The following is a 110,910-nucleotide window of genomic DNA, read 5'->3' as shown; positions in this document are numbered from 1 at the left end:
GCCGAGCGCGGCCTTGAGGAAGGCAATCACGGCGAGGCCGGCGACTACGTCATCGAAAAGGCCTTCGTCGAGAAATAAGCCCCAGCCGGGCACCTCGAAGCGCCGCGCCGCGATCCGCGAGCGGGTATCGGCCATGCCGCATCTGCAAAGCGCGCGCCGCGCTTTTGCGCCAGTGTAGCCGCGTTCTGTTTCGATCGCGGTACCCAGTCATGAACATGCGCGTGTCCCAAGCCGCCCACTCCGCCACCCCGGTCGGAATCGGCCAGTCGCTGCCGCGCAACGAGGATGCGGTCCTCGTCCGGGGCGAGGGGCGCTACACCGACGACCTCTCTCTGGAGGGGCAGCTTCACGCCGCCTTCGTTCGCAGCCCGCATGCCCATGGCATCATCCGCGAGATCGACGTCTCGGCGGCGCGGGCCATGAAGGGCGTCGTCGCGGTCTACACGGCCGATGATCTCGAAGGCCAGGGCTACGGCACGCTGAAATGCCAGCTCGACATGACCAGCCGCGACGGAACGCCGTTGAGGAAGCCGGTGCGGAAGGCGCTGGCCATCGACAAGGTCCGCTATGTCGGCGACCCCGTGGCGATGGTCGTGGCCCGCACGCCCGCGCAGGCCCGCGACGCGGCCGAGACGGTGGCACTCGATATCGACATCCTCCCGGCCGTCACCTCGGCGGAGGAGGCGCTTGAGCCCGGCGCGCCGCAGCTCTTCGACGACGTCCCCGGTAACCTCGTCCTCGACTATCATTTCGGCGACGCCGCCAAGGTCGCCGCGGCCTTCGCCGAGGCCGCGCATGTCACGAAGTTGCGGATCGTCAACAACCGCATCGTGGTGAACCCGATCGAGCCCCGTGCCGCGATCGGCGCCTATGACCGCAAGACCGGCCGCTACACGCTCCATGCCCCGAGCCAGGGTGCCTTCGGCATGCGCAACAACCTCGCCGCGGCGATGGGTGTTCCCGCAGGGCGGATGCGGCTGGTCACCGGCCATGTCGGCGGCTCCTTCGGCATGAAGGCCTCGGTATTTCCCGAATATGTCGTGCTGCTGCACGCGGCGCGGCTGCTGAAGAAGCCGGTGAAATGGACCGACCAGCGCGCGGAGAGCTTCGTCTCCGACCATCACGGCCGGGACATGGCCTTCGAGGCCGAGCTCGCGCTCGATGCGCGCGGCCGCTTCCTGGCGACGCGCTTCACCGGCTTCGGCAATATGGGCGGCTATCTCTCCTCGGTCGGGCCGATGATGGCGACGCTCAACATCGGCAAGAACAGCGTCGGCATGTACCGCACGCCGCTGGTCGAGGTCGCGACCCGCTGCGCCGTCACCAATACCGTGCCGATCGCGGCCTATCGCGGCGCCGGGCGCCCCGAGGGCAATTACTTCATGGAGCGGCTGATCGATGCCGCCGCCCGCGAGATGAAGATCGACAAGGCCGTGCTCCGGCAGCGCAACCTGATCCCCACGGACAAGCTGCCCTGGACCACGCCGATCGGGACGCAATATGACAGCGGCGATTTCCCGGCGCTCTTCGCCCGGGCGCTGGAGGCGGCCGACTGGAAGGGCTACCGGGCCCGCGAACGCGCCAGCCGCAAGGCCGGGAAACTGCGCGGCCGCGGCATCGGCTGCTATCTCGAGGTCACCGCACCGCCGACGAACGAGATGGGCGGCATCCATTTCGAGCCGGACGGAACCGTCACCATCGTCACCGGCACGCTCGATTACGGCCAGGGCCACTGGACGCCCTTCGCTCAGGTGCTGACGAGCCAGCTCGGCGTGCCCTTCGACAAGATCCGCCTCGTACAGGGCGACAGCGACAGGCTGATCGCCGGCGGCGGCACCGGCGGCTCGAAATCGATCATGGCGAGCGGCTCGGCGATCATCGAGGCGAGCGAGAAGGTCGTCGAGAAGGGCAAGGTTCTCGCCGCCCATTTCCTGGAGGCCGGCCTCCCCGACATCGAATTCGCCGAGGGCCGCTTCGGCATCGCCGGAACCGACCGCTCGATCGGCATCATGGAGCTGGCCGCAAGGGTGAGGACGTCCGCCTCCCTGCCTGATGATCTCCCCGCGACGCTGGATGTCGACCATGTCTTCAAGGCCGCGCCTTCGGCCTATCCCAATGGCTGCCATATCGCCGAGGTCGAGATCGATCCGGACACCGGGCAGGTCGAGATCGCCGGCTATGTCATGGTCAACGATTTCGGCACGCTGGTGAACCCGATGATCGTCGAGGGGCAGTTGCATGGCGGGGTCGTGCAGGGCATCGGGCAGGCGATCTACGAGATGACCAGCTATGACGAGGCCGGCCAGCTCATGACCGGCTCCTTCATGGACTACGCCATGCCGCGCGCGGCGGATGTGCCGTTCTTCACCTTCATCAGCCAGGGCGTTCCCACCCGCACCAACCGGGTCGGCGCCAAGGGCTGCGGCGAGGCCGGCTGCGCCGGCTCGCTACCCTCGGTGATGAACGCGATCGTCGATGCGCTCTCGCCCTATGGCGTCGATCATGTCGACATGCCGGCGACGCCCCTCGCGATCTGGCGGATCATCCACGAGCGCGGCGGCCACGCTTGACCGGCGGGGCCGAAGGCCCCGTCGCACCGACAGGTCGCGTTGGCATCGACATGGCGACAGGCCGGGACGAACACAGGCGCGATTCGCTGCCGGCTTGCGGATCGCGACGACGGAGTTCGGTTCCGATCGATGGCCGGGTTTGGGGCCGGTGCCCCCCACGCGCACCGCAACAGGAGAATCGGCTTCAAAAGCCCGATCTTCACCACGCCACGCGGGCACGGTCTCGACAGCGGTGACGGGAGTTAGGCCTTGGTGGAGCTGAGGGGATTCGAACCCCTGACCTCTGCAGTGCGATTGCAGCGCTCTCCCATCTGAGCTACAGCCCCAAGGCGCTGGCCTTCTAGGCCGTGCGTCGCGTGAATGTCAATCGTCTCCCTTGCCTCTTTCGGCAGGTGTCGGCGATATTCTGCGGCAACCTCTCCGGACAGGCCTAAAAGGAAGACCGATGCGTGCCGTTCTCGACGTGGTTCTGCTCGCGCTGCAGATCTATGTGTGGATTCTGATCGCCTCGGCCGTTCTGAGCTGGCTGATCGCCTTCAACGTCATCAACACCCGCAACCAGTTCGTCGCCACCGTCTGGGACATGCTCTACCGCATGACCGAGCCTGCGCTGCGGCCGATCCGCCAGCGGCTGCCCAATCTCGGCGGCATCGACATCTCGCCGATCATCCTGCTGCTGATCATCTACTTCATCCAGAGCGTGATCATCCGCTACATCTACCCCAACGTCTTCTGACGCGAAGCGGCTCCACCCGGGAGCGCCCTGCGCAGGACGCGACCCGCGGGCGGGCAGGATGCATTCGACCTCCCGGGCCGGCCCATGCAACATGCGGCCGCCGTCAGCTTCCGGAGGCCGCCCGTGTTCACCCCCACCACCCCCTATCGCAGCCAGAACTGGCACCTGACGAAGCCCGCCGCACGCGGCCGGCACGGCATCGTCGTCTCGCAGAGCCGGGAGGCGGCCGAGGCCGGCACGGCGATCCTCGAACAGGGCGGCAACGCGGCCGATGCCGCCGTCGCGGCCTGTTTCGCGCTCGCCGCCGTCGAACCCTGGAACAGCGGGCTGGGCGGCATCGGCTTCGCCGTCGTGCTCAAGGCGGGCGAGACCCGCGCGCAGGTCGTCGATTTCGGGCCGGTCGCGCCGCGCCGGGCCGACCCCGCCGACTACCCCCTCACCGGCGCGATGAAGAAGGATCTCTTCACCTGGCCCGAGGTCGTCGGCGATCGGAACATCCACGGCCCGCTCTCCTTCGTCATCCCCTCCTCGATCGCGGGCTACGCGAAGCTGAAGGAGGCCTTCGGCTCGGCGCTGCCGCTGGCGGACCTGCTCGCCCCCGCCATCGCGCTCGCGAAGCGCGGCTTGCCGGCCGATTGGTACACGACGCTCAAGGTCGCCTCCTCGGCTTCGGTGCTTCGCCTCTATGAGGAGAGCGCACGGATCTACCTCCCCGGCGGCCTGCCGCCGGTGCCGCCCTATCAGGGCTCGCCGGGCTTCATGGTGCTGGGCGAATTGCCGGCGACGCTGGAGCGGCTGGCGCAAGCCGGGCTCGACGATTTCTACCGGGGCGACATCGCGCGGCGTATCGCGGCCGACATCGCGTCCGCTGGCGGCGTGGTCGACGCGCAGGATCTGGCGGATTGCAAGGCCGAGATTCGCGAGGCGCCGAGCATCGCCTGGCGCGGCAGCCATCTCATCCACACCGCCGGCGGGCTGACCGCCGCGCCGACGCTGGAACGGGTCATCGCCGGCATGGCCGACGCCCCGACCGATGGGAGCGGTCCGTCCGCGGCCTGGTTCGCGCAGCTCTCGCGCGTGATGCGGCAGGCCTATCGCGAGCGGCTGGACGGGCTCGGCGCCGCCACCGCGGCCAAGGAGCCCGGCGATACCTGCACCACCCATCTCACCGTGGTCGACCGCGACGGCAACCTCGTCACTGTCACCACGACGCTGCTCTCCTCGATGGGCAGCCGCGTCGTGCTGCCCTCGACCGGCGTGCTGATGAACAACGGCATGATGTGGTTCGATCCCCGCCCCGGCAGCGCCAACGCCATCGCGCCGGGCGCCCGGCCGCTCTGCAACATGTGCCCGGTCGTCGTCACGCCGAAGGACGGCGGCTGGCCGCGCCTCGCGGCCGGCTCCTCGGGCGGGCGGCGCATCCTCGCCAGCGTCTACCAGACGTTGGCCTGGCAGCTCGATTTCGGGATGGAGGCCGAGGCAAACGCCCATCAGCCGCGCATCGACGTCTCCGGCCCCGATTCGACCAGCGCCGATCCGCGCCTGCCGGCCGAGACCCTCGCCGCGCTGGAGGCAGCCGGACCGACCGCGCTCGCCGAGCACGCCGTGCTGCCGATCAACTTCGCCTGCCCGAACTTCATCCGCGTCGACCGGAACGGCGCCGAGGGGTCGAGCGACGCGGCTTCGCCCTGGTCGGCGGCTGTGGCGGCGCAGCGCTGATCGTCTTGCGGCGTGCCGTGTTTGTTCGAAAACACGCCGTCATCCCGCAAAGATCGAACTCCGGAATAAGAAAAGGCGGCCACCCGGCCGCCTTTTCCTGTTCTCGCAGTGATGACCGCGCTCAGCTGCGCTTCACGCCCCAGGGATAGGGCGCCGAGCCCGCCAGCATCCCGGTGATGTTCTTGCGATAGGCGGTGCGGCTCAAGAACTGGCCAAGCGGGACCGTCGCGACCTCCTCCAGCGCCAGCCGGCCCAGTTCCCCGGCGGTCTTGCGCTGCGCCGCCTCGTCGGCGGCATAGAGCCAGGCCTCGGCGAGTTCCTCGGCCTTGTCGCTCTTCCACCAGCCGAACCAGCCCTTCTCACCCTGGCCACGGACGATCGTGGACTGGGCCGGGTCGCCCCAGCTGATCGCCGAGCCGGTGGTGTGGAAGATGCTCCAGCCGCCCTTCTCGACCGCCTCGCGGCTGCCGCGGCGCTGGACCACGGTGCCCCAGTCGCTCGCCGCCATCTCGACATTCATGCCGAGCTTCTTCAGCAATTCGAAGGTCACCTCGCCCAGCGGCCCGATATCCGGGAAGTCGGTCGGATTGATGATGACGACCTTCTCGCCGTTGTAGCCGGATTCCTTCAGCGCCGCCTTCGCCTTGTCGAGGCTCTGCGGCATCAGGTCTTCCTGCTCGCCGGCATAATAGGGCGTACCGCGCCACCACAGGCTGCGGCAGGTCTGCCAGAGCGTGGTGTCGTCGCCCTGGGTCGCGCGCATATAGTCTTCCTGCTTCACCGCCATGCGCACGGCCGCCCGGATCTTCGGATTGTTGAAGGGCGCCTGAAGATGGTTGAGGCGCATGATCGCGCCGCGGCCGGCCTTGTCGATCACCTCCTGCTTGATGTCGGCATTGCCAGACAGCATCGGCTGCAAATCGGCGAGCGGCCGCTCCCACCAGTCGACCTCGCCTCGGGTCAGTGCCGCCGCCGCCGTCGCGGGGTCCGGCAGGATGTTCCATTCGATGCGCTTGAAATAGGCGACCTTGCCGCCGGCATTGCGGCTCGCGGGCTCGCTGCGCGGCTTGTAGGCCTCGAACTTCTCATAGGCGACGCGGCTGCCCGAGACATAATCCGCTGGGACGAACTTGTAGGGACCGGAGCCGACCATCTCGGTCACCTGCGTGTTCGCATCGGTCTTCGCCAGGCGCTCGGGCATGATCACCGGCGGCTGGTCGGATTTGCCCAGGCATTCCAGCATCCGCGGGAAGGGCCGCTTGAGCTTGATCTCGATCGTGCGCTCGTCAGGCGCGCCCCATTCCTCGACAGCCCGGCCCAGCAGCTGGCCGTAAGGGTCCCGCTGGGTCCAGCGCTTGACGCTGGCGGCGCAGTCGGCGGCCTTGACCGGCGTTCCGTCATGGAAGGTCAGCCCTTCCCGCAGCTTGATGCGCCAGGTTTTGCCGTCGGCGGAAACCTCGTGCCCCTCCGCCATCTGCGGCTGGGGCTTCAGGTTCTCGTCGGCCCCGTAGAGCATGTCGAAGACGTAATAGGCATGGTTGTTGGTCACGGTCGCGGTCGTCCAGATCGGATCGAGCGCCGAGAGGTTGGCCTGCGGCACGAACTTCATCAGTGTCGCCGATGCCTGCGCGCTGGCTTGCTCCGGCAGCAGCGGGCCGGCAAGCCCGAGCGCTGCCGTACCCATCAAAAATTCACGACGTCTCATCTGCGTTCTCCCCTTTTATGGTTGATCTTTGCTGGTGCGTGGGCGGTCATTGCCGGCCGTGGCCGATCTTGGCCCATCCATCAGTCGAAGCCCATGAAATTCGGGCTCTCGCTGATCGGGCGGGCCTTGGCGAGCCTGGCGAGGTCGGGCACGGGCCGGGCCGTCAGCGGATCGCCGGCGAGCTGCGCCTCCAGCGCCGCTGCGACCGCCAGAACCTTGGCGTCGCCGCCGCGCGGGCCGACGATCTGCAGGCCGAAGGGCATGCCGTTGCGGTCGAGCCCGACCGGCAGCGAGATGGCGGGATGGCCGACGACCGTGACCGCATAGGCCATGGCGAGCCAGTGGAAATAGGTCCGCGTCGGCTTGCCGTCGATCTCGGCCGGATAGAGCTCGCTCCAGGGTCGCGGGCTCAGCGTCATCGCCGGCGACAGGATGACGTCGTAATCGGCGAAGAAATGCTGCCAGCGCTGATAGATCGCCGTCTGCTGCTTCATCGCCCGGGTCACGTCGAGCGCGGAATAGCCCAACCCCTCCTCGACATTGGCGCGGACATTCGGCCCGACCAGATCCGGCGTGTCGCGCACCTTGTCGTGATGTCCGGCGAGGAAGGCGACCGCCCGCAGGATCTCGAAGACCTCGTCGGTGCCTTCGCAATCCGGCGTCGCCGCCTCGGCCGCACGGAAGAGGTGGCTGAAGGCGCCGGTCTTTTCGGCGAAGGTTTCGCGAATCAGGCGCTCGGTCGGCGCGAAGCCGAAATCCGGTGTCAGCGCGACCTTGAGCGAGGCGAGGTCGATGGCGTCCGGCCGGGCGAAATCCTCCGGCCGCCGCACCGTCCTGCCATGGATCGTCGTCGCCAGCGGATCGGCCGCGTCATCGGAGACCATGGTCGAGAGCAGCAGGCACAGATCCGGCACGTTGCGGGCCATCGGCCCGAGCACGGAAAGAGGGGTCCAGCCGAGCGCGCGCTTCTCGCTGGGCACCAACCCCGGCGACGGCCGGAAGCCGACGATGCCGTTGAAAGCCGCCGGGTTGCGCAGCGAGCCGCCCGTGTCGGAGCCGGTGGCGAGCGGCACCATATTGGTCGCCAGCACGACGCCCGAGCCGCCCGACGAGCCGGCCGCGCTCTTCGTCGGATCGAAGGGGTTGCCGGTCACGCCATAGACGGCATTGCGGGTATTGGCGCCCGCCCCCCATTCCGGCGTGTTGGTCTTGCCCGCGATGATCGCGCCGGCCTTGCGCACGGAGGCGACGATGAGCTGGTCCTGCTTCGGCACGAAATCGCGATAGAGCGGGCTGCCATAGGTCGTGCGCAGGCCCGCGACATTCTCCAGATCCTTGATGCCGACCGGCAGGCCGTGCAGCGCGCCGAGCGCCTCTCCACGCACCGTCGCCTCGTCGGCCGCCGCCGCGGCCTTGCGGGCGGCCTCGTCGTCGCGCGCCACCATGGCGTTCACGGCCGGGTCGATCGCATCCATGCGGCGGATGCAGCTTTCGAGCAGTTCGCGGGCGGAGAGCTTCTTGGCGCCGATCAGGGCGCGCGCGGTGACGGCGGTGAGGTCGCAGGGTTCAGTCAAGGCATGGTCTCCATTGTGCCTGCCCCTCAGCAAGCGTTATGCCGGGCGCCGAGCGTCCGGTGTGACAGCGTAGGAAAAACGAAAGCGGAATGTCCATGACCGAAGCGCGCATGGCTGACCTTCGGACAAGGGCGAGCCGGTGAGCAAGGCGGCGAGCCCGTTCTGGCGGGAGACGCCCAGCGGCGTGCAAGTCTCGGTGCGGCTCACGCCACGCGGCGGGCGCGACGCGCTCGACGGCGTCGAGACGCTCGCCGATGGCCGCGCCGTGCTGAAGGCGCGCGTCCGCGCCGCCCCGAGCGAGGGCGAGGCCAACGCCGCCCTGGTCGCGCTGGTCGCGAAGGAATTCGGGCTGCCGCGCTCTCAGGTCACGATCGCGGCCGGCGCCACCGCCCGGCTGAAAACCGTCGCCCTGCAAGGCGATCCGGCCGTGCTGGCGGCGCGGTTGCGGGCACGATTCGCCGCCGCCTGATCCTCGCTTCCATTGCCGCAGCGCAGCATCCGCTTGACGGACGCCTCGCTTTCCTGTTCGACAGGGCCATGGACAAGCCCGCGGCCCCCTTTCCCCAGCGGCTCACGGAAGGTTATCGCACCTTCCTCGACGATCGTTTCATCCGCGAGAAGGACCGATACGAGGAACTCGGCGAGAACGGCCAGACGCCGAAGATCATGCTGATCGGCTGCTGCGATTCGCGCGTCTCGCCGGAGGTCATCTTCGATGCGCGGCCGGGCGAGATGTTCGTTGCCCGCAATATCGCCAATCTCGTGCCGCCCTTCGCGCCGGACGACCAGCTTCACGGCACCTCGGCCGCGCTCGAATATGCGATCCAGGCGCTCAAGGTCGAGCATATCGTCGTGCTCGGCCATGGCCGCTGCGGCGGCATCCGCGCCTTCGCCGACGACAGCCAGGAGGCGCTCTCGCCCGGCGACTTCATCGGCAAATGGATCACCCTGATCGGGCCGGCCGCCGAACGCACCGGCGGGCGCGGCCGCAACGAAAGCTTCGACGACTACCTGCACCGGCTGGAACTCGCCTCGATCCAGCAATCGCTCGCCAATCTGCGTACCTTCCCCTGCGTGCAGATCCTCGAAAGCAAGGGCCGGCTGCATCTGCACGGCGCCTATTTCGCAGTGGCGACCGGCGTGCTGATGATCCTCGACCCCGCGACCGGGCAGTTCATCCCCGCCGTCGGCGAGATGCCCAAGCGGGTCCAGCAGATCCGCTGCATCGAGGGTTAGGCCGCCGAGCTGGCGGAGCATCGCGCGTCATGCCCGGGCTTGCCCCCGAGCATCTCACGACACGGAGGCGCAGGCGCCCCTTCTGTAAGAGTTTCTCGGGTCTACGCTTCGCTCCGCCCGAGAATGACGCCTGTACGCCCGTATCAATCCCCATCCGCCAGCGGATGGAGATCGCGCACCAGGCTCTTCAAGCGCTCGTCGAGCACATGGGTGTAGATCTGGGTGGTGGCGATGTCGGCATGGCCGAGCAGTTCCTGCACCACGCGGAGATCGGCGCCGTTCTGCAGCAAGTGACTGGCGAAGGCATGGCGCAGGACATGCGGGCTCAAGGATGCGCCCGGCAGCCCGGCCGCGCCACCCAGCGCCTTGAGCTCGCGCCCGAAGGCCTGGCGGGTCAGATGCCCGCTTTCGCCGTCTGACGGAAAAAGCCAGCGGCCATCCACCTGCCCGGCTTCGCGCAGCGCGTCGAGCCAGGCGCGGGCGGCGGCACGCGCCGCCTCGTTCAGCGGCACCAGCCGCTCCTTGTCGCCCTTGCCGCGCACGATCAGGAAGCGCTCGCGCGTCGTCGCGGCCGAGAGCGGCAGCGCGATCAGCTCCGAGACGCGCAAGCCCGTCGCATAGAGCATCTCGACGAGGCAGCGCATCCTGAGCGCCCTCAGCCGGGCGGCCTGCGTCAGCCCCTCGCGCTCGCAGGCCTCGCGCGCCGCGCCGAGCAAACGGTCGACATCGCCGACGGACACGACCTTGGGCAGCGGCCGGCCCTGACGCGGCCCCGCGATCGCGGCCGTGGGGTCGCTGCCGGAGAGCCCCTCCGTATAGAGGAAGCGGTGGAACTGCCTGACGGCCGAGAGCCTTCGCGCCGCCGAGGACGCCTTCAGCCCCCGCCCCGCCAGATCGGCGAGCCAGCCGCGAATATCGTCCGAGGTCGCGCTCTCCAGTGGCTTGCCGGCGAGGAAGACGAGGTAATCCGAGACATCGCGCTCATAGGCATCGAGCGTGTTGCGCGCCGCCCCGCGCTCGGCCGCCAGCATGTCGAGGAAGGTGTTGAGGCGCTGGCGCGGGATCCGGCTCATTTCGGCTGCAGCCTCGCCGGCGGCACGATCTCGACCATCTCGCGCTGCACCGGCTGGACGAAGGTGACGAGCGCGATCATGCCCGCGAAGACCAGCCCGGCGATGACGGCGACGAAGAACAGGAACCGGAACAGGGTCGGCACGTCTGGCGAACTTTCGCTCTTGCTTTACGGCACCGGCCTTGTCCGAAAACCGCATGCCGCGTCGAGGGCCGATGCGCGCGCAGTTGTCGGCGCACCACTGTTATCCGCGATGCCGCCCGGCCGGCGCAAGGGCAAGCACGCCACAGCGATGCGTAAAACTCTTCGAAATCGGGCCGGACGAGGCGTGACAGAGGCATGACGCAGGCCGTCGCTGCGTGCTACATCCCCGCCCGAGGAAACGAGCCAGCATGACCGTCGAAACCATCCCAGCTCCGGAAACCGTCGATTTACGTGGCGCGCTCGGCCGCCGTGCCGTCGTGCTGATCGGCATGATGGGCTCGGGCAAGAGCTCGATCGGCCGGCGGCTCGCCAGCCGTCTCGGCATGGGCTTCGTCGACGCCGATATCGAGATCGAGACCGCAGCCGGCATGTCGATCCCCGAAATCTTCGCGCAGCGCGGCGAGGCCGAGTTCCGCGACGGCGAGCGGCGCGTGATCAGCCGCATCCTGACGACGCAGGCGCCCCTGGTGCTCGCGACCGGCGGCGGCGCCTTCATGAATGCCGAGACCCGCGTCCGGGTGAAGGAGCTCGGCGTCTCGGTCTGGCTGAAGGCCGAGCCGGACGTGCTGATGCGCCGCGTGCGCAAGCGCTCGAACCGCCCGCTCCTGCAGACGGCCGATCCGGAGGCGACGCTGCGCGCCATGCTGGCCCAGCGCGAGCCGGTCTATGCGCTGGCCGATCTCACCATCCAGTCGCGCGACGAGCCCCATGAGGTCATCGTCGGTGAAATTGTCGCCGCATTGGAACGCTACCTTGGCGTCGCGGCTGGCGGAGTCGCTGAATCATGAACGCCACCATGTCCCGCGAAACCGGGGCCCGCATCGTCGTCCCCGTCGCGCTCGAGGGCCGCGGCTACGACATCCATATCGGGCGCCACCAGCTCTGCGAGGCGGCGGCGCTGATCGCCGCCTTCGCGCCCGGCGCCCGCGCCGCCCTCGTCACCGACGAGAGCGTCGCTGCGCTCCATGGCGCGGCCTTCGAGACCTGCCTGCAGCAGGAAGGCATCGCGGCGACCCGGATCACCATCCCGCCGGGCGAAGCCTCCAAATCCTATGCCCAGTTCGTCGCGCTCTGCGACGCCCTGCTGGCGGCGAAGATCGAGCGCAACGACCTCGTCATCGCGTTCGGCGGCGGCGTCGTCGGCGACCTCACCGGCTTCGCCGCGGCGGTGCTGCGCCGCGGCGTGCGCCTGATCCAGGTTCCGACGACCCTGCTCTCGCAGGTCGATTCCTCCGTCGGCGGCAAGACCGGCATCAACTCGCCGCACGGCAAGAACCTGATCGGCGCCTTTCACCAGCCGGCCCTCGTCATCGCCGACACCGCCTTGCTCGACACGCTGAGCGAGCGCGAGTTCAAGGCCGGCTATGCCGAGGTGGTGAAATACGGGCTGATCGACGACCCCGCCTTCTTCGACTGGTGCGAGGCCAACTGGGGCCGCGTCATCGCCGGCGGCCCGGAACGCGACCACGCCGTCGCCGTCTCCTGCCGCGCCAAGGCGGCGATCGTCGCCCGCGACGAGCGCGAGGAGGGCGACCGCGCCCTCCTCAATCTCGGCCATACCTTCGCCCACGCGCTGGAACGGCTGACGGGCTACGATTCCCGCCGCCTCGTCCATGGCGAGGCTGTCGCCATCGGGCTCGCGCTCGCCTTCCGCTTCTCGCAGCGGCTGGAGCTCTGCTCCGGCCAGGATGCGGGACGCGTCGCCCGCCATCTCGACCATGTCGGCCTGCCGAGCCGGTTGCAGCAGGTTCCGGGCGGGGCCGGCAGCGCCGAGGAAATCCTCGCCGCCATGGCGCAGGACAAGAAGGTCAAGCGCGGCGCGCTGACCTTCATCCTCGCCCGCGGCATCGGCAAGAGCTTCATCGCGCCCGGCGTCGCGGCCGAGGAGGTCAAGGGGTTCCTCGAAGCCGAGCTCGCCGCCAACGGCGCGGCGCACTGATCGCGTTGCCGGATCGGCCTACGGGCTGAACACCAGCACGATGAAGACGAAGAACACCGCCAGATGCACCGCGCCTTCCAGCATGGTCGTGCGCGTGCCGGTGAAGGTCAGCGTCGAGAGCAGCAGGGTCATCGCGGCGATCACCATATTGGTCGCCGACAGGCCGAGCACCACCGGCTGGCCGGTGAAGACGCCGATCAGCAGCACGGCCGGCACGGTCATGCCGAGCGTCGAGGCGGCGGCACCCAGGCACAGATTGATGGCGCGCTGGAGCTGATTGCCGGTGATCGCCTTGAGCGCGGCGATGCATTCCGGCGTGAACACCACCATCGCGATCAGGATGCCGCCCAAAGCCGTCGGCGCGCCGAGCTTGACGATGCCGAAATCCAGCACCGCGGCGAGGCTCTTCGACAGGATCACGATGGGCAGGATATTCGCCAGCAGCAGCCCGATGCGCGGCAGGATTTCCCGCGCCGTGGAGGACGAGGCTTCGCCCCCTTCTGCGACGGCCGCGGCAGCGGACACCTCGCCTTCCGGCGCCGGCTCGTGGAAGAACGCGCTGTGGCGGCCGGTCTGCAGGATGAGGAAGGCGCCGTAGAGCGCCAGGGTGAAGATCGAGAAGGCGACCGCCTGGAAGGAGGTCAGCGTCCCGTCCGTGGTCGAGGTCGTGAAATTCGGCAGGAAGAGCGGGATCACCGTCAGCGGGATGATGACCGCGAGATAGGCGGAGGCGCCTTTCAGGTTGTAGCGCTGCGAGAAATGCCTGAGGCCGCCGATCAGGAGCCCGATGCCGACCACCCCGTTGAGCACGATCATCAGCACCGCGAACATGGTGTCGCGGCCGAGCGTCGGCGCGCCCTTGGCGCCCAGCATCACGGCGCCGACGAGCGCGACCTCGATGATGACGATCGACAGCGTCAGGATCAGCGTGCCGTAAGGCTCGCCCAGCCGCTCCGCCAGCTCCTCCGCCTCATGCACCACCCCGAACGCGGACCAGATGATCACGGCGAGCAGCCAGAGAAAGACCAGCAGCGACGGCAGCGGCGCGCCAAGCTGGCCGAGCAGGCTGTCGCCGAACAGCTGGAAAGCGACAACGGAAGCCCAGGCACAGGCGAGGCGAAACAACATCATGCTGAAATGGCTCTGATTTTCGACGGCAAGGCGGTGATTGTCGCATAATCGCTCGACGCTGTCTCGACGGTCGCCCTGAGCTGCGACGATCCTTCTGCCATCCGTCGCTATTTCCTATCGTATTGATCGAGCAGGGTGGCCCCGTCGGCTCCAGTGCTGCGGCGCCAGCTCTCGATGGCACCACGCCCGGCCTTGGCCAGGGTTTGCGCGACATCCGCCGGCACATCGGCACGAATCGAGACCTTGTTGGCCCGCATGCGAGCATAGTTCTCGTCGAGCCGCGTGCGGATCGCGGCCCATTGCCGCGCTTCCGTATCCTTCGCAGCCGCGTCGACGACCTGCCTGAGATCGGCCGGCAGTGCCTCATAGGCTGCGAGATTGACCGTCGCGAGCGAGATCGGCATCGCGTAGTTCACTTCGGTGAAGTGAGGCAGAAAGTCCCAGAGATTGCGCCCCGCGCCACCATCTCCGGAGGAGAGCACGGCCGTGACCGAGCCGTCCTTCACTTTGGGCATCGCATCGGCGAAGGAGAGATTGGCCGCCTTGGCGCCTGCCGCGTCCATCACCGCGGTCGAGGTCGCGTCATAGGTCCGGATCGACAGGCCTGTGAGGTCAGCCGCCGAATCGAGCGGCGCCTTCGACCAGATGCCCGAGGCCGGCCAGGGCGTGGTGTAGAGGATCTTCTGGCCGAAACCGGCGAGCTTCTTCTCATAGACCGGCCGCGCCAGATCGGTCAGGCGGCGGGCATCGGCGATCGAGGTCGCCAGGAAGGGTAGCGAGGACAGGCCGAACAGCGGATCGACCGCGCCGAGAGCTCCGGCGAAGGCGTCACCCGCGGCGACCTCGCCCTTCTGCACGGCGGCGATCATCTGCGCCGACTTGATGCCGCGCTTGGCATCGTAGCTGGGGCGGATCGTCAGGCGCCCGCCGGATCGTTCATTGACCAGCCTGGCGAAGGTCGCGACGCCTTCGCCAGGGATCGCCGTTTCCGGATATTCCGTCGGCATGTCCCAGGTCGTCTGCGCCAGGGCAGCGCCCGCACCGAGAAGGAGGCCGGAGACGAGAAAACCAGCCGCGAGCCAACGCATGAGAAACCCTCTTTTTGCTGTGCCGGAGCATTCCAGCAAGAGGGGCGTCCCTCCGTCAATCCGCCCGCAATTTCTGCGCCAGCGGGCTCGGAGTCTCCGCCACCAGCTCGGCGGCCGGCTTGTCGGCGACCAGATACTGCGCCCGCGCCAGCGCCGCAAAGCGCCCGCCCTTGGCGACCAGCTCGTCGAAGGTGCCCATCTCCTCGACCTCGCCCTGCTCGAAGACGAGGATGCGGTCGGCGTTGCGGATCGTCGCGAGCCGATGCGCGATGACGAAGGTGGTGCGCCCCTTCATCACCTCCTCCAGCGCCTTCTGCAGCTTGACCTCGGTCGCGGCATCGAGCGCCGAGGTCGCCTCGTCGAGGATCAGGATCGGCGGGTTCTTGAGCAACGCGCGGGCGATTGAGAGGCGCTGGCGCTCGCCGCCGGACAAGGTGCGGCCGCGCTCGCCGACGAGCGTGTCGAGCCCGTCCGGCTGGCGCGCCATCACCTCGGCGGCCTGGGCGCGGTCGAGCGCCTCCATCATCTCGGCATCGGTGGCATCGGGCTTGCCGACCTGCAGATTCTCGCGGATCGAACGGGCGAACAGCATCGGCTCCTGAAAGACGACGCCGATATTGCGCCTGAGCGAGAACAGCGAGATCTCGCGGATGTCCAGGCCGTCGATGGCGATGCGGCCCGATTGCGGGTCGAAGGCACGGTGCAGCAGCCCGAGCGTGGTCGACTTGCCCGAGCCGGTCGAGCCCACCACCGCGATCGTCTCGCCCGGCTTCACCGCGAAGGAGACGTCGCGCACCGCGGTGCGCTTGCCGTCATAGGAGAAGGACACGTCCTCGAAGGCGACCGCGCCCACGAGCCGGCCGGGATCGGGCGCGTTCGGCAGGTCTCGCACCGTCGGCGCCGTGTCGAGCACCTCGAAGAACTCGCGCATCTTCGGCGCCTGCATGAAGATGAAGTTCACGAAGGCGACGATCTGCTCGAGACGCCCGACCAGCATGGTGGCGAAGCCCATGAAGGTGACGATCTCGCCCACCGTCGTCTGGCCGTGCATCAGCAGCCAGGTGCCGACGATGAAGATCGCCAGCACCGTCAGCGTCGCCGAGGCCCGGGTCGCGACATTCGCCACCGCCCACCAGGACAGCACCGGCAATTGCGCGTTGAGCAGGCTCGTGATGGTCGAGCGCAGGCCGCGCACCTCCGCCTCGATGCGGGTGAAGCTCTGGATCACCGGCACGTTGCCGAGCGCATCCGAGGCTTTTTCGGCCAGGCTCGAATGATAGGATTCGACATTGCGCTGGAGCTGGTCGGTCCGGCGCAGCACGAAGCCGGTGAGCGCGCCGAACAGCACGACGAGGCCGATCAGCAGCAGGCCGAGCTGCCAGTTCTTCCAGAGCGTGAAGGGCAGCAGCACGAACAGCGCGACGATCGAGGCGCATTGCTCGCGAAAGAAGGAGAGCCACAGCCCCCACATCGCGCTGGCGCCGTCGAGCATCACCTTGAGGACGCGGCCGGAATGCGTCTGCGTGTGATAGGCGAGCGGCAGGGTCAGCGCATGCTCGAAATACTGCGCCATCACCGCGAGCCGGCGCCGATGCGCGAGCCGGTCGGCATGGAGCGCGACGAAGACCCCGAGCCCGATATTGGCGAGGCCGAAGCCGACCCAGGCCAGGATCAGGATGTCGATGCTGTCCCAGGTCAGCTTGCCGCCGGAGGACTGGATCGTCGTCAGCCGGTCGATCAGCGCGCCGAACAGCATCGGCTCGGCGAAGGCCACGGCCGCCAGCAGGATGTTGGCGAGCGCCAGCACGACGCCCAGCCGCCTTTCCGGGCCGAGTTCGCCGAGGACGCGGGCATAGAGGGCAAGCAGCGACATCGGCCGACTCTTAACGGAGCGTTTCGCCGGGGCAAGCACCCAAACCTTAACGCTTCGTTCAAACCACACCTCTTATGGTCTCGCACTGCGGAAAGCCCCGGCCCGCGACCCCGGAGCAGCGCGTGCATCAGGGTGCTCTTATGGATCTCGCCACCGGCGCAGGTATTCTGGGGGGTATCGCGACGATCGTCGCGCTGATCCTGATCGATGGCGGCAATTTCGCCGCCTATTGGGACAAGCACGCCGCGATCATCATCTTCGGCGGTGCCAGCGCGGCCACCATGCTGCGCTTTCCGTTTTCGGTGATCGCGCACGGCCTGCCGATGGGCGTCCGCTTCGCCTTCACCATGCGTTCCGTCAATCCCCGCGAGCTGATCGACGAGATCACGCGCGTCGCCGAGATCGCCCGCAAGAGCGGCCCGGTCGCGCTCGAGAATGTCGAGGTCTCCGACCCGTTCCTCGCCCAGGGGCTGCGCTACATCGCCGACGGCTACGACAAGGACTTCATCCGCGACACGATGGAGCGGGACCGCGACAACTTCCTGCAGCGGCTCGACGAAGGCTCCAAGGTCTACCGCGCCATCGGCGACTGCGCCCCCGCCTGGGGCATGATCGGCACGATTCTCGGCATGGTGACGATGTTCGCCAACATGTCCGACCCCTCCAGGCTCGGCCCGGCCATGGCGACGGCGCTGCTGGCGACGCTCTACGGCGCCATGGTCGCCAACATGTTCACGCTGCCGATCGCCGACAAGCTGCACATCAAGCTCGAGGAAGAGGAGATCTCGCGCACGCTGATCATCGACGGCGTGCTGCAGATGCGCGACGCCAAGAGCCCGACGCTGGTGCGCGAGATGCTGCTGGCCTACCTGCCCGACCACCATCGCGCAGAGATGGCGGCAGCGGCATGACCGGGCTCTAGGCCATGGCGAAGAAAAAACGCGGCGGTCACGGCGGCCACGGCTGGTTCGTGACCTTTGCCGATCTGATGGCGCTGCTCATGGCGTTCTTCGTCATGGTCGCCGCCTATTCGAGCCAGGACAAGCAGAAGATGCAGATCGTCGCCGGCTCGATGCGCGACGCCTTCGGCACGCAAAGCGACGTGCGGCTCGCCGGCATCGTCGAGCTCGACGGCATCCCGACCAAGACGCATATCAAGAACGCCTATATCCGCCCGCTGCAGGACGCCTCCGACAACACCGCGCCCAACCACAACAACCAGAAGGAAGACGGGCTGATCTCCGCGACCTACGATCGCGGCTTCGCGCTCGCTGCCGCCTCGCTGAGGCAAGCGCTGCGCGACATGCCGGAGATCGCCGAGGTCTCGCGCAACGTCCTCGTCGAGGTCTCCGAGGCCGGCATCGACATCCAGCTCGTCGATCAGGAGGGCCGCGCGATGTTCGCGGAAGGCTCGGCCCAGCCCAACGAGCGCATGCGCAAGGTGCTCGCCGCCATCGCCCCGACATTGCGGCGCATGTCCAACAAGATCGCCATTTCCGGCCACAGCGCGACGCCCCGCCCCGGCCAGCCGCCCGAAGGCGATATCTGGGGCCTCTCCGTCGCCCGCGCCAACGCCGTGCGCGCGCTTCTCGCCGGTGCCGGCGTGCCCAATGAGCGCTTCCTCTCCGTCACCGGCAAGGGCGATATCGAGCCGCTGATCAAGGACAACCCCTATCTGCCCTATAACCGGCGGGTCGGGATCGTGCTGAAGGCGGATGCGCCGGTGCTGCCGCAAGGGCTGAAGCCCTGAGAATAGCGATCAAGTACCGCGGTCAAGCCCCAGTATGACGGAGCGCCTCCGCCAGCGCCGCATCCGTCACCTCGGCCATCGCCATCTGCAGCTTGTAGGCCTGCGTCTTCGCGCCGGGCTGCATCACCAGGATCACCGTCTCGGTGCCCGGACAGCTCGGATCGGCGCAGAGGATCTCGTTGACGGCAATCACCGTCGTCTCGGGCAGGCCGAGCAACTCGCGAACCTGCCTCTTCAGGCTTTCGGCCACGGCCTTCGCCTCGGCTTTCACGCCGTCATCCTTGCGGGCCTCGCCCTTGCCGAAGAGCCCGAAGCGCATCGTGCCTAAGCCGGCAGCGTCAGCACGCCGGCGGCACCGTCCTCGGCACCGAAGGCGAGGCGCTTGCCGGCCTTGTCCCAGGCGAAGGCGCTGATGCCGCTGCCGCGCTCGGCCGGCCGTACCAGCAATTCGGAGCCGTCGGTCAGGCGCACCAGCAGGATGCAGCCATCGTCATAGCCGATCGCCAGAACCAGCGCGCCGGGATGGAAGGCGACGCGGGTGACGCGGGCATGGCGCACGCCGCACTCGCGCGGCGCCTTGCCCTGCGGCCCGTCGCCCTGGAAGGGCCAGACGATCGCGCCGTCCGCTCCGCTGGACGCGAGCCAGAGCCCGTCATGCGACCAGGACAGCGAGCGCGGCTTGGCCGGATAGCCGGTCATCCGCATATGGCCCGGCCTGTCACCGAGCTTCCAGCCATGCAGCGCGTTTTCCTGCATGGAGGTGACGACGAAGCGCCCGTCCGGCGACCAGGCGGCGTCGAGATGCGAGCCCTTCCAGTCGAGGAATTCCGGCTTCGCCTCGGTGTTCGGATACCAGAGCGAGACGCCGTTCATCTGCGCGACGGCGAGGCGATAACCCTTCGGCGCGAAGACGAGGCCTTGCGGCGTGCTCGCGGCCTCCAGCGTGCGGACGCGGCCCTTCTCGTCGCGGGCATGGACCGTCTTGCCGGTGTTCCAGGCGAGATGGCCCGAAGGCGACAGCGTGATCGCGTCGACCCAGCGCCGCTTCGGATCCTTCGCCAGCTCTTCCGGCTCGCCCTCGAACCGCGTTGCGACGACGCGCCCGTCATCCCCGCCCGAGATCAGCCGCTCATTGTCGCCGGTCGCGCAGAGGATGCCGCCGGCATGGGCCTCGACGCTGTCGGTCGCGCCGTCGCGCCAGCGCAGCACGCGCCCGTCGGCCAGCGCGAAGACGAGCCCCTGCTTCAGCCAGCGGGTGGCGACGACATGGTCTCCCGCCGCGATGGGGACGACATGCTCGCGCAGCGAGGTGGGTTGGGTCAAAGTAGCCATGACGCGGCTTTAACTCACGCCGCGCAGGCTTCAAACCCCTTGCGCAACTCGTTCTCGTTGAGTCCGCGCCCGATGAACACCAGCCGGCTCTCGCGCTTCTCGCCGGCCTTCCAGTCGCGCTGCAGGTCGCCGTCGAGGATCATGTGCACGCCCTGAAAGACGAAACGGCGCGGCTCGTCCTTGAAGGCGAGGATGCCCTTGGAACGCAGGATGCTGGGGCCCTGGATCTGGGCGATCTCGTTGATCCAGGGCATGAACTTCTCCGGATCGACGTCGCCGGGGATCGTCAGCGAGATCGAGCGCACATCCTCGGCATGGTGATGGTGATGGCCGGCCTCGAGGAAATCCGGCTCGATGTCGAGGATGCGGTCGAGGTCGAAGGCCTTGCGGTCGAGCAGCGATGCGATCTCGACATTGCAGCGCTCGGCCTTCTCGAGCCGGGCATAGGGGTTGATCGCGCGGATCTGCGCCTCGACCTCGGCCAACTCATCCGCCGAGACGAGGTCGGTCTTGTTGAGGATGATGACATCGGCGAAGGCGATCTGGTTCTTCGCCTCGGGCGCGTCCTTCAGCCGGTCCTTCAGCCATTTGGCGTCTGTGACGGTGACGACCGCGTCGAGGCGGGTGGCGTCGCCGACATCCTGGTCGACGAAGAAGGTCTGCGCGACCGGCGCGGGATCGGCGAGACCGGTGGTCTCGACGATGATCGCGTCGAACTTGCCCTTGCGCTTCATCAGCCCGTCGAGGATGCGGATCAGGTCGCCGCGCACGGTGCAGCAGATGCAACCGTTGTTCATCTCGAAGATTTCCTCATCGGCACCGACGATGAGGTCTCCGTCGATCCCCGCCTCGCCGAACTCGTTGACGATGACGGCGAATTTCTTGCCGTGCTCCTCGGTGAGGATGCGGTTCAGCAGCGTGGTCTTGCCGGCGCCCAGATAGCCGGTGAGCACCGTGACGGGGATCTTTTCGGACATGATTGCAACCTGATGGCTGGTGGCCTCGGGAGCGGCTGGCCGTCAGGCCGGGCCGGCGGCGAGCGCCTTCTCGATCTCGCTTATATTGTGCTTCATCATGTCGATGTAAGTCCCCGCCGGGCCCGAGGCGTCGGAAAGCGCGTCGGAGTAGAGCGTGCCGCCGATCCGGGCGCCGGATTCCCTGGCGATCTGCTCGATCAGGCGGGGATTGGTGACGTTTTCGAGGAAGACGGCCGGCACCTTCTGCGCCTTGATCTGGCGGATGATGCGAGCGACGTCCTTGGCCGAGGCCTCGGATTCCGTCGAGACGCCCTGCGGCGCGATGAATTCGATGCCATAGGCCTTGACGAAATAGCCGAAGGCATCGTGCGTGGTGATCGCCTTGCGCCGGTCGGCCGGGATGCGCGCGACCGCCGCCTTCACCTCGCCCTCGACGACATCGAGCTTGGCCAGATAGGCCGTGGCATTGGCATCGTAGACCGCCTTGCCGGCCGGATCGGCGGCGCCGAGCGCATCGCGGATATCGGCGACGTAGATGCGGGCATTGGCGATGTCCTGCCAGGCATGGGGATCGTCATGGCCATGATCGTGGCCGTGCCCGCCCTTCGCATCATGCTCTTCCTCGGCCGCCTCGATCGGCTTGATGCCCTTGGTCGCGGTCACGACCGTCGCCTTCGTGCCGGAGGATTTGATCAGGCGCGGCAGCCAGCCTTCGAGATGCAGGCCGTTGATGACGACGAGCTTCGCCGCCGCCATCGCCTTGGCGTCGGCCGGCGTCGGCGAATAGACATGCGCGTCGCCATTCGGCCCGACGAGCGAGGTCACGCTGACCCGTTCGCCGCCAACCTGCTTCACGAAATCGGCCAGCACCGAGAAGCTCGCCACCACCGGCAGCTTCTCCTGCGCGAAAGCGGCGGTGGGCAATGCCGCGAGGGAGAGCCCCGCGACCAGATAGGCGACGATGCTGCGACGGTTAGGCATGAAACTCTCCGCTCGAAATGAAACGATATAACGTTTCTATCTTTCAAGATGGGGCCGAATCAAGGCGCGCCGCGCAAGCCCGCCCTGCGAGCCGAGCAGAAGCGAGAGAATGTAGAGGCAACCGGCCGCGAGAATGATCGCCGGGCCGGCCGGCAGGCTCGAGCCCGCCGCATAGGAGACGACGAGGCCGGCATAGCCGGCGACCATGCCGAAGCCGGTCGCCAGCATCAGCAGCCGCGTGATGTCCGCCGTCCAGAACCGCGCCGCCGCCGCCGGCAGCATCATCATGCCGACGGCGAGCAAGGTGCCGAGCGCGTTGAAACCGGCGACGAGATTGAGCACCACGAGCGCGAGGAACGTCAGGTGGACGAAGCCGCCGGAGCGGCTGACCGAGCGCAGGAAGCCGGGATCGACGCATTCCAGCACCAGCGGCCGGTAGAGCGCCGCCAGCGCCGTGAGCGAAACCGTCGCGACGCCCGCGAGCAGGATCAGCACGTCGTTGTCGAGCGCCAGCACATTGCCGAAGAGGACATGCAGCAGATCGATCGCCGAGCCGCGCAGCGAGACGATGGTGACGCCGAGCGCCAGCGAGATCAGGTAGAAGGCGGCGAGCGAGGCGTCTTCCTTCAGCACCGTCGCGCGCGCCACCGCACCGGCGAGCAGAGCCACGGCAAAGCCGGCGGCCAGCCCGCCGATCGTCATCGCCGGCAGCGAGAAGCCGGCGACGAGATAGCCCAAGGCCGCGCCCGGGAGGATGGCATGGGCCATCGCATCGCCGGTCAGGCTCATCCGCCTGAGCATCAGGAAGACGCCGATCGGCGCACCGGAGACCGACAGCGCCGTCACGCCGACGAGCGCACGGCGCATGAAGTCGAATTCGGCGAAGGGGCCGATGAAGAGATCGTAGAGCATCGGCCTGACCGGAAAAGCGTTACGCCGCGTCGCGCTGGCAGGGAGCGGCGTGGCTGTCGAAGGCTTCGACCATGCGGCGCGCCTTGAGCAGATTCTCGGGGGTCAGCACATCGGCGGTGGCCCCCCAGGCGACGGCCTCGCGCGCCAGCAGCAGCGTCTGCGGAAAGGCCCGGCGCACCGTCTCGATGTCGTGCAGGACCGCGACGACGGTGCGGCTCTCGCCATGCCAGCGCTGGACCAGCGCCAGCAGATCGGCGGTGGTGCGCGCGTCGATGGCGGTGAAGGGTTCGTCGAGCAGGATGATTTCGGCGTCCTGCAGCAGGAGCCGCGCGAACAACGCACGCTGCATCTGCCCGCCGGAGAGCGTGCCGATCGGCCGGCGCTCGAAGCCGGTCAGCCCCACCGCCGCGATGGCGTGCTCGACCTTGTGGGCGACGCCCGCCCCGATCCGCCCGAAGATGCCGGCGCGGCTCCACAAGCCCATCGCGACGAGATCATAGACATGGATCGGGAAGGAGCGGTCGAGCTCGGCCGATTGCGGCAGATAGGCGAGCCGCTTGCCCTTGGCGAGCGAGATGCCGCCGGCGAGCGGGAGCAAGGTACCGGTGATGCCCTTGAGCAGCGTCGACTTGCCGGCACCGTTGGGCCCGACGATCGCGGTCAGGCTCCCCGTGGCGACCTCGCCGGAGAGATGGTGGATCGCCGGGTGACGGTCATAGCCCAAGGTCAGGTCGGTGAGGCGGATGGCGGACAACGCGAACTTCCTTCAGGCGATCACGGCCAGCGTCGCGGCCCAGAGCAGGACGACGACGACAGCGGCCAGCCCGACGCGATTCCAGGCCGACAGGCGCAACAGCGACCAGCCCGGATCATCCGAGACGGCCTGCGAGGCGGCGTGACTGTGGCCATGGTCGTGCGCGTGAGCCATGTGAGACGATATAATATTACATCGACGACGGCACAAGCGATCTTCGCGGCTTGTGCACGCCTCGCGAAGCTCCAGCCTGCCGGGATGAGATACGCGGGTCGAGCCCTGGCCGGATGCGAGCTTCGGCAAGAATCACCCTCGGTAATTGGGCTAAAGGCGCAAGCGAAAGCCATGTCTTGCGCTTTTCCTCGGCCGGCATCCTGCTTACAACTCAAGGCAAGCCCACCGTTCGAGCCGGGCAGATTCAGGGAGCTTCCATGAAAACGCTGTTCCGCGGCCGGCGCCTCGCCGGCCTTGCCGCTGCCGTTCTGCTTGCCGCCGCGCCGGCGGGTGCCCGTGCCCAGGAATTCATCAATATCCTCACCGGCGGCACCTCCGGCGTCTATTATCCGATGGGCGTCGCGCTCTCGAAGATCTATGGCGAGAAGATCCCGAACGTCCGCCCGACCGTGCAGGCGACCAAGGCCTCGGTCGAGAACCTCGTGCTGCTGCAGCAGGGCCGCGGCGAGATCGCCTTCACGCTCGGCGACTCGCTCGACGCCGCCTGGAAGGGCGACGAGGAGGCCGGCTTCAAGACGCCGCTGAAGAAGCTGCGCGGCATCACCGCGATCTATCCGAACTATGTCCAGATCGTCGCCTCGAAGGAGAGCGGCATCAAGACGCTGGCCGATCTCAAGGGCAAGCGCCTCTCGGTCGGCGCGCCGAAATCCGGCACCGAGCTCAATGCGCGCGCCATCCTCGCCGCGGCCGGCCTCGGCTACAAGGATCTCGGCAAGGTCGAATACCTGCCCTTCGCCGAGTCCGTGGAACTGATGAAGAACCGCCAGCTCGATGCCACCTTGCAATCGGCGGGCCTCGGCGTCGCCTCGCTGCGCGACCTCGCAACCTCGATCGAGATCAACGTCGTCGAGGTTCCGAAGGCGGTCATCGACAAGGCGGGCCCGCCCTTCATCAGCACCCCGATCCCGGCCAATACCTATACCGGCCAGACCGCGGCGGTGAACACGGCGGCCGTGGTGAACTACCTCGTCACCCATGAGGGCGTGAAGGACGAGCTGGTCTACCAGATGACCAAGAATATCTTCGAGAACCTGGGCGATCTCGCCGCCTCGCACGCCGCCGGCAAGGACATCAAGCTTGAGCGCGCGCTCGACGGCATGCCGATCCCGCTGCATCCGGGCGCGGCGCGCTACCTCAAGGAAAAGGGGCTGAAGGTCGGTTCGTAAGCGGTCTTTCGCCTTTCCGACGCCTTCGCGGTCATCCCGCCGATCCGGGATCCATGCCTGAACCGTTTCGGCATGGATCCCGGGTCTCCCTCCGGTCGCCCGGGATGACGGCACATTCTTTGACGGCCTGACGCGGAGCCGAGCAGGACCATGACCCACGAGACCGACCAGTTGGAAGCCCTCTCCGGCGCAAGACCGGGCGAGGTCGAGCATGCCGATCTCGACAATTTCGAGCATGGCTTCCCGCCCGGTTTCGGTCCCGGCCGCTGGGGGCTTTTGGCCTATGGCCTCGCGCTCGCCTTCGCCGCCTTCCAGATCGCGATCTCCGCCTGGAATTTCCTGCCGAGCCAGGCGGCGCGCGGCGTTCATGTCGGCTTCCTGCTGCTGCTGAGCTTCGGGCTCATCGCCAATTTCCGGGCGAAGGACACACCCGGGCGGCTGCTCGGCTGGGCGCTGGGCCTGCTCGGCTTCGCGGTCGGCCTCTATCAATGGATCTTCTACGCCGACCTGATCCTGCGCGACGGCGATCCCTCGACGCTGGACCTCGTCGTCGGCACGCTGTTGATCGTGCTGATCTTCGAGGCCGCGCGCCGATTGATGGGCAATGCCCTGCCGATCATGTGCGGCGTCTGCCTGCTCTACTGGTTCTTCGGCCAGTATCTGCCCGCGCCCTTCAACCATCGCGGCTATGGCTACGACCAGATCATCGGCCATCTCTCCTTCGGCACCGAGGGCTTCTACGGCACGCCGATCTACGTCTCCGCGACCTATATCTTCCTGTTCATCGTCTTCGGCTCCTTCCTCGAGAAGGCCGGGATGATCCATCTCTTCAACGACGTCTCGCTCGGCATCTTCGGCGGCACGCGCGGCGGCCCGGCCAAGGTCGCGGTCTTCTCGTCCGGCCTGATGGGGATGATCTCCGGCTCCGGCGTCGCCAATGTCGTCACCGTCGGCCAGTTCACCATTCCGCTGATGATCAAATTCGGCTACCGGCGCGCCTTTGCCGCCGGCGTCGAGGCCACCGCCTCGATGGGCGGGCAGATCATGCCGCCGGTGATGGGCGCGGTCGCCTTCATCATGGCCGAGACCCTGGGCGTGCCCTATGCCGAGATCGTCAAGGCGGCCGCCATCCCTGCGATCCTCTACTTCGCCTCGGCCTTCTGGATGGTGCATCTGGAAGCCGGGAAATACGGGCTGAAGGGCGTCGAGCGCGCCTTGCTGCCGAGCCCGCTCAAGGCGCTGCGCGAGCGCTGGTATCTCGCCTTGCCGCTCGCCGTGCTCGTCTTCATGCTGTTCCACGGCTTCACCCCGCTCTTTGCCGGCACGATGGGCCTTGCGCTGACGGTCGGGCTGCTGCTCGGCGCGGGCTTTGCCGCCGGCCTGAGCAGGCAGAGCCTGCGCGTCATCTTCTGGATCGGGCTCGGGCTCATCGCCGCCGCGCTCTTCCAGGAGGGGCTCGATGTCCGCTACGTTGCGGGCCTGATCGCGCTTCTCGTGCTCGCCAACGCCTTCACCCTGGGCGGCCGCACCACGCTGGCGATCAGCCGCGACGCGCTCGCCGACAGCGCCAAGACGGCGCTGCCGGTCGGCATCGCCTGCGCCATCGTCGGCACGATCATCGGCCTGATGACGCAGACCGGCATCGGCACGACCTTCGGCGCCTGGATCATCGGGCTCGGCCAATCCAGCCTGTTCCTGGCGCTGGTCCTGACGATGATCCTCTCGATCCTGCTCGGCACCGGCATCCCAACGATCCCGACCTACATCATCGTCGCGGCCCTGGCGGCACCGGCGCTGGAAAAGCTCGGCGTGCCGCTGATCGTCAGCCACATGTTCGCCTTCTACTACGGCATCATGGCCGACCTCTCGCCGCCGGTGGCGCTCGCGGCGCTGGCCGCTGCGCCGATCGCCAAGGAAAACCCCGACAAGATCGGCTGGGAGGCGATGCGCGTCGCGCTTGCCGGCTACGTCATCCCCTTCATCGCGGTCTATTCGCCGGCGCTGATGCTCCAGGCCGGAGATCCGATGGCCAACGTCATCGGCTTCTGGCCGGCGGTGATCTACGCCACCTTCAAGGCCTCGGTCGCGATCGGCCTCTTCGGGATGGTGGCGATCGGCTGGCTCTTCGGCCGGCTGACCGTCGTGGAGCGGGTGCTCTGCTTCGTCGCGGCGGTGCTGCTCTTCGGCGAGTTCGCCTATAGCGACCCGCTCGGCTATGTGCTGACGGCGGCGATCATCGCGCGACACTGGTTTGCCGCGCGCCATGCGGAACCGGCGGCGGCATGAGCCTGTGCCTTGCGGCCGGCGCGCTCCTCGTCTCGCTTGGCCATGGCGAGATCACGCTGGGCTGGCGGCATTCGGTGCAGAAGACGCTGTGGGAGGAAGTCTGGCGCGAGACCCCGGCGGGGCTTGTCCTCGTCGAGGCCCGCATCGAGGGCTCCGGCGCCGGCATGGACCCGCCGGACGGCGCCAGGCTGATCGACGGCTTCTGGCGCTGGCGCCCCGATTTGCCGGCACTGCCCGAGGTGGTGCTGCGCCGTTCCGGCGCCACCGCCGACTGGCGCCTCTGCATGGACGGCGCCTGCAAGCCGATGAGCGATTATCTACCGGCCGAGGCCGACCCGGTCACGCTGAAGGTTTGTGGGTAAAATCCGCGAGGTTCGCCGTCATTCTCGGGCGGAGCGAAGCGCAGACCGAGCTCAGGCCGAAGGAGCCTCCGGCGCCCGCTTGTCACGAGATCCTCGGGTCAAGCCCGAGCATGACGCCCTACCTCAATCGACCGTGGTGAGATGCTCGACCTTCAGCACGCGCCGCATCAGATTGACGAAGCCATAGGCCGCGAAGACCGAGAACACGGCCATCATGATGTACTCGAACATCGTGCCGAGATCGAACATGCCGGCGATGGCCCAGCCGGCCGCGAGCGCGACGCCGAAGAGCTCGACCGCGATCAAGATTCCCAGCGAAACCACGATGGTCAGGCTGCGCCAGTTGGTGTGCCGTCCGGCCATGCTGTCCTTCCTTCGAATGCCCGCCTTCGCGGACACATTGTCGAGCACTGGCGCCTTCACGCCGCCATGCGCCCAACGCACCTAGCGGACACAGCCGCGCCATGCAACAAAATCGCGCCCCGAAGGCGCCCTTGCGCCAGATGGGGACGCATGGGGAGATTGAAAAGTCCTGATGGTCGATACGCCTGTCTTCGGTTCGGCCGCAGTCGCCGCGCCCCATCATCTTGCCTCGGAAGCCGGCCGCGCCGTCCTCGCAGAAGGCGGCAATGCGATCGAGGCCATGGTCGCGATGGCGGCCACCATCGCCGTGGTCTATCCGCATATGAACGGCATCGGCGGCGACGGCTTCTGGCTGATCCACGAGCCCGGCGGCAAGATGCATGGCATCGAGGCCTGCGGCCCGGCCGGGACGCTCGCGACGATCGAGCGTTATCGCAACAAGGGCCACGACAGCATCCCGGCGCGCGGCCCGGAAGCGGCGCTGACCGTCGCCGGAGCCGTCGAGGGCTGGCGTCTCGCGCTCGACCTCTCCAGATCCCGCGGCGGCCGCCTGCCGCTGCGCGAATTGCTCGCCGATGCGCTCCGCCACGCCCGCGAGGGCTATGCGGTGTCCCCTTCCGAATGCGGCAACCGGCCCAACGAGCTGGAAGCGCTGAAGGCCGCGCCGGGCTTCCTCAAGACCTTCTGGCCTGACGACGCGCCACCCAAACCCGGCAGCCATCGCAAGATGGAGGCGCTGGCCGAGACGCTGCAGCAGCTCGCCGGAGCCGGGCTCGACGATTTCTACCGCGGCGATGTCGGCCGCGAGATCGCCGCCGATCTCGAACGCATCGGCGCGCCGGTGACGCGCGCCGATCTCGAACGCTACCACGCCCGCACCGTCGCCCCGCTCGCGCTCGCCTTGCCCGGCCTCACGGTCTGGAACATGCCGCCGCCGACGCAAGGCCTGGCCGCCCTCGTCATCCTCGGCCTGTTCGAGCGGCTCGGCCGGGTCGAGCTCGATTCCTTCGCGCATCATCACGGGCTGATCGAGGCGACGAAGCGCGCGCTCGCCATCCGCGACCGCCATGTCACCGACCCCGCTTATGCGACCGGCGATCCCGCCCGTTTTCTGGGTGAGGCGATGCTGGCCCGCGAGGCCGCCGAGATCGATGCCAGGCGCGCCGCGCCCTGGCCGGTGAAGCCTGGCCATGGCGACACGATCTGGATGGGCGCCATCGACGGCAAGGGCCTCGCCGTCTCCTATATCCAGTCGATCTATTGGGAATATGGCTCCGGCTGCGTGCTGCCCGCGACCGGCATCCACTGGCAGAACCGTGGCATCTCCTTCTCGCTCGACAAGGCCGCCACGAATCCGCTCATGCCCGGCCGAAAGCCCTTCCATACGCTGAACCCGGCCTTCGCCCGCTTCGACGACGGGCGCATCCTCGCCTATGGCGCGATGGGCGGCGACGGCCAGCCGCAATTCCAGGCGCAGATCCTGACGCGCTACCGCCTCGGCCAGAATCTCGCGACCGCGATCGATGCGCCGCGCTGGCTCTTCGGCCGCACCTGGGGCTCGGCCTCGACCGGGCTGAAGGTCGAAAGCCGCTTCGATTCCGCCCTGCTGGAGCGGCTCGACGCCGCCGGCCATCCGGTCGAGGAGAGCGGACTGGCCTATTCCGAGGGCTTCGGCCATGCCGGCATGCTGGTGAAGCATGCGAATGGCCGCGTCGAGGCCGCGCACGATCCGCGTTCCGATGGCGATGCGAAGGGGATCTGATTCACATGACCTATGACGACCCGTTCCGCTGCTTCGTGCCCTATCCCGACGCGGCGGTGAAACACAGCCCGACCGGTCCGCTCGCCGGGCTGACGCTGGCGGTGAAGGACCTCTTCGACGTCAAGGGCTACCCGACGGGCGCGGGATCGCCGATCGTGCTGGCGCAATCCGGCATCAAGACCAAGACCGCGCCGCTGGTGAAGGAGCTGCTGCAAGCCGGCGCGCGCTTCGTCGGCAAGACGCATACCGACGAGCTCGCCTTCTCGCTCAACGGCAAGAACGCGCATTTCGGCTCGCCGATCAACCCGGCCGCGCCGGACCGGATCACCGGCGGCTCCTCCTGCGGCTCGATGGCAGCCGTCGCGGGGCGTCTCGCCGACATCGCTGTCGGATCCGACACCGGCGGCTCGGTCCGGGCGCCGGCGAGCTATGGCGGGCTCTTCGGCATTCGTCCCACCCATGGCCGGCTCTCGCTGAAGCGGGTCTGGCCGCTGGCGGAAAGCCTCGACACGCCCGGCTGGTTCACCCGCGACGGCGAGGTTTTTGCCCGCGTCGGCAACGCCCTGCTCGGCAAGGACCGCACTGAACTGCCGGAAGTGCCGCGCCTGCTGCTGGCCGACGACATGTTCGCCCAGGCCGTGCCGGAGGCCGAAACGATCCTGCGCAATGTCGTGCAGCGCGCGCTGCCCAGCGTCGGCCAGCCGGAAAGCGTCAAGCTCGTGCGCGACATCGACGCGCTCTACTGGGCCTTCCGCTGGATCCAGGGCCGCGAGGCCTGGGCCTCCGACGGGGCCATGATCGAGCGCTTCGCCCCGCCGCTGGGGCCGGGCGTGAAGGAGCGCTTCGCCTTCTCGAAAACCGTGACGGATGCCGAATACGCCAAGGGCGAGGCGACGCGAAAGACCTTCCGGGCGCGGCTCGCCCGCCTGCTCGGCCAGGACGGCGTGCTGATCCTGCCGACCGTGCCGGACATCGCGCCACTGGTCAGCGCCGAGGAGCCCGAGCTGGAGGATTTCCGCAACCGGGCGCTGAGGCTGCTCTGCCTGTCCGGCCTGTCGGGCTTCCCGCAAGTGACGATTCCGGTGGCGCAGCGCGAAGGCGCGCCGCTCGGCCTGTCGCTGATCGGGCCGAAAGGCTCGGACAAGTCGCTGATCGCCTTCGCCGTCGCCTATGAGCGCGCCACGCGCGTCAGGATCGCCTGAGAGGAGGCCCGGATGAGCGGACACCATCACGACCACGACCACGATCACGACAACCACTTCACCGCCATCGAGGCGCGGGTGAAGGCGCTGGAGACGCTGATGGTCGAGAAGGGCTATGTCGATCCGGCCGCACTCGACGCCATCGTCGATACCTACGAAACCAGGGTCGGCCCGCGCAACGGCGCCCAAGTCGTCGCCAAGGCCTGGACCGACCCGGCCTATGCCGAGCGGCTCAAGGTCGACGGCACCGCGGCGGTGGCCGAGCTCGGCTATGGCGGGCGCGGCGGCGAGCATATCGTCGCCTGTTTCAACACGCCGGAGGAGCACAACCTCGTCGTCTGCACGCTCTGCTCCTGCTATCCGTGGCCGGTGCTGGGCCTGCCGCCGGTCTGGTACAAATCCCCGCCCTACCGCGCCAAGGCGGTGATCGATCCGCGCGGCACCCTCGCCGATTTCGGCGTGACGCTGCCGGAGGGCCAGCGCATCCGCGTCTGGGATTCCACCGCCGAAACCCGCTTCATCGTCATCCCGATGCGTCCGGCCGGCACCGAAGGCTGGAGCGAGGAGAAGCTGGCGAGCATCGTCTCGCGCGATTCGATGATCGGCACCGGCCTGCCGCATGTGGAGGACGCCGCGGAGGACGCGGCATGAACAGCGCCCACGACCTCGGCGGCCAGATGGGTTTCGGCCCGGTCGTGCCGGAGCCGGACGAGCCGGTCTTCCACGGCGATTGGGAAAAGCGCGTGCTCGCGATCAATGTCGCGGCCGGTGCGATGGGCGCCTGGAGCATCGACGAGATCCGTCATCATCGCGAGAGCCTGCCGCCGGCTCAATATCTCTCGGCGAGCTATTACGAGATCTGGCTCGCCGCGCTCGACAAAGTACTGGTCAAGCACGGCTTCCTGACCTCGGCCGAGCTCCTCTCTGGCAAACCCGCGCCCGGACGCCGTGAGCCGAAGCGCGTGCTCAAGGGCGAGGAGGTGCCGGCGGTGCTCAGGCGCGGCTTCCCCTATGAGCGCGAAGCCAAGGCCCCTGCCCGCTTTGCCGTTGGCGACACCGTGCGCACCATCGTCATGCATCCGCAGCACCATACGCGGCTGCCGCGCTATGCCCGCGGCAAGCAGGGCGTGATCGAGCGCGTCACCGGCTGCCATGTCTTCCCGGATACCGGCTCGCAGGGTCTGCCGGAGACGGCCCAATGGCTTTACACCGTCGTCTTCGCCGGCCCCGAGCTCTGGGGCCGCGATGCCGACCCGACCTCCACCGTCAGCATCGAGGCCTGGGAGAGCTATCTTGAGCCGGCCTGAGACCGATCTAGCGGCGGCGCTGGCCGCGGACACGCCGATCCCGCGCGATGCCGAGGGGCCGGTCTTCGCCGAGCCCTGGCAGGCGCAGGCCTTCGCGCTGGTCGTCGCCCTGCAGAACCGGGGCGTCTTCACGGCGGATGAATGGGCGCAGGCGCTGGGTGCCGAGATCCGCGAGGCTTTGGCTGCGGGCGGCTGCCGCGACGGCTCGGACTATTACGAGCGCTGGTGCGAGGCGCTGGAACATCTGCTGATCGAAAAGGGCCTCGCCTCCCATGCTGGCGTCGATGCGCTCGCCGCCTCCTGGGCGCGGGCCGCCGAGGCGACGCCGCATGGCAAGCCGATCCTGCTGGAGAACGATCCGCTGCGGAGCTGAGCCTCAGCTTCCCATCCCGCCGATCCACAGGCCGAGCGAGAGCGCGGCGCCGAGCACGACGATGAAGGCGGCCGCCACAAGTTCCAGCCCTGCCAGCAGTCGCACCGCCCGCAAGCTGCCCCCGCTGGCGAATTTCAGCGCCGCGAATTTGAAGAAGACGGCGAGCGCCGCCAGCGCCCCTGTCGTGATCGCAGTGCCCAGCGCCATGGCGAAGGCGGCGGCAATGCCCGCCCAGTAGAGCCCCTGCGAGGCGGCGAAGACGAGGATGATCAGCGCCCCCGCGCAGGGCCTCAGGCCCGCGGCGAGGACGACGCCGGCCATGTCGCGCCAGTCCCGGAGCCCGGCGACCTGCTGCGCATCCGGCATATGCACGTGGTCGCAGGACGCATCATGCGCAGCGGCCCCCTGCCCGAGCGCCAGGAAACTGCCCGCCTTGCGCCAGAGCACGAGCAGGCCGACCAGCGCGACGAGCAGGAAGCTGCCCTGCTCGATGGCACTGGTCGCCATGTTCATTTTGACGGCGGTGGTGCGGAAGATCAGCGTCGCGACCGAGACGATGGCGATGGCGACGAGCGCCTGCAGGATCGCCGCGGCGAAGCTGAGCGAGAGCCCGCGCTTCAGGCTGCGGTTGTCGGCGACGATATAGCCGGAGATCACCGCCTTGCCGTGGCCGGGCCCGGCCGCATGGAAGACGCCGTAGCCGAAGGACAGGCCGAGCAACCCCCAGACCGCTGTCGGCGTCTGGGCGATCGCCTTCAGCGTCGCAGTCAACTCGCGATAGAAGCTCGACTGCCAGGCGATCAGCACGGCGCCGAAGCCCGTCGTCGAGGGCAGCGCCTCGCGCGGCAGCGCGGTCCCGAACGGATTGCGCGGCGGCGGCGGTGCCGGCGGGCTCCAGAGCGAGATGACCCAGGCCAACAGGCCGAGCGCGGCGGCGACCAATGCCAATGCCAGCGCGGCGACGACGATGCGCGACAACAGCGACGTCGCCCTTTGCGAGCCCTCGGCCTGAGGAGCGCCGGAAGCGCGCGGCTCTTCGGGACGAGGGCTGAGGGGAGTCGTCAGGGACATGCCACCAGCGCCCGCGTCGTGACCTCGTAGCCGCTCATGTCCGGCGTCGCGGTGATGTCCTCCTGCGCCAGCTTCTGCGCGACGTCGTCGGCGAGCTTGGGCGGGCGATTGACCCTGACGATGCAGCCGGCCGGGGCATCGCGCGTCACCACGGCGTCCGGCTCATCGACGATCTCGAAGGCGACGAAATAGGTGGGGTCGCCGACCTCGATGCCGAAGGAGCGGCTCTTCGGCGGCGGATGCTTGAGCGGCAGCGTGTAGTTCAATGTCAGGATCTTGTTCTCGAAGACGAGCCCGGCATCGGTCGGCGTGCCGAATTCCTGCTTGCGGCCATTGACCTTGGCGATGGTGAAGAACTCGACCTCGGGCAGCGAATCCATGTTCACCTTGGCGAGGTCCGCCAGCTCGTCCGGCGTCAGCTTGCCGTCGCCGTTCTTGTCGAGGCCCTGGGTGATATAGGCCGAATAGGCCTCGTCGAAGCTCCAGTGCTGCCGGATCGCCTTCACCGTCCCATCCGGCGCGAACAGGATCTCGGCCTTGGCCTTCACCCAGACATGCGGATGCGCCTGCGCCGGCCCCGCCAGGCAGGCGGCGAGCAGGGTGACGGCCGGCAAGGCCGTAAGAAGCGCACGTCCCGTCAAGAACGGTATCCTCCACAGATCCGGAGCCGAGGGCGATAAGGCCGGCCCGCAACGATTTTGCGACCGGGCCGTCGCAGCCTTCGCCGCGAATCGGGGCCAAATCGCGGCGCAGGCATTTCGCGCAAGGCTGCCCGTGCCGGCAAGACTGGAACGCATCTCTGGACCTCCTCGCAAAAACTGGAACAATGCCAATGTGATTGACCGCCTTCGGGCGATATGTCAGCGTTGCTGACATATCTTGCATCGAGACAGGTCGAGAGGCCGGATCAACCGGCCCGCGGGAACGACGATCGGGAGGCCGGCATGACTGAGCCAATGCGCGATTCCAGCGTCGATGCGGGCACGCTTCGCTCCGTCACGCTCGACGACAAATACGACCTCGGCAAGCGGGACATCTTCCTGACCGGCACGCAGGCCGTCGCCCGCATGCTCTTGATGCAGCGCGAGCGCGACCGGCGGGCAGGGCTGAACACTGCCGGCTTCGTCTCGGGCTATCGCGGCTCGCCACTCGGCGGGCTCGACCAGCAGCTCATGCGCGCCGGCAAGGCCCTGACCGCGGCCAACATCGTCTTCCAGCCCGGGCTGAATGAAGACCTCGCCGCGACCGCCGTTTGGGGCACCCAGCAGGCCGAACTGCAGGGCGAGGGCAAGTATGACGGCGTCTTCGCGCTCTGGTACGGCAAGGGCCCGGGCGTCGACCGCTCGGGCGACGTCTTCCGCCACGGCAACATGGCCGGCACCTCGCCCCATGGCGGCGTGATCTGCCTGATGGGCGACGACCACACCGCGGAATCCTCGACCAACGCCCACCAGACCGAATTCGTCCTGGTCGACCGGATGATGCCGATCCTGAACCCCGCCGGGGTGCAGGAGATCATCGATTACGGCCTGCACGGCATTGCGCTCTCGCGCTTCGCTTCGGTCTGGGTCGGCATCAAATGCGTCAAGGACAACATCGAATCGACCGCCTCGATCGACGGCGCGCTGGACCGCGTCTCGATCGTGACGCCGAGCGACTATGTCCCGCCGCCCGGCGGGCTTGCCATCCGCCGCGAACTGGATTTCGTCGAGCAGGAGCGACGCCTGCATCTCTACAAGCGCGACGCGATGCTGGCCTATCTGCGCGCCAACCGCCTCAATCGCATCGTCACCCATGGCGGCCGGGAGCCGCGTATCGGCATCGCCACCGTCGGCAAATCCTATCTCGACGTGCGCCAGGCGCTGGAGGACCTCGGCATCGACGAGGTCCGCGCCAATGATCTCGGCATCCGCCTGTTCAAGCTCGCCTGTCCCTGGCCGATCGACCCGGCCGAGCTGAAATCCTTCGCGGAGGGCCTCGACCTGATCATGGTCGTCGAGGAGAAGCGCTCCCTGATCGAGGTCCAGGTCCGCGAGGAGCTTTACGGCGCGGCGCATCAGCCGATGGTGATCGGCAAGAAGGACGAGAACGGCGATTGGCTCTTCCCCGTCCATGGCGCGCTCGACCCCAACGACATTGCAATCGCGCTGGGTGGCCGCCTGCTGCAATACCGCGACGATCCCGCCCTACGTGCCCGGCTGGAAGAGATCGCCAAGGCGCAAGGCAGGCTCGCCGAGGCGCAGGAGATCGCGAAGCGCACGCCCTATTTCTGCTCGGGCTGCCCGCACAACTCCTCGACCGTCGTGCCCGAGGGCTCGCGCGCCTATGCCGGCATCGGCTGCCACTACATGGTGCAGTGGATGGACCGCGACACCGCCGGCTTTACCCAGATGGGCGGCGAAGGCGCGAACTGGATCGGCGAGGCGCCGTTCTCGACGCGCGGCCATGTCTTCCAGAATCTCGGCGACGGCACCTATACCCATTCCGGTTCGCTCGCGATCCGCTGGGCGGTCGCGAGCGGCGTCACCATCACCTACAAGCTGCTCTACAACGACGCCGTCGCCATGACCGGCGGCCAGCAGGCGGAAGGCCATCTCTCGCCCGACCAGATGGCAAGGCAGGTCGCGGCCGAAGGCGTGAAGCGCATCGCCGTGGTCAGCGACGACCCCGGCAAATATCCGCCCGGCACGCAATGGCCGGCCGGCACGACGCTGCACCATCGCGAGGAGCTCGACGCCGTCCAGCGCGAGCTCGCCGGAACCTCCGGTGTCTCGCTGCTGCTCTACGACCAGACCTGCGCCACCGAGAAGCGCCGCCGCCGCAAGCGCGGAGCCTATCCTGACCCCGACAAGCGCGTCGTCATCAACGAGCTGGTCTGCGAGGGCTGCGGCGATTGCGGCGTGCAGTCGAACTGCGTCTCGGTGCAGCCGCTCGAGACCGAGTTCGGCCGCAAGCGCCAGATCGACCAGTCGAACTGCAACAAGGATTTCTCCTGCGTGAAGGGCTTCTGCCCGTCCTTCGTCACGGTCCACGGCGCCCGCCCGAAGAAGGCGGAGCCGATGCGTCTCGATGCGCAGGCGCTGGGCGAGGCCGATATCCCCGAGCCCGCTGTGCCGGCGCTCGACCGCAGCTTCGCCGTGATCGTCACCGGCGTCGGCGGCACCGGCGTCGTCACCATCGGCGCGATCCTCGGCATGGCCGCCCATCTCGAGGATAAGGGCTGCGGCATGATCGACATGGCCGGCCTCGCCCAGAAGGGCGGCGCCGTTTTCAGCCACGTCAAGCTCGCGCCGAGACCCGAGGACATCCACGCCATCCGCGTCACGGCCGGACAAGCCGATCTCGTGCTGGGCTGCGACCTGACCGTCACCGGCTCGAAGAAGGTGCTCGGCGCGATCCGGCGCGAAGGCGGCATGGTCATCGTCAACACCGCCGAGAGCCTGCCGGGCGACTTCACCCGCAATGCCGACTTCTCGCTCCCGACCGAACGGCTGAAGCGCGCGATCCTCTCGGCGGCGGGCCGCGACAACACCCGCTTCCTCGACGCGACCGCGACGGCCGTCGCCTTTCTCGGCAATGCCATCGCGGCCAATATGCTGATGCTCGGCCATGCCTGGCAGCTCGGCGCCGTGCCCTTGTCCCGCGCGGCGCTGCGCCGGGCGATCACGCTCAATGGCGAGGCCGTGGCGATGAATCTCGAAGCCTTCGAGCTCGGCCGCCGCGCCGCGCATGATCCGGCCGCGCTCGACGCCCTGCTGACCCAGGCCAAGGCGCCGACAGCCGCCCGCCATCTCTCAGAGACGCTCGACGAGATCATCGCCCGCCGCGTCGCCTATCTCACCGCCTATCAGAACACCGCCTATGGCGCCCGCTACCGCCATCTCGTCGCGCGCGTGCAGACGAAGGAAGCGGCCGTCTCGCCCGGCCAGAGCGCGCTCAGCGAGGCCGTCGCGCGCAATCTCTTCAAGCTGATGGCCTATAAGGACGAATACGAGGTCGCGCGCCTCTACAGCGACGGCGCCTTCCGCCAGCAGCTCGCCGCGACCTTCGAGGCCGACGGCAAGGATGGCAAAGCGCTGCGCTACGAATTCCACCTCGCCCCGCCGCTGTTGGCCAGGCGCGATCCGAACACCGGCCTGCCGCGCAAGATGAGCTTCGGGCCGTGGATGATGGGGGCCTTCTCGCTGCTGGCGAAATTCAAGGGCCTGCGCGGCACCGCCTTCGACCTCTTCGGCTACACGCAGGAACGCCGCACCGAGCGCCGGCTGATCGCCGATTACGAGGCGCTGCTGAACGAACTGCTGACCAAGCTCACGCCGGAGAACCATGCGCTCTGCGCGGCGCTGGCCGCGATCCCGGAGAAGATCCGCGGCTTCGGCCATGTGAAAGAGCGGCACCTGAAGGCGGCGAAGGCCGAGGAGGCGATGTTGCTGGGGCAGTTGCACGATGGACCGCCTTCGGCCGCTCTGCCGCAGGCGGCGGAATAGGGTACAGCTTTGCGCCACGTCATGCTCGGGCTTGACCCGAGCATCTCCTGCAAGAGATTCTCGGGTCAAGCCCGAGAATGACGCCACGCTGCCCGAAGTCTGCCCCCGCCAACCCGGATAACCGCCACCTTGATCGCCCCCGAAGAGCTGCGCGCCATCGCCTCCTGGTCTCGTGATCTGTCGGAAGCGGAATTCGAGGAGGCGCGGCGCGGCATCAGTTTCAGGAGCTACGGCAAGAATGCCTCGATCTGCCATGTCGGCGACCGGCTGGAATCCTGGACCGGCGTGGCCGAGGGTCTGGTCAAGATGGCGACCACCTCCAAATCCGGCAAGACCGCGACGCTCGCGGGCCTGCGCGCCGGCGCCTGGTTCGGCGAGGGCACGGTGATCAAGGCCGAGCCGCGACGCTATGAGCTGGTGGCGCTGCGCGATTCCAGGATCGCCCTGATGCGCCGCTCGACCTTCCTCTGGCTGTTCGAGCATTCGGCCGCGTTCAACCGTTTCCTCGTTCACCAGTTCAACGAGCGCCTCGCCCAGTTCATCTCGCTGGCCGAGACCGAACGCACGCTCGATTCCACCGGGCGGCTGGCTCGCAACCTCGCCTGGCTGTTCAACCCGATCCTCTATCCCGACCTCGACCGCACGCTCACAGTCTCACAGGAGGAGCTCGGCATGCTCGCCGGCATCTCGCGGCAGATGGCCAATCAGGGGCTGGCGAAGCTGGCCGCGCTCGGCCTGATCGAGCTCGGCCATGGCAGCGTCACCATCATCGATCTCGAGCGGCTGGCGCGCTACGAGGCGTAGCCGGATCATCGGCCAGCGCCGCGCCTGCCAAGCTGGCGGCACAAAATCTCGCTTCGCGCGTTGCTCTTCCCGAGGCGCCCTCCGGCGCGACGGGATTGAGACAATGTTCTGGTTCTTCGAAGCCTTCGCAAAACGCATCAACGAGCAGGCCGCGGAATACGCCGCGGCGCAGACACAGGTTCTGAAACGCGGCTTCGGCCTGTGGCCGGATTTGACCGCCCAGCCCGTCAGAATCGAAAGCTCTTCGGCAAGGGACAGGCGGCTTCACCGCCTCGCAATGGCGAAAAGCGCCTCCCGCCCTCGCTGAACGCCAGCAGAACACACCGTTCAGGCGGGGTTCCAACCCGGGCTGTTCAAATCCTCTCAGTCGATGCAAAAGAAGGACATATTCGATGCGCAAGCTTCTGATTGCCGCCAGCCTGGCCCTGGCTGCCTTCGCCGCGGCCCCTGCCGGCGCCGCCGCACCGCAGAGCCTCCCGCAGGCTGAACAGCTCGACAAGCTGCCGGCCGAGTTCACCCGCCACAACCGCGAGCACCGCCACTGGGAAATCCAGCGGAACATGGAGCGGCGGCACTTCCGCCATGGCCGTGGCTATGACCGCGGCTACGGCTATCGCCGCCATGGCGGCCCGCCGCCCTGGGCGCCCGCGCATGGCTATCGCCGCCACCACGGCTATCGCTACTGAGCATCCAGCCTGAGAGGCCCGTCCCCTGACCGGGGGGCGGGCCTTTTTCTTGCGCGGGGCATGGCGAAGACGGTTTCGGCGGCGTGCCGATCAGGCCGGCGCATTGAAGACGGCTTCGATGGCGTAGCCGTCCGGATCCACCACAAAGGCCGCGTAATAATGTGGCCCGTAATGCGGGCGCAGGCCAGGCGCGCCATTGTCGCGCCCGCCGAGCCGAAGCGCGGCCTCGTGAAAGCGAGCGACGGCCGCGCGATCGGGCGCCGCGAAAGCGAGATGGAACCCCGGCCCCGGCGGCCTTTGCCCGTCCGGACGCAGCTTCAGGGCCAGCCTGTCGCCGCCGCCGGGAGCGCCGTAGCCGACCGCCTGCCCTGTCTCGCCCGGGCGCAGATCCTGCCAGACCCTGACATAGCCGAGCGGCGCCAGCACAGCATCGTAGAAGGCGCAGGCACGCTCGATATCGGCAACGCCGAAAGACAGATGATGAAGCATGAGTCGGTCCGCCACCGTCGCAGGCACGGTTCCGCCCGCCGATTCAATCTGCCGAATTCGTGAGGAAAATCAGGGCCGAAGCAGAGAATCTACGAAACACATCTGCGTGAAAAGCAAACTTCGGCGGGACAATAGTCACCAAAAGGCGAATTGTCTGTCAAGCGGGTCCTTGCAAGGATGATGGCCGCCTGCAAGTCTGGCATGAGAACGAGGCCGGAAACCGGCCCGCGGAAGTCGCCACGACGCATGGCGGCTCGACAGGGAGAACGCAATCGTGGCGAGCGGCACCGCTGTTGAGGCGGACACCTTTCCGAAATTGCTGTTGCGCAATGCCAGGGAGCGCGCCGCGCGCGTCGCCTTCCGGCACAAGGACCTCGGCATCTGGCAGTCCTGGAACTGGGCCGAGGTGGCGGAGCATGTCCGCAGCTTCGCCAAGGGCTTGCAGGATCTCGGCCTGAAGCGCGGCGAGAAGGTCGCCATCATCGGCTACAACCGGCCCAGGCTCTATTGGTCGATGTGCGCGGCGCAATGGCTCGGCGCCGTCCCCGTGCCTGTTTATGCCGACAGCGTCGCCGAGGAGATGGCCTATGTCCTCGACCATGCCGAGGCGGTCTTCGCCGTGGTGCAGGACCAGGAGCAGGTCGACAAGATCCTCTCGATCGCCGAACGCCTGCCCCATCTCCGGCACATGCTCTATGACGAGCCGCGCGGCTTGCGCGACTACGACCACAGCAAGCTCCACGCCATCGAGGCGGTGATGCAGGCGGGCGCCAAGGCGCTGAAGGACCCGCAGCAAGCCGCCGCCCTGCAAAGCGAGATGGAAGCCGGCAAGGGCTCCGATCTCGGCATCATCCTCTACACCTCCGGCACGACCGGACGGCCCAAGGGCGTGATGCTCTCGCATTACAACATCCTGATCGCGGCCGAGATCGGCTGCAGCTTCGACGGGCTGAACGAGAGCGACGAGGTCATCGCCTATTTGCCGATCGCCTGGGTCGGCGACCACGTCTTCTCCTATGCGCAGGCGATGCTGGCCGGCTTCTGCGTCAACTGCCCGGAAAGCCCCGAGACCGTCATCGACGACCGCCGCGAGGTCGGCACGACCTACGCTTTTGCGCCGCCGCGCGTCTTCGAGACCATGCTGACCATCACCATGGTGCGCATGGAGGATGCCGGCGCCCTCAAGCGGAGGATGTTCCACTACTTCCTCGGCGTCGCGAAACGCTATGGCGAGCAGATCCTCAATGGCGAGAGCGTGCCGCTGAAGGGCCGGCTGCTCTACAGGCTCGGCGACATCCTGGTCTACGGCCCCCTGCGCAACCGCTTCGGCCTGACCAACATCAAGGTCGGCTACACCGCCGGCGAGGCGATCGGCCCCGAGCTCTTCCGCTTCTACCGCTCGATCGGCGTCAATCTGAAGCAGCTCTACGGCCAGACCGAGGCCGGGGTCTACATCACCATGCAGCCCAATGGCGAGATCAAGGCCGACACCGTCGGCAAGCCCGCGCCGATGGTCGAGATCCGCATCGACGACAATGGCGAGGTGCTCTACCGCTCGCCCTCGATCTTCGGCGGCTACTACAAGGACCCGGACAAGACCGCCGAGACGATGACCGCGGACGGCTATGTCCGCTCGGGCGATGCCGGCTTCTTCGACGAGGGCGGCCATCTCAAGATCATCGACCGCGCCAAGGATGTCGGCAAGCTCAACAACGGCGATCTCTTCCCGCCGAAATACATCGAGAACAAGCTGAAGTTCTATCCGAACATCAAGGAGGTCGTCGCCTTCGGCCAGGGCCGCGACTACGCCACGGTCGCGCTCAACATCGATCTCACCGCCGTCGGCAACTGGGCCGAGCGCCACAACGTCGTCTACGCTTCCTATCAGGAGCTTGCAGGCCACGATCTCGTCTACGACATGATCGCCAAGCATGTCGACGAGGTGAACCGCTCGCTCGCTTCCGAGCCGATGATGGGCGGTGCGCAGATCAAGCGCTTCCTCATCCTGCACAAGGAACTCGACGCCGACGACGGCGAACTGACCCGCACCCAGAAGGTCCGGCGCGGCTTCATCGCCGAGCGCTACGCCCCGCTGGTGACGGCGCTCTATGACGGATCGGAAGCGGCGGACATCTCGACCGAAGTGACCTTCGAGGACGGGCGCAAGGGCGTGATCTCGGCCCGCGTCAAGGTCCGCGACGCCAAGACCTACCCCGTGACAGCCGAGGGAGCGCCGGCGACGGCGAAGGCGGCATGAACGCGGAACCGATGAACGTGACCGGCACCCCCCTCCGCGACAAGGGCGAAGTCCTGCTCTCGGTCGAGAACATCTCGCTGCGCTTCGGCGGCGTGAAGGCGATCACCGATGTCTCCTTCGACATCCGCAAGGGCGAGATTCGCGCCATCATCGGCCCCAACGGCGCCGGCAAGACCTCGATGCTGAACTGCATCAACGGCTTCTATCAGCCGCAGGAAGGCCGCGTCGTCTTCAAGGGCGAGCGCCGCGCCAAGATGCGCCCGCACCGCGCCGCCGCCGGCGGCATCGCCCGCACCTTCCAGAACGTCGCGCTGTTCAAGGGCATGTCGACGCTCGACAACATCATGACCGGCCGCACGCTCAAGATGAAGCGGGGCTTCTTCTGGCAGGCGCTGCGTCACGGCCCGGCGCTGCGCGAGGAGATCGAGCATCGCCGCGTCGTCGAGGACATCATCGACTTCCTCCAGATCGAGCACATCCGCAAATTGCCGGTCGGCAAATTGCCCTACGGCCTGCAGAAGCGTGTTGAACTGGGCCGCGCGCTCGCCATGGAGCCCGAGTTGCTGCTGCTCGACGAGCCGATGGCCGGCATGAACCTCGAGGAGAAGGAGGACATGTGCCGCTTCATCCTCGACGTGAACAACCAGTTCGGCACGACCATTGCGTTGATCGAGCACGATATGGGCGTGGTCATGGACCTCTCCGACCGCGTCGTGGTGCTCGAATACGGCCGCAAGATCGCCGACGGCACGCCCGACGAGGTGAAGCGCGACCAGAAGGTCATCGACGCGTATCTCGGCGTGGCGCATTGAGGAGCGTGGAGACATGAGCGACATCGCCACCCGCCCCGCTCCGAACCTGCTCGCCAGCCCGCTGGTCAAGTTCGGCCTGCTCCTGGCCGCCATCGTGGTGGCACTCGCCGCCGGCATTTGGCTCGATTCCTCCAACACGCTCTACGCGATCTTCGTCGACCCATTCCGGCAGATGGCTCAGGCGCCCGACCTGCTGGTGCAGACGATCTGGGAAGGGCTCGTCTCCGGCGTGCTCTATGCCCTGATCGCGCTCGGCTTCGTGCTGATCTTCAAGGCTTCGGGGGTGTTCAACTTCGCCCAGGGCATCATGGTGGTGTTCGCGGCGCTGACGCTGGTCGGCCTCTACGAGAAGGGCGTGCCGGCCTTCCTCGCCGTCATCATCACGCTCGGCGTGATGTTCGCGCTGGCCGTAGCCATCGAGCGCGTGGTGCTCAGGCCCCTGGTCAACCAGCCCGACATCATCCTGTTCATGGCGACCTTCGGCATCACCTATTTCCTGATCGGCTTCGGCGAGGCGCTTTTCGGCGGCAATCCCAAGCAGATGATCGCCGACCAGCTCTATCTGCCCAAGGGCGCGATCGACCTGCAAATCCTCGGCGGGCTGGTCTCGCTGCAGAAGATCGACATCGCGGCCGCCGTCATCGCCTCGCTGATGATCGCCGCGCTCGCCGCCTTCTTCCAGTACACCCGCATCGGCCGGGCGCTCAGGGCCGTCGCCGACAGCCACAAGGCTGCCCTCTCGGTCGGCATCTCGCTCAACCAGATCTGGGTGATCGTCTGGTTCACCGCCGGCATCGTCGCGCTGATCACCGGCATCATGTGGGGTGCGCGCTCGGACGTGTCCTTCGCGCTCGAGATCGTGGCGCTGAAGGCGCTGCCGGTGCTGATCCTCGGCGGCTTCACCTCGATCCCCGGCGCCATCGTCGGCGGCCTCATCATCGGCATCGGCGAGAAGCTCGGCGAGTTCTACTGGGGCCCGCTGGTCGGCGGCGGCATCGAGAGCTGGCTCGCCTATTTCATCGCCCTGGGTTTCCTGCTGTTCCGGCCGCAGGGCCTGTTCGGCGACAAGATCATCGAACGCATCTGAGGAGCCGGAACCATGCTCTACCGTGAGGCCGGCCAGTACAAATCCACCTACGCCGCCGATATGGGCGTCTTCCCGCTCCGGGAGGACCGGATCGGCATCGCCGTCATTCTGGCGATCGCCCTCGTCGTCATTCCCTTCTTCGGCAGCGACTTCTTCATCGCCTCGGTGATGATCCCCTTCCTCGTCTTCTCGCTGGCGGCGATCGGGCTCAACATCCTCACCGGCTATACCGGGCTGATCTCGCTTGGCACTGCCGCCTTCATGGGGGTCGGCGCCTATAGCTGCTACAAGCTGACGACGCTGTTCCCGGGCGTGAACATCATCGTCCTGATCCTGCTCTCGGGGCTGTTCTCGGCCGGCATCGGCGTGCTCTTCGGCCTGCCCTCGCTGCGCATCAAGGGCTTCTACCTCGCGGTCGCGACGCTCGCCGCGCAGTTCTTCCTGCAATGGGCCTTCGTGCGCGTGCCCTGGCTGTTCAACTACAACGCCTCGGGCGCGATCGAGGTGCCGCAGCGCACCCTCTTCGATATCCCGCTCACGGGCGCATCCGCCACCCCGGAGACGCGCTATTTCGTCTGCCTCGGCCTGGTCGTGGTGCTGACCTGGTTCGCCTCGAACCTGGTCCATGGCAAGCTCGGCCGCTCCTGGATGGCGGTGCGCGACATGGACATCGCCGCGGAGCTCATGGGCATCAAGCTGCTCAACGCCAAGCTGATGGCCTTCGCCGTCTCCTCTTATTTCGCCGGGGTTGCCGGCGCGATGATGATCTTCCTCTGGTACGGCGGCGGCGAGGCGGCGGACGTGTTTTCGATCCGGCTGTCCTTCAGCATCCTGTTCATGGTCATCATCGGCGGATTGGGCTCGCTGATCGGCTCCTTCTTCGGGGCGGCCTTCCTCTCGGTGCTGCCTACGGCGCTGAAATTCGGCCTGCCGGCGCTGGGCGTCCCGATCGGCGGCGCCGCGGCCGAGCACGTCACCTTCATGCTGGTCGGCGCGCTGATCATCTTCTTCCTGATCGTCGAGCCGCACGGCCTCGCAAGGCTCTGGCAGATCGGCAAGCAGAAATTGCGGACATGGCCCTTCCCGTACTGAGGCGGGAGAGAGTCCAACAAACGACCGGCACGCCAGAAGCGCCGGCGAAAAGCAAGACGGGACCGGCTGGAACCGGCCCCGGAGGAAACGAACGGAGGAAGTCCATGAAGACGAGCAAGTTGATGAAAGCTGCCGGACTCGGGGCCCTTTTGGCCGCCACCGCCATCGTCGCGCCGGGTTATGCGCAGGACAGCGTCTATTTCGCCAACAACGCCTATCGCACCGGCCCGTTCTCGGGCTCAGGCATCCCGATCGGCGACGGCATGCGCGACTACATCACGATGATCAACGAGCGCGACGGCGGCGTGAACGGCGTCAAGGTCATCTACGAGGAATGCGAGACCGGCTACGACACCAAGAAGTCGATCGAGTGCTACGAGCAGGCCAAGGCGAAGAACACCATCGTCTACTCGCCCTGGTCGACCGGCGCGACGCTCGCCGCGATCCCGCGCGCCCATGTTGACAAGATTCCGATCCTGTCGATGGCCTATGGCCTCTCCGCTTCGGCCGACGGCACGAACTTCCCCTGGGTCTTCATCCCGCCCTTCACCTATTGGGACGGCGCCTCCGTCATGGTGAAGCACATGGCGGCCGAGCTCGGCGGCCTCGACAAGCTCAAGGGCAAAAAGCTCGGCCTGATCCATCTCGACGCACCCTTCGGCAAGGAGCCGATCCCGGTTCTGGAGAACCTCGCCAAGAAATACGGCTTCGAGCTGAAGCTCTATCCGGTGGCGGCGGCCGACATGCAGAATCAGGGCTCGCTCTGGCTGTCGATCCGCCGCGACCGGCCCGACTTCCTCTACAACCAGGGCTGGGGCGCGATGAACCCGACCGCGGTCAAGGAAGCCGCCAAGAACAACTTCCCGATGAACAAGTTCGTCGGCGTCTGGTGGGCCGGCGGCGATGACGATGCCCGTGCCGGCGGCGAGCAGGCCAAGGGCTACTCTTCGTTGAGCTGGACGCTCGCCGGCACCGAAGCGCCCGCGATGCAGGACATCCTCAAATTCGTGGTCGACAAGGGCAAGAGCACGACGCCGAAGGAGAAGGTCGGCGAAGCCCTCTACAACCGCGGCGTCTACAACGCGATGCTCGTCGTCGAGGGCATCCGCAACGCGCAGAAGCTCACCGGCAAGAAGGTGATCGACGCGCAGGACATGCGTCGGGGCCTGGAATCGCTCAACCTGACCGAGGCGCGCCTGAAGGAGATCGGGCTCGGCGGCTTCGTCACGCCGACGACGATCTCCTGCACCGACCATTCCGGCCACAGCAAGATGTTCGTCTCCGAGTGGGACGGCACCAAATGGACCAAGAAGGCCGATTGGGTCGAGCCGATGAAGGACGAGGTCCGTCCGCTCATCGAATCCAACGCCAAGGACTATGTCGAGAAGGCCGGCAACTGGCCCAAGCGCTCGGAGTCCTGCGAGAAGTCGTCCTGACGACAAAAGGGGGCGGTTCGCGCCGCCCCCGCCTTCCTTCTCCCCTCAGGGGAGAAGGTGTCTGCGAAGCAGACGGATGAGGGCAGAGTTGCTCCGTTCTCATCCGTCATGTCCCTCATCCGACCCGGCTCCGCCGGGCCACCTTCTCCCCTGAGGGGAGAAGGAAGGAGCGTGAGATGTCGACCGCCACCCTCGAAAAACCGGCCGCAGCGACCGCGCGCGACACCATCCTGTCGCTCAACAATATCGAGGTCATCTACGACCATGTCGTGCTGGTGCTGAAGGGCGTCTCGCTCACCGTGCCGCGCCAGGGCATCGTCGCGATCCTCGGCGCCAACGGCGCCGGCAAGACCACGACGCTGAAGGCGATCTCCAACCTGCTCAAGGCGGAGCGCGGCGAGGTCACCAAGGGCTCGATCGTCTTCGACGGCGAGCGCGTCGACAAGCTCTCGCCGAACGAGCTCGTCCGGCGCGGCTGCATCCAGGTCATGGAAGGCCGCCACTGCTTCGGCCATCTCTCGATCGAGGAGAACCTGCTGACCGGCGCCTTCACCCGCCGCGACGGCAATGCCGCAATCAAACGCGACCTCGAGAAGATCTACACGCTGTTCCCGCGGCTGAAGCAGCGGCGGACCTCGCAGGCCGGCTACACCTCCGGCGGCGAACAGCAGATGTGCGCCATCGGCCGGGCGATGATGTCGAACCCCAAGATGATCCTGCTCGACGAGCCCTCGATGGGTCTCGCCCCGCAGATCGTCGAGGAGATCTTCGAGATCGTGCGCCAGCTCAACGCCGATGAAGGGGTATCCTTCCTCGTTGCCGAGCAGAACACCAATATGGCGCTGCGCTATGCCACCTATGGCTATATCATGGAGACTGGCCGCGTCGTCATGGATGGCGACGCGAAGATGCTGCGCGAGAACGAGGACGTGAAGGAATTCTATCTTGGCGTGGCGGAAGGCGACAAGAAGTCCTTCCGCGAGGTGAAGAGCTACAAGCGCCGCAAGCGCTGGCTCTCCTGAGACGGGACGGGTTCGACGGTCGATCACCATGCTTTATGCCGTGGCAGCCCTGCTGGTTCTCCTGCTGATCTTCGGGCCGCAGGCCTGGGTCCGCAGCCAGATGAGCCGTCATGCCGTCGCCCGGCCGGACCTGCCGGGAACCGGCGGCGAGCTGGCGCGGCATCTGCTCGACCGCTTCCAGCTCGGCGCCGTCGCGGTGGAGACCACCGAGGGCGGCGATCACTACGATCCGGAGGCGCGCGTCGTGCGCCTCTCGCGCGACAACCATGACGGCCGTTCGATCACGGCCGTCGCTGTCGCCGCCCATGAGGTCGGCCACGCCATCCAGCACGCGGAAGGCAGCACGCTGCTCGCGGCGCGCAGCTTGCTCGCCCGCACGATGGGGATCGTCGACAAGGTTGCCATGACGATCCTGATCACCGCCCCGCTGGTCGCGGCGGTGACGCATCTGCCGGCCTTGGGTCTGATGCAGTTCGGCCTTGCCGTGGCGCTGCTCGGCATCGGGCTCGTCGTGCATCTGGTGACGCTGCCGCTCGAATTCGACGCCAGCTTCGGCAAGGCGCTGCCGATCCTCGCCGGGGACGGCTATCTCGACCGGCGCGACTTGCCTGCCGCCCGCGGCGTGCTGCGGGCTGCGGCGCTCACCTATGTCGCCGGCGCGCTGATCGGCCTGCTCAATTTCCTGCGCCTGCTGCGCGTCATCCGCTGACGCCGCCGCCCCGAACGAGATCACGACCTGGGACCCGACAGATGAACGCGCATCACGACGATCTGGAGACCCGTCCCCCCGAGATTCGCGAGGCCGATCTCTTCGCGCGCCTGCCGGGGCTGCTTGCGGCTGCGATGCGCGCCCCGGCCTATGCCGAGCGTCTCGGCGGCATCGACCCCGCCGGGATCACCGACCGCAAGGCGCTGGCCCGCCTGCCGGTCCTGCGCAAGGCCGATCTTCCGGCCCTGCAGAAGGCCGCCCTGCCCTTTGGCGGCCTCGTCCCCTCCGCTCCCGGCTCCTTCGGGCGGCTCTTCACCTCGCCCGGCCCGATCTTCGAGCCGGAAGGCACGGCGAGCGACGCCTGGGGTGCCGCGCGCGGGCTCGTCGCCGCCGACTTCCGGCCGGGCGACATCGTGTTGAACACGCTGAGCTATCATCTGACGCCGGGCGGCTTCATCATGGACTCGGCCGCGCGTGCCGCCGGCTGCGCCGTCATCCCGGCAGGTCCCGGCAATACCGAGCAGCAGATGGAGGTGATCGCGGCCTACCGCCCGAGCGCCTATGCCGGCACGCCCGACTTCCTCAAGATCCTGATCGAGGCCGCCGATGCCCGCGGCATCGACATCGCCTCGATCAAGCGCGCCGTCGTCTCCGGCGCGGCCTTCCCGCCCTCGCTCCAGGCCTGGGTCAGGGAGCGCGGCATCGACGCCTACCAGCTCTATGCCACCGCCGATATCGGCGTCATCGCCTATGAGACCTCCGCCCGCGAAGGCATGGTCCTGAACGAGAATTTGATCGTCGAGATCGTCCGCCCCGGCACCGGCGACCCGGTCCCGGAAGGCGAGGTCGGCGAGGTCGTCGTCACTAATCTCGACCCGCATCACCCGCAGATCCGGCTGGCCGTCGGCGATCTCACCGCCGTCCTGCCCGGCATCAGCACTTGCGGACGCACCAACACCCGCATCAGAGGGTGGATGGGCCGCGCCGACCAGACGGCGAAGATCAAGGGCATGTTCGTGCGCCCCGAGCAGGTCGCCGAGATCGCCAGGCGCCATGCCGAGATCGCCAAGCTCCGTCTCGTCGTCGGCCGCGCCGACGAGGTCGACACCATGACCTTGAAGGCCGAGATCTATGCCGAGCCGGCCGGGTTGGTCGACGCGATGTCCTCGACCTTGCAGCAAGTGACCAAGCTCAAGGGCGCAGTCGAGATCCTGCCGCTCGGCGCCCTGCCGAACGACGGCAAGGTCATCGCGGACGAGCGACCGGTGGGGTAGCGGCCGCCTCCGAAGCCTGCGCGCTCCCTTCTCCCGCAAGGGGAGAAGGAAGGCGCCCCTCACCAGTCGATCGCCTTTTCCCCCTGCTCCTCCAGCCACGCATTCGCCCGGCTGAACGGCTTCGACCCAAAAAATCCCCGCCTTGCCGACAACGGCGACGGATGGGCGCTCGCGATGACCAGATGCCGGCTCTCGTCGATCAGCGGCCGCTTCGTCTGCGCCGGCGCGCCCCAGAGCAGGAAGACGACATGCGGCCGCATCCGCGCGATGGCGGCGATGATCTCGTCGGTGACCTTGCCCCAGCCCAATTGAAGATGCGAACCCGCCTTGCTCGCGCCCTCGCGCACGGTCAGCGCCGTGTTGAGCAGCAGCACGCCCTGCTGCGCCCAGCGCGTCAGGTCACCATCGCCCGGCGCCGGTAGCCCGAGATCCTCCGCGCGCTCCTTGTAGATATTGACGAGCGAGCGCGGCAGCGGCGGCGGCCCGACATAGGAGAAGGCGAGCCCGTTGGCATGGCCGGGCGTCGGATAAGGGTCCTGTCCGAGGATGGCCGCCCGGACCGCGTCCAGCGGCGTCAGCGACAACGCCGCGAACACCCGTTCCGGCGCCGGCGCCACGACATGGCCCGCAGCCCGCTCGGCATCCACGGCGGCGCAGGCGCGTGCAGCCTCCGCACCGGGAGCAAAGACCGGCAGGTCGCGCCAGCCCCGGGAATTCCCGCTCGCCAGGAAAGCCGCGAGCGCCTTGCTGCAGCTCACTTCAGAACCGCCCGCCCCTCGACCTTGGCGTCGATCGTCCCGAGCCGGCGCAGATAGACCATCACCTCATTGGCCATCAGCTTGCCGTCGGTCAGGCCGATCAGCGTCTTGCCGCGGCCGAGCGCGGTATAGCCGTCGCCGCCCTCGAGCATGAAGTTGTTGGAGGCGACGGTGTATTTGCCGGCCGGGTCGATCGGCGTGCCGTCGGTCAGGGTGAGCGCAGTGACGCGCGAGCCGACCGGCTGCTTGATATCCGCCTCGAACTTCAGCCCCGCCACGACCGGAAACTTGCCCGAGCCCTGCGGCGCCGGCGAAAGCCCGTTCTCGATGGCGTCCTTCACGTCCTTGCCGGTGATCTCGACCATGACGGTGGCATTGCCGAAGGGCAGTTCGCTCAGCACGTCGCGCCGCGTCAGCGTCGTGCCGGCCGCATATTGCTTGTTGGCGCGGATGCCGCCGGCATTGGTGATGGCGAACTGCGCGCCGGTGGCGGCCCGGATCGCGTCGGCGATCAGGTTGCCGATCGCCGCCTCCTGCGTGCGGATGACGCCCGTGCGCGAGTCGAGCGGCACGTTGAGCTTGGCGACATCGACGTCGAGCTCCTTCGAGAGTTCCCCTTCGTAGCCCTTGACGATGGCCGCGACCTCCGGGTCCGGCGTCGCCGAGCGGGAATCGTTGACCCGGAAGGTCGGGCTCCACGTCACCTGCCGCGCCGCGCCCTCGCCCTTGATGCTGACCGCGATGTCGATGGCCGTGACGTAATTGCCCTCCTCGTTCGACTCCACCATCACCACCTTGCCGTCATAGGCGATGGCGAGGTCGTGGTCGTGGCCGGTGAGCAGGACGTCGACGACGCGCGAGCGCACGATCTCGTTGTCCATCGCCCGGTCGGCATGAACGACGGCGACGAGGATATCGGCGCCCTGCCCCTTCAGCGCCTTGGCCTCGCGCTTGAGCGCCTCCATGGTCGAGGAGAATTTCAGGTCGCCGGGATTGGAGATCTGCGGCGTCGGGTCATAGGCCGTGCCGATGACGCCGACCTTGATGCCGCCGAGCTCGAAGATCTGGCTGTCCTTGTGGCCGGGCAGCGGGTTGCCGGCCGCATCGCGCAGATTGGCGGCGAAGGTCGGATAGGTCTGCGCGGCGACGAGCTTGAGATAGTTCTCCTTGCCGAAATCGAACTCGTGATTGCCCGGCACGAAGACGTCGAGCCCCATCTTGTTCTGCATCGCGACGATATGCGCGCCCTGGTCGAAGCCTGACATCAGCGAGGGCGAGTAGCAGTCGCCGGCATGGCAGAACAGCACCGGCACGCCCTTGGCGCGCTCCGCCTTGGCGATGCCGGCGGCCCGCGCGAAGCCGCCGCGGCCCTTGTCGTCGCTCATCTTGTAGATGTCGTTGACCAGCAGCAGCGTGAAGCTCGGCGCCGGCTGCTGCGCCATCGCGACCGGGGCCGTCGCGGCAAGGGCCGCAGGGGCGGCGAGAACGCCGAGGGCTTTGCGACGTGTCAGCTTTGTCATGGCGGGCGCCCCTCTTGAGAAGGCATCCAGACTAGCAAGAGACGCGCCGCGCTGACCAGATGCCTTTCGGCCCCGGACCTGCCTGTCGGCGATGTCGCACCCGGCCCGTCCCCTCTCTTCAAGGCTGGACGAAAGCGCGAACTCGTCTAAATCACGAGCGCAAGGAGAGCCTGCGCTCATGACTGCTGACATCGCCACGGCCCCGGCCCGCGAAGCCGTTCCGCTCCCGCCGGATCACCCGCAAGCCCGATACGGCCGCATCGGCGTGCTGCTGATGAATCTCGGCACACCGGAAGGCACGGGCTACTGGCCGATGCGCGCCTATCTCAAGGAGTTCCTCTCCGACCGCCGCGTCATCGAGGAACCCCGCTGGAAATGGTGGCCGATCCTCAACCTGATCATCCTGTCGACGCGGCCGGGCCGCAAAGGCAAGGACTACGCCTCGATCTGGAACAACGAGCGCAATGAGGGTCCGCTCAAGACCATCACGCGCTCGCAGACCGAGCAGCTCGCCGAGCGCCTCAAGCCGCTGGCCGGCGAGCGCGTCGTCTTCGACTGGGCGATGCGCTACGGCCTGCCCGATGTGAAGAGCCGTTTGAAGGCCCTGCTCGACCAGGGCTGCGACCGCATCCTGCTGGTGCCGCTTTATCCGCAATATGCCGCGCCGACCTCGGCCACCGCCTGCGACCAGGCCTTCCGCGCGCTGATGCAGATGCGCTGGCAGCCTTCGGTGCGCGTCTCGCCGCCCTATCACGACGACCCCGCCTATATCGGCGCGCTCGCCCGCTCGATGCGGGCATCGCTGGCTAGGCTCGATTTCGAGCCGGAGGTCATCCTCTGCTCCTTCCACGGCATGCCGAAGGACTACCTGCTCAAGGGCGACCCCTATTACTGCCAATGCGTGAAGACCTGGCGGCTGCTGCGCGCCGAGCTCGGCCTCTCCGAGGAGCGTTTCCCGCTGACCTTCCAGTCGCGCTTCGGGCCGGATGAATGGTTGCAGCCCTATACCGACGAGACGGTGAAGGCGCTGGCGCTGGCCGGGAAGAAGTCGATGGCGATCGTGGCGCCGGGCTTCTCGGCCGACTGCCTGGAGACGCTTGAGGAGCTCGACGGCGAGAACCGCGAGATCTTCCTGCACAATGGCGGCGAAAAATTCGCCTATCTGCCCTGCCTCAACGATTCCGCCGAGGGTATCGACGTCATCGCCGCAGTCGTGCAGCGCGAATTGATGGGCTGGCTCTGAGGCAAGCTAGAGCATTTTCGAGCGAAGTGGGCACCGGTTCGCGTGAAGAAAATGCGGTAAAACAAAGAGATAGAGCATTTCTCCGATTCGGAGAAGCGCGGAAATGCTCTAGCGCCCTTCGCCACTGACGAAGCGCGTGACGCTCTCGATCACCGGCTTCGCCTGCAGGATGCGGCGGTGGCCGAAGCCGCTCGTCTCCTCCAGGTCGACGAAGGGGCCGGCCGCCGCCAGCGCCTCGGCATGACGGAAATCGAGCTCGCGATCCTGCCGGTCATGGACGACCAGGGTCGGCACGCCGATCGCGGCGAGCTGCGCCGGCCCCTCGAAAGCCTCGACCGGATTGCCGGCGACGACATGGATGCGCCGTTCGAGCGCCGCCTGGCCGCGCCGGCCGAGCCCGATGCCGGCGCCGAAGCGCCGCGTGATCTGCTTGATCGAGGAGGGCGCGGCGATCATCGCGAGACGCCCGGCACTCACCGGCGGCTGGCTGGGAACCGCGCCCGCCAGCGCCGCGAGCGCGATCGCCCCGCCGAAGGAATGCGTCACGATCGCATGCAGCGGCCCGAAGGCGCGCGCCACCGCCGCCAGACTGGCCACCCCGAGCGGCAGGTTCAGCACCCGCCCCGTCGAGGCGCCATGCGCCGGCAGGTCGAAGGCGACGACGCGGAAACCGGCTTCGCGCAGCGGCGCGGCAAAGGCGGCCATGAAAGCCGCTTCGCTGTTCCAGCCATGCACCAGCAGCACGGTGCCGCGCTGGCTGGCCCCGACCGGCGCGAAGACATAGGCCGTGACGCTCCCGCAGGGGAACGGAACCGCCATCGCCTCCGCTTCCGCCAGGCGGCCCGCGGCGCTCCGCGCACCGGCGGACGCGTTTTCGTTTCGCGCCGGGCGGCGCGGCGGGGTACAGAACAGACGGAAGGCGAGTCTGCCGGTTGCCGCGGGCGCCACGAAGCTGGCGACCCGGGTCAGAGGACGCAGGAGACGGAGAGCGGTGTCGGCCATGGCATGGAGCCCAATCTGTTCAACGCTGAACTATTATGTTCAGCCATGAACAAAAAGCAAGCCTCTTCCCAGACCTCTTCGACGGCGGGTTCCGGGCCGGAGCCGGCGCGCCAGCTCCTGCCCTGGGATCTGCCGCGTTTCCGCAACTGGATTTCGGTCGCCCGCGTCCACACGCTCTGGGAAAAGGCCTTCGGCGAGGCGCTGGCGCCGCTCGACATCCAGGTCGCCCACTATGACGTGCTCGCCAACATCTTCCACGTGCCCGGCCTGACGCAGCAGGCCTTGGCCGGGAAGCTGCTGGTCGGGCGCAGCGCCATGAGCATGCTGCTGCCGGTGCTGGAGCGGCGCGGGCTGATCGAGCGGCGCGGCGACGAGGCGGACCGGCGCGTGCGCAGGCTCTGGCTCACGCCGGAGGGCGAGGCTCTGACCCGCAAGGCGATGGCGATCCATGTCGCGGAGATCGAGGCGATGATGACGGTGCTGAGCGAGGACGAATGCAACGCCATCGGCGAGATGATGCGCCGCGTCGCCAAGGCGCTGGAAAGCTGACGCAAAAGGGCCGCCCGAACGGGCGGCCCTTCGCGATGGACAATGAGAGCCCGGCTTACTGCTGTGCGAAGATGCCGAGGCTGCTGGCCGTGATGTCGAAGGAGAGCGTGCCGACCACGGCGGCGCCGCACCATTTCGAGCGGCCGCTGCCCGAGTAGATACCGCTCGGATCGGCGGTCAGCGCGAAGCACTCGGTCTTCGACAGCGTCGTATCGTGGTAGCGCAGATCCGCCGTGACGTTCTTCCAGGTGTAGGAGACGCCGGCGTTCCAGTAGGTGTAGTCGGGCAGGTTGGTCGGCGGATTGGTCGACCAGATCGCCAGATTGGTCCGGCCGAGCCAGTAATGGCCGAGCTCGCCCGAGACCGACAGCCCTTCGAGGAAGGGCAGGGCGTATTTCGCCGTGACCGAGGCATAGGTGCCGTCGGCGCCGGTGCCGAGCCAATCCCAGGCGTAGAAGACGTTCGCGCCGAGTGTGAGGCTCTCGGCGAAGGTGTAGGACACCTTGCCATAAACCTCGGTGTAATCGGTGTTCTTCGGCGTCCAGTAGGTGCCGGCGAAGTCGATCAGCTGCTTTTCGCGCGGATAGTAGTACTGCATCACGCCGAAATCGAAGGCGAGATCGCCGAACTTCGGACGGATGCCGCCGTAGAAGTCGACTTCCGCGCTCGGCTTGGTCGCCAGATCGACGCTGGAGCCGTAGATGCCGGCATAGAACAGATTGTTGTAGACCTGCAGCTCGGCGCCGGCGCCGAAGCCCGGCCTACGGTCGGTCTGCGAGATACCGCGGAAATTATAGTCGGTCTGGCCCTTCACATTGACCGCGATGTCGAACCAGGTGATCGCCGGCACGACCGGAGCGGGCGGCGCCCCTTTCTTGCTGGGCAGGTCCGAAGCGAGCGCACCGGCCGCCAAGACGGTCGAAATGCCAAACCCCAACACCGAAGACCGAAAAAGATCCAGAACCATCGCCCAGCACCCCTCACCGCGCCTTGGTCGCGCTTTCGCCACAATCAAGCAGGGCACGGGGGATTTTCGGCAAGACGAGCTTTTCGGCAGCCTGCCCGCCAAATAAGCAAAAGCCCCCGAAACGGGGGCCTTCGCGCCTGCAAAACAGGCTCAGATCATTTGATCGGGAACTGTTGCAGTTCCGTCACATACCCAAAACGCCGGAAACGACGCCGATCAGCGCGTGACCGGCTGGCTGGCATAGGCGGCCGGCGACTGGTCCAGGCTGCTGGTGCGCAGGTTCGTCGCCCGTCGCGGCGGCAGCGGGGCGCGGATATTGGTCGGATTTGCCGGCACGGTGACCTCGACCGGCACCTCGACGGCAGCGGTGCTCTGCCCGCTCGTGCTGGAGGAGCCGCCGAATGTCGGCATGAAGCTCAGCGCGCGCTGCAGGAAGGGCTTGCTCTCCTCGGCCGGCGCAGCCACCGGCACCGAGGTGGTGCTGGCCAGCACCGGCGCCTGCTCGGCCTTGCCGGGCTGGATCCGCGCGAGCTGGGTCGTCGCCGGGGCGGTGAACGGCTTGGTCTCGGCCTTTGCCGGTTCGGGCTTGCTGGGCTCGGGCTTGGCAACCTCGGCCGGTGCGGCGGCGGCAACCGCAGCCATCACCGCGCCGTCATCCGCCGAAGCGGCGCGCGCCGTGCCTTTCGCCCTGCCCTTGTCGTCGAGCACGACCACGCTCGGCCCCGAGGCCAGCGCATCCTCGCGGCTGATGCCGACATCCCGCGACGCCCAGGACGCCCTGCGGTTGAGCGCATCGGCCCCGCCGGCCATCAGCGCCTGCTTGAACGAGTTGTGCTGATCGCCGTCGTCATAGACGAGCCGGATCGCCGGCGTGCCCTTGGCAACGAGGGCAGCGACCTCGACCGCGTCCTGGCGTTCCTTCGCGGCGACCTCGGCCGGCTCCGAGCCGCCGTTGAAGACATAGCGGCCGCCGGCGACGGACACGGCCGGCTCGTCCTTCACGACCTCGAAATAGTCCGAGCCTTCCTTCAGGTTCTTCCAGAAGGCGATGTTCGGATCGAGCCGGTGCTGGGCGAGGTTCTTCGCCGTCATGCGGAAGGGGAAGGCCTGCATCTGCACGGCCTTCTGGCCGGCGTTCTGCGCCTCGCGCACCAGCGCGTAGATCTCGCCGATCTGGTCGTCCGTCATCGAGTAGCAGCCGGCCGAGGAGCAGGCGCCATGCACCATCAGATGCGCGCCGGTGCGGCCATGGGCCCGGTCATAGGCGTTGGGATAGCCCATGTTGAACGAGACGTAATAGGACGAGTTCGGGTTCATCTGCTGCGGCGCGATGGCGTAGAAGCCCTCCGGCGCCATGCGGTCGCCCTCGCGCACCTTCGGGCCGAGCTGGCCCGACCAGCGGCACATGGGAAAAGTCTTGAGCAGGGCGTAGCGGCCGTCGGCCTTGCGCTTCCAGACCTCGAGCTCCGACTCCTTCTTGTAGGAGCGGATCAGGATCGGTTGGTCCTTGCTCATGCCCTTCTCGGACATCAGCGCATAGGTCGCCGACGGAATCGGGATGTTGTGGCGACCGGCGCCGCGATAACGCTCTTCCTCGCAAGCCGCCAGGGTCAATGCAACAAAAGCCACGAGCGCGAGTTGCTTCAGTGCCACGTCGTCAATCCCATCGAACGGCAGGCCGGGGCGCGACCTGTGACTTCGCAAGACGGCTAAATTGTGCCGTCGTCCTGTTTTAGAAGCGTTAGCCTTGAGGGTTCCTTACCATAGGCTCCCTGAGTCTGGCCACATGGTCAATGCCCGGTAAAGACACCGCCGTTTCGCAGGCGCGAAATCAACGCTTTCAGAGATGGCGCCCGATCCCGAGGAATTTTTCCGCCCGCTTGTCGACGATCGCGGCCGCGTCGAGGCCGGCGAAATCGGCGAGCACCGCCGCGATGGCGTCCCCCGCCCGCGTCATCGCCGCCTGCTTGTCGCGATGGGCGCCGCCGGTCGGCTCTGAGACGATTCCGTCGATGACGCCGAACCTGAGCAGGTCCTGCGCCGTGATCTTCATGCCGGTGGCGGCGTCCTGGGCGCGCGCCGTGTCGCGCCAGAGGATCGAGGCCGCGCCTTCCGGCGAGATCACCGAATAGATCGCATGCTCGAGCATCAGCACGCGGCTCGCCGCCGCGATCGCGATCGCCCCGCCCGAACCGCCCTCGCCGATCACCAGCGCGACGCTGGCGGTGGGCAGGCCGAGCCAGGCCTCCGTCGAGCGGGCGATGGCCTCGGCCTGGCCGCGCTCCTCGGCATCGATGCCCGGATAGGCGCCGGCGGTGTCGACGAAGCTCAGCACCGGCAGGCCGAAGCGGCCGGCCATCTCGACCAGCCGCACCGCCTTACGATAGCCCTCGGGCTTCGGCATGCCGAAATTGTGCCGGATGCGGGTCTCGGTCGAATCGCCCTTCTCCTGGCCGATGACGCAGACCGCCTCGCCGCGGAAGCGGCCGAAGCCGCCGACGATCGCCTCGTCTTCCCCAAAGGCGCGATCGCCCGCGAGCGGCGTGAACTCCTCGATCAGCGCGGCGCAGTAATCCTTGAAATGCGGCCGCTGCGGATGGCGCGCCACCAGCGTCTTCTGCCAGGGCGTCAGCGCCGCATAGATTTCCTTGAGCGCCTGGTTCGCCTTGGCGTCGAGCTTGCCGATCTCTTCCGACAACGAGATGCCGTCGCCACGCGCCTCGAGAGCCCGCAACTCGTCCGACTTCGCCTCGAGCTCGGCGACCGGTTTCTCGAAATCCAGATAGCTACGCATCGTGATCCAGTTCAGCTTCCGCGCCGGGTTCGGCACGGATCGGCGGTTTCGCGTGAAACCGGGGCTCGAAAGGCGGCGGACCATGTCCGCGACCCGGCGAAATTGTCAACCCGCATGGGGTTTTCGAGGTGACGGGAATTCCAGTCCCGCGCTGCCGGAAGGCTTCGCGGCGCGCGGCGTCGGCGCGGGCTGCGGCAGCAGGATGGGCCTGAGCGCGAAGCTGCGCCGCGTCGCGCGCAGCGGCGCGCGCCGGTAGAACTGCTTGGTCGCGTCGATGACATGGACCCCGGCGAAGGGCAGCGACAGCCCGAGCCCGATCTGCTCCCAGGCATAGGCCGAACGCATCAGGATCCGCCGCTGCAGCGGCGGGACATAGAGCACCTCGGCCCAGTGCTCGGGCGAGAATTCGGCGGCGCGCATCAGCGCCGAGAGCTGGCGGCGGCTGAACGGACGGCCCTGTCCGAAGGGCGTGCCATCCATGCGCGCCCAGAGGCCGCGCCGGTTGGGCACCACCAGGATCATCCGCCCGCCGGGATTGAGCACGCGCGAAACCTCTTCCAGCAGGTCGTCGGGGCTTTCGGTCTCCTCCAGCGCATGGACGAGCACGACCCGGTCGATCGAGGCGGTCGGCAGCGGCAGCAGAGTCGGCTCGACCAGCGCCGAGGCGGAAAGCCCCGGCGAGGGCCAGTTCACCACGCCTTGCGCCGCCGGCATGAAGGCGATGGTGCGTTCGGCCTCGATGCCGAGCACGGAGAGATAGGGCGTGGAGAAACCCAGCCCCAGCAGCCGCTGGCGGTCGCAATCCGGCCAGAAGCGCAGCATGGCCCGGCCGATGAAGCGTCGCGCCACATGCCCGAGCGGGCTGGCGTAGAAGGCGCGCAGGTCGACGACGTCGAGAGGCATGGCGCCTGAGATGGAACGCCGCGCGCGCGAACGCAAGGGCGGCTTCCGCAGCAACTGCACGACGACACTGCGCGCCCGGTGGCTTGATCGGCAGGCGGCCATGGCCCATGCAGGGCGTCCGTTCGCACTCGCAGGAGTCCGCCATGCCGCTCGACCTCCATGTCTTCCGCACGCTCAGCGACAATGCGGGCGCCCTGCTCCACGACCCCGCGACCGGCGCCTGCGCGGCGGTGGACGTGCCCGATGCCGGCGAGATGCTTGCCGCCGCCAGGGCCAAGGGCTGGACGATCAGCGACATCTTCATCACCCATGCCCATCACGACCACACGCAAGGCGTCGCCGAGGTGAAGCAGGCGACGGGCGCGACCGTCGTCGGCCCGGCCGATGCCCGCACATCCGCCCCGCTCGACCGCGTGATCGGTGAGGGCGACAGCGTGGCGCTGGCGGGCGAGCGCTTCGAGATCTGGCACACGCCCGGCCATTCCGACGGCCATCTCAGCTATATCGGCCTGGGCAGCAAGATCGCGCTGGTCGGCGACGTCGTCTTCGTCATGGGCTGCGGCCGGGTCCAGCCCGGCCAGATGGACCGGATGTGGACCTCGCTCTCGCGCATCATGGCGCTGCCCGGCGACATCCGGCTCGTCACCGGCCATGACTACACGCTCGCCAATGCCCGCTTCGCCCGCTCGGTCGATCCGACGAATGCGGCGCTCGCCGCGCGTTTCGCCGAGGCCGAGACGGCCAAGGCGGAAGGCCGCTTCTGGGCGCTGACCACCATCGCCGAGGAACAGGCGACGAACCCCTTCTTCCGCGCTGGCGAGCCCGCGCTGGCGGCCACCGTCCATCTCGCCGGTAAGCCGGCTTCCCAGGTCTTCGCGGCGCTCCGCGAAGCCAAGAACAAGTTCTGACCATGCCGCATCGCCTCGAAGGGCTGACGGCGGCGGAGGTGATCCGCCTGCTCGACCTCAAGCCCCATCCCGAAGGCGGGCATTACCGCGAGACCTTCCGCGACGCGGAAGGCCCGGAAGGACGCGGCCATTCGACCGCGATCTACTATCTGCTCGACACCGGCGAAACCTCGGAATGGCACCGCGTCGATGCCGCCGAGATCTGGCACCATTATGCCGGCGCGCCGCTGGTCATCACCGTCTCGCCCAATGGCCACGACGCCTCGGCCCATCATCTCGGCACCGATCTCGCCGCCGGCCAGCGCCCGCAATTCGTGGTGCCGGCCGGCTGGTGGCAGAGCGCGACCTCGCTCGGCGCCTGGACGCTGGTGGGCTGCACGGTCGCGCCGGGCTTCGCGTTTTCGGGATTCGAGATGGCGCCGCCGGGCTGGCGGCCGACGCCCCGCAAGCCGGCTGGAGGAGCATGATGCTGACGACGAACGAGGACAGCCAGCTCGCGCTGGAATGCGAGCGGCGGATCATCAATGCCTGGCCGGCCTTGTCGACGCTCGTCCTCGGCGACTGGGTGCTGCGCTTCGCCAATGGCTATTCCGGCCGCGCCAACTCGGCGACGCCGCTCGCCTATGGCGCCGAGCTCGACGATGCCATGCTCGACATGCTCGAGGAGCTCTACCGCGCCGACGGTCTGCCGCCCACGATCCGGCTGACCCCGCTCGTCGCCGAGGCGACCCGCGCGGCCGTGCTGGCACGCGGCTACTGGGTCAAGGACGCCTCTTTCGGCATGATCGCGCCGCTCGCCGGGCTCCCGGTCTCCGAAGAGGCGGAGCTCCAGATCGAGGCCCGGCCCGAGCTGGAATGGATCGCCGGCGTCGCCGCGCGCCAGAGCGGCGTGAAGACCCATGCGGGCAATCTGGCGGCCATCGTCGAGAAGGTCCGCCTGCCCGCCGCCTTCGCCTCATGGCTGGTCGAAGGCGAGCCTGTCGCCTTCGGCATGGCGGTGGCGGAGCGCGGCATGGCCGAGATCGGGCTAATCTGCGTCGATCCCGCCCATCGCGGCAAGGGGCTGGGCCGCCGGATCGTCGCCGGGTTGATGGGCTGGGCCGGCGCCATGGATTGCCACAGCGCCTATCTGCAGGTCGAGCAGAGCAACGCCATCGCAATCAGCCTCTATCGCAGCCTCGGCTACCGCCAGCTCTATGCCTACGAGACGCGAATCCTGGACTAGCGTCCGTCATTCTCGGGCTTGACCCGAGAATGACGGCGCAATGCCTCAACCGATCAGCAGCGCCGTGCCGTAGAGGCCGATGGCGAAGACCGTATGCCCGACGATGTTGAGCAGGCGGATCTGGTTGGCGTTCGGGCGCTTCGAGGCGGCGATGCCCATGCCCATGCCCGGCTGCAGGATGAACCAGCCGCAGCCCACCGTCGCGAGCCCGACGATCAGCGCCGGCAGAAAGGTCGGGTTGCGCGCCCAGCCCATGCCCCAGACCACCAGCACGATGCCGGCGAAGAGGATGCCGACGAGGTAGTGGAAGAGCCAGCCCAGCGCGACCTCGTTGGCGACCGGCTCGGCCTTGGCGATATCCTCATGCACGACGCGCCCGCGCAGCAGATGCGCGAACCACCGCCCCGGCGGCCCCCAGTTCGGCTTCGGCATGCCGAAGAGCCGCAGGAACTGCGCCCAGAGATCGAACAGGATGGTCGCGCCGATGCCGATGACGACCGCGCGATAGATCAGATCCGCCAAATCTCGTCCCCCCAAAACTCTCGCGCCCAAAAACCGGCGATCTTCGCTGCCCTCCTCGTTGGAGCGGCGATCGCCGCCGCGGTCAACCGGCCGGAGGCGCCCCCGACGCAGCCGCGGCCTGCGGAAGACGCATCCGGCCCGCACCGGAACCTCGCGCCGGGCGCGGTGTTGCCTCCGGAGAGATCGCAAGAGGAGTGCATATGGCTGGGGCAACGGCAGAGAAGACGCGCAGTGCCGGCGCGACGGGTCCGCACGGGGCGGCGGAGCTGCCTTCCGTCATCGTCACCAGCTACAATCTCGAAATCCGCGACGAGGACGGCTTCGTCGGCGACAAGGCGAGCCGCAGCGCCTTCGTCGAGCATCTCGATGCGCTGCGGCAGCATCTGAAGAAGAACGGCGACGACCCGCTCAAGGGCAAGACCGCCGAGATCAGCAAGAAGGAACTCGATGCGCTGCTGAAGGAGGGCGACGCCACCGAAGCCGCCCTCGTCCTCGGCGCGGTCGAGGGTTTCGCCCAGTCGCTCGCCTTCGTCATCCGCCGCTTCACCCGGCTGAAGAACTGGGCCGAGGTCGAGCGCATCGTCGTGGGCGGCGGCTTTCGCGAGAGCCGCATCGGCGAGCTCGCCATCGCGCGCGCCGCCATCATCCTGCGCACGGAGGGCCGCGACATCGACCTCGTCCCGATCCGTCACCACCCGGACGAGGCCGGGCTCGTCGGCAGCGCGCATCTCGCGCCGAAATGGATCTTCGAGGCTTTCGACAGCCTCGTCGCCGTCGATATCGGCGGCTCCAACATCCGCGCCGGCATCGTCGAGCTCCGGCAGAAGAAGGCGCCCGATCTGGGCAAGGCCCGCGTCTGGAAATCCGAGCTCTGGCGCCATGCCGACGAAGAGACGAGCCGCGACGAGGCGATCAAACGTCTGGGCCGGATGCTCAAGGAACAGATCGAGCAGGCCGAGAAGGAAGGCTTGCGGGTCGCGCCCTTCATCGGCATCGGCTGCCCCGGCCTGATCGAGCCCGACGGGAGCATCGACCGCGGCGCCCAGAACCTGCCGGGCAACTGGGAGAGCAGCCGCTTCAACCTCGTCGCCAGCGTGCGCGAGCTGGTGCCCCGGATCGGCGAGCACGACACCGAGATCGTCATGCACAACGACGCCGTCATCCAGGGGCTGAGCGAGATGCCGGCGATGCAGGACGTGGAGAATTGGGCCGTGCTCACCATCGGCACAGGGCTGGGCAATGCGAGCTATCGCAACCGCGACAAGGTGAAGAAGAAGGGCTGACGATCCGGTTCGGCAAGACGGGCCCTCGTCCTGAGAGCCGCGCAGCGGAGAAAAAGCGCGGCCCTGCCATCTTCAGGTCGCCTTTGCCGGTGAAGACGCGGCGTGGCGTCCGGTTCGGGCGCGATCCAGCAAAGGAATTGCGGGAGTCTTGCCTTGCCGGCAGTCGAAAAGCGGCCTTCGTCTTGCCTTGAGCCCGTGGCTGTGCCGAGGCTCGGGAGCGATACGAATCACCCTCAGGAGCGGGGCCGCCCGACCATGACCACTGAGCTGGCGCCGCGCTTTCGGCACGCTATGCGTGCTCTGCTCGCCCTCTGCGTGCTGACGCTGGCGCTCGCCGCCGGGCAGCCGGGAGCACAGGCCCAGCAACCCGCGCCGGCGCCGACCAGCGCTCCGGCCGCCGCTCCAGCCACCGCGGCCGCGCCGGTCGATCCCAACAGCCCGCGCGGGCGCCTCGATGCGGTCCGGCTCGAACTCTCGCAGATCGAGACGACCCTGACGCGCCCGGACCTCAGCGATGCCGAATTGCAGCGGCAGCGCGTCCGTCTGCAGCCCTCGCTCGACCAGCTTCGCCTCGTCATCGAGCAGCAGGGCCCGCTGGTCGACCAGGCCAAGCTCAAGCTCGACCAGCTCGGCCCGAAGCCGGACGAGAAGGCCCCGCCCGAATCCGCCGAGATCGCCCGCGAGCGCGAGGCCCGGACCAAGGCCTATGCCGATGCCGACGAGACGCTAAAGATCGCCCGCGCCGCGCTGCTCCAGGCGGAGCAGTTGCAGAGCACCATCGGCGACAAGCGCCGCGAGATCTTCGCCACGACCCTCTTCGCCGCCGGCCCCTCCGTGCTCAGCCCCGATGTCTGGGGCAACGCGGTGGCGACGGCGCCCGAGGACCTGCGCGCCTCGGGCTATGTCTTCGGCGGCTGGCTCTCCGGCGTCTCGGATGCGCTTTCGGGCACCCGCGGCGGCATTCTCGCGCTCGCGCTGATCGGCGCCATCCTGCTCTACTGGGCCCGCGCCCGCTATCTGCCGCGCTTCAAGGCCCGCTACGCCAACACCCAGGACACCGGCAGCCTGCATTGCCTCTATGTGGCGCTGGCGCATATCGTCGCCGGCGCCGCGCCGCCGGCCCTGGCGAGCTGGCTGCTCTACAAGGCGCTCAGCACCACCGGCCTGCTGCCGGAGCGCATCCAGCCGGTGATCTGGGCGGTGGTGATCGGGCTGGCCTTCGTCGCCTTCGTGCAGGCCCTCGCCGATGCGGTGTTCGCACCCTCGAGCCCGCAGCGGCGCCTGATCCGCGTGCTCGACGACACCGCCCGCAGCGTCGTCTGGATCGCGAGCGCGCTGGCGCTGGTGACGGCGGTCGGCAAGGTCTTCGAGGCCTGGCTGCAGGCCATCGCCGCCGGCCTCGCCATCTCGATCATCGTCAAGGCGCTCTTCGCGATCCTCTTCGCGCTGGCGCTGATCGCGGGGCTCTACCGGATCCGGGACGACGAGGATGTCGAGCAGGAAGCCTGCCTCGGCCCCTATGTCCCGGTCGATGGCGCGAGCCTCGGCCCGCTTCGCATTCTCGGCTGGATCATCGGCCTCGCCATCATCGCGGCCGCGCTCAGCGGCTATATCGTCTTCGCCTCCTTCCTGGCCCAGCAGGCGCTCTGGCTCGGCATCGTCGCCTGCCTCTATCTGCTGACGCATCAATTCGTCGATCTCGGCATCCCGCGTCTCTTGACCGGCAACGGGCGGCTGGCGCTGACGCTGCGCGCCGGCGTCGGCCTGCGCGCGGCCACGCTCGACAAGATCGCGGTGCTCGGCGCCGGGGTGCTGAAGCTGCTTCTGCTCTTCGTGACGCTGCTGCTGGTGCTGGCGCCCTGGGGGCTGGAATCCTCGGATTTCCTGGGTTCGCTGCGCGCCGCCTTCTTCGGCTTCCAGGTCGGCGGCGTCACCGTCTCGGTCTCGACCATCGTCGTCGGCGCCGTCGTCTTTGCCTTGGGCATCGCCGCGACCCGGACCTTGCAGCGCTGGCTCGACAACAAATTCCTGCCGACGACGCATCTCGACCCCGGCCTGCGCAACTCGATCACCACCGCCGCCGGCTATTTCGGCTACATCGCGGCCGTCGCCATCGCCGTCTCGGCGGTGGGCCTGAGCCTGGAACGGCTGACGCTGGTCGCCTCGGCGCTCTCGGTCGGTATCGGTTTCGGCCTGCAGTCGGTGGTGTCGAACTTCGTCTCGGGCCTGATCCTGCTCTGGGAGCGGCCGATCCGGGTCGGCGATCAGGTCGTGGTCGGCGACGTCGAGGGCATCGTCAAGCGCATCAATGTGCGCTCGACCGAGATCGCGACCTTCGACCGCTCCTCGGTCATCGTCCCGAACTCGAACCTCATCTCCGGCGTGGTGCGCAACCGCGTCCGCAGCGACCGCACCGGCCGGGTGCTGATCGCGCTCACCGTGCCGCGCACGCTCGATGCCGGGCAGGTCCGCGCCATGCTCTCGGAGGTCGCGAGCAATCATGGCGACGTGCTGCAGAAGCCGCCGCCGGCCGTAATGTTCAAGAAGATCGGCACCACGACGATGGATTTCGAGCTGATCTGCGTCGTCGCCGACGTCGAGATCACCGGCCGGGTCAACAGCGACCTCAACTTCGCCATCCAGAAGCGCCTGACCGAGTTGGAGCCGCCGGCCGATACGCCGCAATTGCTGGTGAAGGGGCTCGACGGCGTCGAGCACTCGCTGGGCGAGATCGCCGCTGCCGTCGGCCGCGGTGGCGAGGCGCAGCGCAAGGCCGCGACCGGCGCCGGCAAGCCGGCGGCAAACGGCAAGACCGCCGTGGCGCAACCGCGACGGGCCCGGGCCGCCACGCCCGACGCGGACGAAACACAGGACGAGGACAAGCCGGATACGAAGCCGCTTCCCCTCCCCGATCTCGCCAATGCCAAGGACAGCGACAAGGAATGACCGGATGCCCAAAGCATTTGCGAGCGAAGTGGACACCGGTTTGCGCCGAGACCATGCGCCGGAACAAGGAACTGCGGCCGTTCCGCGCTTCGGGGGATCGCGGAATGGCCGCAGCCTCCTGCGCCGCCTCGCGGGCCAGCGCGCCATGACCTGCCCCGCCGCCATCGCCGGCGCGCTCGCCCTGCTCGGCGTCGCCGGCTGCACGGAGCCGCAGCGCCAGGCCCAGCCCGCCTTCTATCGCGACCTCGGCTCGACCTCGGCCAGGGTCGATGCCGAGCAGGCCCGCGCCATGATCTCGGCCTACCGCATGAACGCCGGCCTCGGCACGCTGGCGCTCGACCCCTCCCTCGACGAGGCGGCCCAGCGCGAGGCCGAGGCGATGGCCCGCTCCGACAAGCCGGCGCAGGCCGATGCGGTGAAGGCACGGCTCGCCAAGGAGGGCGTGCCCGGCGCCGAGGCCAATCTCTCGGCCGGCTACCGGCGTCTCGCCGAAGCCTTCTCCGGCTGGCGCGACTCGCCCCAGCATGACCGCGTCATGAAGGACGCGAAGGCGAAGCGCATGGGCATCGCCACGGCCTATGCGCCGGGCTCCAAGTACCAGGTCTACTGGGCCCTGATCGTCGCGCCCTGAGGCCCGGCGCCGCGGCTGCTCGAGGATCCGCCATGCGGCTCCCGCCAGCCGCTGTCAGCGGAGAAGCCCGCGCCCTCTTACGAAGCGCCGGCGCGGTGGCTAGCTTGCATCCATGCCGCCTCGCCCCCGCAAGCCGCTCGCCCTCTCCGCCGAACAGGCCCGCCGTATCTGGCTCGCGGCCCAGCGGCTCGACCGGCGCGCACCCTTCGGCTCGGGCCCCGAAGCGACGCGGGCCGCCGTCGAGCATCTCGGCTATGTCCAGATCGACACGATCAACGTGATCGAGCGCTGCCACCATCATATCCTCTACGCCCGCATCCCCGCTTATCGCCGCAGCGACCTCGCCCAGGCGCAATCGGTCGAGAAGAGCGTCTTCGAATACTGGACGCATGCGCTCTCCTATGTCCCCACCCGCGACATCCGCTATGTCCTGCCGGAGATGAAGGCGCATCGCGAGGAACCGAAGCGCTGGTCGGCCGTCGGCTCCCGCGAGGAAACCCGCAAGCTGCTGCGCCGCATCCGCCGGGACGGCGCCCTCTCCATCCGCGACATCGAGGAGGAGCTGATCGAGAAGGCCCATCTCTGGGCCAGCAAGAAGCCCTCGAAGGGCCTGCTGGAGCGCGCCTTCTACGATGGCGAGCTGGTGATCTCCGCCCGCACCGGCATGGTGAAGACCTATGAATTGTTCGACCGGCATTTCCAGTGGGAGAAGCGGCCGACGCCGGCGAGCGAGCGGCAGGTTGCCGCCTACAAGCTCGACCGGGCGCTGAGGGCGCAGGGGCTCGTCAGCCTCGATTCCGCCTGCCATCTCGACGCGCCCAGCAAGAAGGCGGTGGCCGCGCAGATCGCCGGCCGGGTCAGGCGCAAGGAGCTCGTGCCCGTCGCGATCGAGGGCGCCGGCAAGCAGGTCCACTGGGCGGCGCCGGAAGCGCTGGAGACGGTGCCGGAGCCGCCGGAGCCCGACCTGATCCATATTCTCTCGCCCTTCGACCCCCTGGTGATCCAGCGCAAGCGCGCGAAGCTGTTCTTCGACTACGCCCATGTCTTCGAGGCCTATCTGCGCCCCGAGAACCGCGTCTACGGCTATTTCGGCCTGCCGGTGCTGGCAGGGGACCGGATCGTCGCCGTGCTCGACCTCAAGACCGATCGCGCCGCCGGCAAGCTCCTGATACAACGCTGGACCTGGCTCGATGGCTTCGAGGCGCCCGCCCTCAAGACCGCCATCGAGGAGGAGTTGCAGCGTTTTGAGCGCTTTCAGCTCGGCCGCGACGAGGCGGAACCCGTTCCGGCCGAGGTCGACACAAAAATGCCGGCTTGATCGCGGCTGTTCCCCGGCGAAGGGCGAGGCGCGAAACCGGATGATGGCGATATTCCGACCGGGCGATTCTGTTCGCGGCACATCTGCCCGCGGCAAGGCCCTGCCCTGAACCATGCCATCGGCGCCTCGGTCACGAGCTGCGACGCTGGCGCCGGGACTGCCGGCTGCCGCGATCCTGCATGCCGCGCTGATCGCCTGGCTCGCTTCAGTCGCGATCCAGCAATTCGACATCGCCCCCATCGCCGAGCAGAGCGTCGAGGTCGAGTTGCAGACATCCGAGCAATTCGAGGCGCTGACCCGGCCGCAACCGCCGGCACCGCCCGCCCCGACCGCGCCTGTCCCGGACATCGCGCCGCCGCTCGCCGCCCCGCCTGCTCCCGCAACCCCTGCCGCGCCGGCACCGAGCCCTCCCGCCCCGGTCGCGGCGGACGGGATGGTCCACCCGCCGCGCATGCTCTCGCAGCGTGTGCTGGCCGATCCGCGCAGCCGCGACGCCCTCGCCATGCTGCCGCGCCTCGCCCCCGACGAGCGGGTCGAGCAGCTCTGCGGTTTGGAAGCGATGGGGCAGATCCATGACTGGCAGCGCAGTTTCGAGCCCGACCGCGTCACTGCCTATGCCCTGGCGGGCACCAAGCTTTCAGGCCAGGTCCTGACCGCCGAGGGGGCCGCCTTCCGCAGCGGGCAGCGCTGGTATGGGCTGCGCTTCGCCTGCACGCTCTCTCCCGATCTGAAGCGCGTCACCGCCTTCGCCTTCCATGTCGGCGATCCCATCCCGCGAGATCGCTGGGAGGCGCTCGGCCTGCCGGCCGTGCATTGAGCGGGGCTTACGCTCCGAGCAGGTCGACCAGCGGCGGAATCAGCGGTTCGTCGGCCGGCGGCATGGCGAGATCGCGCAGCTTGCCGGGGCGAACCCATTTCAGCGCCTGCGCCTCCCGCGAGGCGGGCGAGCCCTCCCAGCGTCGGCAGACATAGAGCGGCATCAGCAGATGGAATTCGGGATAGGCATAGCTGGCGAAGGTCAGCGGCGCGAGGCACTCCTCCTTCACGGTGATGCCGAGCTCCTCGTGCAGCTCGCGGATCAGCGCCGGCTCCGGCCGCTCGCCCGGCTCCAACTTGCCGCCGGGGAACTCCCAGAGCCCGGCGAGCGCCTTGCCCTCCGGTCGCTGGGTGACGAGGATGCGGTTGTCGGCATCGATCAGCGCGCAGGCGACGACGAGAAGCAGTTTCACGGGGACAGGACTCAGTTGCCGGAGAGGATGACCTGGACGGGCTCGGTTTCCTTGCCCGTCAGCGTGACGCTGTCATAGACCGAGCCGCCCTCGCGCGAGAAGGCGTCCTCGTCGCCCCAGATCACCTGAGTGGTGACGAAATAGCTGCCGGGCGCCACCTTGTCGAAGCTGAAGCGGCCATTGGCCTCCGCCTTGGTGGTGCGGGTGTATTCGCTATAGGCGGGATCGACCGCGTCATCGGCCGGGTAGGCGCGGTGCGGAACATATTTGCCCTTGCCGTAGAAATTGGCGAAGCGCTCGCGGGCGAAGGCCGTCGCCGGGATCAGGCGCACCACCTGCCCGGCAGCGTTGACCACCGTGCCGCTCGGCCTGGTGCGGAAGGCGTGGCCGACGATGACCCCGTTGCCGCTCTGCTTGATGAAGGCGGCCTCCTCGGTCGAGAAGGCCGCCGTCGCCGGCTTGCGTTCGACGCAACCGGCCATGATGGCTGCGGCCAGCGCCGCCGCCGCGAATAGCCCGATCCTCATGCAGCCCCCAGCTTGCGCGGCGCCGTCGTGACCAGGAAGACGCCGGCCAGGATGATGCAGCCACCGAGAACCTGCCGCAACTCCAAAGCCTCGCGCAGGACGACGACGCCGAGGATCACCGCCACCGTCGGCACAAGATAGCCGGTCATCGCCGCCCGGGTCGGCCCCGCCGCCCGGATCAACCGCATGAACACCGTGACCGGGATCGCCGTGGCGAAGATGCCGAGCGCCAGCATCACCGGCAGATGCGAGCCGAGCGGCAGGAAGGCCGAGGGGCCCAGGATGGCGAGCGTCAGCCCCGTCGCGATCACGCCGGAGAACATCTGCTGACCGAGCGCCAGCCGGGCCGGATCCCCGATCGCGGCCGGGACCGTCCGGACATAGAGGTTCGCGACGGCGTAGCTCAATGTCGCGCCGATCATCGCGACGACGCTGAGCGCGGTGCCGCCGCCCTCGAACAGACGCGGGCCGATCAGCAGCGCGACCCCGGCCATGCCGAGCAGGATGCCGCCGAGCCTGCGCCGGCTCAGCCTCTCCTCGGCGAAGACGAGATGCGCGACGAGCGCGGTGACGAGCGGGCCGGCCGCCTGGATCATCGCCGCCGGGCCGCTGGCAAGCTGGATCAGCGCATAGCCGACGAGCACGTTCGGTAGCCAGCCATTGGTGGTGCCGAGCATGATCCAGGGCAGGATCTCGGCCCGGCGCGGCAGCGGGCTGCGCCCGCGGCCCAGGCTCCACAACGACAGCACGGCGGCGCCGAGCAAGCCCCGGCTGGCGGCGATTGCCAGCGCCGAAACCTCCCCGCTCATCAGCTTGATGAACAGGTAGCTCGATCCCCAGAGCAGGGAGCAGATCAGCAGGTTGACGGCGATGAAGCTGCGGCTTGGATCGGCCGGAAGCGGCCGCTCAGGAGCGGTAATCGCCATTGATCTCGACATAGGCCTTGGTCAGGTCGCAGGTCCAGACCGTGGCCTTGCCGCGCCCGATGCCGAGATCGGCGGTGATGACGATCGTATCGCCCTTCATGTAGTTCGACACGGCCTGCTCGTCATAGGACGGGGCGCGGGCGCCCTGCTTCGCCACGACGATGTCGCCGAAGCCGATGTCGAGCCTGTCGCGATCGGCCGGCTCGCCGGCCTTGCCGACCGCCATGACGACGCGGCCCCAATTGGCGTCCTCGCCGGCGATCGCGGTCTTGACCAGCGGGGAGTTGGCGATCGAGAGCGCGACGCGCTTGGCCGAGCGGGCCGAGGCCGCGCCGCTGACGCGCACCTCGACGAATTTGCGCGCGCCCTCGCCGTCCTTGCAGACGAGATGGGCGAGCTCGAGCAGAATGGAGTTCAGTGCGCGCTTGAAGCCCGAGAGCCGGGCATCATTGACCTCGGTGATCTCCGGCACGCCGCGCGCCGCCGCCTTGCCGGTGGCGAACAGCATCAGCGTGTCGGAGGTCGAGGTGTCGCTGTCGACGGTGACGGCGTTGAACGAGCCCTTCACGCCCTTCGACAGCAGTGCCTGCAGCACCGGCGCGGCGATCGGCGCATCGGTGAAGACGAAGGAGAGCATCGTCGCCATGTCCGGCGCGATCATGCCGGCGCCCTTGGCGATGCCGGCGATCACGACCTCCTTGCCGTCGATCTTGGCCTTGCGGGTCAGCGCCTTCGGGAAGGTGTCGGTGGTCATGATCGCCTTGGCGGCGTCGATCCAGGGGCCGTCCGCGGCGCGCTTGGCGCAATCGTCGAGCACGCCCTTGAACTTGGTCGCGTCGAGCGGCTCGCCGATCACGCCGGTCGAGGCGATGAAGACCTCCTGCGGCTGGCAGCCGGCGGCCTTGGCAGCGATCTCGGCCGTCAGCTTGACCGAGTCACGCCCCTTCAGGCCGGTGAAGGCGTTGGCGTTGCCGGAATTGACGACGATGGCACGGGCGGAGCCCTGCTTCAGGTTCTCGCGGCACCAGTCGACCGGGGCGGAAGGGCATTTCGAGCGGGTGAAGACGCCGGCGACCTGCGTGCCCTGATCGAGCAGCGCGAACCAGACATCCTGGCGGCCCTTGTAGCGGATGCCGGCCTCGGCGGTCGCGAAGCGCACGCCCGGAACCGGCGGAACCTTGGGCTGGCGCTTGGGCGCGAGCGGGGAAACGGGAACATCCTTGCCGGCCATCGGGCTTCCTCCTGCGGGACACTGCTCGAAGACCGGCGAATCGTCCGCTCGCCGGGCAGTGCGTCTCGTTCGAGAGCCCCTCTGCCGCAGGCCGATGACGAAAACAAGAAGGGCGGCCGCAAGGGCCGCCCTCCAAAATCGCGTAGTCGGGCGCGAAACGCTCAGTTCTTCTTCGGCTCGGCCGGCTTGGCAGCGTCGGGAGCGGGGGCAGCCGGCGGAGCCGGCTTGTCGAGGCGCTCGACCTTGGCCTTCTCGCGCAGCGCCAGCACGGTGTCCTGCTGGGCCTTGCGCTCGAGATACTGGTCGATCTGCGGCTTCACCGCGGCGAAATCCGGCAGCGGCTTCGAGCGCTTGTCCTCGAGCTTGATGACGTGCCAGCCGAACTGGCTCTTCACCGGCACTGAGACCTCGCCCTTGTTGAGCTTGAAGGCGGCCTCGGCGAATTCCGGCACCATGCGGTCCTTGGTGAACCAGCCGAGATCGCCGCCCTCCTTGCCCGAGCCCGGATCCTTCGAGACGTCGGCGGCGACCTTGGCGAAATCCTCACCCTTCTTCAGCCGCTCCTCGACCGCCTTGGCCTGGTCCTCGGTCTCGACGAGGATGTGGCGGGCATGCGCCTCCTCCTCGGGGGCCATCGCCTTGGTGGTGTCGTCATAGAGCTTCTTGGCGGCCTCTGCGGTCACGGCCTTCTTGCCGACGCCGGAGAGGTACTGATCGAGCATCACCTTCTCGCGGTAATAGCCGAGGCGCGCGGCGAATTCCGGCGTATCGGCGACCTTGGCCTCGGCCGCGGCCTTCGCACCGAGCTTGAGGTCGACGAGGTAGTTGATGACCTCGTCGCGCTTGCGGTCTTCGGGGAGCTGCGCGAGGCGCTCGCCGAGATCCTCCGTCGCGAGCTGGACCTCCTGCTCCGTGATCGGGATGCCGTCGACCTTGGCGACGACCTTGTCGGCCTGGGCAAAGGCCGGTCCCGCCAGCAGCGCGAAGCCGAGAGCGGCGATGAGACGGGTGGATTTCATGAAAACGGCCTTTCCCATAGAGAGCCGAAGACGCGACCTGGCGCTGCACTGCCAGTTGAACGCGGCAAAGGCAAGGCGGTTCAGGGGGTTCCCGGCGCGGATCGCGCATCATCCGCAGGCAAGCGGCGCCGCGCCGCTCGCGGCCATGCCTTCCGCGCGGCCGACGCCCTTGGAAGCGGCCGGGCAAAACCCCACATGGTCGGGAAATCTCTTGCCGTTTTGCCCGCTCTTGGACGAAACGCATGCTGGACCATGCCCGCGCACGCGTCTAAACACGCGGTCGCAATTCGAGAATACCGCGGCCTGCCGGCCCGGGCGCGAAACCCGAGGGGCCGCGCCGGCCGGTGGACCGAGACATCACCTGAAAGGCCCAACATGCTTGGCGCGCTCGCAAAGAAGATCTTCGGCTCGTCGAATGACCGCCGCGTCAAGGGCTACCAGCCCCGCGTCGCGGCGATCAACGCCCTGGAGAACGAGATCGCCGCGCTGAGCGACGAGGCGCTCAAGGCCCGTACCGAGGAATTCCGGCAGCAGCTCGCCAATGGCGCCAAGCTCGACGACCTGCTGGTGCCGGCCTTCGCCACGGTGCGCGAGGCGGCCAAGCGCGTGCTCGGCCAGCGCCCCTACGACGTCCAGCTCGTCGGCGGCATGGTGCTGCACGAGGGCGCCATCGCCGAGATGAAGACCGGCGAAGGCAAGACGCTGGTTGCGACGCTCCCGACCTATCTCAACGCCCTCGAAGGCAAGGGCGTCCATGTCGTCACGGTCAACGACTACCTCGCCCGGCGCGACGCCGAGTGGATGGCGAAGCTCTACAACTTCCTCGGCCTGACCGTCGGCACCATCGTCCACGGCCTCGACGACGAGGAGCGCCAGCGCGCCTATGCCTGCGACATCACCTACGGCACCAACAACGAATTCGGCTTCGACTACCTCCGCGACAACATGAAGTACGACGTCGCGCAGATGAGCCAGCGCGGCCACCACTTCGCCATCGTCGACGAGGTCGACTCGATTCTGGTCGACGAAGCCCGCACGCCGCTGATCATCTCCGGCCCGCTCGACGACAAGTCGGACCTTTATGTTTCGATCGACAAGGTGCTGCCCGGCCTCGTCCCGACCGATTACGAGGTCGACGAGAAGCAGCGCACGGTGGCACTGACCGAAGCCGGCAACGAGCATATCGAGGAGTTGCTGCGGCAGGCCGGCATCCTGACCGAGGGCGACCTCTACGACGCCCACAACATCACCATCGTCCACCACGTCAACCAGGCGCTGAGGGCCCACGCCCTCTTCACCCGCGACAAGGACTACATCGTCCGCAACGACGAGGTCGTGATCATCGACGAGTTCACCGGCCGCATGATGCCGGGCCGGCGCTATTCGGAGGGCCTCCATCAGGCGCTCGAGGCCAAGGAGCACGTCACCGTCCAGCCCGAGAACGCGACGCTTGCCTCGATCACCTTCCAGAACTATTTCCGCCTCTACAGGAAGCTCGCCGGCATGACCGGCACGGCCGCGACCGAAGCCGACGAGTTCTTCCAGATCTACAAGCTCGAGGTCGTCGAGATCCCGACCAACCTCCCGATCTCCCGCAAGGACGAGGACGACGAGGTCTATCGCACCTTCGAGGAGAAGGTCCGCGGCGTCATCCGCGAGATCAAGCAGGCGCAGGAGAACGGCCAGCCGGTGCTCGTCGGCACCACCTCGATCGAGCGCTCGGAGCTTATCGCCGAGATGCTGGAGAAGGCGGGCTACAAGCTCATCGACTTCACCGACCCCACCGCGCTGGAGCCGGTCTACGCCGCCGCCCGCAAGGGCGAGACCGTCAAGGCCTTCGCCGTGCTGAACGCCCGCTTCCACGAGCAGGAAGCCTATATCGTCGCCCAAGCCGGCGTGCCCGGCGCCATCACCATCGCCACCAACATGGCCGGCCGCGGCACCGACATCCAGCTCGGCGGCAATGCCGAGATGCGCATCGCCCATGACCTCGCCGGTATCGAGCCGGGCCCGGAGCGTGACGCGAAGGCCGCCGCCATCCGCGCCGAGGTCGCCGATTTCAAGCAGCGCGTGCTGAAATCGGGCGGGCTCTACATCGTCGGCACCGAGCGCCACGAGAGCCGCCGCATCGACAACCAGCTGCGCGGCCGCGCCGGCCGCCAGGGCGATCCCGGCCGCTCGAAATTCTTCCTGTCGCTGCAGGACGACCTGATGCGCATCTTCGGCTCCGACCGGATGGACGGCATGCTGCAGAAGCTCGGCCTCAAGGAGGACGAGGCGATCGTCCACCCCTGGATCAACAAGGCGGTCGAGAAGGCGCAGGGCAAGGTCGAGGCGCGCAACTTCGACATCCGCAAGAACATCCTGAAATACGACGACGTCATGAACGACCAGCGCAAGGTCGTCTTCGAGCAGCGCCGCGACTTCATGAAGCAGCCGAGCGTGCGCGAGACCATCGACGACATGCGCCAGGGCGTCGCCGAGGACCTCGTCGCCCGCCACATCCCCGAGGAGGCCTATCCCGAGCAGTGGGACACCGCCGGCCTCAAGCAGGAGGTGGTGCAGTACCTCAACCTCGATCTGCCGATCGAGGACTGGGCCAAGGAGGAGGGCATCGCCGACACCGAATTGCGCGAGCGCATCCGCAAGCTCTCCGACGAGGACTATGCCGCCCGCATCCAGCGCAACACCGAAGAGGTCATGACCTATGTCGAGAAGCAGGTGCTCCTGCAGACGCTCGACCATCTCTGGCGCGAGCATCTCGTCACCCTCGACCATCTCAGGCAGGTCATCGGCTGGCGCGGCTATGCCCAGCGCGACCCGCTGCAGGAATACAAGCAGGAGGCCTTCGAGCTCTTCGACGGGCTGATCGGGCAGCTCCGCCAGCAGGTCACCGGTCATCTCTCGCGCGTCGAGGTCCGCTTCGATCAGCCCGAGGAGCAGGCCCCGCTGCAGGTGCAGGATGCGGGCCCGGTGGGAGGGTTCGGTGGCGACTATGGCGGCAGCGGCGGCGTGCAGTTCGCGGCGCTCGGTGCCGACGATACGGCGGTGCTCGACCGCAACCCCGACGATCCCTCGACCTGGGGCAAGGTCGGCCGCAACGAGGCCTGCCCCTGCGGTTCAGGCAAGAAATACAAGCATTGCCACGGCCAGTACGTCTGAAGCAGAACGCTTCCGGCTTCGCTTTCGTCATGCCCGGCTCCGGCCGGGCATTGTCGTTTTGGCTCCGCGCATGGGCGGCTCGCAGCTGCGCCTGCGCCTGATGGACGCACGGATTCGTGAGGTCATGTTTACGCCTCGGTAAGGCTCTTCTTTCCAAGTTGCGCGCTGCGAAAGGAGATGAACGGATGATCAAGACAACGCTTTCGGCAATCTGCCTGGCTTTGCTGACGAGCACGGGTGCTGAAGCGGCTTCCGCCAAATCGCTCGGACAGTTCAACGCCTGGAGTGCGGCAGCCTACGACAAGGACAATTCGACCCGTTGCTTCATCATGAGCAGCCCCACGGCCGAGAATCCGTCAGGCTTGCGTCACGGCGAGGTCTTCTTCTTCGTCCAGACGGGAAATAACGGCACCAATACGGAATCGAGTTTCCAGACGGGCTACAGCTTCGCCACGAACTCGACCGTCACCGTCACCATCGGCGACGAGGAGTTCCGCATGCTGACCGAGGGCAACAACGCCTGGCTCGAGAAGGTCGAGCGTGAGCCCGCCCTTCTCGCGGCGATGCGCGCGGGCAGCGACATGGTGCTCGAAGCCCGCTCGGCCCGCGGCAACGCCACGAGCTACACCTTCTCGCTCGCCGGTGTCACCGCCGCCTCACGCCTGCTCCAGCGCTGCGACACGGCAGCGGCACAGAGCTAGGACATCGGTGGCGTTCGCGGCTCCGATGCAAGGCGCGGGGAACCCCTCTCCCGGATGGGAGAGGGGCAGGGGTGAGGGACCGCCGCTTCTCGCCAAGGCAGGACGCGGCCGCCGCGCCTTCTGCGGAAAGCACACACCCTCATCCGGCGCTCCGCGCCACCTTCTCCCACCCGGGAGAAGGAAGGGGCCGTCGCACTTTCCCTGCAAACTTATCCCCGCCCTCACACACCGCACTTATCCTCGGGCCACCTCGTCCCCGAGGGGCAGCCATCCGGAGGTGTGCCGTTGGTGGGGATGAGGTCGGCGCCTGCGGGTGGAGTCACGATCCACTCCCGGGAGGCTTCGGGGCACCGCCCTGGGGACACTACGATCCCTGTGCGAGGAGCTCGCTGGGAACGGCCGATGGCATCACGCCTTCGTCCCATGCCCGAGTAGACGCGACAAGGCGATGAGCCGAACTGGCGTCGAAAGGGCTCGCGGCGAAGGATGGCCGCAGGCCCGATAAGCGCGGCCCGGAGACTTAAAGAACGCCGGAAGCGGAGCGCCACGGGGCGTGCGGAAGGTGGCTCAATCCTTCCGCGCCGCATCCTGGCTCAATGGAAGCGGCCCGATACCCAACCGCGCCTCGCGGCGCTCCGCTGCCCCTCACCACCACCGAACGCGACGCGGGCGGACGAAGACGTTTGCGCCCCATGCTTGCATCCGCCCGCCACAACCGCCAGTTTGGGCCGCTGCCGGCAAAGACGGGCAGGCCTAACGCGGCGGGGGAAACGGAATGGATCTGTCGGGTTTCAATATCGCGGTCATCGTCGTGGTGGCGCTGGTGATCCTGACGATCGCGCGCGGCGTCCGCACCGTTCCACAGGGCTTCAACTACACCGTCGAGCGCTTCGGCCGCTATTCGCGCACGCTGAGCGCCGGCCTCGGGCTGATCGTCCCCTATATCGATCGCATCGGCCACAAGGTGAATGTCATGGAGCAAGTGCTCGACATTCCCTCGCAGGAGGCGATCACCAAGGACAATGCCGGCGTGCGCATCGACGCCGCCGCCTTCTACCAGGTGCTCGACGCGGCCAAGGCCTGCTACGAGGTGTCCTCGCTCAACGATGCGCTGATGGTCCTGACCATGACCAATATCCGCACCGTCGTCGGCTCGATGGACCTCGACCAGTTGCTCTCCCATCGCGACGAGATCAACGAGCGGCTGCTGCGCGTCATGGACGCCGCCGCCTCGCCCTGGGGCGTCAAGGTCACGCGCATCGAGATCCGCGACATCTTGCCGCCGGCCGACATCGCCGGCGCGATGAACCGGCAGATGAAGGCCGAGCGCGAGAAGCGCGCCGCGATCCTTGAAGCGGAAGGCCTGCGCCAGGCCGAGATCCTCAAGGCCGAGGGCCAGAAGCAGTCGCAGATCCTCGCCGCCGAGGGCCGCAAGGAATCGGCGCTGCGCGACGCCGAGGCGCGCGAGCGGCTGGCGCAGGCGGAAGCAGCGGCGACCGCCATGGTCTCGGAGGCGATCGGCAAGGGCGACATCCAGGCCGCCAACTTCCTGATCGCCGAGCGCTATACCGATGCGCTGAAGGCCATCGCGACCGGCCCTAACAGCAAGGTGGTAATCGTGCCGATCGAGGCGGCCTCGCTCGCCGGCACGGTCGGCGGCATCGCCCAGCTCACCAAGGCCGTCTTCGGCGAGGACGCCGTCGCGGCGCGGCGCAATTCGGGCTCGGTTCCGCCGGCCGGGCGCGCGAATAGCTGAGGTCGCCATGCCTGACTGGCTCCTCACCCATAATGGCTGGCTCTGGGCCATTCTCGGCCTCGTCCTCATCGGCGGCGAGATCCTGGCGCCGGGCGTCTTCCTGATCTGGCTCGGCCTCGCCGCGCTCGTCACTGGCGCGGTCGTCGGCATCTTCGGCCTCGGCTGGCAGGCGGCCTCGATCGTCTTCGCGATCCTCGCCATCGCCAGCGTCGCCGCCGGGCGGCTATTGACCCGCCGCCGCGACGAGGAGCCCGATGCCGCGACCGGGCTCAACGACCGCGGCCGCCAGCTCATCGGCAAGGTCTTCCGGCTGGAAGCAACGATGACCGGCGGCGAAGGGCGCGTCCGCGTCGGCGATTCCTCCTGGCGGATCATCGGCCCCGAGCTGCTGGCGGGCACGGAAGTCAAGGTCGTACGCGTCGAAGGCTCGACGCTGGTGATCGAGAAGGCATGAGGTTTTTGCATCGCTTGCGGCGTTTCGCGCGTCAGCGTTGCATCCAGAGGCTGTTATGAGCCATGGGGTCGATTTGATGAGGTCAAAACGGCAGAGATGGGAGGAGCATCGCGCCGCCGATACGTTGGTATCGGCAAGCGGTGCGACGCTGCAGCTCCGCCGTTTTCACCTCACCCGCAGGGCGGGCGCTTTTGCGCGACTGCCGTGTCGTTCTTCGTAGCAAGCCGGAAGGCTTGCGTCCTCGAACTTCGTGCATTCGCGCAAAATCGCCTACGTCAAATCAATCCCATGGCTCATAACAGCCTCTAAGGCGTTGGCCTCGCGCCCGGCGAGGACTATAGCAACCGCTCCTTCACGAGCGCGAATTCCATGACCCCTGCCAGCGAACGCCTCTCCCTTCCCAAGGACCGCATCAAGGTCCTGCTGCTGGAAGGCATCAACGATTCCGCCGTCGCGCTGCTGCAGCAGGCCGGCTACTCCAATATGGAACGCCTGCCCAAGGCGCTCGACAAGGCGGCGCTGATCGAGAAGATCCGGGGCGTGCATGTCCTCGGCATCCGCTCGCGCACCCAGCTCACGCCGGAGATCTTCGCCGCCGCCGACCGGCTCTTCGCCGTCGGCTGCTTCTCGGTCGGCACCAACCAGGTCGATCTGGAAGCCGCGCGCCAGCAGGGCGTGCCGGTCTTCAACGCGCCCTTCTCCAACACCCGCAGCGTCGCCGAATTGACCATCGGCGAGATCGTCATGCTGCTGCGCCGGATTCCCGATCGTTCGCGCTCGGCCCATGAGGGCGGCTGGGACAAGTCGGCCGAGGGCTCCTTCGAGGTGCGCGGCAAGACGCTCGGCATCGTCGGCTACGGCAATATCGGCAGCCAGCTCTCGACGCTGGCCGAGGCCATGGGCATGCGCGTGATCTATTACGATCACACCGACCGCCTACGCCACGGCAACACCGAGCCGGTCGGCAGCCTGGCGGAACTGCTCGGCTCGGCCGACATCGTCTCGCTGCACGTTCCCGAGACGCCGCAGACCCATGGCATGATCGGCGCCGAGCAGCTCGCCCAGATGAACCGCGGCAGCTACCTCATCAACAATTCGCGCGGCACGGTCGTCGACCTCGGCGCGCTGGCGGCGGCGCTGAAGAGCGGCCATCTTGCCGGCGCGGCGGTCGACGTCTTCCCGGTCGAGCCCGCCTCCAACGCCGAGCGCTTCGTCTCGCCGCTGCAAGGCTGCGCCAACGTCATCCTGACGCCCCATATCGGCGGCTCGACCGAGGAGGCGCAGGAGCGCATCGGCGCCGAGGTGGCGCGCAAGCTCGTCGATTATTCCGATGTCGGCGCGACGGTGGGCGCGGTCAACTTCCCGCAGGTGCAGATCCCGGCCCGGGCCGTCGGCACGCGCTTCATCCATGTCCAGCGCAATGTTCCGGGCATGCTCAGGCGCCTCAACGACGTCTTCGCCAATCGCCAGGTCAACATCGCCGCGCAGAACTATCACACCGACGGCGAGGTCGGTTACGCGGTCATCGAGGCCGACGGCGTCACCAGCAGCGAAGCGAGCGACATCCTGCGCGAGATCCGCGCGCTCGACGGCACGATCCGCGCCCGCCTGCTCTACCAGCGCGGTTGATCCGCCGCGTCAGCGCTTTCCCCGGCCGCCGGGCTTGGTCGGCGTCTGGGTCGCGACGGGATCGCTGGCCGGGAAGGTATCCTTCAGCGCCCGGTTGAGTTCGGCGTCCTTGCCGTGCTCGCGCTCGGCCTTGCGCTGTTCCTTCTGCTCCTTGCGCAAGCTCTCCTTGGCCGGATTGGCAGTCGTGGTCATGGGTTGCCCCCCTTTCGATGGCGCCGCGCGGAAACGCGGCCGTCATCTGGGCAACGCGTCAGCTTTGCGCCCGTTCCGCCAGAACGCCAGCGCAGGCGCGCCATGACGAAGCGCGGGCGCCTCTGGACCGCGGCGCCTATCCTTCCCATCTGGTGAAGCCACGCCATCGTCGCCGGCTCGCTCCGGCACCAGCCAGCAGGGCCCGCCATGGTCGCGATCTCCGTCCTCGATCTCGTTCCCGTCGTCGAAGGGGAAGGCCCGCGCGAGGCGCTGCTGAAGTCGATCGACCTCGCCCGCCATGCCGAGGCGCTGGGCTTCACCCGCTACTGGGTGGCCGAGCACCACAACATGGTCGGCATCGCCAGCGCCGCGACCTCGGTGGTGATCGGCCAGCTCGCCGCCGCCACGAAGACGATGCGGATCGGTGCCGGCGGCATCATGCTGCCGAATCATGCTCCCCTCGTCATCGCCGAGCAGTTCGGCACGCTGGAGGCGCTCTTTCCCGGCCGCATCGATCTCGGCCTCGGCCGCGCCCCCGGCACCGATCAGCTCACGCTCAGGGCGCTGCGCCGCAGCCCGATGTCCTCCGACAGCTTCCCGCAGGATGTGCTGGAATTGCAGGCGCTCTTCGCCCCGGCCGGCCCCAACCAGGCGATCCGCGCGGTGCCCGGTGAAGGGCTGAACGTGCCGCTCTGGATTCTCGGCTCCAGCCTGTTCGGCGCGCAGCTCGCCGCCGAGCTCGGCCTGCCTTATTCCTTCGCCTCGCATTTCGCCCCGGACGCGCTGATGCAGGCGCTCGCCGTCTATCGCGAGCGCTTCAAGCCGTCGGAGCAGTTGCAATCCTCCTACGCCATGCCCGGCATCAACGTCGTCGCGGCCGAGACCGACGAGGAGGCGCGCCATCTCGCGACCTCCCTGCAGCAGCGTTTCGTCGGCATGGTCCGCGGTGCGCGCGGCAAGCTCCAGCCGCCGATCGACGACATCGAGCAGTATTGGAGCCCGGCCGAGAAGGCGCATGTCTCGCAGATGCTGCGCTATGCCTTCATCGGCTCGCCCGAGACGTTGCGGCGCGAGCTCGGCGCCTTCGTCGCCAATACCGGCGCCGACGAGATCATGGTCACGGCCCCGATCTTCGACCACGAGAAGCGCAAGCGCTCCTTCGAGATCGTCGCCGAACTGGCCCCCGAGCTCGCGAAGGCGCGCGGCGCCGCGTGACGCGCAGGGCCGGATTTGCGGCCGGACAACGCGCTCATGATCCAGATAGGAATGACACGCATTCGCGATTTTAATGCGAATGCTTATGACTTCCAAAAAGGCAGCTTTTGCAAATAGCCGCACTCATTGCTATGGGCTGAGCATGAGTGAAACCGACCGGCGCGTTGCCGTTTTCGAAAGCCAGTTGAAGGGGGCGGGCCTGCGCATGACGCAGCAGCGCCGCCTGATCCTGCGCGTGCTGGCCGAGGCTGACGATCATCCCGACGCGAAGGGCATCTTCACGCGCGCCTTCGCGCAGGATCCGACGCTCTCGCTCTCGACCGTCTACCGCACCATGAAGGTGCTGGAATCGCAGGGCGCGATCGAGCGGCACGCCTTCGAGGACGGCATCTCGCGCTATGAGCACGCCGACCAGCAGCACCACGACCATCTCATCGACGTTGATACCGGCGACGTGATCGAGTTCTCCTCGGATGCGATCGAAGAGCTGCAGCGGCGCATCGCGGCCGAACTCGGCTACGAGCTCGTCCGCCACCGGCTCGAACTCTACGGCCGCAAGAAGCAACCCGCGCGCAAGGGCCGCAAGGAGCCGGGCCCCAGGGAACGCTGAGCCCGCTCAGCCGTCGACGATGTCGTCGTATTCCGGATGCTTCGCGACCCAGGCCTTGAGGAACGGGCAGCGCACCACCGCCTTGCGCCCGCTCGCCCGGATCAGCTCGAACACGCCCTTGGCCAGCCGCGAGCCGACGCCCTGGCCGGCGAACTGCTCGGGCACCTCGGTATGGATCAGGACGAGCCGGTTGCCGTCCATCCGATAGGCGACAACCGCAGTGCCGCCCTCGAGAGCGAGCTCGAAGCGGTTCTCTTCCGGTTTCTCGACGACGTCCATCGCGTCTCTCCTTGGCGGCCCGTGCTATTGGCCCGGCTTCTGCTGGGCCGGCGCTGACGGCGGGGCCGGCTGCGGTTGCGCCGGGGGCGGCTGGTCGGACTGCGCTTGCGGCGAAGGCTGGGCCGGCTGCTGCGGGGCCGGCTTCTCGCTGGCCTCCGCGCGCCACGGATAGCTCCAGGTTTCCGTCAGCGTCTTGGGGCCGCTCTTCAGGAAGGCGCGCATCTCGGCGAGCTGCCCCGGCTCGCCGGTGATGTCGACGAAGGCGCGGAAACCGTTGATCTTCGGGTTCGGCACCAGGAAGGCGCGATCGATCTTGCCGCGGGTGATCGACGGCACGATCTCCACCTTGTCCGGCTGCTTGAGATGGTAGTCGAGATCGCCGCCGGCGAAATCGACGATGAAGCGGCGCGCGCCGTCCGCCACCGGCTCGACCGAGCCGAGCGCCTTCGGCGCAGCCTGGAAGGTGTTGACCACGCGCCCGCCCGGATGGAGATCACTGGAATCCAGCATCGCCGTCAGCCGGTAGCCGAAGGCGAATTCCTTGCCCGGCTCCAGCGGTGTCTTCGGCGTCCACTGCACGACGACATTGTCGTTGCTTTCATCCGTCGTCGGCATCTCGATCAGCTCGATCACGCCCTCGCCCCAGTCGCCCTGCGGCTCGACCCAGTAGGACGGCCGGCGCTCATAGGCGAGGTCGAGATCCTGATAGTGCTCGAAATTGCGGTCGCGCTGCATCAGGCCGAAGCCGCGTGGACTGCGCTCGACGAAGGCGGAGACCGCCTGCTGCTTCGGGTTGCGCAGCGGCCGCCACAGCCACTCGCCCGAGCCCGAATGGATCATCAGCCCGTCGGAATCGTGCAGCTCCGGGCGGTAATCCTCGAAGAAGCGGCGGTCGTTCTCGCCGGTGAAGAACATCGAGGTCAGCGGCGCGAGCCCGAGCCTCTCGATCGGCTTGCGCGGGATGAGCGTCGCCGCGACCTCGACCAGCGTGTCGACATCCGGATAGACCGTGAAGCGATAGGCGCCGGTCAGCGAAGGCGAATCGAGCAGCGCGTTGACGATGATCCGCTCCGCATTCGCGGCCGGCTGCTCGACCCAGAACTCGCGGAAGACCGGGAATTCCTCGCTGTTCGTGCCCGCTCCGATGGCGAGCCCGCGCGCCGACAGCCCGTAGCGCTGTTCGCGGCCGAGCACGCGGAAATAGCTCGCCCCGATGAAGGCGATCAATTCGTCGAGGACGCGCGGATCGTTGAGCGGGTAGTGCAGCCGGAAGCCGGCGAAGCCGAGATTGACCGGCAGCGGCTTGTCGAACTTGACCTTGCCGTAGTCGAACAGATTGGCCGAATAGGGCACTGGCGTCGGCACGCCGTCGCGCACCACATTGACCGTGACCGGCCGGGTGAACAGGAAGCCCGGATGGAACATCTGCATCCGGAAGGGCGAGCCGTTCTGCGCGAGCAGGGCCCGGTCCGGGCGGAAGCGGATGTCGCGCCAGGAATCGTAGTCGAGCCGCGCAAGCGGCTCGGGCAGGGCCGCCGGCGGCTCATAGGCGACGGCGGCGACCTCGCGCGCCCGGCGCTGCACGTCCTCGAAGCCGAAGCGCGGCTGTGGCGGCGTCTGCGGCGGCGGCACCGGGTTCGGATTCTGCGGTTGCTGCGCGAGCAGGGCGGACGGAGCCGCCGAAAGGCACAGCATGGCGGAAATCCCGCCAAGGACGCGGCGGCGGTCAAACTTCGTCATCTCTCGTCCGTCTACTGGGTACCGGTTGTCGCGGAGGCGCCTGCGCCAGCGACTTAACGCCATGAAATGGGGCCGGTCTAGGGCAGCGCGATTGACAAGACATGAAGAGATGGCAACCTTTGCCCCCGGCCGGATGCGGCCAGCCGCTCGCGCCCCTTGGGCATGGTGAACGCATCCCTTGAGACGACGCTGTCCTGATCCCGCTCTCCTCGCGGACGGATATCGGCAAGGCGAGCCCCGATCGTTTCCGTCCCGAACGAGAAGGATCACGACGATGCGCGATTTCCACGACGCGAAGCTGATGGCGAAAAGCCTGCGCGAGGCCATGGCCGCCAGGCAGGTTCAGCTGACCCATTCCGAAACCCTCGAGATCGTGGCGCGCCAGCTCGGCCATGACGACTGGAACGTGCTGGCGGCCAGGATCGGCGAGGCCGGGCCGGCCATGCCGGCCGAAAAGCCCGCCGAAGCCGTGCGCCTGCGGATGGGCATCCCGATCCTGCGCATCTTCGACGAAGCCAAGGCAAAGGAGTTCTATCTCGACTTCCTCGGCTTCCGCATGGACTGGGACCATCGCTTCGGGCCGAACACGCCGCTCTATATGCAGGTCTCGCGCTCCGGGCTCGAGCTCCATCTCTCCGAGCATCACGGCGACGCCAGCCCCGGCTCGACCGTCTTCGTCTGGATGGACGGCATCGACGCCCTCCATGCCGAGCTGATCGGAAAGCGCTATACCTATTCGCGACCGGGCATCGAGGAGGATGGGCCGGGCGGGCGCACCCTGCAGGTGCCGGACCCGTTCGGCAATCGAATCCGCTTCTGCGAGAAGCGCGGCTAACCCATAGCCGGCACAGCGCTTTCCGCCGTTAACCCGTTCCCGGAGGCGCGCAGATCCGCCCTGCAAAAAAATGCGGCTTCGGGTTCACAAAACACTTGTGGTCCGGGGTCGCTATCCGTATATCGCGTTCACCCAATTCGCACGTGCCTGTGGCCGCGTGCTGGTCGGTGGGCATCCGGACAAGAGGCCGGACAGCCGCCAGGGGTTGGAGGACGGATGGAGGGGATGGACATCCCTCAAATCACGCCTCCCAGTCTCCGCAAGGAGATTGTTCCCCGACACAGACCAGCAGCCGGAGGCAAAACCGGCGAACCCCGAATCTCCACGGGGGACGCAGCTTAAAGCAACGACGGAGCGGGCTTTTTTGGTCTCGTTGGTCCTCCAAAGGCCAACACCGAAGAGGCTTGTCCTTCATTGCCGGCCGTGCGGGGTCTTCCCCAATCGAACGGTGTTTCGGGTCCGGACGTTTCGTCCGCTGTCGCCGGCGTCTCCACAGCGCCTCGCGACGGCAGCGATTCATTCGGCGATACATCGCATCGGCGCCGCTTGCGCCGGGGGAGTCGCGCGTCATGACCGACCGCATCCGTGAGTTTCTTCGTACCCGCCGCGAGGACGGGCCCTGCGTCGTCATCGATACCGATGTCGTGCGCGAGAACTATCACGCCTTCGCCCGTGCGCTGCCCGACACCCGCGTCTTCTACGCGGTGAAGGCCAACCCGGCGCCGGAGGTGCTTGCCCTGCTCGCCAAGCTCGGCTCCTGTTTCGACTGCGCCTCGGTCGTCGAGATCGAGCTCGCGCTCGCCGCCGGCGCCACCGCCGACCGCATCTCCTTCGGCAACACCATCAAGAAGGAGCGCGACGTCGTGCGCGCCATGGAGCTCGGCGTGCGCCTCTTCGCGGTCGACTGCACGGCCGAGGTCGAGAAGGTCGCCCGTTCGGCGGACAAGACCGGCACGAAGGACGCGCGCATCTTCTGCCGCATCCTCTGCGACGGTGCCGGCGCCGACTGGCCGCTCTCGCGCAAGTTCGGCTGCGTGCCCGAGATGGCGGCGGATGTGCTCGAGCACGGCCATCGCCTGGGCCTGACCGCCTATGGCATCTCGTTCCATGTCGGTTCGCAGCAGGCCAATGTGAACGCCTGGGATTCCGCCCTGGCCTCGGCCTCGGCGGTCTTCAAGGAGTGCGCCACCCGTGGCATCTCGCTGTCGATGGTCAACCTCGGCGGCGGCTTCCCGGCGCGCTACCTGAAGCCGATTCCGGGCGTGCCCTCCTATGGCGACGCGATCTTCCGGGCGCTGTCGAAGCATTTCGGCAACCAGCTGCCCGAGACGATCATCGAGCCGGGCCGCGGCATGGTCGGCGAAGCCGGCCTGATCGAGGCCGAGGTCGTGCTGATCTCGAAGAAGGCCGAGGACGACAAGGTCCGCTGGGTCTATCTCGACATCGGCAAGTTCAACGGCCTGGCCGAGACGATGGACGAGGCGATCCGCTATCCCATCCGCACGGAGCGCGATGGCGATGCGACGGTTCCGTGCGTGCTCGCCGGCCCGACCTGCGACTCGGTCGACGTCATGTACGAGAAGACCCCGTACATGCTGCCCTTCTCGCTGGAGATCGGCGACAAGGTGCTGATCGAGGGCACGGGCGCCTATACGACGACCTACTCGGCCGTCGCCTTCAACGGCTTCCCGCCGCTGAGGCAGTACGTCATCTGACCTGGGAGGGCTGACCGGCCCTCCCTCACCAATCGGGTCCGGCGAAGCGCCCTGTCCGAAACGGCAGGCTGCCCGGCGAAATCCGGGCGGAGCGTCCGCGCCTCCAGAATGGAGCGCGGGCGTGGCTCCCGCCGGACCCCTCTTCCCACATCCTGTTCTGCTTGTGGCCGCGTTCGCGCGGCGCCGGGAAGGTCCGCCAGGAAGCGGGCGCTCCGGCCGGAGGTGCGTCATGATCCGGATCCGCGACGAAATCGCTGCCGATGTTCCCGCCCGCGAGGCGCTGCTCGACCGTTGCCTCGGCGAACGCCGCGCTGCCAAGTCGAGCGAGCGCCTGCGCGAGGGCCGTTTGCCGGCGCAAGGCCTGGCGCTGACCGCCGAGCGCGACGGCGATGTCGTCGGCACGGTCCGCCTCTGGCATGTCGAGGCCAACGGCGTGCCGGCGCTCATGCTCGGCCCGCTCGCGGTGAAGCCCGAATTGCAGGGCGAGGGCCTCGGCAAGACGCTGATGCGCGAGGCGCTCTGGCGCGCGGCCTGCCGTGGCCACGGTGCGGTCATCCTCGTCGGCGACGCATCCTATTACGCCCGCTTCGGCTTCGATTCGGCGCTGACCCGCGACCTCGCCATGCCCGGCCCGGTCGAGCGCGAGCGCTTCCTCGCCATCGAATTGCGCGACGGCGCACTCGATGGCGCGCATGGCGTGCTCATCGCGACCGGCGAACTGGCCGAAGGTGTTGTGCCGCTGCGCAAGGCAGCCTGAAATATAGACAGCGCACCCCGCGACATGCGGGGTTCGTCACCGAGTTGTCATCCCACCGTGACGGCTCCGTCACCGACCCCGGCCATGACCGCGCCCCAAGACGGGACGCATCATGGCCGACACCATCATCGCAAGCCGGCCGGCACCAGCATGGCGCCTGGCGATCAGGCATCCACGCCGGAAGACGCTCGTCGCCTTCGGCCTGCTCGCGCCTTCGCTCGTGCTGCTGGCGCTGTTCACCTACTGGCCGATCATCCAGTTGACCTGGCAGTCGCTGCACGGCCAGCAGCGTGTCGGCGGGCCGCAGGTCTATACCGGCCTGAAGAACTTCGCCGATCTCCTCGCCGACCCCGCCTTTCGCAAGGCCCTCGTCAACAATCTGATCTATGCTTTCGGCACGGTGCTGCCGAGCCTCGTGCTGGCGCTGGGCTTCGCGCTGGCGCTGGCGCGCTCGAACCGCATCAACACCGTGCTGCGTTCGCTGTTCTTCCTGCCGGTGCTGCTGCCGCTCGTCGCCGCCGCCTCGATCTTCCTCTTCCTGTTCCTGCCCAATGTCGGGCTTCTCGACCACTACCTCGCCAAGCTCGCCCTCTCCGGCCCCAACTGGCTCGGCGACCCCGATGTTGCGCTCTGGTCGATCATGGCGCTGACGATCTGGAAGAACGCCGGCTACTACATGCTGTTCTTCCTCGCCGGGCTGCAGGCGATTCCCGCCGACGCCAACGAGGCGGCGATCCTCGAAGGCGCCAATCCCTGGCAGCGCCTGCGCTATGTCACCCTGCCCTATCTCAAGCCCACCATCGGCTTCGTCCTCGTCATCGGCCTGACCAATGTCGTGACGCAGGTCGACCACGTCTTCGTGCTGACCAAGGGCGGCCCGGCCGACGCCACCAACCTGCTGCTGTTCTACGTCTACCAGCAGGCGGTCGAGAATTATGAGCCAGGCCGGGCGGCCGCCGGCTCGCTGGCGATGCTCGGGCTCCTGCTGGCGCTGACGGCGGCTTCGCTGCGCACTCTCGAGCGCTCCTTCGGAGAGCCGGAATCATGAGCGTCGCCAATCGCGAGATCTCGCCGAAGCTCGGCTATGGCGCGACATTGCTGATCGCCGCGCTCTGGGCCGTGCCGTTCCTCTGGATGCTGGTCGCGGCCTTCAACCCGGAGAGCACCGGCGCCGGCATGGCCGCGCTGATCCCGGACTATGTGCCGAGCCTCGCCAATTTCGCCGAGGCCTGGGGGCTCGCCGATTTCCCGCGCTACGGCCTCAACACCGCGATCATCAGCTTCGGCATCCTGGCGGTGCAGTTCGTCACGATCACGCTGGCGGGCTATGCCTTCGCGCGGATCGACTTCCCCGGCCGCAGCTTCTGCTTCTATCTGTTCCTGACGCAGCTCATGCTGGCGCCGGTCGCGCTGATCGTGCCCAATCTGGTGACGATCGCCTCGCTCGGCCTCTATGACAGCCTGCTCGGCGTGATGGCGCCCTATTTCGCCTCCGCCTTCGGCACCTTCCTGATGCGGCAGGCCTTCCGCGCGATCCCGCGCGAGCTGGAGGAAGCCGCGCTGATCGACGGCGCTTCCATCGGGCAGCGCATCCGCCTGATCTACCTTCCGCTGGCCAAGCCCTCGCTGATCGCCTTCGCGATCGTCTCGGTCACCAGCCACTGGAACGAATTCCTCTGGCCGCTGATGGTGATCAATTCGCCCGATCTGCGCCCGCTCACCGTCGGGCTCGCCACCTTCACCCGTGGCGCCGAGGGCGCGCAGGCCTGGGGCGTCATCGCGGCAGGCACGCTCATCGTTAGCGCGCCGCTGATCCTCGCCTTCGTCCTGTTCCAGCGCGCCTTCGTCAACTCCTTCGTCTCCTCCGGCATCAAATAGAGGATTGCCTCATGACGACCACCCGCCGTTCCCTTCTCGCCGGCGCCGCCCTCGCCGCGACCCTCGCAATGACGCCGGCCTTCGGACAGTCCCCGACCGAGATCGAGCTGTTCTTCCCGGTTCCCGTCGACGGGCAGCTCGCCCGCGACATGGCCACCCTGATCAAGGAGTTCAACGAGGGCCATCCGGCGATCAAGGTGACGCCGGTCTATACCGGCTCCTATGACGAGACCCTGATCAAGACCCGCGCCGCGATGAAGGCCGGCAAGCCGCCGGCGGTCTCGATCATGTCCGCGAACTTCCTGCGCGACCTCCAGATCGAGGGCGAGATCCAGCCGCTCGACACGCTGATCAAGGCCGACGGCAAGAGCAACGACCAGTTCATGGGCCAGTTCTTCCCGGCGCTCTCCGGCAATGCCGTGCTCGACCGCTCGGTCTATGGCGTGCCCTTCCACAACTCGACGCCGATCCTCTACATCAACGCCGAGCACTTCAAGGAAGCCGGGCTCGACCCCGAGAACCCGCCGAAGAACTGGGCCGAGCTCGCCGCCGCCGCCGCGAAGCTGACCAAGCGCGAGGGCGACCGCGTCACGCGCTGGGGCATCGCGATCCCCTCGCAATACGACACCGGCGGCTGGCTGCTACAGGCGCTGACCTATTCGAATGGCGGGCGCTGGTTCAACGTCGATTATGCCGGCGAGGTCTATTACGACGAGCCCTCGACGCTGGGCGCGCTGACCTTCTGGAGCGACCTCGTCAAGAACAAGGTCCTGCAGCCCGGCGTGCAGCAGAACGGCGCGGTCTCGACCGCCTTCCTTTCCGGCCAGGCCTCGATGATGCTGCATTCGACCGGCTCGCTCACCTTCGTGCGCAGCAATGCCAAGTTCCCGCTCAAGGTCGCCTTCGTGCCGAAGAACCTGCAGAATCAGGTTCCGATCGGCGGCGCCTCGCTGGTGGTTCCGACCGGCGTCGAGGGCGAGCGCCGCAAGGCCGCCTGGACGCTGATCAACTGGATGACCAGCCCTGAGAAATCGGGCTGGTGGAGCCGCGCCACCGGCTATTTCGCGCCGAATATGCAGGCCTATGAACTGCCCGAGATGAAGGCCTTCCTCGACAAGAACCCTGACGCCAAGGTTGCTGTCGACCAGCTCGCCTATGCCAGACCGTGGTTCGCCACCTACAAGACCGTCCCGGTCCGCAAGGCGGTCGAGGACGAGCTCGCCAATGTCCTCTCCGGCAAGAAGTCGCCGAAGGAGGCGCTTGTCGCCGCCCAGAAGGCCGCCGACGAGATCATGAAGCCTTATGTCGAGCAGACCGCGCTGAAGCTGCCCGGCAGCAACTGATCGCGCATAGCGCCATGCCCGGGCCTGTCCCGGGCATCCCTCTTTTGACCTTCCGCCTGAAATGGCCGGGCCCAGGCCCGGCCATGACGGCATTCCGGACACCGCCCATGCTCATCGCCCATCTCACCGACCTGCATATCCGCCCGCGCGGCAAGCCGGCCTATCGCGTCTCCGAGACCAATGCGCTGACCGAGCGCGCCATCGACGCGATCGCGGCGCTGCGCCCGCGCCCCGATCTCGTGGTGATCACCGGCGACCTGACCGATTGCGGCCTGCCGGAGGAATATGCGCTGCTGGAAGCCATGCTGCGCCGATTGCCGATGCCGGTGCTGCTGGTGCCCGGCAATCACGACCGCCGCGAGACGCTGCTCGCCGGCCTGAGCTTCGACCCGCGCAGCCTGCGCGAGGACGGCTTCGTCCAGTTCTGCGCCGATCTCGGCCCGATGCGCTTGATCGGCCTCGACACGCTGCTGCCGGGCCAGAGCGCCGGCGCGCTCTGCGGGACGCGGCTCGCCTTCCTCGACAAGGCGCTGACCGAGGCGCAGGGGCGTCCGGTCGCGATCTTCATGCACCACCCGCCCTTTGACTGTGGCATCCGCCACATGGACGCCATCCGCCTGCTCGAGGGCGCCGAGGAATTCGCGGCCATCGTCGCGCGCCATCCCAATGTCGAGCGCATCCTGTGCGGCCATCACCACCGCCCGATCGTGACGCGTTTCGCCGGCACCCTCGCCCAGATCGCCCCCTCGGTCACCCATCAGGTCACGCTCGACCTGACCGAGGAGGGCGCCGCGACCTTCCATATGGAGCCGCCGGCCTATCTCCTGCACAGCTACGACCCGGTCGCCGGCTTCGTCAGCCACACGGCCTATGTCGAGCGCTATCCGGGCCCCTACCCCTTCGTGCTCGACGCCGATTATCCGGGCGCGCATGCCTGAATCCGGCGCGGGCGGGCCTGGCGCATCGGTCCGATGCTGCCGCGGCTGTTGACGCCGGGGCCGCCCGCCCATACCAGCCTTCGCTTCGATGTTTCCCGAACCCAGGAGTTCAAAAGAATGACGGATTGGCCCGTATACGGCGAGATCACCGGCCCGATCGTGATGATCGGCTTCGGCTCGATCGGCCGCGGGACGCTGCCGATGATCGAACGGCATTTCAAATACGACAAGAGCCGCTTCGTGGTGATCGCGCCGGACGACGAGAACCGGGCGCTCCTCGATGAGCGTGGCATCCGCTTCATCCAGGAAGCGCTGACGCCCGAGAACTACAAGGCGCTGCTCGAACCGCTGCTGACGGCCGGCGGCGGACAGGGTTTCTGCGTGAACCTGTCCTGCGACACCGGCTCGCGCGACCTCATGGAATTCTGCTCCAGCTTAGGGGCGCTTTATATCGACACCGTCAACGAGCCCTGGCTCGGCTTCTATTTCGACGAGAGCAAGGGGCCGGGCGAGCGTTCGAACTATGCCCTGCGCGAGATGACGCTGGCCGCCAAGCGCGCCCGTCAGCCTGGTTCGACGACGGCCATTTCCTGCTGTGGCGCCAATCCCGGCATGGCCTCCTGGCTCGCCAAGAAGGCCCTGCTGAACATCGCCGCCGACATGCGCCTCAACGTGCCGCAGCCGAAGACCCGCGAGGAATGGGCTGCGCTGATGAAGCAGGTCGGCGTCAAGGGCATCCATATCGCCGAGCGCGACACGCAGCGTTCGAAGAACCCCAAGCCGCCGGGCGTCTTCGTCAACACCTGGTCGGTCGAGGGCTTCATCTCCGAGGGCGTGCAGCCGGCCGAGCTCGGCTGGGGCACCCATGAGAAATGGATGCCGGAGAATGCCCGCACCCACGAGACCGGCTCCCAGGCCGCGATCTACCTGATGCAGCCCGGCGCCGAGACCAAGGTGCGCAGCTGGTGCCCGACGCCGGGCCCGCAATACGGCTTCCTGGTGACGCATAACGAGTCGATCTCGATCGCCGACTATTTCACCGTGCGCGACGAGAGCGGCAAGGCGATCTACCGGCCGACCTGCCACTACGCCTATCACCCTGCGAACGATGCGGTGCTCTCGCTCCACGAGATGTTCGGCAATGCCGGCCGTCCGCAGGAGAAGCACCACATCCTCGAGGAGAACGAGGTCGTCGACGGCATCGACGAGCTCGGCGTGCTGCTCTACGGCCACGACAAGGGCGCCTATTGGTTCGGCTCGCAGCTCTCCACCGAGGAAGCCCGCAAGCTCGCTCCGTACCAGACCGCGACCGGCCTGCAGGTCACCTCGGCCGTGCTCGCCGGCATGGTCTGGGCGCTCGAGAATCCCAATGCCGGCATCGTCGAGGTCGAGGAGATGGATCTCGACCGCTGCCTGGGAATCCAGATGCCCTATCTCGGTCCGGTGAAGGGCTATTACACCGACTGGACCCCGCTCGACGGCCGCCCGGGCCTGTTCCCGGAGGACATCGATACCAGCGATCCCTGGCAGTTCAGGAACATCCTGGTTCGGTAAGGCTGGATGTCATTCTCGGGCGCCGCTGAGCGGCGACCCGAGACTCTCATGACGAGAGACAGCTGGTTTCAAAGATGCTCGGGTCAGGCCCGAGCATGACGGCAGTGACAGACGGGCGCTACGGCGCCCGTTTCACTGTGACGCCCGCCAAAAGCGCCCCGCCCGCCAGGAAGAACACGATCAGCACCGCCAGGCCCGCGCGCTGGCTGGCGAAGACGCTCGTCGCCAGCGCGACCAGCGTCGGGCCCATGAAGGACGTCACCTTCCCCGACAGGGCGAAGAGCCCGAAGAACTCGCCGATCCGCCCCTCCGGCGCGAGCCGCGCCAGCAGGCTGCGCGAAGCCGCCTGCATGGGACCGGCGACGAGGCCGATCAGCAGGCCCAGGCCGAGATAGACCCGTTCCGGCACCGAGGCGTAAAGCCCATCCCCCGGCACCGCCGGGGCGGCCGGGATCACAAACAGGATATGGTCGGCGCTCAGCGAGAGAATGCCGAGGCAGGCGAAGAGCAGGCAGGCGATCGAGCCCAGGATCACCGGCTTGCCGCCGATGGCGTCGTCGAGCTTGCCCCCGAGCCAGGCGCCGAGCGTGCCGGTGACGGTGAGCAGGATGCCGAAGACGCCGAGCTCGATGGTCTGCCAGCCGAAGACGCCGGCCGCATAGATGCCGCCGAAGGCGAAGAGCGCGACCAGCGCATCCTGGTAGATCATGTTCGCGAGCAGGAAGCGCCCGAGCGCAGGCAGCTTGGGCAATTCCGCGATCGTCGCCTTGAGCCGTCCGACGCCGCCTTGCGCCGCTTCCTTGAGCCGCATCCCGGTTCGCGGCGAATCGGGAGTGAGCAGGAACATCGGCGCGACGAAAACGATGAACCACAGCGCCGTCAGCGGCCCTGAGAAGCGGTCGCCCTCGCGGCTGGCGGCATCGAGCCCGAAGATCGGCGACAGCCCGGCCAGCGTCTTGCCGGTATGCGGATCGGCCGCCAGCAGGCCAAGCGTCACCGCCAGCGAGAGAAGGCCGCCGAGATAGCCGACCGCCCAGCCCGTGCCGGAGAGCCAGCCCAGCCGCTCCGCCGGCACCAGCCGCGTCATCATCGCATTGTTGAAGGTCGTCGCGAATTCGGCGCCGACCGTCGCGATCACGAAACCGGCGAGCGCGATCGTCACCGCCCATGGCGAGCCGGGCACCGCGAACCAGAGCATGGCCGAACCGATCACCAGCAGCGCCCCGAAGGCCGCGATCCAGGGCTTGCGCGGCCCCGTCCGGTCGGCGACGCCGCCGAGCAGCGGCGAGAGCAGCGCGATGCAGAAGCCGGCGAAGCCCGTGGCATAGCCCCACAGCGCCTGCCCCTCCGCCGCATCGCTTGCCAGGGCCGAGGCGAAGAACGGTGCGAAGACGAAGGTGGTGATCAGCGTGAAGAAAGGCTGCGCCGACCAGTCGAAGAAGATCCACGCCACGACCGCGCGCCGCGGCGGCCAGGTCGACGGCGGCGCGACGGCAACCGGCTCGGACGAGGAAATGGCGGAGCTCACTGCAGCGTCGTGTCCGGATCGCCGCCGCCGCGCGCCAGCTCGATCTCGGTGATCGCCACCAGCACTTCGGCGCGCTCCTTGAGGCTCCGCGCCTCCAGCAGCGCCTGCTTCTCGCGCGGGCCGAAGGGGCACATCATCGCCAACGCGTTGACCAGCGCCTCGTTGGGCGCCTCGTGGACGCCCTTCCAGTCGATCTTGAGGTCGTTCGCCTTGGCGAAGTCGCGCAACGCCTTGAGCAGCCCGTCGCGATCGACCGCCTCCTCGCCCGAGCGGGCGATGAAATCGACCGCGAAGGGCTCGTAGTCCACCCGCCCCTGCCGGTAGGGCGTCACCACGGACAATTCCTCCACGACGCGGAAACGGCTGATGCCGGTCAGGCTGATGATGTAGCGATCGTCGCCGGTCTCGGCGAACTGGGTGATGCGGCCGAGACAGCCGACCCTGACCAGCGGCGGAATCTCGACGCGGCGACCGTCATCCGGCTCGGGCTGGATCATCCCGATGACGCGGTCGCCCCGGATCGCGTCATCGATCATCGCCAGATAGCGCGGCTCGAAGATATTGAGCGGCATCTGTCCGCGCGGGAGCAAGAGCGCGCCGGTCAAAGGGAAGAGCGGGATCACCTGCGGGCAATCCCCGGCCCCCTTGTAGACGGCGTTCATGCCCATCCGCGCATCCTCGCTTCAGGAAAACAGCAGGGTCGACAGCTTCCGGCGTCCGCCCACGCTCGCCTCGTCCATCGGCCCCCAGGCCTCGAAGAACTGGAGGAGCTGCTTGCGCGCGCCATCGTCGTTCCACTTCCTGTCGGCCTTGATGATGGCGATCAGATGGTCAACGGCCTCCTCGCGCTTGTCGCGCGCGTTGAGCGCCAGCGCGAGATCGAAGCGCGCCTGATAGTCCTTCGGATCAGCGGCGACCTTCGCCTCGAGCTCGGCCGTGTCGCCGAGCGAGGCGGCCTGCTCGGCAAGCTCGATCGCGGCCCGCACGGCGGCGATCGCCTGGTCGTTCGCCTTCTCCTGCGGCGCCATGGCGAGGATGCCCTTGGCGCCCTCGATGTCGCCGGTGTCGAGATGCAGCCGCGAGAGCCCGGCGATGGCGCCGAGGTTCTCCGGCTCCAGCTGCAGGGCATGCCCGTAGAGCTCGCTCGCCCCGGCGGCATCGCCTGCCGCGAGCGCTTCCTGAGCCGCCGCGAGCAATTCCTCCGCCTCGCCCGGCCCGACCGGCCCGACCAGGCGCTCGATGAAGGCTTTCACCTGGCTTTCCGGCTGCGCGCCCATGAAACCGTCGATCGGCTGGCCCTGCTTGAAGGCGATGACGGCGGGAATCGACTGGATGCCGAGCTGGCCGGAGATCTGCGGGTGCTCGTCGATGTTCATCTTGACGAGCTTGACCTTGCCGCCGGCGGCCTTGACCGCCTTCTCGATGACGGGCGTCAGCTGCTTGCACGGCCCGCACCACGGCGCCCAGAAATCGACCAGCACCGGCTGCTGCATCGATTCGGCGATGACGTCCTGGCGGAAGCCCTGGGTGGTGGTGTCCTTGATCAGGCCGGGTTGCTCGGCCGCCTCGCCATTGACCAGCATGGGTCGCCCTTCGTGATGCCGTCGTTCCGACGTTCGGATTCGTGCGTTTTCAGCAATTGGCGGCCGCGACGCGGCCGCCCCTTAAATGGGGAGCTTTAGCCGTTCTGTCCATCGGGCGGCACCGGCAAATCGACGATCAGCGGCTCATGGCCGGTCTCGCGCAGGAAGGCGACGAGATCGTCCCGGCCGATGCGCAGGGTCGCGGTGTTGACCAGGGGATGGAAGTTGACCTCCTCGCCGGTCGTCAGATTGGCGTCGAGCACCATGGTCACCGCCCCTTCGCGATCGTTGACGACGGCAAAGGCCGTGACCGAGCCCGGCGTGACGCCCAGCTTCTCCAGCAGCAATTCGGCCGAACCGAAGGACAGCCGGCCGCTGGCGCCCAGCGTCTCGTGCAAGCGCTTCAGGTCGATGCGTGCGTCGGATTTGGCCGAGACCAGGAAGAGCCGGCCCTTCTTGTCCTTCAGGAATAGGTTCTTGGTCTGCAATCCGATCATCATGTCGCGATGCGGCGCGGTCTCCGCCACCGTGAACACGGCCGGATGGTCGGTGCGGTGGAACGCGATGCCGCTCGCCGCGAGGCGCGCGCACAGCTCCGCATCGGTCAGAGGGACGATCTGGGACGTGGGAATCATGGCGGGGCGGGAAACCGTTTCAATCCGATCCGATCCGGCTCTAGACCATTTGAGGCGGCAGCGGAATCCGCATTTCCGGCAAGGACGGGCCGCGCCGCGCGCCGAGCCGTCTCCGGCCCGGAATCGACGGACCCCGCCCTCCGGCATTCCGAGGCGCGAAGCCGGTCCGCTGCGGGATTTATCGACAGGCGGCAAAAAAACTTTGCCGAAACGCTTGCACTCCGCAGCGCTTTGGGGCAATAACCCGGCCGCGCCGCCACGGCGTGACTGTCTCGGATGCGGGTGTAGCTCAGGGGTAGAGCACAACCTTGCCAAGGTTGGGGTCGAGGGTTCGAATCCCTTCGCCCGCTCCAGACAATCTCAAGGCTTGAGAAGCATGCAAGCGTCGGATCTTCCGGCGCTTTTTGCTTTTTCAGGCGCCCGAAGGCCGATGGTTTCGAGACCTTCGGCCTCGCTACGGCGTTCCGCCCAGCAATCAGCCCGAACAGCATCGGCGCGGGCAGCCGGGATCGGGGAAAGGCGCATGCGTCAGCGGCTCAAGCGATCCGCTCGCGCCGCTCGACCTCGACCGCATCGCCGGCGATACGCGCCACCGCCTCGCCGAAGCTGCGCGCGATGAAATCGGCCTCGGGGACATGGCCGACCGCCTCAGGGGGTGCGGGCTCGTCAGGGTCCTGCCAGATCACGAGACCGATGCGGACACCCGGCCATTGGCGCTTCAGCCGGCGAACCAGAAAACGACCGCTGCGAAGCGAGCCCGCATTCAGCAGGCACACGGCAACCGTATCGATATCGGAAACACCGTCCGGCCGCGCCGTCCCCAGCGCGGCGCGGGCGACCGCCAGCGCGCGATCCCCTTCCACGGTGAGAACCTGGGCGAGCATCGTCGCGCTGACATCGTCCAGCACGCTTCGCCCGCCGACGCAGAGCACGGATCGCGTCAGCGCGCGCGCGGTGGCGGCGCCGGCTTCCGCATCCTCCGGTTTCTCGGGCTCGCTGTCGGCCGGAGCCGCCGCCTCGGCCAGATTGGCAATGACGGCCTGGGCAGCGGATGACACCGTCTTGAGCTGGCCATCGGCCATGACGCCGCGCTGGCGGTCGCGATCGGCCAGGATCAGGGCGGGAATGGCGACCTCGCCGTAGATCTCCGACAACGGCCTCTCCTCCAGCAGTTCCTCGAGCTGGTCGGTGGCCTCGTTCGGGTCGTTGGCGAGCAGCCTCTGGTAAAGCCGCATCTCGGGGTCGAGAACCGGCTCGTTGCCGAGGAGCACCTCGAAGAACTGGAACTGGGGCACATGCTTGCCGAGCACGACGAGGCACACGGTGAGCGGCGTCGACATCACCAGCCCGACCGGCCCCCACAGCCAGGTCCAGAAGATCGCCGAAACGATGATGGCGAGCGGCGACAGCCCCGTACGGGATCCGTAGAGCCAGGGCTCCACGACGTTGTTGATGACGAGCTCGATGACGATGAAAAGCGCCCCGACCCATAACAGCAGCGTCCAGCCGGGCGAGACCGCGACGGCGAGGAACAGTGGCAGGACCATCGAGACGGCCGGGCCGATATAGGGCACGAAACGCATGACGATGCCCAGCGCCCCCCACAGCGCCGCATTGGGGATGCCGATCCACCACAGGCCGAGGGCGACCGGCACGCCATAGAACAGGTTGACCATGAGCTGCGTGAGCAAATAACGGCCGACGCGGCTGCCCGCCTCCTGCAGGGCTTCGGTCGTCCGGTGCAGGTCGCCGTAGCCGGCGAGCCGGATGAAGCGGTCGCGCAGATCCTCGCGCTCCAGCAGCATGAAGATGACCACCACGACGACCAGACCCGCCGTCGCCAGCGGGCCGATCAGCGGGGCGATCACGCTCGTCAGGATCTGGATCGGCTGCTCGGGCGAATAGATCTGCACGAGCATCGGGCCGCTGCTGTCACCGTCCGGCCGCCCGGCGGGAGTGTCGCCACGGCTGATTTCGCGCCCGACCCGTTCCACCGCCTCGGTGATCTGGGAGATGATGCCGTTCTCAGCGCCCGCATGCTTCAGGTTGCGGATCTTCTCCAGGATGTTGGACTGGTAGGTCGGCAACTGGCCGGAGAGCTCGGAAACCTGGCTCGCCACCAGGAAGCTGAAAGCCGCAATGCCGATGAAGGCCGCCGTGACCACGATGATGACGGCCGGCGTGCGCCAGATGCCGGCGCGGCGGATGGCGGAAACCACCGGGGCCAATGCGAAGGTGAGCAGGACCGCGATCGCCAGCGGAACGAAGACATCCCGCGCGACATAGAGCACGGCGACAACGCCGAGCAGCGCAACGGCCTGCATCCAGCTCGCCGGCAGGCCGGGGCGGCTGGTTGCTCCCTCCGGTTCCGGTGTGACCGGACGCATTGCATCATCTGGATTCAAGGGTCACCCGCCTTTGCGCGATGCATAACGCGCTTCCGGCCGGTTTGATCCGCCCCGCGGGCCGCGCGGATCAGTTTGGGCCCGGCAACCCGGAAAGCGTCAGCGGATCGGTCTCTCCGTCGAAGAAGTGGCGCAACACCGCTCGGCAGAGATTATCGGCACGGCCATCGGCCCGGTCGAACAGCGTCATCGACGAGCGCAGCTTCATCTCATCGGGCGAGCCGAGGATCGCATGCACCGTCAGCCCCTCATGCGCGAGCAGGGCGCGCATGCAGGCCTCCAGCCGGGGGCCAAGAACGGGATGCGCCAGATAGGCCCGCGCCTCGTCGAGCGATTCCAGCCCGTAGAACAGGGAGGTCGGCGACAGGCCGAGCCCGCGCAGTTGCGGAAAGACGAACCACATCCAATGCGTCCGCTTCCGTCCGGCCTTCAGCTCGGCCAGCGCGGTCTCATAGACGGGCTCCTGGGCCACGAGGAAGCGCGCGAGATCGAAACCTGCGGGTTCCATGCTTCGTTTCCCTCCTGTCCAATCGATGCTGGGGATCCTTGTTCTTGCGTCAGCTTTCCCCGAAAACCTATCCCGCTTTTCGGGCCGGTGCGCTAAGCCCGCCTGACTGTCGTCCGGATCGGAAATCATGACCCAGCGCGCCCGCGATTTCGGCCTCATCTGCGGCATCATGGAGCCGGGACCGCTCAACGCGATCACCGATGTCCCGGGCGTGAAGCTCGGCCATCATACGCTGCGGGATGGCGACATCCTGACCGGCTTCACCGCGCTGCTGCCGCATGACGGCAATCTCTTTCGGCGGAAGATGCGCGCTGCGGTCGACATCATCAACGGCTTCGGCAAGAGCGCCGGGCTGATGCAGATCGCCGAGCTCGGCCAGATCGAGACGCCGCTGCTGCTGACCAACACGCTGGCCGTCGGCACCGGCTTCGACGCGCTGGTGACGCGCGCGCTTGCCGCCAATCCCGACATCGGGCGTGGCACCGGCACGGTCAATCCCGCCGTGCTTGAATGCAATGACGGCTATCTTTCCGATATTCGCGCCCGCGCGCTGACTGAAGCCCATGCCTTCGCCGCGCTCGACGTCGCCGCCACCGGACCGGTGGCGGAGGGGGCGGTCGGTGCGGGAGCGGGCATGAGCGCCTTCGGCTTCAAGGGCGGCATCGGCACGGCATCGCGGCGCTTCGCGCTCGATGGCGGCGACTTCAGGCTCGGCGTGCTGGCGCTGGCCAATTTCGGCAATGCCGGCGATCTCGTCCTGCCGGACGGACGACGCCCCGTCCCGCCCGAAACCCGACCGCAGGCCGAGCGCGGCTCGGTCATCCTCGTCATCGCGACCGACGCCCCGCTGGAGTCACGCCAGCTTCACCGCGTCGCGCGGCGTGGCGGCGCCGGGCTCGCCCGGCTCGGCGCCTTCTGGGGCAATGGCAGCGGCGACATCGCGCTCGCCTTCACCACGGCCGGTTCCGTCGACCATGACGAGCCGAAGGACATCGTGTCGCTGCGCGCGCTCAACGAAAACCGCATCGACACACTCTTCCGCGCCGCCGCCGAGGCGACGCAGGAAGCCGTGCTCAATGCGATGATCGCAGCCCCCGCCACGACCGGCCGCGACGGGCATCATCGCCCCTCCCTCGGGGATTGGCTGCGGGCGAACTTGGCCTGAGGCGAAGCCGGCCGTTCAGGCCCACTCGCCCTTGCGGAACACCGGCACGCGCCGGCCATCCGCATGGACACCGTCGATGTCGACCTCGCCCGAGCCGATCATCCAGTCGATATGGATCAGGCTCTTGTTGCCGCCCTGCGCCGCGATCTGCTCGGGCGTGAGCGTGGCGCCGTCGACGAAGCACTTCGAATAGCACTGGCCGAGCGCGATGTGGCAGGACGCGTTCTCGTCGAAGAGCGTGTTGTAGAACAGGACGCCGCTCTTCGAGATCGGCGAGGAGTGCGGCACCAGCGCGACTTCGCCGAGCCGGCGCGCGCCCTCATCGGTGTCGAGCACCTTGTTCAGCACCGCCTCGCCACGCGAGGCCTTGGCCTCGACGATCCGCCCGCCCTCGAAGCGCACCTGGATGCCGTCGATCAGCGAGCCCTGATAGGAGAGCGGCTTGGTGCTCGACACATGCCCCTCGACCCGGCGCGCATGCGGGGTGGTGAAGACCTCCTCGGTCGGGATGTTCGGGTTGCAGATGATGCCGTTGCGGGCCGGCGAGGCGCCGCCCTGCCAGTCATGGCCATCGGCGAGCCCGACGGTCAGGTCGGTACCCGGCCCGGTGAAATGCAGCGCGGCGAAGCGTTGGCCGTTCAGCCAGTCGCGGGGGCTGCGCAACGCCGCGTTATGCGCCTTCCAGGCTGCCACCGGATCGGTCTCGTTGATGCGCGACGCCGCGAAGATCGCCTCCGCCAGCCTGCCGACCGCGACCTCCTCGGCATCCTCCGGGAAAACCTGCTTCGCCCAGGCCACGCTCGGAAAGGCGATGATGTTCCAGTTGATGTCGAAGCCGGCGATCTTCTCCAATGCCGGCTGGTAGGCCAGCGCATTCGCCTTGCTGGCACGGCCGACCTTGGCAGGGTCCTCGTTGGCGAGCAGCATCGGGTTGTCGCCGACGATGGCCAGCCGGGCCGTATTCTGCGTGAAGGCCTTGGCGACGCCCTCATAAAGCCAGCCCGGCGCCTTGTCGAAGCTCGCATCCGGCGCGGAGCGATAGCGCGCCAGGGTGACCTCCTCGTCGGAGAGCAGCGGCGTCACGATGCCGGCGCCGGCCTTGTAGGCATGCTCGGCGATCCGCCTGACAAGCGGCAGCGCGGCGACAGGCGCCGTCAGGAACAGATCCTGACCGGGTTGCAGGTTCAAGCCCACGCGGATGGCGACCTCGGCCAGCTTGTCGAGCTTGGCGGGGTCGATGGCGGCGGGGCGTTGATGAACGGTCATGGCAGTCAACCTGTCGGAGTTCGCAAACCGCCATTGCTCGCGCAAATCGCCGCCGGGTCAAGACTGTCCCTGCGTCGGGGCGGTCATTCGGAGATCGGAGGAAGGGCCGTCAATCGGCCGATCTCGGGCCAAGCCGGAGCTTGCTCGCCCGCAGCAGATGGCTGCGCATCAGGGCCGAGGCGACCTCGTTCTCACCGGCCTCCAGATGGTCGAGCATGGCGAGATGCTCGGTGCAATTCACCTGCACGCGCTCGAAGCCAAGGCCCCAATCGTAGTTCGAGAGGCGTCTGAGCTGGTTCTGGCGCCGCACGGCCGAATGGAAATAGCGATTGCCCGTCGCCGCGGCCAAGTCTTCATGGAAAGCGGCATTCATTTCGTAGAAGGCGATGCTGGACGATTCGCGCCACGGGCTTCGCAGGTATTCGAGATGGCGCGCCCGCATCTCCGCGATCCAGCCTGCTTCGAGCCGGAAGTCCGGTTCGAGCATGCACATCGGCTCGATCACCATCCGGAAGCGATAGCTCTCGTCGCGCAGGCGCCGATCGCGCGGCTCATGCAGGAAGCGCCAGCCATAGCCCGGCTTGCGCTCGACCATGTCGAGATCGGCGAGGCGGGCGAGCAGCTTCTGCGCCTCCGGCCGGCCGAGCTCGTAGCGCCGCATCACCTCCAGTTCCGAAACCTCGTCCGGCAGGAGCCCGTTCTCGCGCTCATGCGCCAGCCGGACCATGGCGAGGTCGATCAGCTCAGGCGGCAGAACGCTCGCCGTCGCATCCGGCAGCGCGACGACCTCGATCCCCTTGTTGGCGAGCCGCCGCACCACGCCCTGACGCGCGAGATGGTCGAGCGCGGCCCGGACCGGGGTGCGCGAGACGCCGAGCCGCTGCGCCGTGCCGTTCTCGTTCAGCCGGGCGCCGGCGCCGAGGCCGTCATCCCGCATCATCTGCAGGATGCGCTCGGCGATCTCCTGCTGCAGCCGCGTCGGCGTCGTCATCGAAGGCCTTGATTGTTTTAGTTCGTGATGAAATACAATACAGCATAACCCCAGGCCAGCATATCCGAAAGGCCCCACGCCATGGTCCAGCCCTGCCCCTTCGTCGATGTCTCCGGCTCGCCCTATGAGCGCGGCCGCCAGCATGGCGCGGCCGTGCCGAGCCGCGTGAAGCGCTCGATCGAGCTCTATGGCGGCCAGCTCGGCGATCTCGGCTACGACGCCAAGGCCAAATCGGCCCTGATCGGCGAGTTCGCCCGCGAGATCGAGGCTTTCGGCGCGCATTACATCGAGGAGATGCGCGGCATCGCCGACGGCGCCGGCGTCGCGCTGGAAGACATCATCATGGTCAATGCCCGCACCGAGGTGATCGCCAAGGCGCGGATGGTCAAGAACAAGCCAGTCGAGGCCACGGAAGAGCTCGACGATGGCTGCACCGGCGCGATCATCCTGCCCGAGCGCAGCGCCAACGGCGAAGTCATCCACGGCCAGAACTGGGACTGGCGCGCCGAATGCGCGGAGACCGCGATCGTGCTGCGCGTGCGCCGCGACGACGGCCCGGACTTCCTCACCTTCGTCGAGGCCGGCGGCCTCGCCCGCTGCGGCATGAACGCGGCCGGCGTCTCGATCACCGCCAACTATCTCGAATGCGACCGCGACTTCAGCCAGACCGGCGTGCCGCTCGCCCTGATCCGCCGCAAGGTGCTGGAGCAGGAGCATCTCGCCTTCGCGATCAAGGCCGTGGCGGCGACGCCGAAGGCCTGCTCCAACAACATGATGCTCTCGACCGTCAAGGGCTTCGGCATCGATTTCGAATGCGCCCCGGACGAAGCCTTCCCGATCTACCCGGAAGACGGCATGATCGTGCATGCCAATCACTGGGTCGGCCAGATCGCGCTGACCAAGGTCAAGAACACCAGCATCCCGCGCGTGCCGGAGAGCTTCTACCGCGACTGGCGGGTCAAGAAGCTGCTGAATGAGGCCGGCCGCAAGCTGACGGTCGACGATCTCAAGCAGGCCCTCTTCGACGATTTCCTGACGCCCTATTCGGTCTGCCGTCCGGCCCGCCCGAACGAGCAGGGCAACCTCTCGGCCACCGTCGCGATGGTGATCATGCAGCCGGCCAAGGGGATCATGGAGGTCGCGCCGCTGCCCGCCCAGAACCGCGTCTTCACCCGCTACAGCCTGACCGAGGATCCGGTCCTGCTCGCCGAAGCGGCCGAATAGCCCGGCCACGCAGCGTTTTCGAGCGAAGCGGACGCCGCTTCACGTGCCGACAATGCGTCAGGAAAGACGGAGCGCTCCCCGCTCGGGAGAGGCGAGGGAGCGCTCCGATACCGCGTCACAACCGCATAAAAACAGGGGAACATGATGCGCCGAACCGCCACCGCCACTGCCCTTGCTGCCGCGCTCCTGTGCGGCGGCGTGCAGATCGCCGAGGCCAGCACGCTCAGGATCCAGCTTCGCGCCGACATCCGCTCGATCAATCCCGGCGTCAACCGCGATGCCAACACCGACGGCGTCGTGCTGCAGATGGTCGAGGGCCTCGTCGCCTATGGCGAGGATGCGCTGCCCAAGCCGCTGCTGGCCGAGAAGGTCGAGATCTCGCCGGACGGCAGGAGCTACACCTTCACGCTGCGCCAGGGCGTGAAGTTCCATAACGGCGCGCCGCTCACCGCAGCCGACGTGCTGTGGAGCTGGAACCGCTACATGGATCCGAAGACCGACTGGCGCTGCCTCTCGGAATTCGACGGCCGCGGCCTGGTCAAGGTCGAGACGGTCACGGCGCCCGACGACAAGACCGTGGTGTTCCAGCTCGACAAGCCGAGCGCGCTTTTCCTCTCCTCGCTCGCCCGCACCGACTGCGCCATGACCGGCATCCTCCACAAGGATTCGCTCAAGGCCGATGGCTCCTTCGACAAGCCGATCGGCACCGGCCCGTTCAAATTCGCGGAGTGGAAGCGCGGCGAATACATCAAGCTCGATCGCTTCGCCGATTACGCCTCGCTGCCCGGCACGATCGACGGGATGACCGGCGCCAAGAAGCCGCTGGTCGACGAGGTCCGCTTCGTCGTCATCCCCGACAACGCCACCGCCAAGGCTGCCCTGCTGCGCGGCGACATCGACGTTGTCCCCGACATCGCCAACTCCGACATCGCGGAGTTGAAGAAGAACGACAAGGTCAAGACCTCCGTCATCACCAGCATGAGCCTCGTCGGGCTGATCATCCAGACGCGCGACCCGCTGTTGCAGAACGTCAAGCTGCGCCAGGCCATTGCCGCCGCGATCGACGTCAAGGAACTGGTCGCGACCATCACCGACGGCCTCGGCACGCCGAACAATTCGATCATCCCGATGCTCTCCGCCTATTACGGCGCCGCGCAGAAGGAGGGCTGGGCATACGATCCGGCCGCCGCCAGGAAGCTTCTCGCCGAGGCCGGCTACAAGGGCGAGAAGATCGTGATGCTCGCCAACAAGCGCTACCCCGAAAGCTTCGACGCCGCCGTGGTCGCGCAGCAGATGCTGAAGGCGGTCGGCCTCAATGTCGAGATCGAGGTGCTGGAATGGGCGACGCAGCTCGACCGCTACACCAAGGGCAACTACCAGATGCAGGCCTTCCCCTATTCGGGCCGCATGGACCCGGCGCTGAGCTATGAATCGATGACCGGGCCGAAGGACAAGCAGCCGCGCAAGCTCTGGGACAATCCCGAGGTGCAGGCCCTGCTCGACAAGTCGATGGTCGTGAACGACCGCGCCGGGCGCCAGGCGATCTTCGACACGCTGCACCGGCGCTTCCTCGCGGAGGTGCCGATGGTGATGCTCTATAACGGCATCGTCGGCGGCGCGATGAGCGCCAAGACCCAGGGCTATGTCTCGACGGTGAGCTCGCTGCCCCGCGCCTGGGAAGTCACGGTCGGCGAATAACGGACCCTCCGCCTCCGGGCTTTCGCGCAAAGGCATGCCCGTTCAGGGCCTGCCGGACGACACGACAACAAGGGGAACGGGAATGATCCGCATTTCGGCTTCGGCATTGGCGCTCGCGCTGATTGGCGGCGCGGCACAGGCGCAGACCGTCAATGTCGCGCTCAATGCCGACATCCGCTCGACCAATCCGGGCGTCAACCGCGACGACAACACCGACGCCGTCGTGCTGCATATGGTCGAGGGCCTCGTCGGCTATCGCGAGAACGGCGCGGTTGCGCCGCTGCTGGCCGAGACCATCGACGTCTCCCAGGACGGCCTGACCTACACCTTCCACCTCCGCAAGGGCGTGAAGTTCCACAACGGCGCGGAGATGACCTCCGCCGACGTGCTGTGGAGCTGGAACCGCTACATGGACCCGAAGACCGACTGGCGCTGCAAGCCGGAATTCGACGGCAGGATCGGGCTCAAGGTCACGGAAGCGACCGCTCCTGATGCCGCGACCTTCGTGATGAAGCTGGAAAAGCCGAGCGCGCTCTTCCTCGACACCATGGCCCGCACCGATTGCGCGATGGTCGCGATCCTGCACAAGGATTCCGTGAAGCCCGACGGAAGCTGGGACAAGCCGATCGGCACCGGCCCGTTCCAGCTTGCCGACTGGCGCCGCGGCGAGTTCGTCCTGCTGAAGCGCTTCGACGATTATGTCTCGCCACCCGGCGACAAGCGCGACGGCTATGTCGGCTCCAAGCGGCCGCTCGTGCCGGAGGTGAAGTTCCTCGCCATCGCCGATGGCGCGACCGTCAAGGCCGGCATGATCTCGGGCGCGCTCGATGTCGCCGACGTTCCGGACCAGGATGTGCCGGAGATGCAGAAGACCGGCCTGCAGGTCCTGACCGCGCCGAGCGCCACCAAGCACACGATCCTGCTCCAGACCCGCGACCCGCTGCTGTCGAATGTGAAGATGCGCCAGGCGATCGCCTCCGCGCTCGATCTCGACGAGATCGTCGGCGCCGTCTCGAACGGGCTGGGCAAGACCAACAACTCGGCCGTCTACATCACCTCGCCCTATTACGACGAGGTCCAGAAGAAGCGTTACGCGCACGACCCCGCCCGGACGAAGAAGCTGCTCACGGAAGCCAGCTACAAGGGCGAGACGATCAAGCTGATCGCCAACAAGCGCGCGACCGTGCCGAGCTACCCCGTCGCGATCATGACGCAGGCGATGCTGGAAGCGGCCGGCATCAAGGCCGAAATCGAGATCCTGGAATGGGCGACGCAGCTCGACCGCTTCTCGAAGGGCAACTACCAGATGATGTCCTTCAGCTACTCGGCCCGGATCGATCCCGCCCAGAGCTACAACCAGTTCTCCGGCCCCAAGGACAACCTGCCCTCGAAGGTCTGGGACAGCCGCGAGGCCGATGCGCTGATCGAGAAGGCGACGCTGATCAATGACCAGGCCGAGCGGAAGAAGATCTTCGACCAGCTCCACACAATGATGCTGGCCGATGCGCCGCTGATCTTTCTCTACAATCAGGTCGACACCGCCGTGGTCTCGAAGCGCCTGCAGGGTTTCGCACCCTGGGTCGCCTCCAAGCCCCGGCTCTGGGAGGTCAGCCTCGCCAGGTGAGGTGGGGGCTTCCCGGCGCGGAAACGCTGCGGCTCACACCGGCACAGCCAGTGGCGGCACCAGCGTAGCCCCCTTGGCGACATGCGTCGCGACCAGGGCGGCAAGGCGGCCGGCGTCGCGCGCCTTCAGGGCCTCCATCATCGCATAGTGCTCGCGGTCGCTGCGCAGCAGAGATTCATGCGAGCTCCACACCGTGATCCGTGAGCCGCGCCCGCGATCGCGCAAGGCCCAGATCGTCTCCTGCAACACGGCATTTCCGCAGAAGGAGTACATCAGTTGATGGAAGGCGTGGTTGATCTCGCTCTGCTCGGTGCGGCTGCCGGTCAATACGGCCGCCGAGAACTGCGCCGCCAGTTCGTCGAGCCGCGCGATCCCGGCTTCGTCGATGCGCGCGACCGCTCTTTCCGCCGCCGCCGTCTCGAGCATGACCCGGATCGCGACGATCTCCTGATAGGTCTTCATGTCGATCTCGGCGACGCGGTAGCCCCGGTTCGGGACATGCTCGATCGTCTTGCGCACGGCGAGCTCGTCGAGGGCGCCGCGCACGTCGAAGCGCGTCGCCTCGAAACGTTCCTCCAAATCGATCTGGCGCAGCCATTCGCCCGGTCGATACATCCGCAGGCGGATGGCCTCCGCGATCGCATTGGCGAGGTCGGCCCGTCGGGTGCCGGTGTTTTTGCGTTTCCGCTCGGACGTCATGGCAGGCTCTCTAAAGCATTCTCGAGCGAAATCGACACCGGTTGGCGTAAACAAAATGGGGCAAATCAATGCTCTAGCAGGAATTGTCCGGCGCGGCAGAAGTTGGTTGCGGAACGGACCATAACATGCAACATAATTGGCGCCAATAATTTCACCAGAGGAGCAGGCCCGTGAGCGCCGTGGCAGAACAGACCGGCAAGCCGGAAGACGAGGCAGCCGCGCGCGGCAAGGCGCTCTACGAATACGGGCCGACCTCGATCTATTCGGCGAAGCACGATCCGCGCTTCCCCTACTGCCTCTATGTGCCGCCGAATCTCGGAAAGACCGGCGAGAAGCCGGAGCTGATCGTCGCGATGCACGGCACCGGCCGCGGCTTCACCGGCTATCGCGACGCCTTCTCGGCCTTCGCCCGCTGGAACAACTGCATCATCCTGGCACCGCTCTTCCCGATCGGCGTGATGGGCGACGGCTATCGCGACGGCTTCAAATACATGCGCGAAGGCAATCTCCGTTACGACCACGTCCTGCTCGCCATCGTCGACGAGGTCTGCGAGCGCTATCGTCTCGCCTTCGAGCGCTTCGGCCTGTTCGGCTATTCCGGCGGCGGCCATTTCGCCCATCGCTTCCTGATGCTCCAGCCGCACAGGCTCTGGGGCGTCTCGATCGGCGCGCCCGGCTCGGTGACCCTGCTCGATCCCAGCCGCGACTGGTGGGTCGGCACGCGCAACTTCGCCGAACTCTTCGGCCAGGAGCTCGACATCCCCGCCATGCGGAAGGTCGCGGTTCAGATGATCGTCGGCGCCGCCGATCTCGAGACCTGGGAGATCACCCACAAGCCCGGCGGCCGCAACTGGATGCCGGACGCCAACCATGCCGGCGCGACGCGGCCCGAGCGGCTGGCAAGCTTGCGCGACAACTTCGCGGAAAACGGCATCGCTGCCCGCTTCGACCTCGTGCCGAACACGCCGCATGACGGCCAGAAGGTCGTGCCGACCGTCGAGGATTTCTTCGCCGGCGAGCTCAAGAAGCTCCGCAGCGCCCGCAAGGCCGCCTGACGGCTAAACCGATAAGCATGTCGATCACGACAGCAACGACAACAGGGGAATGACCATGAACCGTCTGTTCGCTTCCGCCTTTGCGCTCGCCCTGTCGGCGGGCGCGCTCAACGCGCAAACGCTCACCGCCGTGCTCAATGCCGACATCCGCTCGACCAATCCCGGCGTGAACCGGGACGGCAACACCGACGCCGTCGAGATGCACATGGTCGAGGGCCTCGTCGGCTATGCCGAGGACGGCTCGGTCGGCCCGCTGCTGGCGGAAAAGGTCGAGATCTCGCCCGACGGCAAGACCTATACCTTCCGCCTGCGCAAGGGCGTGAAGTTCCATAACGGCGCGACCATGACCTCGGCCGACGTGCTGTGGAGCTGGAACCGCTACATGGACCCGAAGACCGACTGGCGCTGCCTCTCCGATCTCGACGGGCGCAGCGGC

Annotated in this window: 103 protein-coding genes and 2 tRNA genes (1 of these 105 running past the window's edge); 61 read left to right on the top strand and 44 right to left on the bottom strand. The window is 67.5% G+C overall.

Features of this window, described 5'->3' with window-relative positions; translation table 11 throughout:
- The first annotated feature begins 221 nt into the window (after positions 1–221).
- Positions 222–2,570 carry a xanthine dehydrogenase family protein molybdopterin-binding subunit gene (locus tag AB6806_RS23450; RefSeq protein ID WP_370955651.1) on the top strand — a complete coding sequence of 783 codons (2,349 nt, stop codon included), beginning with the start codon at positions 222–224 and terminating at the stop codon, positions 2,568–2,570.
- A 250-nt stretch (positions 2,571–2,820) separates the two neighbouring features.
- On the opposite strand, the gene AB6806_RS23445 is transcribed toward AB6806_RS23450, so the two are convergent.
- Positions 2,821–2,896: transfer RNA gene (locus AB6806_RS23445), tRNA-Ala, on the bottom strand.
- Between the two features lie 119 nt (positions 2,897–3,015).
- Between AB6806_RS23445 and AB6806_RS23440 the strand changes: the two genes are divergently transcribed.
- Positions 3,016–3,306 (top strand): YggT family protein, encoded by a 291-nt coding sequence (locus AB6806_RS23440; protein ID WP_038362916.1) that lies wholly within the window; start codon positions 3,016–3,018, stop codon positions 3,304–3,306.
- A 123-nt stretch (positions 3,307–3,429) separates the two neighbouring features.
- The gene (locus AB6806_RS23435) at positions 3,430–5,025 is read left to right on the top strand and encodes a gamma-glutamyltransferase (RefSeq protein ID WP_210245689.1); all 1,596 of its coding nucleotides are present in this window, start codon (positions 3,430–3,432) and stop codon (positions 5,023–5,025) included.
- A 121-nt stretch (positions 5,026–5,146) separates the two neighbouring features.
- On the opposite strand, the gene AB6806_RS23430 is transcribed toward AB6806_RS23435, so the two are convergent.
- Both AB6806_RS23430 and AB6806_RS23425 read right to left on the bottom strand, forming a co-directional pair.
- Positions 5,147–6,730 (bottom strand): ABC transporter substrate-binding protein, encoded by a 1,584-nt coding sequence (locus tag AB6806_RS23430; protein WP_038362913.1) that lies wholly within the window; start codon positions 6,728–6,730, stop codon positions 5,147–5,149.
- 80 nt (positions 6,731–6,810) lie between these two features.
- Positions 6,811–8,304, bottom strand: coding sequence for an amidase (locus AB6806_RS23425; RefSeq protein WP_142022859.1), 1,494 nt, complete (start codon positions 8,302–8,304; stop codon positions 6,811–6,813).
- Positions 8,305–8,443: 139 nt separating this feature from the next.
- On the opposite strand from AB6806_RS23425, the gene AB6806_RS23420 reads away from it, so the two are divergent.
- Both AB6806_RS23420 and AB6806_RS23415 read left to right on the top strand, forming a co-directional pair.
- Positions 8,444–8,773 (top strand): DUF167 family protein, encoded by a 330-nt coding sequence (locus AB6806_RS23420; protein ID WP_142022858.1) that lies wholly within the window; start codon positions 8,444–8,446, stop codon positions 8,771–8,773.
- Between the two features lie 68 nt (positions 8,774–8,841).
- Entirely contained in the window at positions 8,842–9,540 is a 699-nt protein-coding gene (locus tag AB6806_RS23415; protein ID WP_038362906.1) for a carbonic anhydrase, read from the top strand.
- Between the two features lie 143 nt (positions 9,541–9,683).
- Here the strand turns inward: AB6806_RS23415 and AB6806_RS23410 are convergent, their stop codons facing one another.
- A complete protein-coding gene (locus AB6806_RS23410; protein ID WP_038362904.1) occupies positions 9,684–10,613 on the bottom strand; it encodes a site-specific tyrosine recombinase XerD in 930 nt (309 codons plus the stop codon).
- A complete protein-coding gene (locus AB6806_RS23405) occupies positions 10,610–10,756 on the bottom strand; it encodes a histidine kinase (RefSeq protein ID WP_112761739.1) in 147 nt (48 codons plus the stop codon). The genes AB6806_RS23410 and AB6806_RS23405 overlap by 4 nt, the downstream gene beginning before the upstream one ends.
- A 248-nt stretch (positions 10,757–11,004) precedes the next feature.
- Between AB6806_RS23405 and AB6806_RS23400 the strand changes: the two genes are divergently transcribed.
- Together AB6806_RS23400 and aroB are read left to right on the top strand one after the other, a co-directional pair.
- On the top strand, positions 11,005–11,604 hold the full coding sequence (locus tag AB6806_RS23400; RefSeq protein WP_038362902.1) for a shikimate kinase: 600 nt from the start codon (positions 11,005–11,007) through the stop codon (positions 11,602–11,604).
- Positions 11,601–12,755: a 3-dehydroquinate synthase gene (aroB, locus tag AB6806_RS23395; RefSeq protein ID WP_370955650.1), complete on the top strand. Its 1,155-nt coding sequence runs from the start codon at positions 11,601–11,603 to the stop codon at positions 12,753–12,755. The genes AB6806_RS23400 and aroB overlap by 4 nt, the downstream gene beginning before the upstream one ends.
- 18 nt (positions 12,756–12,773) lie before the next feature.
- Here the strand turns inward: aroB and AB6806_RS23390 are convergent, their stop codons facing one another.
- From AB6806_RS23390 to AB6806_RS23380, 3 genes are all read right to left on the bottom strand, one after another.
- Entirely contained in the window at positions 12,774–13,886 is a 1,113-nt protein-coding gene (locus AB6806_RS23390) for a calcium:cation antiporter (RefSeq protein ID WP_112761738.1), read from the bottom strand.
- 107 nt (positions 13,887–13,993) lie between these two features.
- Positions 13,994–14,974, bottom strand: a complete 981-nt coding sequence (locus tag AB6806_RS23385) for a TRAP transporter substrate-binding protein (protein WP_038362896.1) — start codon at positions 14,972–14,974, stop codon at positions 13,994–13,996.
- 55 nt (positions 14,975–15,029) lie between these two features.
- Positions 15,030–16,847: a glucan ABC transporter ATP-binding protein/ permease gene (locus AB6806_RS23380; protein WP_142022856.1), complete on the bottom strand. Its 1,818-nt coding sequence runs from the start codon at positions 16,845–16,847 to the stop codon at positions 15,030–15,032.
- Positions 16,848–16,987: 140 nt separating this feature from the next.
- Between AB6806_RS23380 and AB6806_RS23375 the strand changes: the two genes are divergently transcribed.
- Both AB6806_RS23375 and AB6806_RS23370 read left to right on the top strand, forming a co-directional pair.
- Positions 16,988–17,758: a motility protein A gene (locus AB6806_RS23375; RefSeq protein ID WP_038362894.1), complete on the top strand. Its 771-nt coding sequence runs from the start codon at positions 16,988–16,990 to the stop codon at positions 17,756–17,758.
- A gap of 14 nt (positions 17,759–17,772) precedes the next feature.
- Positions 17,773–18,597, top strand: a complete 825-nt coding sequence (locus AB6806_RS23370; protein WP_370955649.1) for an OmpA/MotB family protein — start codon at positions 17,773–17,775, stop codon at positions 18,595–18,597.
- Positions 18,598–18,619: 22 nt separating this feature from the next.
- On the opposite strand, the gene AB6806_RS23365 is transcribed toward AB6806_RS23370, so the two are convergent.
- From AB6806_RS23365 to AB6806_RS23335, 7 genes are read right to left on the bottom strand one after another with little or no spacing between them, the layout of a single operon-like run.
- Complete coding sequence (locus tag AB6806_RS23365) at positions 18,620–18,916, bottom strand: hypothetical protein (protein WP_370955648.1); 297 nt, start codon at positions 18,914–18,916, stop codon at positions 18,620–18,622.
- Positions 18,917–18,921: 5 nt separating this feature from the next.
- On the bottom strand, positions 18,922–19,929 hold the full coding sequence (locus AB6806_RS23360; RefSeq protein ID WP_370955647.1) for a WD40 repeat domain-containing protein: 1,008 nt from the start codon (positions 19,927–19,929) through the stop codon (positions 18,922–18,924).
- A 14-nt stretch (positions 19,930–19,943) separates the two neighbouring features.
- A complete protein-coding gene (locus AB6806_RS23355) occupies positions 19,944–20,906 on the bottom strand; it encodes a CobW family GTP-binding protein (protein WP_113253480.1) in 963 nt (320 codons plus the stop codon).
- A gap of 42 nt (positions 20,907–20,948) precedes the next feature.
- Positions 20,949–21,887, bottom strand: a complete 939-nt coding sequence (locus AB6806_RS23350; protein WP_370955646.1) for a metal ABC transporter substrate-binding protein — start codon at positions 21,885–21,887, stop codon at positions 20,949–20,951.
- Between the two features lie 36 nt (positions 21,888–21,923).
- Positions 21,924–22,799: a metal ABC transporter permease gene (locus tag AB6806_RS23345; protein WP_112761733.1), complete on the bottom strand. Its 876-nt coding sequence runs from the start codon at positions 22,797–22,799 to the stop codon at positions 21,924–21,926.
- Positions 22,800–22,818: 19 nt separating this feature from the next.
- Positions 22,819–23,553, bottom strand: coding sequence for a zinc ABC transporter ATP-binding protein AztA (aztA, locus tag AB6806_RS23340; protein WP_038362883.1), 735 nt, complete (start codon positions 23,551–23,553; stop codon positions 22,819–22,821).
- Positions 23,554–23,565: 12 nt separating this feature from the next.
- On the bottom strand, positions 23,566–23,727 hold the full coding sequence (locus AB6806_RS23335) for a hypothetical protein (protein ID WP_156115940.1): 162 nt from the start codon (positions 23,725–23,727) through the stop codon (positions 23,566–23,568).
- 257 nt (positions 23,728–23,984) lie between these two features.
- Between AB6806_RS23335 and AB6806_RS23330 the strand changes: the two genes are divergently transcribed.
- The 3 genes from AB6806_RS23330 (at position 23,985) to AB6806_RS23320 (ending at position 27,601) form a co-directional block, all read left to right on the top strand.
- Positions 23,985–24,953, top strand: coding sequence for a TAXI family TRAP transporter solute-binding subunit (locus AB6806_RS23330; RefSeq protein WP_038362881.1), 969 nt, complete (start codon positions 23,985–23,987; stop codon positions 24,951–24,953).
- Between the two features lie 150 nt (positions 24,954–25,103).
- Positions 25,104–27,239, top strand: coding sequence for a TRAP transporter permease (locus AB6806_RS23325; RefSeq protein WP_051987941.1), 2,136 nt, complete (start codon positions 25,104–25,106; stop codon positions 27,237–27,239).
- The gene (locus AB6806_RS23320; RefSeq protein ID WP_142022851.1) at positions 27,236–27,601 is read left to right on the top strand and encodes a DUF1850 domain-containing protein; all 366 of its coding nucleotides are present in this window, start codon (positions 27,236–27,238) and stop codon (positions 27,599–27,601) included. Before AB6806_RS23325 ends, AB6806_RS23320 begins: the two co-directional genes overlap by 4 nt.
- A 123-nt stretch (positions 27,602–27,724) precedes the next feature.
- Here AB6806_RS23320 and AB6806_RS23315 read toward each other — a convergent pair whose 3' ends face one another.
- Positions 27,725–27,964: a hypothetical protein gene (locus AB6806_RS23315; protein WP_038362877.1), complete on the bottom strand. Its 240-nt coding sequence runs from the start codon at positions 27,962–27,964 to the stop codon at positions 27,725–27,727.
- Between the two features lie 172 nt (positions 27,965–28,136).
- Here AB6806_RS23315 and AB6806_RS23310 point away from each other — a divergent pair, with 172 nt between their 5' ends.
- The 5 genes from AB6806_RS23310 to AB6806_RS23290 are packed head-to-tail and all read left to right on the top strand — an operon-like array spanning position 28,137 to position 32,608.
- On the top strand, positions 28,137–29,726 hold the full coding sequence (locus AB6806_RS23310) for a gamma-glutamyltransferase family protein (RefSeq protein WP_370955645.1): 1,590 nt from the start codon (positions 28,137–28,139) through the stop codon (positions 29,724–29,726).
- A gap of 5 nt (positions 29,727–29,731) precedes the next feature.
- A complete protein-coding gene (locus tag AB6806_RS23305) occupies positions 29,732–30,928 on the top strand; it encodes an amidase (protein WP_370955644.1) in 1,197 nt (398 codons plus the stop codon).
- Positions 30,929–30,940: 12 nt separating this feature from the next.
- Positions 30,941–31,579, top strand: a complete 639-nt coding sequence (nthA, locus tag AB6806_RS23300; protein WP_370955643.1) for a nitrile hydratase subunit alpha — start codon at positions 30,941–30,943, stop codon at positions 31,577–31,579.
- Positions 31,576–32,235: a nitrile hydratase subunit beta gene (gene nthB / locus AB6806_RS23295; RefSeq protein WP_112761727.1), complete on the top strand. Its 660-nt coding sequence runs from the start codon at positions 31,576–31,578 to the stop codon at positions 32,233–32,235. The genes nthA and nthB overlap by 4 nt, the downstream gene beginning before the upstream one ends.
- Positions 32,222–32,608, top strand: coding sequence for a nitrile hydratase accessory protein (locus tag AB6806_RS23290; RefSeq protein ID WP_370955642.1), 387 nt, complete (start codon positions 32,222–32,224; stop codon positions 32,606–32,608). Before nthB ends, AB6806_RS23290 begins: the two co-directional genes overlap by 14 nt.
- Before the next feature lie 3 nt (positions 32,609–32,611).
- Here the strand turns inward: AB6806_RS23290 and AB6806_RS23285 are convergent, their stop codons facing one another.
- Together AB6806_RS23285 and AB6806_RS23280 are read right to left on the bottom strand one after the other, a co-directional pair.
- Positions 32,612–33,679 (bottom strand): nickel/cobalt transporter, encoded by a 1,068-nt coding sequence (locus tag AB6806_RS23285; protein ID WP_370955641.1) that lies wholly within the window; start codon positions 33,677–33,679, stop codon positions 32,612–32,614.
- Entirely contained in the window at positions 33,670–34,320 is a 651-nt protein-coding gene (locus AB6806_RS23280) for a DUF1007 family protein (protein ID WP_370955640.1), read from the bottom strand. Before AB6806_RS23280 ends, AB6806_RS23285 begins: the two co-directional genes overlap by 10 nt.
- 303 nt (positions 34,321–34,623) lie before the next feature.
- On the opposite strand from AB6806_RS23280, the gene AB6806_RS23275 reads away from it, so the two are divergent.
- From AB6806_RS23275 to AB6806_RS23260, 4 genes are all read left to right on the top strand, one after another.
- The gene (locus AB6806_RS23275; protein WP_370955639.1) at positions 34,624–38,166 is read left to right on the top strand and encodes an indolepyruvate ferredoxin oxidoreductase family protein; all 3,543 of its coding nucleotides are present in this window, start codon (positions 34,624–34,626) and stop codon (positions 38,164–38,166) included.
- A 129-nt stretch (positions 38,167–38,295) separates the two neighbouring features.
- Positions 38,296–38,970 (top strand): Crp/Fnr family transcriptional regulator, encoded by a 675-nt coding sequence (locus AB6806_RS23270; protein ID WP_112761723.1) that lies wholly within the window; start codon positions 38,296–38,298, stop codon positions 38,968–38,970.
- 103 nt (positions 38,971–39,073) lie between these two features.
- Entirely contained in the window at positions 39,074–39,277 is a 204-nt protein-coding gene (locus AB6806_RS23265) for a hypothetical protein (protein WP_112761722.1), read from the top strand.
- An 85-nt stretch (positions 39,278–39,362) separates the two neighbouring features.
- Positions 39,363–39,656 carry a hypothetical protein gene (locus AB6806_RS23260; RefSeq protein WP_038362860.1) on the top strand — a complete coding sequence of 98 codons (294 nt, stop codon included), beginning with the start codon at positions 39,363–39,365 and terminating at the stop codon, positions 39,654–39,656.
- A 90-nt stretch (positions 39,657–39,746) separates the two neighbouring features.
- Here the strand turns inward: AB6806_RS23260 and AB6806_RS23255 are convergent, their stop codons facing one another.
- On the bottom strand, positions 39,747–40,145 hold the full coding sequence (locus tag AB6806_RS23255; RefSeq protein ID WP_142022844.1) for a VOC family protein: 399 nt from the start codon (positions 40,143–40,145) through the stop codon (positions 39,747–39,749).
- Positions 40,146–40,419: 274 nt separating this feature from the next.
- Here AB6806_RS23255 and AB6806_RS23250 point away from each other — a divergent pair, with 274 nt between their 5' ends.
- From AB6806_RS23250 to AB6806_RS23215, 8 genes are all read left to right on the top strand, one after another.
- Positions 40,420–42,402, top strand: a complete 1,983-nt coding sequence (locus AB6806_RS23250; protein WP_370955638.1) for an AMP-dependent synthetase/ligase — start codon at positions 40,420–40,422, stop codon at positions 42,400–42,402.
- On the top strand, positions 42,399–43,214 hold the full coding sequence (locus tag AB6806_RS23245; protein ID WP_112761720.1) for an ABC transporter ATP-binding protein: 816 nt from the start codon (positions 42,399–42,401) through the stop codon (positions 43,212–43,214). The genes AB6806_RS23250 and AB6806_RS23245 overlap by 4 nt, the downstream gene beginning before the upstream one ends.
- 172 nt (positions 43,215–43,386) lie before the next feature.
- Positions 43,387–44,301, top strand: coding sequence for a branched-chain amino acid ABC transporter permease (locus AB6806_RS23240; RefSeq protein WP_051988150.1), 915 nt, complete (start codon positions 43,387–43,389; stop codon positions 44,299–44,301).
- 12 nt (positions 44,302–44,313) lie between these two features.
- On the top strand, positions 44,314–45,393 hold the full coding sequence (locus AB6806_RS23235) for a branched-chain amino acid ABC transporter permease (RefSeq protein WP_370955637.1): 1,080 nt from the start codon (positions 44,314–44,316) through the stop codon (positions 45,391–45,393).
- A 104-nt stretch (positions 45,394–45,497) separates the two neighbouring features.
- Complete coding sequence (locus AB6806_RS23230; RefSeq protein ID WP_113253463.1) at positions 45,498–46,829, top strand: ABC transporter substrate-binding protein; 1,332 nt, start codon at positions 45,498–45,500, stop codon at positions 46,827–46,829.
- Between the two features lie 176 nt (positions 46,830–47,005).
- Positions 47,006–47,851, top strand: a complete 846-nt coding sequence (locus AB6806_RS23225) for an ABC transporter ATP-binding protein (protein WP_038362855.1) — start codon at positions 47,006–47,008, stop codon at positions 47,849–47,851.
- Positions 47,852–47,879: 28 nt separating this feature from the next.
- Entirely contained in the window at positions 47,880–48,560 is a 681-nt protein-coding gene (locus AB6806_RS23220) for a zinc metallopeptidase (RefSeq protein ID WP_370955636.1), read from the top strand.
- 41 nt (positions 48,561–48,601) lie between these two features.
- Positions 48,602–49,834, top strand: coding sequence for a phenylacetate--CoA ligase family protein (locus AB6806_RS23215; RefSeq protein WP_370955635.1), 1,233 nt, complete (start codon positions 48,602–48,604; stop codon positions 49,832–49,834).
- 59 nt (positions 49,835–49,893) lie between these two features.
- Here the strand turns inward: AB6806_RS23215 and ung are convergent, their stop codons facing one another.
- Complete coding sequence (gene ung / locus AB6806_RS23210; protein ID WP_370955634.1) at positions 49,894–50,592, bottom strand: uracil-DNA glycosylase; 699 nt, start codon at positions 50,590–50,592, stop codon at positions 49,894–49,896.
- Complete coding sequence (locus tag AB6806_RS23205; protein ID WP_370955633.1) at positions 50,589–52,112, bottom strand: bifunctional metallophosphatase/5'-nucleotidase; 1,524 nt, start codon at positions 52,110–52,112, stop codon at positions 50,589–50,591. Before AB6806_RS23205 ends, ung begins: the two co-directional genes overlap by 4 nt.
- 178 nt (positions 52,113–52,290) lie before the next feature.
- Here AB6806_RS23205 and hemH point away from each other — a divergent pair, with 178 nt between their 5' ends.
- Positions 52,291–53,355 carry a ferrochelatase gene (hemH, locus tag AB6806_RS23200; protein ID WP_370955632.1) on the top strand — a complete coding sequence of 355 codons (1,065 nt, stop codon included), beginning with the start codon at positions 52,291–52,293 and terminating at the stop codon, positions 53,353–53,355.
- Positions 53,356–53,463: 108 nt separating this feature from the next.
- Here hemH and AB6806_RS23195 read toward each other — a convergent pair whose 3' ends face one another.
- The gene (locus AB6806_RS23195; RefSeq protein ID WP_370955631.1) at positions 53,464–54,174 is read right to left on the bottom strand and encodes an alpha/beta hydrolase; all 711 of its coding nucleotides are present in this window, start codon (positions 54,172–54,174) and stop codon (positions 53,464–53,466) included.
- Positions 54,175–54,402: 228 nt separating this feature from the next.
- Between AB6806_RS23195 and AB6806_RS23190 the strand changes: the two genes are divergently transcribed.
- Entirely contained in the window at positions 54,403–54,906 is a 504-nt protein-coding gene (locus tag AB6806_RS23190; protein ID WP_142022836.1) for a MarR family winged helix-turn-helix transcriptional regulator, read from the top strand.
- 55 nt (positions 54,907–54,961) lie between these two features.
- Here the strand turns inward: AB6806_RS23190 and AB6806_RS23185 are convergent, their stop codons facing one another.
- The 4 genes from AB6806_RS23185 to AB6806_RS23170 form a co-directional block, all read right to left on the bottom strand.
- On the bottom strand, positions 54,962–55,846 hold the full coding sequence (locus AB6806_RS23185; protein ID WP_162719936.1) for a TorF family putative porin: 885 nt from the start codon (positions 55,844–55,846) through the stop codon (positions 54,962–54,964).
- Positions 55,847–56,089: 243 nt separating this feature from the next.
- Positions 56,090–57,526: a murein L,D-transpeptidase family protein gene (locus AB6806_RS23180; RefSeq protein WP_185748015.1), complete on the bottom strand. Its 1,437-nt coding sequence runs from the start codon at positions 57,524–57,526 to the stop codon at positions 56,090–56,092.
- A gap of 187 nt (positions 57,527–57,713) precedes the next feature.
- The gene (locus tag AB6806_RS23175; protein WP_370955630.1) at positions 57,714–58,667 is read right to left on the bottom strand and encodes an acetyl-CoA carboxylase carboxyltransferase subunit alpha; all 954 of its coding nucleotides are present in this window, start codon (positions 58,665–58,667) and stop codon (positions 57,714–57,716) included.
- Between the two features lie 105 nt (positions 58,668–58,772).
- Positions 58,773–59,570 carry a class I SAM-dependent methyltransferase gene (locus AB6806_RS23170; RefSeq protein ID WP_112761760.1) on the bottom strand — a complete coding sequence of 266 codons (798 nt, stop codon included), beginning with the start codon at positions 59,568–59,570 and terminating at the stop codon, positions 58,773–58,775.
- Positions 59,571–59,713: 143 nt separating this feature from the next.
- On the opposite strand from AB6806_RS23170, the gene gloB reads away from it, so the two are divergent.
- The 3 genes from gloB to AB6806_RS23155 are packed head-to-tail and all read left to right on the top strand — an operon-like array spanning position 59,714 to position 61,703.
- The gene (gene gloB, locus AB6806_RS23165; protein WP_370955629.1) at positions 59,714–60,478 is read left to right on the top strand and encodes a hydroxyacylglutathione hydrolase; all 765 of its coding nucleotides are present in this window, start codon (positions 59,714–59,716) and stop codon (positions 60,476–60,478) included.
- 2 nt (positions 60,479–60,480) lie between these two features.
- Positions 60,481–60,945 (top strand): cupin domain-containing protein, encoded by a 465-nt coding sequence (locus AB6806_RS23160; protein ID WP_038362849.1) that lies wholly within the window; start codon positions 60,481–60,483, stop codon positions 60,943–60,945.
- Positions 60,942–61,703, top strand: a complete 762-nt coding sequence (locus AB6806_RS23155; RefSeq protein WP_370955628.1) for a GNAT family N-acetyltransferase — start codon at positions 60,942–60,944, stop codon at positions 61,701–61,703. The genes AB6806_RS23160 and AB6806_RS23155 overlap by 4 nt, the downstream gene beginning before the upstream one ends.
- A gap of 45 nt (positions 61,704–61,748) precedes the next feature.
- Here the strand turns inward: AB6806_RS23155 and AB6806_RS23150 are convergent, their stop codons facing one another.
- The gene (locus AB6806_RS23150; protein ID WP_370955627.1) at positions 61,749–62,225 is read right to left on the bottom strand and encodes a DUF2938 domain-containing protein; all 477 of its coding nucleotides are present in this window, start codon (positions 62,223–62,225) and stop codon (positions 61,749–61,751) included.
- Between the two features lie 200 nt (positions 62,226–62,425).
- Here AB6806_RS23150 and AB6806_RS23145 point away from each other — a divergent pair, with 200 nt between their 5' ends.
- The 5 genes from AB6806_RS23145 to AB6806_RS23125 all read left to right on the top strand — a co-directional run bounded on the left by AB6806_RS23145 (position 62,426) and on the right by AB6806_RS23125 (position 69,220).
- Complete coding sequence (locus AB6806_RS23145; RefSeq protein WP_142022833.1) at positions 62,426–63,508, top strand: ROK family protein; 1,083 nt, start codon at positions 62,426–62,428, stop codon at positions 63,506–63,508.
- Positions 63,509–63,763: 255 nt separating this feature from the next.
- Complete coding sequence (locus AB6806_RS23140) at positions 63,764–66,454, top strand: DUF3772 domain-containing protein (protein WP_370955626.1); 2,691 nt, start codon at positions 63,764–63,766, stop codon at positions 66,452–66,454.
- Between the two features lie 4 nt (positions 66,455–66,458).
- On the top strand, positions 66,459–67,085 hold the full coding sequence (locus tag AB6806_RS23135) for a CAP domain-containing protein (protein ID WP_370955625.1): 627 nt from the start codon (positions 66,459–66,461) through the stop codon (positions 67,083–67,085).
- Positions 67,086–67,197: 112 nt separating this feature from the next.
- Positions 67,198–68,403: a winged helix-turn-helix domain-containing protein gene (locus AB6806_RS23130; protein WP_142022830.1), complete on the top strand. Its 1,206-nt coding sequence runs from the start codon at positions 67,198–67,200 to the stop codon at positions 68,401–68,403.
- A gap of 112 nt (positions 68,404–68,515) precedes the next feature.
- Positions 68,516–69,220: a DUF930 domain-containing protein gene (locus AB6806_RS23125; RefSeq protein WP_370955624.1), complete on the top strand. Its 705-nt coding sequence runs from the start codon at positions 68,516–68,518 to the stop codon at positions 69,218–69,220.
- A gap of 7 nt (positions 69,221–69,227) precedes the next feature.
- On the opposite strand, the gene mutT is transcribed toward AB6806_RS23125, so the two are convergent.
- The 5 genes from mutT to AB6806_RS23100 all read right to left on the bottom strand — a co-directional run bounded on the left by mutT (position 69,228) and on the right by AB6806_RS23100 (position 73,335).
- Complete coding sequence (gene mutT / locus AB6806_RS23120; protein ID WP_185748012.1) at positions 69,228–69,632, bottom strand: 8-oxo-dGTP diphosphatase MutT; 405 nt, start codon at positions 69,630–69,632, stop codon at positions 69,228–69,230.
- A gap of 11 nt (positions 69,633–69,643) precedes the next feature.
- Positions 69,644–70,159 carry a peptidase associated/transthyretin-like domain-containing protein gene (locus AB6806_RS23115; RefSeq protein WP_133560920.1) on the bottom strand — a complete coding sequence of 172 codons (516 nt, stop codon included), beginning with the start codon at positions 70,157–70,159 and terminating at the stop codon, positions 69,644–69,646.
- On the bottom strand, positions 70,156–71,085 hold the full coding sequence (locus AB6806_RS23110; RefSeq protein ID WP_185748011.1) for a DMT family transporter: 930 nt from the start codon (positions 71,083–71,085) through the stop codon (positions 70,156–70,158). Before AB6806_RS23110 ends, AB6806_RS23115 begins: the two co-directional genes overlap by 4 nt.
- Positions 71,066–72,316, bottom strand: coding sequence for a bifunctional glutamate N-acetyltransferase/amino-acid acetyltransferase ArgJ (argJ, locus tag AB6806_RS23105; protein ID WP_038362842.1), 1,251 nt, complete (start codon positions 72,314–72,316; stop codon positions 71,066–71,068). The genes AB6806_RS23110 and argJ overlap by 20 nt, the downstream gene beginning before the upstream one ends.
- 161 nt (positions 72,317–72,477) lie before the next feature.
- Positions 72,478–73,335: a peptidylprolyl isomerase gene (locus AB6806_RS23100; RefSeq protein ID WP_248311156.1), complete on the bottom strand. Its 858-nt coding sequence runs from the start codon at positions 73,333–73,335 to the stop codon at positions 72,478–72,480.
- Positions 73,336–73,710: 375 nt separating this feature from the next.
- On the opposite strand from AB6806_RS23100, the gene secA reads away from it, so the two are divergent.
- From secA to serA, 5 genes are all read left to right on the top strand, one after another.
- Positions 73,711–76,497: a preprotein translocase subunit SecA gene (gene secA / locus AB6806_RS23095; RefSeq protein WP_133560924.1), complete on the top strand. Its 2,787-nt coding sequence runs from the start codon at positions 73,711–73,713 to the stop codon at positions 76,495–76,497.
- 185 nt (positions 76,498–76,682) lie between these two features.
- Positions 76,683–77,198: an invasion associated locus B family protein gene (locus AB6806_RS23090; RefSeq protein WP_038362839.1), complete on the top strand. Its 516-nt coding sequence runs from the start codon at positions 76,683–76,685 to the stop codon at positions 77,196–77,198.
- A gap of 775 nt (positions 77,199–77,973) precedes the next feature.
- Positions 77,974–78,954: an SPFH domain-containing protein gene (locus AB6806_RS23085; RefSeq protein ID WP_038362837.1), complete on the top strand. Its 981-nt coding sequence runs from the start codon at positions 77,974–77,976 to the stop codon at positions 78,952–78,954.
- Between the two features lie 7 nt (positions 78,955–78,961).
- Positions 78,962–79,408, top strand: coding sequence for an NfeD family protein (locus AB6806_RS23080; RefSeq protein ID WP_370955623.1), 447 nt, complete (start codon positions 78,962–78,964; stop codon positions 79,406–79,408).
- 369 nt (positions 79,409–79,777) lie between these two features.
- Positions 79,778–81,037, top strand: a complete 1,260-nt coding sequence (serA, locus tag AB6806_RS23075; RefSeq protein WP_370955622.1) for a phosphoglycerate dehydrogenase — start codon at positions 79,778–79,780, stop codon at positions 81,035–81,037.
- Between the two features lie 9 nt (positions 81,038–81,046).
- Here serA and AB6806_RS23070 read toward each other — a convergent pair whose 3' ends face one another.
- Positions 81,047–81,229 (bottom strand): hypothetical protein, encoded by a 183-nt coding sequence (locus AB6806_RS23070; protein WP_038362832.1) that lies wholly within the window; start codon positions 81,227–81,229, stop codon positions 81,047–81,049.
- 207 nt (positions 81,230–81,436) lie between these two features.
- Here AB6806_RS23070 and AB6806_RS23065 point away from each other — a divergent pair, with 207 nt between their 5' ends.
- Positions 81,437–82,444 carry an LLM class flavin-dependent oxidoreductase gene (locus AB6806_RS23065; RefSeq protein WP_113254375.1) on the top strand — a complete coding sequence of 336 codons (1,008 nt, stop codon included), beginning with the start codon at positions 81,437–81,439 and terminating at the stop codon, positions 82,442–82,444.
- A 142-nt stretch (positions 82,445–82,586) separates the two neighbouring features.
- On the top strand, positions 82,587–83,054 hold the full coding sequence (locus AB6806_RS23060; RefSeq protein WP_051987919.1) for a Fur family transcriptional regulator: 468 nt from the start codon (positions 82,587–82,589) through the stop codon (positions 83,052–83,054).
- Between the two features lie 6 nt (positions 83,055–83,060).
- Here AB6806_RS23060 and AB6806_RS23055 read toward each other — a convergent pair whose 3' ends face one another.
- Together AB6806_RS23055 and AB6806_RS23050 are read right to left on the bottom strand one after the other, a co-directional pair.
- Positions 83,061–83,333 (bottom strand): GNAT family N-acetyltransferase, encoded by a 273-nt coding sequence (locus tag AB6806_RS23055; protein ID WP_112761695.1) that lies wholly within the window; start codon positions 83,331–83,333, stop codon positions 83,061–83,063.
- Between the two features lie 24 nt (positions 83,334–83,357).
- Positions 83,358–85,073 carry an OpgD/OpgG family glucan biosynthesis protein gene (locus AB6806_RS23050; protein WP_142022825.1) on the bottom strand — a complete coding sequence of 572 codons (1,716 nt, stop codon included), beginning with the start codon at positions 85,071–85,073 and terminating at the stop codon, positions 83,358–83,360.
- Between the two features lie 274 nt (positions 85,074–85,347).
- On the opposite strand from AB6806_RS23050, the gene AB6806_RS23045 reads away from it, so the two are divergent.
- The 8 genes from AB6806_RS23045 to AB6806_RS23010 all read left to right on the top strand — a co-directional run bounded on the left by AB6806_RS23045 (position 85,348) and on the right by AB6806_RS23010 (position 94,093).
- On the top strand, positions 85,348–85,908 hold the full coding sequence (locus AB6806_RS23045) for a glyoxalase superfamily protein (RefSeq protein ID WP_370955621.1): 561 nt from the start codon (positions 85,348–85,350) through the stop codon (positions 85,906–85,908).
- 569 nt (positions 85,909–86,477) lie between these two features.
- Entirely contained in the window at positions 86,478–87,623 is a 1,146-nt protein-coding gene (locus AB6806_RS23040) for a type III PLP-dependent enzyme (RefSeq protein WP_112761692.1), read from the top strand.
- 229 nt (positions 87,624–87,852) lie between these two features.
- Entirely contained in the window at positions 87,853–88,380 is a 528-nt protein-coding gene (locus AB6806_RS23035; RefSeq protein WP_370955620.1) for a GNAT family N-acetyltransferase, read from the top strand.
- A 112-nt stretch (positions 88,381–88,492) separates the two neighbouring features.
- Positions 88,493–89,428, top strand: coding sequence for a carbohydrate ABC transporter permease (locus AB6806_RS23030; protein ID WP_370955619.1), 936 nt, complete (start codon positions 88,493–88,495; stop codon positions 89,426–89,428).
- Entirely contained in the window at positions 89,425–90,258 is an 834-nt protein-coding gene (locus tag AB6806_RS23025) for a carbohydrate ABC transporter permease (RefSeq protein WP_370955618.1), read from the top strand. Before AB6806_RS23030 ends, AB6806_RS23025 begins: the two co-directional genes overlap by 4 nt.
- A gap of 11 nt (positions 90,259–90,269) precedes the next feature.
- A complete protein-coding gene (locus tag AB6806_RS23020; protein WP_370955617.1) occupies positions 90,270–91,601 on the top strand; it encodes an ABC transporter substrate-binding protein in 1,332 nt (443 codons plus the stop codon).
- 107 nt (positions 91,602–91,708) lie between these two features.
- A complete protein-coding gene (locus tag AB6806_RS23015; RefSeq protein WP_113254391.1) occupies positions 91,709–92,539 on the top strand; it encodes a phosphodiesterase in 831 nt (276 codons plus the stop codon).
- A 117-nt stretch (positions 92,540–92,656) separates the two neighbouring features.
- Complete coding sequence (locus tag AB6806_RS23010) at positions 92,657–94,093, top strand: homospermidine synthase (protein WP_142022818.1); 1,437 nt, start codon at positions 92,657–92,659, stop codon at positions 94,091–94,093.
- Positions 94,094–94,211: 118 nt separating this feature from the next.
- Here the strand turns inward: AB6806_RS23010 and AB6806_RS23005 are convergent, their stop codons facing one another.
- The 4 genes from AB6806_RS23005 to AB6806_RS22990 all read right to left on the bottom strand — a co-directional run bounded on the left by AB6806_RS23005 (position 94,212) and on the right by AB6806_RS22990 (position 97,839).
- On the bottom strand, positions 94,212–95,621 hold the full coding sequence (locus tag AB6806_RS23005; protein ID WP_133560938.1) for an MFS transporter: 1,410 nt from the start codon (positions 95,619–95,621) through the stop codon (positions 94,212–94,214).
- Positions 95,618–96,289: an LON peptidase substrate-binding domain-containing protein gene (locus tag AB6806_RS23000; protein ID WP_142022817.1), complete on the bottom strand. Its 672-nt coding sequence runs from the start codon at positions 96,287–96,289 to the stop codon at positions 95,618–95,620. The genes AB6806_RS23005 and AB6806_RS23000 overlap by 4 nt, the downstream gene beginning before the upstream one ends.
- Positions 96,290–96,304: 15 nt before the next feature.
- On the bottom strand, positions 96,305–97,204 hold the full coding sequence (gene trxA / locus AB6806_RS22995; RefSeq protein ID WP_112761685.1) for a thioredoxin: 900 nt from the start codon (positions 97,202–97,204) through the stop codon (positions 96,305–96,307).
- Positions 97,205–97,299: 95 nt separating this feature from the next.
- Positions 97,300–97,839, bottom strand: a complete 540-nt coding sequence (locus tag AB6806_RS22990) for a prolyl-tRNA synthetase associated domain-containing protein (RefSeq protein WP_113254367.1) — start codon at positions 97,837–97,839, stop codon at positions 97,300–97,302.
- 278 nt (positions 97,840–98,117) lie between these two features.
- Between AB6806_RS22990 and AB6806_RS22985 the strand changes: the two genes are divergently transcribed.
- Positions 98,118–98,192: transfer RNA gene (locus tag AB6806_RS22985), tRNA-Gly, on the top strand.
- A 183-nt stretch (positions 98,193–98,375) separates the two neighbouring features.
- Here the strand turns inward: AB6806_RS22985 and AB6806_RS22980 are convergent.
- Positions 98,376–100,226 carry an AI-2E family transporter gene (locus AB6806_RS22980; protein WP_370955616.1) on the bottom strand — a complete coding sequence of 617 codons (1,851 nt, stop codon included), beginning with the start codon at positions 100,224–100,226 and terminating at the stop codon, positions 98,376–98,378.
- 88 nt (positions 100,227–100,314) lie between these two features.
- Complete coding sequence (locus AB6806_RS22975; protein WP_370955615.1) at positions 100,315–100,752, bottom strand: DUF1810 domain-containing protein; 438 nt, start codon at positions 100,750–100,752, stop codon at positions 100,315–100,317.
- 127 nt (positions 100,753–100,879) lie between these two features.
- Between AB6806_RS22975 and AB6806_RS22970 the strand changes: the two genes are divergently transcribed.
- A complete protein-coding gene (locus tag AB6806_RS22970; RefSeq protein WP_370955614.1) occupies positions 100,880–101,917 on the top strand; it encodes a DmpA family aminopeptidase in 1,038 nt (345 codons plus the stop codon).
- A 15-nt stretch (positions 101,918–101,932) separates the two neighbouring features.
- Here AB6806_RS22970 and AB6806_RS22965 read toward each other — a convergent pair whose 3' ends face one another.
- Both AB6806_RS22965 and AB6806_RS22960 read right to left on the bottom strand, forming a co-directional pair.
- Entirely contained in the window at positions 101,933–103,183 is a 1,251-nt protein-coding gene (locus tag AB6806_RS22965; RefSeq protein ID WP_370955613.1) for an aminopeptidase, read from the bottom strand.
- A 109-nt stretch (positions 103,184–103,292) separates the two neighbouring features.
- A complete protein-coding gene (locus AB6806_RS22960) occupies positions 103,293–104,174 on the bottom strand; it encodes a GntR family transcriptional regulator (RefSeq protein ID WP_113254364.1) in 882 nt (293 codons plus the stop codon).
- Between the two features lie 81 nt (positions 104,175–104,255).
- Between AB6806_RS22960 and AB6806_RS22955 the strand changes: the two genes are divergently transcribed.
- The 3 genes from AB6806_RS22955 to AB6806_RS22945 all read left to right on the top strand — a co-directional run bounded on the left by AB6806_RS22955 (position 104,256) and on the right by AB6806_RS22945 (position 108,720).
- On the top strand, positions 104,256–105,398 hold the full coding sequence (locus AB6806_RS22955) for a C45 family autoproteolytic acyltransferase/hydolase (protein WP_113254363.1): 1,143 nt from the start codon (positions 104,256–104,258) through the stop codon (positions 105,396–105,398).
- A 141-nt stretch (positions 105,399–105,539) separates the two neighbouring features.
- A complete protein-coding gene (locus AB6806_RS22950) occupies positions 105,540–107,096 on the top strand; it encodes an ABC transporter substrate-binding protein (RefSeq protein WP_142022793.1) in 1,557 nt (518 codons plus the stop codon).
- Between the two features lie 82 nt (positions 107,097–107,178).
- The gene (locus tag AB6806_RS22945; RefSeq protein WP_142022792.1) at positions 107,179–108,720 is read left to right on the top strand and encodes an ABC transporter substrate-binding protein; all 1,542 of its coding nucleotides are present in this window, start codon (positions 107,179–107,181) and stop codon (positions 108,718–108,720) included.
- A 33-nt stretch (positions 108,721–108,753) separates the two neighbouring features.
- On the opposite strand, the gene AB6806_RS22940 is transcribed toward AB6806_RS22945, so the two are convergent.
- Complete coding sequence (locus AB6806_RS22940) at positions 108,754–109,419, bottom strand: GntR family transcriptional regulator (protein WP_142022791.1); 666 nt, start codon at positions 109,417–109,419, stop codon at positions 108,754–108,756.
- 170 nt (positions 109,420–109,589) lie between these two features.
- On the opposite strand from AB6806_RS22940, the gene AB6806_RS22935 reads away from it, so the two are divergent.
- The gene (locus AB6806_RS22935) at positions 109,590–110,474 is read left to right on the top strand and encodes an alpha/beta hydrolase family protein (RefSeq protein ID WP_370955612.1); all 885 of its coding nucleotides are present in this window, start codon (positions 109,590–109,592) and stop codon (positions 110,472–110,474) included.
- A gap of 55 nt (positions 110,475–110,529) precedes the next feature.
- Positions 110,530–110,910, top strand: the start of a protein-coding gene (locus tag AB6806_RS22930) for an ABC transporter substrate-binding protein (RefSeq protein WP_370955611.1). 1,161 nt of this gene lie beyond the right edge of the window; 381 of the gene's 1,542 nt are visible here — the first part of the coding sequence; its start codon is at positions 110,530–110,532; the stop codon falls past the right edge of the window.

This window comes from Allobosea sp. RCC_152_1, assembly GCF_041360765.1.
GTDB lineage: Bacteria > Pseudomonadota > Alphaproteobacteria > Rhizobiales > Beijerinckiaceae > Allobosea > Allobosea spartocytisi.
This window is presented reverse-complemented; position numbering and strand designations above follow the sequence as displayed.

Excerpts from the sequence above, each read along its gene's own strand:
- AB6806_RS23440 (WP_038362916.1), top strand. The coding sequence starts at position 3,016 with ATGCGTGCCGTTCTCGACGTGGTTCTGCTCGCGCTGCAGATCTATGTG.
- AB6806_RS23430 (WP_038362913.1), bottom strand. The coding sequence starts at position 6,730 with ATGAGACGTCGTGAATTTTTGATGGGTACGGCAGCGCTCGGGCTTGCC.
- AB6806_RS23415 (WP_038362906.1), top strand. The coding sequence starts at position 8,842 with ATGGACAAGCCCGCGGCCCCCTTTCCCCAGCGGCTCACGGAAGGTTAT.
- AB6806_RS23410 (WP_038362904.1), bottom strand. The coding sequence starts at position 10,613 with ATGAGCCGGATCCCGCGCCAGCGCCTCAACACCTTCCTCGACATGCTG.
- AB6806_RS23400 (WP_038362902.1), top strand. The coding sequence starts at position 11,005 with ATGACCGTCGAAACCATCCCAGCTCCGGAAACCGTCGATTTACGTGGC.
- aroB (WP_370955650.1), top strand. The coding sequence starts at position 11,601 with ATGAACGCCACCATGTCCCGCGAAACCGGGGCCCGCATCGTCGTCCCC.
- AB6806_RS23390 (WP_112761738.1), bottom strand. The coding sequence starts at position 13,886 with ATGATGTTGTTTCGCCTCGCCTGTGCCTGGGCTTCCGTTGTCGCTTTC.
- AB6806_RS23385 (WP_038362896.1), bottom strand. The coding sequence starts at position 14,974 with ATGCGTTGGCTCGCGGCTGGTTTTCTCGTCTCCGGCCTCCTTCTCGGT.
- AB6806_RS23380 (WP_142022856.1), bottom strand. The coding sequence starts at position 16,847 with ATGTCGCTGCTTGCCCTCTATGCCCGCGTCCTCGGCGAACTCGGCCCG.
- AB6806_RS23375 (WP_038362894.1), top strand. The coding sequence starts at position 16,988 with ATGGATCTCGCCACCGGCGCAGGTATTCTGGGGGGTATCGCGACGATC.
- AB6806_RS23370 (WP_370955649.1), top strand. The coding sequence starts at position 17,773 with ATGGCGAAGAAAAAACGCGGCGGTCACGGCGGCCACGGCTGGTTCGTG.
- AB6806_RS23365 (WP_370955648.1), bottom strand. The coding sequence starts at position 18,916 with ATGCGCTTCGGGCTCTTCGGCAAGGGCGAGGCCCGCAAGGATGACGGC.
- AB6806_RS23360 (WP_370955647.1), bottom strand. The coding sequence starts at position 19,929 with ATGGCTACTTTGACCCAACCCACCTCGCTGCGCGAGCATGTCGTCCCC.
- AB6806_RS23355 (WP_113253480.1), bottom strand. The coding sequence starts at position 20,906 with ATGTCCGAAAAGATCCCCGTCACGGTGCTCACCGGCTATCTGGGCGCC.
- AB6806_RS23350 (WP_370955646.1), bottom strand. The coding sequence starts at position 21,887 with ATGCCTAACCGTCGCAGCATCGTCGCCTATCTGGTCGCGGGGCTCTCC.
- AB6806_RS23345 (WP_112761733.1), bottom strand. The coding sequence starts at position 22,799 with ATGCTCTACGATCTCTTCATCGGCCCCTTCGCCGAATTCGACTTCATG.
- AB6806_RS23335 (WP_156115940.1), bottom strand. The coding sequence starts at position 23,727 with ATGGCTCACGCGCACGACCATGGCCACAGTCACGCCGCCTCGCAGGCC.
- AB6806_RS23330 (WP_038362881.1), top strand. The coding sequence starts at position 23,985 with ATGAAAACGCTGTTCCGCGGCCGGCGCCTCGCCGGCCTTGCCGCTGCC.
- AB6806_RS23325 (WP_051987941.1), top strand. The coding sequence starts at position 25,104 with ATGACCCACGAGACCGACCAGTTGGAAGCCCTCTCCGGCGCAAGACCG.
- AB6806_RS23320 (WP_142022851.1), top strand. The coding sequence starts at position 27,236 with ATGAGCCTGTGCCTTGCGGCCGGCGCGCTCCTCGTCTCGCTTGGCCAT.
- AB6806_RS23315 (WP_038362877.1), bottom strand. The coding sequence starts at position 27,964 with ATGGCCGGACGGCACACCAACTGGCGCAGCCTGACCATCGTGGTTTCG.
- AB6806_RS23310 (WP_370955645.1), top strand. The coding sequence starts at position 28,137 with ATGGTCGATACGCCTGTCTTCGGTTCGGCCGCAGTCGCCGCGCCCCAT.
- AB6806_RS23305 (WP_370955644.1), top strand. The coding sequence starts at position 29,732 with ATGACCTATGACGACCCGTTCCGCTGCTTCGTGCCCTATCCCGACGCG.
- nthA (WP_370955643.1), top strand. The coding sequence starts at position 30,941 with ATGAGCGGACACCATCACGACCACGACCACGATCACGACAACCACTTC.
- nthB (WP_112761727.1), top strand. The coding sequence starts at position 31,576 with ATGAACAGCGCCCACGACCTCGGCGGCCAGATGGGTTTCGGCCCGGTC.
- AB6806_RS23285 (WP_370955641.1), bottom strand. The coding sequence starts at position 33,679 with ATGTCCCTGACGACTCCCCTCAGCCCTCGTCCCGAAGAGCCGCGCGCT.
- AB6806_RS23275 (WP_370955639.1), top strand. The coding sequence starts at position 34,624 with ATGACTGAGCCAATGCGCGATTCCAGCGTCGATGCGGGCACGCTTCGC.
- AB6806_RS23265 (WP_112761722.1), top strand. The coding sequence starts at position 39,074 with ATGTTCTGGTTCTTCGAAGCCTTCGCAAAACGCATCAACGAGCAGGCC.
- AB6806_RS23260 (WP_038362860.1), top strand. The coding sequence starts at position 39,363 with ATGCGCAAGCTTCTGATTGCCGCCAGCCTGGCCCTGGCTGCCTTCGCC.
- AB6806_RS23255 (WP_142022844.1), bottom strand. The coding sequence starts at position 40,145 with ATGCTTCATCATCTGTCTTTCGGCGTTGCCGATATCGAGCGTGCCTGC.
- AB6806_RS23245 (WP_112761720.1), top strand. The coding sequence starts at position 42,399 with ATGAACGCGGAACCGATGAACGTGACCGGCACCCCCCTCCGCGACAAG.
- AB6806_RS23240 (WP_051988150.1), top strand. The coding sequence starts at position 43,387 with ATGGCTCAGGCGCCCGACCTGCTGGTGCAGACGATCTGGGAAGGGCTC.
- AB6806_RS23235 (WP_370955637.1), top strand. The coding sequence starts at position 44,314 with ATGCTCTACCGTGAGGCCGGCCAGTACAAATCCACCTACGCCGCCGAT.
- AB6806_RS23230 (WP_113253463.1), top strand. The coding sequence starts at position 45,498 with ATGAAGACGAGCAAGTTGATGAAAGCTGCCGGACTCGGGGCCCTTTTG.
- AB6806_RS23225 (WP_038362855.1), top strand. The coding sequence starts at position 47,006 with ATGTCGACCGCCACCCTCGAAAAACCGGCCGCAGCGACCGCGCGCGAC.
- AB6806_RS23220 (WP_370955636.1), top strand. The coding sequence starts at position 47,880 with ATGCTTTATGCCGTGGCAGCCCTGCTGGTTCTCCTGCTGATCTTCGGG.
- AB6806_RS23215 (WP_370955635.1), top strand. The coding sequence starts at position 48,602 with ATGAACGCGCATCACGACGATCTGGAGACCCGTCCCCCCGAGATTCGC.
- AB6806_RS23205 (WP_370955633.1), bottom strand. The coding sequence starts at position 52,112 with ATGACAAAGCTGACACGTCGCAAAGCCCTCGGCGTTCTCGCCGCCCCT.
- hemH (WP_370955632.1), top strand. The coding sequence starts at position 52,291 with ATGACTGCTGACATCGCCACGGCCCCGGCCCGCGAAGCCGTTCCGCTC.
- AB6806_RS23195 (WP_370955631.1), bottom strand. The coding sequence starts at position 54,174 with ATGGCGGTTCCGTTCCCCTGCGGGAGCGTCACGGCCTATGTCTTCGCG.
- AB6806_RS23190 (WP_142022836.1), top strand. The coding sequence starts at position 54,403 with ATGAACAAAAAGCAAGCCTCTTCCCAGACCTCTTCGACGGCGGGTTCC.
- AB6806_RS23175 (WP_370955630.1), bottom strand. The coding sequence starts at position 58,667 with ATGCGTAGCTATCTGGATTTCGAGAAACCGGTCGCCGAGCTCGAGGCG.
- AB6806_RS23170 (WP_112761760.1), bottom strand. The coding sequence starts at position 59,570 with ATGCCTCTCGACGTCGTCGACCTGCGCGCCTTCTACGCCAGCCCGCTC.
- gloB (WP_370955629.1), top strand. The coding sequence starts at position 59,714 with ATGCCGCTCGACCTCCATGTCTTCCGCACGCTCAGCGACAATGCGGGC.
- AB6806_RS23160 (WP_038362849.1), top strand. The coding sequence starts at position 60,481 with ATGCCGCATCGCCTCGAAGGGCTGACGGCGGCGGAGGTGATCCGCCTG.
- AB6806_RS23155 (WP_370955628.1), top strand. The coding sequence starts at position 60,942 with ATGATGCTGACGACGAACGAGGACAGCCAGCTCGCGCTGGAATGCGAG.
- AB6806_RS23145 (WP_142022833.1), top strand. The coding sequence starts at position 62,426 with ATGGCTGGGGCAACGGCAGAGAAGACGCGCAGTGCCGGCGCGACGGGT.
- AB6806_RS23140 (WP_370955626.1), top strand. The coding sequence starts at position 63,764 with ATGACCACTGAGCTGGCGCCGCGCTTTCGGCACGCTATGCGTGCTCTG.
- AB6806_RS23135 (WP_370955625.1), top strand. The coding sequence starts at position 66,459 with ATGCCCAAAGCATTTGCGAGCGAAGTGGACACCGGTTTGCGCCGAGAC.
- AB6806_RS23130 (WP_142022830.1), top strand. The coding sequence starts at position 67,198 with ATGCCGCCTCGCCCCCGCAAGCCGCTCGCCCTCTCCGCCGAACAGGCC.
- AB6806_RS23125 (WP_370955624.1), top strand. The coding sequence starts at position 68,516 with ATGCCATCGGCGCCTCGGTCACGAGCTGCGACGCTGGCGCCGGGACTG.
- AB6806_RS23115 (WP_133560920.1), bottom strand. The coding sequence starts at position 70,159 with ATGAGGATCGGGCTATTCGCGGCGGCGGCGCTGGCCGCAGCCATCATG.
- AB6806_RS23110 (WP_185748011.1), bottom strand. The coding sequence starts at position 71,085 with ATGGCGATTACCGCTCCTGAGCGGCCGCTTCCGGCCGATCCAAGCCGC.
- argJ (WP_038362842.1), bottom strand. The coding sequence starts at position 72,316 with ATGGCCGGCAAGGATGTTCCCGTTTCCCCGCTCGCGCCCAAGCGCCAG.
- AB6806_RS23100 (WP_248311156.1), bottom strand. The coding sequence starts at position 73,335 with ATGAAATCCACCCGTCTCATCGCCGCTCTCGGCTTCGCGCTGCTGGCG.
- secA (WP_133560924.1), top strand. The coding sequence starts at position 73,711 with ATGCTTGGCGCGCTCGCAAAGAAGATCTTCGGCTCGTCGAATGACCGC.
- AB6806_RS23090 (WP_038362839.1), top strand. The coding sequence starts at position 76,683 with ATGATCAAGACAACGCTTTCGGCAATCTGCCTGGCTTTGCTGACGAGC.
- AB6806_RS23085 (WP_038362837.1), top strand. The coding sequence starts at position 77,974 with ATGGATCTGTCGGGTTTCAATATCGCGGTCATCGTCGTGGTGGCGCTG.
- AB6806_RS23080 (WP_370955623.1), top strand. The coding sequence starts at position 78,962 with ATGCCTGACTGGCTCCTCACCCATAATGGCTGGCTCTGGGCCATTCTC.
- serA (WP_370955622.1), top strand. The coding sequence starts at position 79,778 with ATGACCCCTGCCAGCGAACGCCTCTCCCTTCCCAAGGACCGCATCAAG.
- AB6806_RS23070 (WP_038362832.1), bottom strand. The coding sequence starts at position 81,229 with ATGACCACGACTGCCAATCCGGCCAAGGAGAGCTTGCGCAAGGAGCAG.
- AB6806_RS23065 (WP_113254375.1), top strand. The coding sequence starts at position 81,437 with ATGGTCGCGATCTCCGTCCTCGATCTCGTTCCCGTCGTCGAAGGGGAA.
- AB6806_RS23060 (WP_051987919.1), top strand. The coding sequence starts at position 82,587 with ATGAGTGAAACCGACCGGCGCGTTGCCGTTTTCGAAAGCCAGTTGAAG.
- AB6806_RS23055 (WP_112761695.1), bottom strand. The coding sequence starts at position 83,333 with ATGGACGTCGTCGAGAAACCGGAAGAGAACCGCTTCGAGCTCGCTCTC.
- AB6806_RS23050 (WP_142022825.1), bottom strand. The coding sequence starts at position 85,073 with ATGACGAAGTTTGACCGCCGCCGCGTCCTTGGCGGGATTTCCGCCATG.
- AB6806_RS23045 (WP_370955621.1), top strand. The coding sequence starts at position 85,348 with ATGCGCGATTTCCACGACGCGAAGCTGATGGCGAAAAGCCTGCGCGAG.
- AB6806_RS23040 (WP_112761692.1), top strand. The coding sequence starts at position 86,478 with ATGACCGACCGCATCCGTGAGTTTCTTCGTACCCGCCGCGAGGACGGG.
- AB6806_RS23035 (WP_370955620.1), top strand. The coding sequence starts at position 87,853 with ATGATCCGGATCCGCGACGAAATCGCTGCCGATGTTCCCGCCCGCGAG.
- AB6806_RS23030 (WP_370955619.1), top strand. The coding sequence starts at position 88,493 with ATGGCCGACACCATCATCGCAAGCCGGCCGGCACCAGCATGGCGCCTG.
- AB6806_RS23025 (WP_370955618.1), top strand. The coding sequence starts at position 89,425 with ATGAGCGTCGCCAATCGCGAGATCTCGCCGAAGCTCGGCTATGGCGCG.
- AB6806_RS23020 (WP_370955617.1), top strand. The coding sequence starts at position 90,270 with ATGACGACCACCCGCCGTTCCCTTCTCGCCGGCGCCGCCCTCGCCGCG.
- AB6806_RS23015 (WP_113254391.1), top strand. The coding sequence starts at position 91,709 with ATGCTCATCGCCCATCTCACCGACCTGCATATCCGCCCGCGCGGCAAG.
- AB6806_RS23010 (WP_142022818.1), top strand. The coding sequence starts at position 92,657 with ATGACGGATTGGCCCGTATACGGCGAGATCACCGGCCCGATCGTGATG.
- AB6806_RS23000 (WP_142022817.1), bottom strand. The coding sequence starts at position 96,289 with ATGGGCATGAACGCCGTCTACAAGGGGGCCGGGGATTGCCCGCAGGTG.
- trxA (WP_112761685.1), bottom strand. The coding sequence starts at position 97,204 with ATGCTGGTCAATGGCGAGGCGGCCGAGCAACCCGGCCTGATCAAGGAC.
- AB6806_RS22990 (WP_113254367.1), bottom strand. The coding sequence starts at position 97,839 with ATGATTCCCACGTCCCAGATCGTCCCTCTGACCGATGCGGAGCTGTGC.
- AB6806_RS22980 (WP_370955616.1), bottom strand. The coding sequence starts at position 100,226 with ATGCGTCCGGTCACACCGGAACCGGAGGGAGCAACCAGCCGCCCCGGC.
- AB6806_RS22975 (WP_370955615.1), bottom strand. The coding sequence starts at position 100,752 with ATGGAACCCGCAGGTTTCGATCTCGCGCGCTTCCTCGTGGCCCAGGAG.
- AB6806_RS22970 (WP_370955614.1), top strand. The coding sequence starts at position 100,880 with ATGACCCAGCGCGCCCGCGATTTCGGCCTCATCTGCGGCATCATGGAG.
- AB6806_RS22965 (WP_370955613.1), bottom strand. The coding sequence starts at position 103,183 with ATGACCGTTCATCAACGCCCCGCCGCCATCGACCCCGCCAAGCTCGAC.
- AB6806_RS22960 (WP_113254364.1), bottom strand. The coding sequence starts at position 104,174 with ATGACGACGCCGACGCGGCTGCAGCAGGAGATCGCCGAGCGCATCCTG.
- AB6806_RS22955 (WP_113254363.1), top strand. The coding sequence starts at position 104,256 with ATGGTCCAGCCCTGCCCCTTCGTCGATGTCTCCGGCTCGCCCTATGAG.
- AB6806_RS22950 (WP_142022793.1), top strand. The coding sequence starts at position 105,540 with ATGATGCGCCGAACCGCCACCGCCACTGCCCTTGCTGCCGCGCTCCTG.
- AB6806_RS22945 (WP_142022792.1), top strand. The coding sequence starts at position 107,179 with ATGATCCGCATTTCGGCTTCGGCATTGGCGCTCGCGCTGATTGGCGGC.
- AB6806_RS22940 (WP_142022791.1), bottom strand. The coding sequence starts at position 109,419 with ATGACGTCCGAGCGGAAACGCAAAAACACCGGCACCCGACGGGCCGAC.